Origin of the sequence: Aquabacterium sp. (assembly GCF_014378415.1) — a bacterium.
GTDB lineage: Bacteria > Pseudomonadota > Gammaproteobacteria > Burkholderiales > Burkholderiaceae_C > Aquabacterium.
On sequence record NZ_JACMNS010000112.1, the window covers coordinates 1 to 91,166 of the forward strand.

General features: G+C 61.3%; 79 protein-coding genes, 4 tRNA genes and 1 pseudogene. 20 read left to right on the forward strand and 64 right to left on the reverse strand.

The features are described 5' to 3' along the window. Positions 1 to 452: 452 nt before the first annotated feature. The 9 genes from H7225_RS10110 to H7225_RS10150 form a co-directional block, all read right to left on the reverse strand. Positions 453 to 2,294, reverse strand: coding sequence for a tetratricopeptide repeat protein (locus tag H7225_RS10110; RefSeq protein ID WP_290661424.1), 1,842 nt, complete (start codon positions 2,292 to 2,294; stop codon positions 453 to 455). A gap of 427 nt (positions 2,295 to 2,721) precedes the next feature. Next, positions 2,722 to 2,797, reverse strand: a tRNA-His gene (locus tag H7225_RS10115). A gap of 39 nt (positions 2,798 to 2,836) precedes the next feature. Continuing rightward, a complete protein-coding gene (locus H7225_RS10120) occupies positions 2,837 to 4,783 on the reverse strand; it encodes a SurA N-terminal domain-containing protein (RefSeq protein WP_290661426.1) in 1,947 nt (648 codons plus the stop codon). Between the two features lie 97 nt (positions 4,784 to 4,880). Further along, a tRNA-Val gene (locus tag H7225_RS10125) sits at positions 4,881 to 4,956 on the reverse strand. A 22-nt stretch (positions 4,957 to 4,978) separates the two neighbouring features. Continuing rightward, a complete protein-coding gene (locus H7225_RS10130) occupies positions 4,979 to 5,251 on the reverse strand; it encodes an HU family DNA-binding protein (RefSeq protein WP_290661428.1) in 273 nt (90 codons plus the stop codon). 197 nt (positions 5,252 to 5,448) lie between these two features. Then, complete coding sequence (pgsA, locus tag H7225_RS10135) at positions 5,449 to 6,015, reverse strand: CDP-diacylglycerol--glycerol-3-phosphate 3-phosphatidyltransferase (protein ID WP_290661430.1); 567 nt, start codon at positions 6,013 to 6,015, stop codon at positions 5,449 to 5,451. A 27-nt stretch (positions 6,016 to 6,042) separates the two neighbouring features. After that, positions 6,043 to 6,591 (reverse strand): hypothetical protein, encoded by a 549-nt coding sequence (locus H7225_RS10140; protein ID WP_290661432.1) that lies wholly within the window; start codon positions 6,589 to 6,591, stop codon positions 6,043 to 6,045. After that, positions 6,578 to 8,554, reverse strand: a complete 1,977-nt coding sequence (gene uvrC / locus H7225_RS10145; protein WP_290661434.1) for an excinuclease ABC subunit UvrC — start codon at positions 8,552 to 8,554, stop codon at positions 6,578 to 6,580. The genes H7225_RS10140 and uvrC overlap by 14 nt, the downstream gene beginning before the upstream one ends. A 46-nt stretch (positions 8,555 to 8,600) precedes the next feature. Beyond that, the gene (locus H7225_RS10150) at positions 8,601 to 9,212 is read right to left on the reverse strand and encodes a TetR/AcrR family transcriptional regulator (RefSeq protein ID WP_290661436.1); all 612 of its coding nucleotides are present in this window, start codon (positions 9,210 to 9,212) and stop codon (positions 8,601 to 8,603) included. 98 nt (positions 9,213 to 9,310) lie between these two features. Between H7225_RS10150 and H7225_RS10155 the strand changes: the two genes are divergently transcribed. From H7225_RS10155 to dnaB, 8 genes are all read left to right on the forward strand, one after another. Next, positions 9,311 to 10,726 (forward strand): carotenoid oxygenase family protein, encoded by a 1,416-nt coding sequence (locus H7225_RS10155; protein ID WP_290661438.1) that lies wholly within the window; start codon positions 9,311 to 9,313, stop codon positions 10,724 to 10,726. Positions 10,727 to 10,774: 48 nt separating this feature from the next. Next, positions 10,775 to 11,443, forward strand: a complete 669-nt coding sequence (locus tag H7225_RS10160; RefSeq protein ID WP_290661440.1) for a dienelactone hydrolase family protein — start codon at positions 10,775 to 10,777, stop codon at positions 11,441 to 11,443. Between the two features lie 7 nt (positions 11,444 to 11,450). Continuing rightward, positions 11,451 to 12,557: an elongation factor P maturation arginine rhamnosyltransferase EarP gene (gene earP / locus H7225_RS10165; RefSeq protein ID WP_290661442.1), complete on the forward strand. Its 1,107-nt coding sequence runs from the start codon at positions 11,451 to 11,453 to the stop codon at positions 12,555 to 12,557. 43 nt (positions 12,558 to 12,600) lie between these two features. Further along, a complete protein-coding gene (gene efp, locus H7225_RS10170; protein WP_290661444.1) occupies positions 12,601 to 13,155 on the forward strand; it encodes an elongation factor P in 555 nt (184 codons plus the stop codon). Between the two features lie 268 nt (positions 13,156 to 13,423). Next, a complete protein-coding gene (locus H7225_RS10175; protein WP_290661446.1) occupies positions 13,424 to 15,448 on the forward strand; it encodes an ATP-binding protein in 2,025 nt (674 codons plus the stop codon). Positions 15,449 to 15,456: 8 nt separating this feature from the next. Next, entirely contained in the window at positions 15,457 to 16,170 is a 714-nt protein-coding gene (locus H7225_RS10180) for a glutathione S-transferase (RefSeq protein WP_290661448.1), read from the forward strand. After that, positions 16,167 to 17,159, forward strand: coding sequence for an LLM class flavin-dependent oxidoreductase (locus H7225_RS10185; RefSeq protein WP_290661450.1), 993 nt, complete (start codon positions 16,167 to 16,169; stop codon positions 17,157 to 17,159). Before H7225_RS10180 ends, H7225_RS10185 begins: the two co-directional genes overlap by 4 nt. A gap of 90 nt (positions 17,160 to 17,249) precedes the next feature. Continuing rightward, positions 17,250 to 18,683: a replicative DNA helicase gene (gene dnaB / locus H7225_RS10190; RefSeq protein WP_290661452.1), complete on the forward strand. Its 1,434-nt coding sequence runs from the start codon at positions 17,250 to 17,252 to the stop codon at positions 18,681 to 18,683. Here dnaB and H7225_RS10195 read toward each other — a convergent pair whose 3' ends face one another. The 19 genes from H7225_RS10195 to rnr all read right to left on the reverse strand — a co-directional run bounded on the left by H7225_RS10195 (position 18,684) and on the right by rnr (position 39,811). After that, on the reverse strand, positions 18,684 to 21,125 hold the full coding sequence (locus H7225_RS10195) for an AsmA family protein (protein ID WP_290661454.1): 2,442 nt from the start codon (positions 21,123 to 21,125) through the stop codon (positions 18,684 to 18,686). A gap of 22 nt (positions 21,126 to 21,147) precedes the next feature. Next, positions 21,148 to 21,843, reverse strand: coding sequence for a Bax inhibitor-1/YccA family protein (locus H7225_RS10200; RefSeq protein ID WP_290661456.1), 696 nt, complete (start codon positions 21,841 to 21,843; stop codon positions 21,148 to 21,150). 102 nt (positions 21,844 to 21,945) lie between these two features. Further along, complete coding sequence (locus H7225_RS10205; RefSeq protein WP_290661570.1) at positions 21,946 to 22,785, reverse strand: RNA methyltransferase; 840 nt, start codon at positions 22,783 to 22,785, stop codon at positions 21,946 to 21,948. Next, positions 22,785 to 23,360, reverse strand: a complete 576-nt coding sequence (gene rnhB, locus H7225_RS10210) for a ribonuclease HII (protein WP_290661572.1) — start codon at positions 23,358 to 23,360, stop codon at positions 22,785 to 22,787. Before rnhB ends, H7225_RS10205 begins: the two co-directional genes overlap by 1 nt. A gap of 58 nt (positions 23,361 to 23,418) precedes the next feature. Beyond that, the gene (gene lpxB / locus H7225_RS10215) at positions 23,419 to 24,579 is read right to left on the reverse strand and encodes a lipid-A-disaccharide synthase (RefSeq protein ID WP_290661457.1); all 1,161 of its coding nucleotides are present in this window, start codon (positions 24,577 to 24,579) and stop codon (positions 23,419 to 23,421) included. A gap of 21 nt (positions 24,580 to 24,600) precedes the next feature. Beyond that, positions 24,601 to 25,389 carry an acyl-ACP--UDP-N-acetylglucosamine O-acyltransferase gene (gene lpxA, locus H7225_RS10220; RefSeq protein ID WP_290661459.1) on the reverse strand — a complete coding sequence of 263 codons (789 nt, stop codon included), beginning with the start codon at positions 25,387 to 25,389 and terminating at the stop codon, positions 24,601 to 24,603. 17 nt (positions 25,390 to 25,406) lie between these two features. Continuing rightward, entirely contained in the window at positions 25,407 to 25,847 is a 441-nt protein-coding gene (gene fabZ, locus H7225_RS10225; RefSeq protein WP_290661574.1) for a 3-hydroxyacyl-ACP dehydratase FabZ, read from the reverse strand. Further along, the gene (lpxD, locus tag H7225_RS10230; protein ID WP_290661576.1) at positions 25,822 to 26,874 is read right to left on the reverse strand and encodes a UDP-3-O-(3-hydroxymyristoyl)glucosamine N-acyltransferase; all 1,053 of its coding nucleotides are present in this window, start codon (positions 26,872 to 26,874) and stop codon (positions 25,822 to 25,824) included. The genes fabZ and lpxD overlap by 26 nt, the downstream gene beginning before the upstream one ends. Before the next feature lie 32 nt (positions 26,875 to 26,906). Continuing rightward, positions 26,907 to 27,416: an OmpH family outer membrane protein gene (locus H7225_RS10235; RefSeq protein ID WP_290661461.1), complete on the reverse strand. Its 510-nt coding sequence runs from the start codon at positions 27,414 to 27,416 to the stop codon at positions 26,907 to 26,909. A 2-nt stretch (positions 27,417 to 27,418) separates the two neighbouring features. Beyond that, positions 27,419 to 29,656, reverse strand: a complete 2,238-nt coding sequence (bamA, locus tag H7225_RS10240) for an outer membrane protein assembly factor BamA (RefSeq protein ID WP_290661578.1) — start codon at positions 29,654 to 29,656, stop codon at positions 27,419 to 27,421. Positions 29,657 to 29,732: 76 nt separating this feature from the next. Next, entirely contained in the window at positions 29,733 to 31,142 is a 1,410-nt protein-coding gene (gene rseP, locus H7225_RS10245; protein ID WP_290661463.1) for an RIP metalloprotease RseP, read from the reverse strand. 18 nt (positions 31,143 to 31,160) lie between these two features. Further along, complete coding sequence (gene ispC, locus H7225_RS10250; protein ID WP_290661465.1) at positions 31,161 to 32,357, reverse strand: 1-deoxy-D-xylulose-5-phosphate reductoisomerase; 1,197 nt, start codon at positions 32,355 to 32,357, stop codon at positions 31,161 to 31,163. Positions 32,358 to 32,364: 7 nt separating this feature from the next. Beyond that, on the reverse strand, positions 32,365 to 33,291 hold the full coding sequence (locus H7225_RS10255; RefSeq protein ID WP_290661467.1) for a phosphatidate cytidylyltransferase: 927 nt from the start codon (positions 33,289 to 33,291) through the stop codon (positions 32,365 to 32,367). Positions 33,292 to 33,293: 2 nt separating this feature from the next. Next, the gene (gene uppS / locus H7225_RS10260) at positions 33,294 to 34,082 is read right to left on the reverse strand and encodes a polyprenyl diphosphate synthase (protein WP_290661469.1); all 789 of its coding nucleotides are present in this window, start codon (positions 34,080 to 34,082) and stop codon (positions 33,294 to 33,296) included. A gap of 67 nt (positions 34,083 to 34,149) precedes the next feature. Then, positions 34,150 to 34,710 (reverse strand): ribosome recycling factor, encoded by a 561-nt coding sequence (gene frr / locus H7225_RS10265; RefSeq protein ID WP_290661471.1) that lies wholly within the window; start codon positions 34,708 to 34,710, stop codon positions 34,150 to 34,152. A gap of 13 nt (positions 34,711 to 34,723) precedes the next feature. Then, positions 34,724 to 35,434 carry a UMP kinase gene (gene pyrH / locus H7225_RS10270; RefSeq protein ID WP_290661473.1) on the reverse strand — a complete coding sequence of 237 codons (711 nt, stop codon included), beginning with the start codon at positions 35,432 to 35,434 and terminating at the stop codon, positions 34,724 to 34,726. A gap of 84 nt (positions 35,435 to 35,518) precedes the next feature. Further along, positions 35,519 to 36,433, reverse strand: a complete 915-nt coding sequence (gene tsf, locus H7225_RS10275; RefSeq protein WP_290661475.1) for a translation elongation factor Ts — start codon at positions 36,431 to 36,433, stop codon at positions 35,519 to 35,521. A 77-nt stretch (positions 36,434 to 36,510) separates the two neighbouring features. After that, positions 36,511 to 37,260, reverse strand: coding sequence for a 30S ribosomal protein S2 (gene rpsB, locus H7225_RS10280; protein ID WP_290661477.1), 750 nt, complete (start codon positions 37,258 to 37,260; stop codon positions 36,511 to 36,513). A gap of 211 nt (positions 37,261 to 37,471) precedes the next feature. After that, complete coding sequence (gene rnr / locus H7225_RS10285; protein ID WP_290661479.1) at positions 37,472 to 39,811, reverse strand: ribonuclease R; 2,340 nt, start codon at positions 39,809 to 39,811, stop codon at positions 37,472 to 37,474. Positions 39,812 to 39,904: 93 nt separating this feature from the next. Between rnr and H7225_RS10290 the strand changes: the two genes are divergently transcribed. Then, positions 39,905 to 39,989: transfer RNA gene (locus H7225_RS10290), tRNA-Leu, on the forward strand. An 80-nt stretch (positions 39,990 to 40,069) separates the two neighbouring features. Then, positions 40,070 to 40,154: transfer RNA gene (locus tag H7225_RS10295), tRNA-Leu, on the forward strand. A gap of 137 nt (positions 40,155 to 40,291) precedes the next feature. Here the strand turns inward: H7225_RS10295 and H7225_RS10300 are convergent. From H7225_RS10300 to H7225_RS10390, 19 genes are all read right to left on the reverse strand, one after another. After that, positions 40,292 to 40,813, reverse strand: coding sequence for a phosphoribosyltransferase (locus H7225_RS10300; protein ID WP_290661481.1), 522 nt, complete (start codon positions 40,811 to 40,813; stop codon positions 40,292 to 40,294). A gap of 59 nt (positions 40,814 to 40,872) precedes the next feature. Further along, positions 40,873 to 42,240 (reverse strand): adenylosuccinate synthase, encoded by a 1,368-nt coding sequence (locus H7225_RS10305; protein WP_290661483.1) that lies wholly within the window; start codon positions 42,238 to 42,240, stop codon positions 40,873 to 40,875. Positions 42,241 to 42,298: 58 nt separating this feature from the next. Then, positions 42,299 to 43,483 carry an ATP phosphoribosyltransferase regulatory subunit gene (locus H7225_RS10310; RefSeq protein ID WP_290661485.1) on the reverse strand — a complete coding sequence of 395 codons (1,185 nt, stop codon included), beginning with the start codon at positions 43,481 to 43,483 and terminating at the stop codon, positions 42,299 to 42,301. A gap of 269 nt (positions 43,484 to 43,752) precedes the next feature. Further along, positions 43,753 to 44,646: a protease modulator HflC gene (gene hflC, locus H7225_RS10315; RefSeq protein WP_290661488.1), complete on the reverse strand. Its 894-nt coding sequence runs from the start codon at positions 44,644 to 44,646 to the stop codon at positions 43,753 to 43,755. Positions 44,647 to 44,669: 23 nt separating this feature from the next. Further along, positions 44,670 to 46,058 (reverse strand): FtsH protease activity modulator HflK, encoded by a 1,389-nt coding sequence (gene hflK / locus H7225_RS10320; protein WP_290661490.1) that lies wholly within the window; start codon positions 46,056 to 46,058, stop codon positions 44,670 to 44,672. Continuing rightward, positions 46,055 to 47,296, reverse strand: coding sequence for a GTPase HflX (gene hflX, locus H7225_RS10325; RefSeq protein ID WP_290661492.1), 1,242 nt, complete (start codon positions 47,294 to 47,296; stop codon positions 46,055 to 46,057). Before hflX ends, hflK begins: the two co-directional genes overlap by 4 nt. A gap of 85 nt (positions 47,297 to 47,381) precedes the next feature. Continuing rightward, the gene (hfq, locus tag H7225_RS10330; RefSeq protein ID WP_230181491.1) at positions 47,382 to 47,627 is read right to left on the reverse strand and encodes an RNA chaperone Hfq; all 246 of its coding nucleotides are present in this window, start codon (positions 47,625 to 47,627) and stop codon (positions 47,382 to 47,384) included. A 96-nt stretch (positions 47,628 to 47,723) separates the two neighbouring features. Next, positions 47,724 to 49,064: a ribosome biogenesis GTPase Der gene (der, locus tag H7225_RS10335; protein ID WP_290661496.1), complete on the reverse strand. Its 1,341-nt coding sequence runs from the start codon at positions 49,062 to 49,064 to the stop codon at positions 47,724 to 47,726. A gap of 18 nt (positions 49,065 to 49,082) precedes the next feature. Further along, on the reverse strand, positions 49,083 to 50,207 hold the full coding sequence (gene bamB / locus H7225_RS10340) for an outer membrane protein assembly factor BamB (RefSeq protein WP_290661498.1): 1,125 nt from the start codon (positions 50,205 to 50,207) through the stop codon (positions 49,083 to 49,085). Positions 50,208 to 50,247: 40 nt separating this feature from the next. After that, positions 50,248 to 50,958 (reverse strand): tetratricopeptide repeat protein, encoded by a 711-nt coding sequence (locus tag H7225_RS10345; RefSeq protein WP_290661500.1) that lies wholly within the window; start codon positions 50,956 to 50,958, stop codon positions 50,248 to 50,250. 32 nt (positions 50,959 to 50,990) lie between these two features. After that, complete coding sequence (gene hisS / locus H7225_RS10350) at positions 50,991 to 52,292, reverse strand: histidine--tRNA ligase (RefSeq protein ID WP_290661502.1); 1,302 nt, start codon at positions 52,290 to 52,292, stop codon at positions 50,991 to 50,993. Between the two features lie 62 nt (positions 52,293 to 52,354). Beyond that, positions 52,355 to 53,638 carry a flavodoxin-dependent (E)-4-hydroxy-3-methylbut-2-enyl-diphosphate synthase gene (gene ispG / locus H7225_RS10355; protein WP_290661504.1) on the reverse strand — a complete coding sequence of 428 codons (1,284 nt, stop codon included), beginning with the start codon at positions 53,636 to 53,638 and terminating at the stop codon, positions 52,355 to 52,357. Next, positions 53,635 to 54,552, reverse strand: coding sequence for a RodZ domain-containing protein (locus H7225_RS10360; protein ID WP_290661506.1), 918 nt, complete (start codon positions 54,550 to 54,552; stop codon positions 53,635 to 53,637). Before H7225_RS10360 ends, ispG begins: the two co-directional genes overlap by 4 nt. Continuing rightward, positions 54,545 to 55,405, reverse strand: coding sequence for a type IV pilus biogenesis/stability protein PilW (gene pilW / locus H7225_RS10365; RefSeq protein ID WP_290661508.1), 861 nt, complete (start codon positions 55,403 to 55,405; stop codon positions 54,545 to 54,547). The genes H7225_RS10360 and pilW overlap by 8 nt, the downstream gene beginning before the upstream one ends. 38 nt (positions 55,406 to 55,443) lie before the next feature. Then, positions 55,444 to 56,586 (reverse strand): 23S rRNA (adenine(2503)-C(2))-methyltransferase RlmN, encoded by a 1,143-nt coding sequence (gene rlmN, locus H7225_RS10370; RefSeq protein WP_290661510.1) that lies wholly within the window; start codon positions 56,584 to 56,586, stop codon positions 55,444 to 55,446. 11 nt (positions 56,587 to 56,597) lie between these two features. Beyond that, on the reverse strand, positions 56,598 to 57,023 hold the full coding sequence (ndk, locus tag H7225_RS10375) for a nucleoside-diphosphate kinase (protein WP_290661512.1): 426 nt from the start codon (positions 57,021 to 57,023) through the stop codon (positions 56,598 to 56,600). Positions 57,024 to 57,126: 103 nt separating this feature from the next. After that, complete coding sequence (gene rluB / locus H7225_RS10380; protein WP_290661514.1) at positions 57,127 to 59,292, reverse strand: 23S rRNA pseudouridine(2605) synthase RluB; 2,166 nt, start codon at positions 59,290 to 59,292, stop codon at positions 57,127 to 57,129. A gap of 17 nt (positions 59,293 to 59,309) precedes the next feature. After that, positions 59,310 to 60,041, reverse strand: coding sequence for an SMC-Scp complex subunit ScpB (gene scpB / locus H7225_RS10385; RefSeq protein WP_290661580.1), 732 nt, complete (start codon positions 60,039 to 60,041; stop codon positions 59,310 to 59,312). A gap of 279 nt (positions 60,042 to 60,320) precedes the next feature. Continuing rightward, positions 60,321 to 61,352, reverse strand: coding sequence for an RluA family pseudouridine synthase (locus H7225_RS10390; RefSeq protein ID WP_290661516.1), 1,032 nt, complete (start codon positions 61,350 to 61,352; stop codon positions 60,321 to 60,323). Between the two features lie 187 nt (positions 61,353 to 61,539). On the opposite strand from H7225_RS10390, the gene H7225_RS10395 reads away from it, so the two are divergent. Further along, positions 61,540 to 62,337, forward strand: coding sequence for an outer membrane protein assembly factor BamD (locus tag H7225_RS10395; RefSeq protein WP_290661518.1), 798 nt, complete (start codon positions 61,540 to 61,542; stop codon positions 62,335 to 62,337). 40 nt (positions 62,338 to 62,377) lie between these two features. On the opposite strand, the gene aceK is transcribed toward H7225_RS10395, so the two are convergent. Next, positions 62,378 to 64,267, reverse strand: coding sequence for a bifunctional isocitrate dehydrogenase kinase/phosphatase (gene aceK / locus H7225_RS10400; RefSeq protein ID WP_290661520.1), 1,890 nt, complete (start codon positions 64,265 to 64,267; stop codon positions 62,378 to 62,380). A 14-nt stretch (positions 64,268 to 64,281) separates the two neighbouring features. Then, the gene (gene can, locus H7225_RS10405) at positions 64,282 to 64,962 is read right to left on the reverse strand and encodes a carbonate dehydratase (protein ID WP_290661522.1); all 681 of its coding nucleotides are present in this window, start codon (positions 64,960 to 64,962) and stop codon (positions 64,282 to 64,284) included. A gap of 41 nt (positions 64,963 to 65,003) precedes the next feature. Here can and H7225_RS10410 point away from each other — a divergent pair, with 41 nt between their 5' ends. Further along, positions 65,004 to 66,071, forward strand: a complete 1,068-nt coding sequence (locus H7225_RS10410; protein ID WP_290661524.1) for an MBL fold metallo-hydrolase — start codon at positions 65,004 to 65,006, stop codon at positions 66,069 to 66,071. 24 nt (positions 66,072 to 66,095) lie between these two features. Here H7225_RS10410 and H7225_RS10415 read toward each other — a convergent pair whose 3' ends face one another. The 6 genes from H7225_RS10415 to H7225_RS10440 are packed head-to-tail and all read right to left on the reverse strand — an operon-like array spanning position 66,096 to position 73,274. After that, positions 66,096 to 66,980, reverse strand: coding sequence for a SprT family zinc-dependent metalloprotease (locus H7225_RS10415; protein WP_290661526.1), 885 nt, complete (start codon positions 66,978 to 66,980; stop codon positions 66,096 to 66,098). Positions 66,981 to 66,996: 16 nt separating this feature from the next. Then, entirely contained in the window at positions 66,997 to 67,626 is a 630-nt protein-coding gene (gene gmhB, locus H7225_RS10420) for a D-glycero-beta-D-manno-heptose 1,7-bisphosphate 7-phosphatase (protein WP_290661528.1), read from the reverse strand. Beyond that, on the reverse strand, positions 67,623 to 69,755 hold the full coding sequence (gene glyS, locus H7225_RS10425; RefSeq protein WP_290661530.1) for a glycine--tRNA ligase subunit beta: 2,133 nt from the start codon (positions 69,753 to 69,755) through the stop codon (positions 67,623 to 67,625). The genes gmhB and glyS overlap by 4 nt, the downstream gene beginning before the upstream one ends. A 2-nt stretch (positions 69,756 to 69,757) precedes the next feature. After that, positions 69,758 to 70,714 (reverse strand): glycine--tRNA ligase subunit alpha, encoded by a 957-nt coding sequence (gene glyQ / locus H7225_RS10430; RefSeq protein ID WP_290661532.1) that lies wholly within the window; start codon positions 70,712 to 70,714, stop codon positions 69,758 to 69,760. 53 nt (positions 70,715 to 70,767) lie between these two features. Then, positions 70,768 to 72,366 (reverse strand): apolipoprotein N-acyltransferase, encoded by a 1,599-nt coding sequence (gene lnt / locus H7225_RS10435; RefSeq protein ID WP_290661534.1) that lies wholly within the window; start codon positions 72,364 to 72,366, stop codon positions 70,768 to 70,770. A gap of 2 nt (positions 72,367 to 72,368) precedes the next feature. Next, entirely contained in the window at positions 72,369 to 73,274 is a 906-nt protein-coding gene (locus H7225_RS10440) for a transporter associated domain-containing protein (protein ID WP_290661536.1), read from the reverse strand. Positions 73,275 to 73,378: 104 nt separating this feature from the next. Here H7225_RS10440 and H7225_RS10445 point away from each other — a divergent pair, with 104 nt between their 5' ends. The 5 genes from H7225_RS10445 (at position 73,379) to hslU (ending at position 79,131) form a co-directional block, all read left to right on the forward strand. Next, entirely contained in the window at positions 73,379 to 74,413 is a 1,035-nt protein-coding gene (locus tag H7225_RS10445) for a GTP-binding protein (RefSeq protein ID WP_290661538.1), read from the forward strand. 465 nt (positions 74,414 to 74,878) lie between these two features. Further along, entirely contained in the window at positions 74,879 to 75,352 is a 474-nt protein-coding gene (gene dksA / locus H7225_RS18330; protein ID WP_366481389.1) for an RNA polymerase-binding protein DksA, read from the forward strand. Between the two features lie 48 nt (positions 75,353 to 75,400). Further along, the gene (locus H7225_RS10455; RefSeq protein WP_290661542.1) at positions 75,401 to 77,200 is read left to right on the forward strand and encodes an STAS domain-containing protein; all 1,800 of its coding nucleotides are present in this window, start codon (positions 75,401 to 75,403) and stop codon (positions 77,198 to 77,200) included. A 46-nt stretch (positions 77,201 to 77,246) separates the two neighbouring features. Further along, entirely contained in the window at positions 77,247 to 77,795 is a 549-nt protein-coding gene (hslV, locus tag H7225_RS10460; protein ID WP_290661544.1) for an ATP-dependent protease subunit HslV, read from the forward strand. A 4-nt stretch (positions 77,796 to 77,799) separates the two neighbouring features. Beyond that, positions 77,800 to 79,131 carry an ATP-dependent protease ATPase subunit HslU gene (gene hslU, locus H7225_RS10465; RefSeq protein ID WP_290661546.1) on the forward strand — a complete coding sequence of 444 codons (1,332 nt, stop codon included), beginning with the start codon at positions 77,800 to 77,802 and terminating at the stop codon, positions 79,129 to 79,131. A 1-nt stretch (position 79,132) separates the two neighbouring features. Here the strand turns inward: hslU and H7225_RS10470 are convergent, their stop codons facing one another. Further along, positions 79,133 to 79,897: a type III pantothenate kinase gene (locus H7225_RS10470; RefSeq protein WP_290661548.1), complete on the reverse strand. Its 765-nt coding sequence runs from the start codon at positions 79,895 to 79,897 to the stop codon at positions 79,133 to 79,135. A gap of 209 nt (positions 79,898 to 80,106) precedes the next feature. Between H7225_RS10470 and H7225_RS10475 the strand changes: the two genes are divergently transcribed. Then, on the forward strand, positions 80,107 to 80,685 hold the full coding sequence (locus tag H7225_RS10475; protein WP_290661550.1) for a chalcone isomerase family protein: 579 nt from the start codon (positions 80,107 to 80,109) through the stop codon (positions 80,683 to 80,685). 106 nt (positions 80,686 to 80,791) lie between these two features. Further along, entirely contained in the window at positions 80,792 to 81,634 is an 843-nt protein-coding gene (locus H7225_RS10480) for an HDOD domain-containing protein (protein ID WP_290661552.1), read from the forward strand. Between the two features lie 6 nt (positions 81,635 to 81,640). Here H7225_RS10480 and H7225_RS10485 read toward each other — a convergent pair whose 3' ends face one another. Genes H7225_RS10485 through H7225_RS10500 form a run of 4 tightly spaced genes read right to left on the reverse strand, consistent with a single transcriptional unit; the run spans position 81,641 to position 84,627 of the window. Continuing rightward, positions 81,641 to 82,597 (reverse strand): S49 family peptidase, encoded by a 957-nt coding sequence (locus H7225_RS10485; protein WP_290661554.1) that lies wholly within the window; start codon positions 82,595 to 82,597, stop codon positions 81,641 to 81,643. A gap of 15 nt (positions 82,598 to 82,612) precedes the next feature. Beyond that, positions 82,613 to 82,990 carry a Rieske 2Fe-2S domain-containing protein gene (locus tag H7225_RS10490; RefSeq protein WP_290661556.1) on the reverse strand — a complete coding sequence of 126 codons (378 nt, stop codon included), beginning with the start codon at positions 82,988 to 82,990 and terminating at the stop codon, positions 82,613 to 82,615. Next, positions 82,983 to 83,660, reverse strand: coding sequence for an HAD-IA family hydrolase (locus H7225_RS10495; RefSeq protein ID WP_290661558.1), 678 nt, complete (start codon positions 83,658 to 83,660; stop codon positions 82,983 to 82,985). The genes H7225_RS10490 and H7225_RS10495 overlap by 8 nt, the downstream gene beginning before the upstream one ends. A 10-nt stretch (positions 83,661 to 83,670) precedes the next feature. After that, on the reverse strand, positions 83,671 to 84,627 hold the full coding sequence (locus tag H7225_RS10500; protein WP_366481391.1) for an RluA family pseudouridine synthase: 957 nt from the start codon (positions 84,625 to 84,627) through the stop codon (positions 83,671 to 83,673). Positions 84,628 to 85,374: 747 nt separating this feature from the next. Between H7225_RS10500 and H7225_RS10505 the strand changes: the two genes are divergently transcribed. Next, a complete protein-coding gene (locus tag H7225_RS10505) occupies positions 85,375 to 88,446 on the forward strand; it encodes an Rne/Rng family ribonuclease (RefSeq protein ID WP_290661562.1) in 3,072 nt (1,023 codons plus the stop codon). 94 nt (positions 88,447 to 88,540) lie between these two features. On the opposite strand, the gene nagZ is transcribed toward H7225_RS10505, so the two are convergent. The 4 genes and pseudogenes from nagZ to H7225_RS10525 all read right to left on the reverse strand — a co-directional run. Beyond that, positions 88,541 to 89,656, reverse strand: coding sequence for a beta-N-acetylhexosaminidase (nagZ, locus tag H7225_RS10510; RefSeq protein ID WP_290661564.1), 1,116 nt, complete (start codon positions 89,654 to 89,656; stop codon positions 88,541 to 88,543). Continuing rightward, entirely contained in the window at positions 89,653 to 90,057 is a 405-nt protein-coding gene (acpS, locus tag H7225_RS10515; RefSeq protein WP_290661566.1) for a holo-ACP synthase, read from the reverse strand. Before acpS ends, nagZ begins: the two co-directional genes overlap by 4 nt. Beyond that, positions 90,054 to 90,881: a pyridoxine 5'-phosphate synthase gene (locus H7225_RS10520; RefSeq protein ID WP_290661568.1), complete on the reverse strand. Its 828-nt coding sequence runs from the start codon at positions 90,879 to 90,881 to the stop codon at positions 90,054 to 90,056. Before H7225_RS10520 ends, acpS begins: the two co-directional genes overlap by 4 nt. Further along, positions 90,878 to 91,166 (reverse strand): annotated as a pseudogene (locus tag H7225_RS10525) (hypothetical protein); the annotation flags it as partial. The gene H7225_RS10520 and the pseudogene H7225_RS10525, both read right to left, overlap by 4 nt.

A 91,166-nucleotide genomic window follows, 5' to 3' on the forward strand; every position in this document is an offset into this window, starting at 1 on the left:
AACGCTGCGCTCTCTGGCGGCAACAACCTGGCCACCGCTCTGTCTTTGAATGCTTGTCCGTATCGAGCCACTGAAATCCTTCATCGCCGCCCGCTCATTGTTGAGTTCTATCGGCACGACAACTATTCTGACGCGGCGGGGCCCTCAGGCCACGGATGATTTCATGGCCGAGCGAAGCAGCCAGCACCAGGAGGCGCGCGAGTCTTGGTGATGCGCCAGTGCTTGCTTGACACCAACATGTGTTCCCCCCGCGGGCACAAGAACCCAGCGACAACAGCCCGGATTGACGACCGCAACAAGTTGGTGCGCCGCAAGTCACTCTGACCGGATATTACCGTCCGCGGTGCTTGGTGCCTGGAAATGCAAACCCCGCCTGTTTCCCTACTTGTTCCCCTAGCAGGAGGCTGAAATACCCACTGCCATCACTGGCTGCGTCGAAGCAAAGCGCCAACTTACTTCAAGGTCGCTACGTCGATCGGGCTAGGCTTTTCACCGCATTGCGTGCGGCGGGACATTTCGGTGTAAGCCCTTTCGAGATCAACACAAAACTTTGCGCAGTCAAATAGCGGAGCTTGCATACGACCATCGATCAATTGCTTGCGAATTGCCGCGAGCTTGGCTGGCGTACTCGCAAGCTCAACCGCCAAATCTTGATAGGCGACTTCACTCGATGCGATGGTTTGTGTGAGTCCTGCAGCACGGAGCAGGCTGGCGGCAACGCGACTAGCGAAGCTCTCCCCCATGCATGTCAAAACTGGCAAGCCCATCCACAAGGCATCGCTCGTTGTTGTGTGAGCGTTGTAAGGCAAGGTGTCCAAGAACAAATCTGCCCGCTGTTGGCGCGCCAAATGCTCGGCCAAACCAATGCGTGGCGCAAAAATGAGGCGCTCAGGATCAACGTCATGCCCGGCAGCGGCATGCTTGAGGTTATGCACAACATCCAAATTGTCTGCCAGTAGCCACAGCACACTGCTCTCAACCCGTTTAAGTATCACCATCCAACTATTAAAAGTGTTCGGATTGATTTTGAAAGACTGGTTGAAGCCGCAAAAAACAAAACCAACCTGAGGCAAACCCAGTTCGGCTCTACTTGGCGCCTCAGTGGGCAAGGGGCGCTTGGAATCATTAACCTGATACGTGTGAGGCATTCTCACGAGCTGTTCCGTGTAGTCGCCTGCATGACCAGGTGGCGTCACGATGTCATCCCCGATCAGGTAGTCCATTGATTGGCTACCGAGCGTGCCGGGGTAGCCGAGATAGCTCACCTGCACTGGTGCAGGCCGATACAAGAACACTTGCGGCCTAGCGTCTTGTGTATAGCCTTTCAGGTCGACCACGATGTCTATCTCGCGCTCACGCAGCATCTGCGCAATACGTTCGTCTGAAAGATGCATCACGTCGTCGAAGCGATGGCAGCAGACCTCAATGCGCGCACGCATGGCGTCCTGGTTCTTCGGTCCTGTGTTAAAGCCATGCAGTTCAAAGCGACCCTTGTCATGGCGCTCGAAGAACTCGGCCATCAGGTAGGCGGTTGGATGCAATCGAAAATCTGCTGAAACATAGGCGATTCGCAACTTGCTGTGACCGTATTGTTCGCCCTTCCACATTGGACTTACATGCGTGTTGTAACGGGTGCGCTCATACGATTGCGCGATCAACAACTGCTCGGCGCGATTGTCGACATGATCGACAAAGGCCAGCGGCTGCCCCGATTTACTCCCCGCCAGAACTTCAGCACGAAATCCTGCGACCAACGCATCGTAATCTTGCCAGTCGCACTGAGCAGCTTGGGCATGCAAACGATAACCATGTATCCCGTCCATGGTCGGCTGAATTGCGTGCAACTGTTTGTAAAGCGCGGCCGCCTCAGGCGTGCGCTTTAACGTGTTCAAGCACTGTGCTTTATTGTGCAATGCATCGAGAAAATCAGGCTTGAGCGCCAATGCCCTGTCAAATGAAGCCAAGGCGGCATCGAATTTTTTGGTCTCCATCAAAGCCATGCCAAGGTTGCTGTGAAAATCAGGCACCCTTGGCTGCAAAGTGGTGAGCTTCTGAAAGCATTTGATGCTTTCGGCCAGTCGATTGCTGCGCCCAAGCAGCACACCCATCAGGTTAATGGTGTTGATATGCCCGGGCTGCCGACGCAAGATGTTTTGACAACGCTTTTCAACTTCGCCCAAGTTGTTTTCCTTGTAGTCGTTCAAGGCTTTTTGATGTTCTGCATCAACATCAAACGGTTGAATGAATTTGCTGGACAACACAGCCTTGGGCTTGGGACGATGAAAGATCGGCATGAGCAATCGTAAATAATGGAGATGCGATGAAGGGTAGGGTTGAAATTTTTTCAGACGCAGTCAAAGCATGATGCATGTGGGCTTGAACGAATCATTGCCCCCGAAGGCTCCGCCTGGTACAGATTTTTCCTGCAAGGCCCTCAGGCCACGGATGATTTCATGGCCAAGCGAAGCAGCCAGCACCAGGATTCGCGCGAGTCTTGGTGATGCGCCAGTGCTTGCTTGACACCAACATGTGTTCCCCACGCGGGCCCAAGAACCCAGCGACAACAGCCCGGATTTACGACCGCAACAAGGTGGTGCGCCGCAAGTCACTCTGACCGGATATTACCGTTCGCGGTGATAAACGCGGTAATTCACTGAGTCGGTGTGAATCCATCGGACACAAAAAAAGCGCCTAAGCGCTTGATTTGATTGATATTTCGAGTGGGGTGGCTGATGGGGCTCGAACCCACGACAACAGGAATCACAATCCTGGACTCTACCAACTGAGCTACAGCCACCACTGGAAAGAACAAGATTATAGCGTCAAAAAACGCAGATCAAGGAGCCAATGCAGTTTTTTGCGCTTCATCCGCTTTAGCGCTTTCTTCCATCAACTTCTTGCCGCCGTTCGTGTACTCAACCTTGTACTTCTGCTTGAGCGAGTTGAAATAGGCGTCGGCCTCGGCCTTGCCCCAGTAACCGGCAAACTGGCCTTCGGTCTCTTGCACTTCCTGAGGCGTGATCTGCAATGGCAGCACTTTGTTGATCTTCAACAAAGCAGAACCTTCGTTGCCAATGTCCACCACCATCCAGGCAGGCAGTTGCTTGTCGGGCACGCGCAATGCGGCGTCAAGCACGGCAGGCGGTTGAGAGAACACCAAGCGACGAGACATCTGCACCGGCGCCGGCAGTTGGGCCTTGTCAGGCGATTGCTTCCACAAGGCCAGCTTCTGGTCAGCATCCTGGCGGGCTGCCTTGAAGGACTCGGCCGCAATCCAACGCTCACGCACCTGGGCTTGCACTTGCTCAAACGCCGGCTTGGCGGCTGGCGTGTACTTCACGATGCGGGCCGAGACCAGCTTGTTGGGGCCCACTTCAATGGCTTCGGTGTTGCGGTTCTTGGCTCGGTTGCTTGAGTCAAAAAGGGCTTCCAGCAAGCGTGGATTGCCCAACAGGCCCTGGTCCTTGGTGCCCGGACTGCGCAAGACATCCGACGCCGTTTGAACGGCCAGCTTCAGGTCGTTGGCCACGGGCTTGAGACTGTCAGGTTGTTCGTAGACCTTGTTGGTGAAGCTTTCAGCGGCTTCCGCGTACTGACGCAGAGCCAGTTGCTTGCGAGCATCGTCTTCGATCTGGGCACGCACGGCCTCAAAAGGTTGGGGTTGACCACCACGCAGACCAGTCACCGTGATGATGTGGTACCCATAGTCGGTCTCGACCACGCCGCTGATTTCACCTTGCTTGAGGCGGAAAGCGGCGTCTTCAAAGGGCTTGGCCATGGCGCCACGGCCAAAGAAATCCAGGTCGCCACCGTTGACGGCAGAGCCGGGATCATCGGAGTTCTTCTTGGCCAGCTCGGCAAACTGCGCGGGGTCTTTCTTGAGCTGGGCCAGCAGTTGCTCAGCCTTGGCCTGGGCGACCTGCTTTTGCGCTGCCGGAGCGCTCTTTTCAGCCTTGATCAGGATGTGGCTGGCGCGGCGCTCTTCAGGCTGGGTGAATCGGGTGATGTTTTCCTGGTACGAGCGGCGCAACTCTTCTTCAGGCACCGAGACGCCTTTCTTGAGGGTGTCCAGATCAAGCACCACGTATTGCACGTCGGCCTTCTCGGGAACCATGAAGTCCTTGGTGTTGGCCGGGCTGTTGTAAAACGCCTTGAGCTGGTCGGCGGTGGGGCTGAGCTGGGCCGCGTAACTCTTGGGCTCGAACTTCATCCATTGCACTTCGCGCACCTGGAACAAGGCATCCACCGCCTCGCGGTTGGAGACGGTCGAGGTCAGGCCTGTGCCGGCCACACCGCCCAGAACCTGGTTCACCGACATGTCCAGGCGCAGGCGCTCGGCAAACTGGGCCGCGGTCATGCCTTGGGCCTGAAGCAGATCCTTGTTCAGCGAGCCATCGGGGTTGCGCAAGAAGGCGTATTGCTGGTCGGTGGCGAACATGCGCACCAGGCGCGAATCAGCGGCCGTCAGGTGCAGGTCGCGGGCTGCCACGCTCAGCACGTATTCGCGCACCAGGGATTCGAGCACTTGCTTCTTGAACTCAGGCTTGTCAAAGGTGCTGGGATCGGCATCGGGTTGCTGGGAACGGACCCGTTCAACCATGCGGCGATGGGCTTGGTCCCAATCGGACTGCGTGATGTCCTTGCCGGCCACCTTGGCCACGATGCCATCCTCGTCCATGAACTTTGAATAGCTCTGCACGCCGACGAGGACAAAGGAAGGCACGATCAGCAACACCAGAAGGCCTTGCATGATGCGGGTGTGCTTGCGAACGAAATCAAACATGAGGGGGCTACGGCCGAAGCCGGGTCACAGGGTTCAGGGAAACCGGATTTCAAACGAGACAAAGGCGAACCGTGGTCCGCCTTTGCATCGCTATCGGTGGTGGGTGCTGACGGGGTCGAACCGCCGACCTACGCCGTGTAAAGGCGCCGCTCTGCCAACTGAGCTAAGCACCCAATAGATTCAGAAAACGTTATTTTAGTTCACCGCGTCTTTGAGGGCTTTGCCCGGACGGAACTTGGGCACTTTGGCCTTCTTGATTTTGATGGCATCGCCGGTGCGTGGATTGCGGCCGGTGCGCGCCGCACGTGTGGAGACCGCAAATGTACCAAAGCCGACCAGCGAGACCGTTCCGCCCTTTTTCAGCGTGGTGCGCACACCGCCAATCAAGGCCTCCAGCGCACGACCAGCAGCAGCTTTGGAAATGTCAGCTTGCTGGGCAATGTGTTCAATCAACTCGGACTTGTTCACAAAAAATCCCTTCTTGAAGGCGTCACAAAACGAGTTCCACAAAACGAACGTACAAACAGCGCTGGGGCGATCTGTGCAGCACCGAAATACCTGCTGCGGATAAATTTAGAAAAATCATTCTATGCCCAATCCCGGCCCGCACTGTCGCCCAGGAGGGCGTGTATGCACGCTTGACATGCAGACCAGATTACGGCTTGTCAGCCGGCCTTGGCCCGGATGGCGGGCAGGGATTTTCGCAGGTAATACACCATCGACCAGATGGTGAGACCGCAGGCGACATAGATCAGCCAAGTGCCCCACACGCGGGTGTGCAGCACGCCGAAAATTTCGCCATCAAAAAGCAGCAAAACAATGGCCGCCATTTGCGCTGCGGTCTTGAATTTGCCCAACATGTGGACAGCCACGCTGCGGGAGGCGCCAATCTGGGCCATCCATTCGCGCAAGGCCGAAATGGCGATCTCTCGGCCAATGATGATGAGCGCCACCAAGGCGTTGACCCGCCCCATTTCAAGCAGGATCAACAACGAGGCGCACACCAGGAACTTATCGGCCACCGGATCAAGGAAAGCACCAAAGGCCGAGGTCTGGTTGAGGCGCCTGGCCAGCCAGCCGTCTGCCCAGTCCGTTAAAGCAACGACGATGAACAGCACGCACGACAGCAGATTGATCTGCGTCATGGGCAATGGCAGGTAAAAGCATCCCACGATCAGCGGAATCGCAAGGATCCGCGCCCAGGTGAGCAAGGTGGGCAGAGTTAAAAACATGTCGCGATTGTGCCGTGAAGACGGCGATCAAAGTTGATCCAAGGTCATGGGTTTGAACTTGTGTTGGTTGTTGAACAGGAACGTCTCATTGAAACGCCAGGGTTTGGGCAGGTGCGACACGTTGCCGAAAGGCGCCGCCCGGCGCATGGATTCCACGGCGATGTTGACGGTTTCGCGGTCCTGACTGGGGTAACGCATGACTTCGACGCGGCGAATGGTGCCGTCGGCGTTGAGCTCAAAGGTCAGCACCGGGATGGCCCTGAGCAGGTCCGGTGGTTTGCCCATGTAGGTGATGTCCGGATTGGCGGCCACCAGGCGGCGGGCGGCCTGCAGCCGGACTTCTTTCCAGTTGCGGGATTGGCTGGGCGCCGACAACACGACCCGGCCGCCCGGCTTGACGGTGCCCGTGACCGCGCCCGGATCGGCGGCCGGCTTGGAGGGTGTTGACGTGGCGCCAGTCGATGAGGCGGCTTCCTGTTTTTTGGACGCGCAACCGGCCAGCCAGGCGGTGCTCCCCATGACGGCCATCAGGCAGCCCATGAACATCAATCTTTTCACGCTGTCAGTGCAAGGCACGGTAGATCTCCTCGGCCAGTTCTCGGGATATGCCGTCGACGGTGGCCAGCTCTTCCATGCTGGCCGAGCCGACGCCACGAACGCCACCAAAGCGTTGCAATAGTTTGGCACGGCGCTTGGGGCCCACACCGGGGATGTCCTCCAGGCGGCTGCCTCCGGTGCGCACACTGGCACGTTTGGCGCGCATTCCGGTGATGGCAAAGCGGTGCGCCTCGTCGCGGATCTGCGCCACCAGCATCAGGGCCGCCGAGGTGGGCGCCAGTTGCAGCTTGGGGCGGCCGTCGGCAAAGACCAGTTCCTCCAGGCCCACCTTGCGGCCCTCGCCTTTTTCAACGCCCACGATGATGGACAGGTCCAGGCCCAAGGTTTCGAACACCTGGCGGGCGATGGACACCTGCCCCTTGCCGCCATCGATCAGCACGACATGGGGGATGTGCTCTGGTTTGGCCGAACCGTAGCGGCGCTCCAGCACCTGCTTCATCGCGGCGTAGTCATCGCCGCCGGTGATGTCCTTGATGTTGTAGCGCCGGTATTGCGAGGACTGCATGCGGTGCTGCTCGTAGACCACGCACGAGGCCTGCGTGGCTTCGCCGGCCGTGTGGCTGATGTCGAAGCATTCAATGCGCAGTTTGGCCAGGGGGTCGCTGCCCTCGCCGCTGCTGTCGCCAGGGTCCAGGGCCAGGTCAAGCGCCTCAACGAGCGCGCGGGTGCGGGCTTGCTGCGAGCCTTCTTCGCTGAGCAGGCGGGCCAGTGCCAGGTCGGCGCCGGTGATGGCCATGTCGAGCCAGGCGCGGCGATCTTCACGGGGCTGGATCAGCGTCTGGATCTTGTGTTCGCAGTGCTCGCTGAGGGCGGCGATCAAGGCCGGGTCCACCGGGTGGCTGAGCACCAACAATGAAGGCACCACGCCCCCCAGGTAGTGCTGGGCCAGGAAGGCTTCGAGCACCCGCACCTCGGTGGCCTGGGCCAGGTCAACGCAGGTGGACTCCTGCTCTTCTTCGGCCAGCACATGGTCTTGCACATGCACCGGGAAATGCGCGCGATCGCCCAGGTGGCGCCCGCCCCGCACCATGGCCAGGTTCACGCAGGCGCGGCCGCCCTGCACTTTCACGGCCAGCACGTCCACGTCCTTGTCGACCGCCGTGTCGACCGACTGCTGGTGCAGCACTTTGGACAAAGCGCTGATCTGGTTGCGGATCTCGGCGGCGTGCTCGTACTCCATGCGCTCGGCGTAATCCATCATCTGCGCTTGCAGACTTTGCATGACCGTTTCCTGCTCGCCGAGCAGGAATTGCTCAGCCTGCAGGACGCTGCGCTGGTAGTCATCACCACTGATGAGATCAACGCAAGGGCCGCTGCAGCGCTTGATCTGGTAGAGCAAGCAAGGGCGCGTGCGGTGCTTGAAAAAGGAATCTTCACAGGTGCGCAACAAGAAGACTTTTTGCAGCAACTGGATGGATTCTTTAACGGCCCAGGCGTTGGGATAAGGGCCAAAGTAACGGTGCTTGCGATCGACCGCGCCACGGTAATAGGCCAGGCGCGGAAAGGCGTGGGACGCGATCTTCAGATAGGGGTAGCTCTTGTCATCGCGGAACAGGATGTTGAAGCGCGGATTGAGCGTTTTGATCAGGTTGTTTTCCAGCAGCAGGGCTTCGGCCTCGCTGCGGACCACCGTGGTTTCCATGCGCACGATGCGCGAGATCATCTGCCCGATGCGCGTGCCGCCATGGGTTTTCTGGAAATAGTTGGAGACCCGCTTTTTCAGGTCGCGGGCCTTGCCCACGTAGAGCACGTCGCCTTTGGCATCAAAGTAGCGGTACACGCCCGGCAGGCCTGGCAGGCCCGCCACTTCCAGCAGCAGGCGGCTCCACACCTGGGCGCGGTCGAGCGACGCCTGTTCAGGCGTGGGCTCGGCTTGAGGTTCGGGCAAAGAGGCTGGATCGGTGTCGACGGGCACAGTCATGGGCGGCATTGTCGCGGACAACTTGGCGCCTTGCCGAGGACACGCCTCACCTTGACGGGCCGGGGGTCTGCACCATGGCGATGACCTGGTCGATCAAGTCATCGGCCTTGTCACCATGGTGGTCCAGTTGGCCATCCAGCACCAGGTGGCTGAGGCCATGCACCAGGCTCCAGGCCAACATGGCGATCACGGTGGTCTGCTGGTCATCAATGGGCACGCCGGTCACGGCAGACACCGCGGTCTGCAAGGTCTGGAACGACGCCTGGCTGGCTTCTGACAACTCCTCGGTGGTGTTACCAGACGTCAGCCGGCTGAACATCAGGCGGAACAAGGCGGGGTTGTCCTGGGCGAACTGAACATAGGCACGCCCGGACTGGCGGAAGCCTTTTTTCAGATCGGGCGATGCCATCGCGGCCTGAATCTGCGCCGCATTGAGGCGGCGAAAACCTTCGGCGGCCAGCGCGGCCAACAGCGCCTCTTTGTTGGCGAAGTGCCGGTAAGCCGCGTTGGCCGACACGCCGACATGGCGGGCGAGTTCGCGCAGGCTTAACTCGCCCTGCTGGCTGCCCTCAAGCAACACCAAACCCTGCTCGACCAAGGTTGAGCGCAAATTGCCGTGGTGGTACGAACTGGGGGTATGGGGCAAAGACTCAGCCATCACATGGGTTTTACCGAATTTATGTTGACATTGTACACATTAGATTCAACAGTGTTGACACTGTACACATCAAGTCATTCGGCAAAGGACGCAAAGCCATGTCTTCACCCTCATTGAAAGAACGCGCGCTCACCTGGTTGAGCCAGCGCATGAAAAATCGCGTGCAGTACTCGGATTCAAACCGATACCTGGAAGGCATCTACGCGCCCGTGTCGGAAGAGCGCACGGAAACCAAACTGACGGTCACGGGCGACCTGCCCCGAGAGCTGAATGGCTTGTACGCACGCATTGGCCCCAACCCCATGCACGTGTCCAACCCCGGGGCCTACCACTGGTTCACCGGTGACGGCATGGTGCATGGCTTGCGCCTGGAGAACGGCCAGGCGGCCTGGTACCGCAACCGCTGGATCGGGAGCGACTCGGTGCGGCGCAACCAGAACCGGCCCAAAGTGCCCGGCCCTCGGCGTGGTGTGGTGGACGCGGTCAACACCAATGTCTTCGGGCACGGCGGCCGCATCTGGGCGGCGGTCGAGGCGGGCGCCCTGCCCGTTGAACTCAATGGCGAGTTGGACGCAGTCAAGCATGGCCTGTTCGACAGCACGGCCTTGCGTGCGTTCACGGCGCACCCTCGGATGGATCCACTCACCGGCGAAGCCCATGCCATCTGCTACGACGCCTTGAAGCCCAATCGCATCAGCTACATCGTGGTCGATGCCCAATGCCAGGTCACCAAGGTGGTCGAAGTGCCGGTCAAGCACGGCCCCATGATCCACGACTGCGCCATCACGCGCAGCCAGGTCATCATCCTGGACCTGCCGGTGACCTTCTCGGTCAAGCAAGTGCTGCAGGGCGCAGGCTTGCCCTATAGCTGGAATGAGCGGCATCAGGCGCGTGTGGGCCTGATGCCCAGAGATGGCAACGCCAAGGATGTTCGCTGGATCCCGGTCGATCCCTGCTATGTCTTTCACACCTGCAATGCCTGCGATCTGGACGATGGCGGCGTGATGCTGGACGTGGTGGCGCATGCCCGCATGTTCGACCGTTCGCGCATCGGTCCCGAAGCCGACGGCACACGCATCACCTTTGAGCGTTGGCACATTGACCCGGCCCGGGGCACCGTGAAGCGCACCGTGGTGTCGGATCAGAACCAGGAGTTTCCACGCTGCAACGAGACCTTGAGCACGCGCCCATACCGCTACGCCTACACCGTGGGCTTCAGCAATGCCGAGCACGCGCGCGGACTGTTTCGCCACGACCTGCACACGGGCAGCACGCTGACCCACGACCATGGCGCCGGACGGTCCACCGGCGAGGCGGTGTTCGTGCCGCGCCAAGGTGGCACGGCCGAAGACGACGGCTGGCTGATGTCCTATGTTCACGACGCCAACACCCAGCGCAGTGACCTGGTCATCGTCAACGCGCAGGACCTGAGTGGGCCGCCGCAGGCCATCGTGCACCTGCCTGTGCGCGTGCCGGCCGGCTTTCATGGCAACTGGATCCCTGACAGGCACTGAGCACATCATTAAAATGGGCGGGTTCATCACCCTCGGGAACCGCCCATCATGTCGCTTGAATTGATTGAAATTGAAACGGGCGACCAGCCCACGGCCAGCATCATCGTGCTGCACGGCCTGGGCGCGGATGGCAATGACTTCGTGCCCGTGGCCGAAGAGCTGAAGCTGGACGCGGTGGGGCCTGTGCGCTTTGTCTTCCCGCACGCCCCCACTCGCCCGGTCACCATCAATGGTGGCCACGTGATGCGGGCCTGGTACGACATCATGGGCGCCGACCTGACGCGCCGTGAAGACGAGCAAGGCCTGCGCGAATCACAGGCCACGGTCGAGGCCTTGATTGCCCGTGAGAAGTCTCGGGGCGTGCCCGCTTCGCGCATCGTGGTGATGGGTTTTTCACAGGGCTGCGCAATGGCGCTGCAAACGGGCTTGCGCCATGAAGAGCGCCTGGCGGGCATCGTCGGACTGTCGGGCTACCTGCCCCTGGCCGCCCAGACCGCCACCGAGCGCCACACCGGCAACCATGATGTGCCCATCTTCATGGCCCATGGCACGCATGACCCGGTCGTGCCCTTCGTCCGCGCCACGGCGTCCCGCGACGCGCTGAAGTCGCTGGGCTACCAGATCGAGTGGCATGAGTACCCCATGCCGCATTCGGTCTGCGCCCCTGAGATCGCCGACCTCAACCGCTGGCTGCTGCGCGTGCTGAAACCCGCCTGAGCGCGCCATGTTGTGGGATGTGTTTTGCCGCGTCATCGACAACTTCGGTGACATCGGCGTGTGCTGGCGCCTGAGTGCTGACCTGGCCGAACGCGGCCACGCGGTGCGCTTGTGGGTGGACGATGCCAGCGCCTTGGGCTGGATGGCGCCTGAGCCGCTCCGGTCACCCAACATCCAGGTGCTTCACTGGGATGCTGAGGTCTTGGCGCCCGGCGACATCGTCATCGAGGCCTTTGGCTGCAACCCGCCAGACGCTTTCGTGGCCCGCATGCAGCGCCCTGCCCCACCGGTGTGGATCAACCTGGAATACCTGAGCGCCGAGAATTGGGTGGAGCGTTGCCATGGCCTGCGATCGCCGGTGATGAGTGGCCCGGGCGCTGGCTTGTCCAAATGGTTTTTCTACCCAGGCTTCACCCAGGCCACGGGCGGGCTGCTGCGCGAAACCGAATTGATGCCCGCGCGCCAGGCCTGGGGGGCCGACCATCGCTGGCATCGGGATCGGTGGTTGTCGTCGGCGCTTGGCATCAACGCACCATCGCCAGACGCGCGGTGGCTGTCCCTGTTTTGCTATGAGCCCGCCCCTGTCGGCGCCTTGCTGGATGCCTTGGTGGCCAATGGCCATCCCACCCAAGTGCTGTTGACCCCAGGCTTTGCCACGGCCTTGGCCCGGCAATGGCAGGCTGCAAAACTGCCGTCCAGCACCGTGACCCTGCACGAACTGCCGCCACTCAGCCAGCGCGAGTTTGACCACCTGCTGTGGGCCTGCGACCTCAATTTTGTGCGCGGCGAAGACTCTGCCGTGCGCGCCCTGTGGGCCGGCCAGCCCCACCTCTGGCACATCTACCCGCAGGACGACGGCGTTCACGCTGGCAAGCTGCAGGCCTTCATGGACCGCTGGATGATCGGCTGGCCAGATGATCTGGCCAGCGACGTGCGCTCTTTGTGGCTAAGCTGGAACGACTTGAAACCTCATGCAGAACGGGATTTTGAGCCTTTGGGCCGCCTCCTGAACGACCCCAGATGGGCATCCAACAGCCGCACTTCCCGGCAAAGATTGGCTGAAATTCCTGATCTCGTGACGCAACTGTGCAGTTTTGCCTTGGATAGGCGTTAAAATCCGAGGCTTTGCTCAAACACGACCCCCTCGGGAATCCACCATGAAAACCGCACAAGAAATCCGCGCTGGCAACGTGATCATGCAGGGCAAGGACCCGATGGTCGTCCTCAGGACCGAATACAGCCGCGGTGGCCGCGGCGCCGCCACGGTTCGCATCAAGATGAAGAGCCTGCTGAACGGCTTCGGTCAAGAAACCGTGTTCAAGGCCGACGACAAAATGGACCAGGTCATCCTCGACAAGAAGGAATGCACCTACTCCTACTTTGCCGACCCCATGTACGCCTTCATGGACGCCGAGTACAACCAGTTCGAGATTGAAACCGAGAACATGGGCGACGCGATCAACTACCTGCAAGACGGCATGGAGGCTGAAGTCGTGTTCTATGACGGCAAAGCCATCTCGGTCGAGCTGCCCACCACCATCGTGCGCGAAATCGAAACCGAACCCGCCGTCAAGGGCGACACCTCAGGCAAGGTCATGAAGCCTGCTCGCGTGGTCGGCACCGGCTTCGAAATCCCCGTGCCCCTGTTCGTGGATTCGGGCGACAAGATCGAAATCGACACCCGCACGCACGAGTACAAGAAGCGCGTTTAAACCGCAGCACTTCACTTGGCTCCTTGAAAGGACACCTCATCGGTGTCCTTTTTTCATGGTGCGTACAGCATCGGCGCGCACGTGCAGGGGGCCAGTCCGTTGTGACTTTCCTTAACGAACCAGGGTGAATCTCGCCATTGGCTGGCCGAGTAGGGACTTTCCGCGTAAATTGGCGCTGGCCGAAGGCCTCAACGTCCACCCCAAAAGCATCAGCAATGCACCCGAAAAAGGACCAGATGGCGGCACAAAAGACGGCAAACCAACCACCATGATCAAAGTCTTCCAAGGCTCCTTGCAGCGCAAGCTTCTGGCGATGATGCTGCTCACCACGCTGGCAGCGTTGATCGTGGCCCTGGGCGCCATGATCACCTACGACCTTCGCGCCTACCACCGCAGCTGGATCGATGACATGACCGCGCAAGCAGAACTGCTGGGCCGAACCACCGCGCCGGCCTTGACGTTTGATGACAACCGCGTGGCCACAGAAAACCTGGGCTTCCTGCGCTTTCAACCCAAGGTTCGAGCCGCCGCCCTCTATGGCCCCGAGGGCCAGCTTTTCGCCACCTACGTTGCCGCTGACGAGAAAAACCCGCTGCCCACGCTGGCACAAAGCGACCGGGTCGAGATCAGCAGATCCGATCTGGTGATTTTCAAGCGCATTGTCGAGAATGAGCAAGTGCTGGGCACGGTCTACTTGAAGGCCGACTACGAACTCTTCGACCGAGTCGTGAACTACGCCGGCATCGCGCTGGGGGTCTCGGCCTTGTCCATGATGGTGGCATTTTTGGTGTCCATCTGGCTGCAGAAAATCGTGATGCGCCCCATCCTGGAGATGGGCAAGACCGCGCGTGAGGTGGTGGCCCAGCGCGACTACTCACGCCGCGTAAAGAAGACCAACGATGACGAGTTGGGTGAATTGGTCGACTCTTTCAACGACATGCTGATCGAGATTGAACGTCGCACGCTGGCGCTGGAAACCTCCAACCGCGAGAAAGTGCGCGAGGTCGATGAACGGCGAACCGCCCAGCACGAAATCATGCGCTTGAACCAGGAGCTGGAGCAACGTGTACAAGAGCGCACCAGGCAACTTGAGACCTCGAACCACGAGTTGGCCCTGGCCACGCAAGCGGCCGAAAGTGCCAACCAGGCCAAGTCCGAGTTCCTGTCCAGCATGAGCCACGAGTTGCGCACGCCGCTGAACGCCATCATCGGCTTTGGGCAGTTGCTGACTTCAGACGTGATGTCGCCCACGGCTGAGCAAAAGAAGGCTTTCACCGAGCACATCCTGCGGGCTGGGCGGCACCTGCTTGAGCTCATCAACGAGATCCTCAACCTGGCGCAGATCGAGTCCGGCCATTTTTCGATGTCCCTGGAGCCCGTGTCATTGCAGGAAATCCTGCAAGACTGCAGAACCATGGTCGAGCCCTTGGGTGATCAGCGCGGCATTCGCACGCTCTTTCCCACAAACTGTGAACTGAGCGTGACGGCCGACCGCACGCGCCTGAAGCAGGTGCTGCTGAACCTGCTGTCCAACGCCATCAAGTACAACCGTGACATGGGGGCCGTGGTGCTGGACTGCAACGCCAACGGCCAGGACCGCATCCGCATCTCCGTGCAAGACACCGGCATGGGCTTGAGCGAAGAGCAGTTGAAGATGCTCTTTCAGCCCTTCAACCGCCTTGGGCAAGAAGCTGGCGCGCAGGAAGGCACCGGCATCGGCCTGGTGGTAACCAAGCACCTGGTCGAGTCGATGGGCGGCACCATCGGGGTCACCAGCACGGTGGGCATGGGCAGCATTTTCTGGATTGTGCTCAATGCCACCGAGTCCATGGCCGCCATCAGCCATGCCGATGTGCTCACGGCCATGGCGCCCAAGTGCATTGAGCCCGACCAGCGCAGAACTTACACCGTGCTGTACGTGGAAGACAACCCGGAAAGCCTGAAGCTGGTGGAGCAGATTCTGAGCACCCGCCCCGACATCCGGCTGCTGTCGGCCCACGATGGCCGAATGGGTGTGGAACTGGCCCGCGCCCACCTGCCCGACCTGATCCTGATGGACAACAACCTGCCCGGGCTGGATGGGGCCTCGGCACAAGCCATCTTGCGCAAAGACCCCAAGACCGAGCACATCCCGGTCATCGCCCTGACCGCCAACGCCATGCCCCGCGCCATCCACCAAGGCCTGGCTTCGGGGTTCTTCAGGTACATCACCAAGCCCATCGACATCAAGGAATTGTTGGAGGCGACCAATGCCGGGCTGGAGTCCACCAAGGCCATGCAAGCCGATCAATAGACCGACAGATGCCACAGCAGCCCATCCTGTATTCGTTTCGCCGCTGCCCTTACGCCATCCGCGCCCGCCTTGCCCTGAAATGCGCCCAGGTCCCGCTGGAGCTGCGCGAAGTGGCGCTGCGCCACAAGCCCGAGGCCATGCTTGCGATCTCGCCCAAAGGCACGGTGCCGGTGCTACAACTGCCAGGTGGTCAGATCATTGATGAAAGCCTGGACATCATGAACTGGGCCTTGCAGCAAGCCGACCCACAAGGTTGCTTGCCCCGGAGTGATGACCACCAAGCGACACACGATTTGATCGCGCGCAACGACGGCCCCTTCAAGGTGCTGCTGGACTGCTACAAATACCCCGAGCGGCATCCTGGGCACACGCGCGCCAACTACCGAAATCAGGCCATTGAGCTGTGCATCCATGACCTGAACCAACGGTTGATTCAAGCGCCCTGCTTGCTGGGCGACAAGCTGTCCCTGGCCGACATGGCCATCGTGCCCTTCATCCGCCAGTTCGCCCAAGTGGACGCCGACTGGTTTGCCGGTGCGCCATTTCCCGCATTGCGGATTTGGCTGAATCAGTGGGTCGAATCGCCCTTGTTCCATGCGGTGATGGCCAAGCATCCCGTCTGGCAGGCGGGTGATGGGCCGATTCATCTCATTGCCAAGCTTGGGGTCTCTGCGGCACAGCCCAAGCGCCCCGCGACTCAAGCAGCAGACTCTTCACCATGATTCCTTTTTCCATCCTTGATCTGTCCCCCATCGTCGAAGGCAGCGACGCCGCCCAGTCTTTTCGAAACACGGTGGACCTGGCCCAACATGGTGAGCGCTGGGGCTATCAACGCTTCTGGCTGGCCGAGCACCATGGCATGCCCGGCATTGCCAGCGCCGCCACCGCTGTCCTGATTGGGCACGTGGCCGGGGCCACCTCAACCATCCGTGTCGGCGCCGGCGGCATCATGTTGCCCAACCATTCGCCGCTGGTCATCGCCGAGCAATTTGGCACCCTGGCCTCGTTGTACCCCGGCCGCATCGACTTGGGCCTGGGCCGGGCGCCAGGATCAGACCAAGCCACCGCCCGCGCCTTGCGCCGCAACCTGGGCTCCGACGCCGACGAGTTCCCGCAAGACGTGGTCGAACTGATGGACTATTTGTCGTCCGCGCCCAAGCAAACGGTGCTCGCCGTGCCTGGCATGGGCCTGACCGTGCCAGTGTGGATATTGGGCTCCAGCCTGTTCGGCGCGCAACTGGCCGCAATGTTGGGCCTGCCTTACGCATTCGCCTCTCACTTTGCGCCTGCCCAGATGTTGCAGGCCGTGGCCATGTACCGGGCCAACTTCAAGCCCTCGGCGCAGTTGAGCAAGCCGCACGTCATGCTGGGCTTCAACGTGTTCGCGGCCGACACTGATGAAGAAGGCGCCCTCCTGACCACCTCCATGCAGCAGGCCTTCGTCAACCTGCGCAGCGGCCACCCGTCGCGCCTGCAGCCCCCGATGGCCGGTTACGCCGACCGCCTCGACCCCACGGCCCGCGCGATGCTGGACCAGGTGCTGTCATGCACAGCGATCGGCTCGCCCGACACAGTGCGTGCAGCGATGCGCAACTTCATCGAGCGCACCGGCGCTGACGAGCTGATGATCACGTCTCAGATGTTTGACCACGCTGCCCGGCTGCGGTCCTATGAAATCGTGGCGGAAATCCGGGGCGTGAAGGCGGTTTGAACTTATCCACGCCAATCCCCAGCATTTCCCCCGGCTGTCCCCAGAGTTGTCCACAGGCAGACGACGGCACCGCCCGTATCATCTCCCCCCATGTCTGCTGTATTCCCCATTCCCTTTTCCGCCTCGGGCACTTCGGCTTCGCTGAGCTCCGACGAAGTCTCTCGCCTGCGGGTGCCGCCCCACTCCATCGAGGCCGAACAAAGCGTGTTGGGGGGCCTGCTGCTGGACAACAGCGCCTGGGACCGGGCCGCCGACCTGCTGTCCGAAGACGATTTTTACCGCCATGAGCATCAACTGATCTTCAAGGCCATCCACCAGATGATCAACGCGTCCAAGCCGGCCGACGTGATCACGGTGTACGAGAACCTGCAGAACCTGGGCAAGTCCACAGACATTGGCGGCATCGCCTACCTCAACGCCCTGGCGCAGAGCGTGCCCAGCGCGGCCAACATGCGCCGCTACGCTGAGATCGTTCGCGAGCGCGCCGTGCTGCGCAAACTGGTCACCGCCAGCGACGAGATCGCCAGCGCGGCCTTCAGTCCACAAGGCAAGGCTGTGTCGGCCATCCTGGATGAAGCCGAATCCAAGATCCTGAAGATTGGTGAAGAGGGCAACCGCAACAAGCAGGGCTTCCATTCGATGGACAAGCTGGTGGTCAGCTTGCTCGACCGCGTGCAGGAATTGGCCGACAACGGCGCCGAAGACGTGACCGGCGTGCGCACCGGCTATGTCGAGATGGACAGCATGACGGCCGGGTTGCAAAAGGGCGACCTGATCGTGCTGGCGGCGCGCCCCTCGATGGGTAAAACGGCGTTTGCCTTGAACATTGGTGAGAACGTCGCGGTGAACGAAGGCTTGCCTGTGGCCGTGTTCTCGATGGAAATGGGCGCCTCGCAATTGGCATTGCGGATGGTCGGCTCCATTGGCCGCATCAACCAGCAAAACCTGCGCACCGGTCGCCTGAGCGATGACGAATGGGGCCGCCTGAGCGAAACGGTCGACAAACTCAAGACCGCCAATGTGTTCATCGACGAGACCGCCGCCCTGACATCCAGCGAACTGCGCTCACGCGCGCGACGCCTGGCACGCCAGTTCGGCGGCACCCTCGGCCTGATCATCGTTGACTACCTGCAACTGATGAGCGGCTCCAGCGGCAACGAAGAAAACCGCGCCACGGTGATCGGCGAAATCTCGCGGGGCTTGAAGGCCTTGGCCAAGGAACTGCAATGCCCGGTGATCGCGCTGTCGCAGTTGAACCGAAGCGTTGAAACCCGCCCCGACAAGCGCCCCATGATGTCCGACTTGCGCGAATCCGGCGCCATTGAGCAAGATGCCGACGTCATCATGTTCATCTACCGCGACGAGTACTACAACAAAGAATCGAAAGAGCCCGGCGTGGCCGAGATCATCATCGGCAAGCAGCGTAACGGGCCCGTGGGCACCGTCAAGCTGGCCTTCGTGAAATCCAACACCCGGTTCGAAAACCTGGCGCCGGGCAGCTACAGCAACAGCAGCGAATACTGATCAGCGAAACAGCCCCTTGAGCTGATCCTTCAGTTGCTTTTCAAGAGACCCGGCGGGCTTGGCGGGCGCACTCGCGCCTGACGCGACCGGGGCCAGACCCAACCTGGCCTTGAGCTCGTCTTCCAGCCTGGACTTCACCGTGTTCTGCAAGGTCCCCACGGCGACCTGCGACCACGCGATCTGCCAGTCGGGTGCGTCAAACGGCCCCTTCAGCTTGACCGGCACCGTGACGCCACTCAAGGCATCGGCACCCACACCACCCTGCCCCTTGATCGTGCCCGTGACGGTCGCGCTGACGGTGTAATCCAACTGGCGCGCGACCAGGTTGATGTCACCCCGCCCGCCCAAGCGCAGGAACGGGCTCTTGGCCACCAGGTCGTCGTTGCGGGCCACGCCGTTCGTGATCTTGAAGGTGCCCGTCAGCTCGGTGAAATCGGTCTTCTCCGATTGCGATGCACGCTGGACGGCATCGCCTTGCCCAGACAACTGCGCTTTGAATTCACGCAATGACTTGGCCAGGTTGATGCCACGCACCGCGCCATCGCGCAATTGCAGGGCCGCCGAGCCATTGAGCCCGGCCACCAGTTGAGACAACTTGCTGCCGGCGGTTTGCACATTGAGCTTGACCTGGCCAGTGCCTTCCAACACGTCTTTCTGGGCCACGTCTTTGAGCATGGCCAGGATGTTGATGCCCTCAGCCTGCGCTTGAAGGGCCAGGCGCTGCGGCGCGGCATCGGCCGAACCACTGGCGACCACGCGCCCGCCCCAGGCTTTCGCTGACAAGCTGGACAGGTTCAGGTGCCCCTTGTCCAGGGTCGCGTTCAATTCGGCGTCGGCCAACTTGTATTGGCGGTAGACCAGCGTGCCCGCACTGAACTTGAACTGGCCATCGATGGCTTTCAAGGCACTCAAATCGACGGGCGCATCAGGTGCGCCACCGGCGGGCGCGGCAGGGGCCGAAGCCGACGCCGATCCGCCAGCCGGCACTGGCATCAAACGGTTCAAATCCAAGGCGGTGAAGCGGGCACTGGCCTGCACCTGCGGCACGCCCGTGCCCAGCTTCGCTGTGCCATCCGACAAGAAGGGATTGGCATTGACCTGCCCCTTCAAGGCCCATTGCGCGGCACCGCCCGGCGACATGGCCGCCCGGCCATCCATTTGAATCACCAAGGGCTGCAGCGAGGGCTCCTGGATGCGGGCCTGCAGGTGCAAAGCCTCCAGGGCCCCGGCGGCCTGTGCCGGTTGCGCCGACACATTGGCGGACAACTGCCCCACCACATCCCGCTGACCACCTTGCCCGGCCATGCTCACCTTGAAATCAACCTTCAGGCCCGGCACCTTGATCGCCGAGAAACCGCCCGTGGGTGATTGGCTGGCGAACTGCGCCTCCACCGCCATTGGCCCGGCCAGCTTGAACTGCCCCTGCAGCGGGCTGCCCTTGAGCTGATCGCCCTTGACATCCAGCTCGGACCAATCCAGTTTGAAGCTCAAGGCGTGCCCGTCCTGCTGGCCTGTCAAGGCCACGGCCAGCTGGCTCACGGCCATCAACTGCTGAGCAGGATCGTAGGCAAAGGCATCGACGCTGACCCGGCTCTTGTCCAGCACCAGGGCTGGCTTGCCCAGCTGGCCACCGACCTGCCCCGACACCTCGGCCACCAGCGCACGGGCCTGGAGCGAGGCATGCTCGCCATCCCACGCCACCGCGCCTTCCAACCCGGCCTGCAAGGCCCGCACGCCCGGCACATCGCCTTGCAAGGACAGCTTGATCTGATCAACATCGGCCGAACCGGTGGCCAGCCTGGGCGTGAGGCGGAACGTGCCCTTCAGAGCACCTTTGGCGGCCTGCGGCTGGCTCAGATCGAACGCGACGTCCAACTTGAAGTCCGAGGGCACGCCATCGGACAAGCGACCACTGCTCAGGCTGTTCACCGTCAAAGCGCCGGTCAGGCCGGTCTTGACATCCTGCACCTTGGCTTGCACCTGCTCCAGCTGGATGCCCGCCACATCAAACTGCAAGGGATCGGACGGCGCTCCGGGCGGCTGCGCTTGTTCGTCCTTTTTCAGCAGATCATCAATGTTGGCACGGCCTTGGGCATCGCGCCACAGGCTCAGCCGCACGCCTTTTGCGCTGACCTGATCAATCACGAGTTGCCGCTTGAGCAAGGGCATCACATTGACCGACAACTCCAGCTCGTCCACGGCCAGGAACTCTTCGGCACGCTGGTGTTCGCTCAGGCTGACCTTGGCCAGCTTGAGCCGCAATTTGGGGAAGACCTTCAACACCATGGGCGCCCCAATCACCAGGGTGCGCTGCTGCTTGGTCTGCACCCAATCGACCAGCAAGCCTTTGTAGCGGTTGGGATCAAAGGTGGCCAGCAGGTAGGCGGTCAGGCCCGCCAGGCTCAATACCACCACGCCAAATGCGAGGGCCAGACGACGCATCCAAAGTTGCATCAACGACGGCTCAGTCGCGGTCGCCGCCCACAAAGCCGAGGATGCTCAGCAGCGACTGGAACACGTTGTACACGTCCAGGTAGATCGCCAGGGTGGCCGAGACGTAGTTGGTCTCGCCGCCATCAATGATGCGCTTGAGGTCGTACAGCATGAAGGCGGAGAAGATCACCACCGACATGGCCGCCACCGTCAGCATCAACGCGGGCAATTGCAGCCAAATGTTGGCCACACCGGCCAGCAACAGCACGATCACACCCATGAACAGCCATTTGCCCATGCTGGAGATGTCGCGCTTCATGGTGCTGGCCAAGGTGGCCATGCCCACGAACACCAGAGCGGTGCCGCCAAAAGCGAACGAGATCAGTTGCACGCCATTGGAAAAGCCCAGCACCGCGCCAATCAGGCGCGACAGCATCAGGCCCATGAAGAAGGTGAAGCCCAGCAGCAGCAAAACGCCCACGCCAGAATCCTTGAACTTCTCAATGCCATAGAAGAAGCCGAAAGCAATCGCCATGAAGGCGACAAAGCCGATCATGGGATTGGCCGCGAACAGGCTGAAGTTCATGGCCACGCCCAACCAGGCGCCCAGCACCGTCGGGATCATCGACAAGGCCAGCAAGGCGTAGGTGTTGCGCAGCACGCGCTGGCGCTCGGCGCCGAAGGCACCGCTGTAGGCCACGTCCAGGGGTTTCAATGATTGGTCCATGCTTCCTCCAAAAAATCCGGTCTCGTTCAGAGACCACGCTTTGATTCTAAATCTCCGCCGCCGGACGGGTCCAAAACCCAAATAACCCGACCTTGCTCAAGGTCAAATGCCGACTGAACGACGGCGCAATGACTCGTAAAAGCAAACGGCAGCGGCAGCGGCCACATTGAGGGACTCCTCACCGCCCGGCTGAGGAATCGACACCGTGTGGGCGCACAGCGCCATGACTTCCGCCCCCACGCCCTGCCCTTCATGCCCCAGAACCCAGGCGCAAGGCTCGGGCAAAGGTGCGCGGGGCAGCTCATGGTCCGCGTGGGAGCTGGTGGCCACCATGGGCACCAACAAACCCGCCAGGTGCTCAGGCAAGGCCTGTTCCACCAGGTGCAAGGCAAAGTGGGCGCCCATGCCGGCCCGCAGCACCTTGGGCGACCACAAGGCGGCCGTCCCCTTCATGGCAACCACCTGAGACACGCCCAAGGCCGAAGCGCTGCGCAAGATGCTGCCCACATTGCCGGCGTCTTGCACGCGGTCCAGCACCACCGTGGGCACCCCCGCACGCACTTCCGACGTGGCCTGGCCGTCGCCCAACAAGGGCGTTTGCACCAGGAAACCCAAGCGCGCCGGTGACTCCAGCCCAGTGAAAACTTTCCAGATCGACTCAGGCAGCACCATCACCTTGTCGGCCTGGCGCGCCAGCGTTGTCAGCTTGTAGGCCAGCGGATCACCACCATTGCCCAGGCCATGCTCGCCCAGCCAGGCGGTGTCGGCAACCACCGCCACAGCGGCCTTCTTGCCACGGGCCAGGTAGGCGGAGCACAGGTGATCCCCCTCCAGCCACACTTCACCCAGCTTGCGGTAAGCGGCCGGATCCTGCGCCAGCTTGCGCAGACGCTGCACCAAAGGGTTGTCACGCGAAGTGATCAGCTGCACGTTGGCGGGCATCATGGCTCAGACCTGGCCGTCAAATCGAGCACCGCCCTGACCGGGGCAAAGCTGCGGCGATGTGCATCAATGGCGCCATGCTCACGCAAGGCGGCCAGGTGGTCCGCCGTGGGATAGCCCTTGTGCTGGTCAAAACCATACTGCGGATGCGCTTCATGGAGTTGCAGGCACAGGCGATCGCGGTAAACCTTGGCCAGGATGGAAGCCGCTGAAATGGCCTGCACCTTGTCATCGCCTTTGACGATGGCCTCGGCGGGCACCTTGAGCACGGGAATGCGGTTGCCATCGACCAGCACCAAGCCAGGCTTGAGGCGCAGGCCTTCCACGGCGCGCTTCATGGCCAGCATCGTGGCATGCAGGATGTTGAGCTGGTCGATCTCTTCAACGCTGGCTTCGGCAATGCAGCAGCACAGCGCCTTGGCCCGGATCTCGTCAAACAAACGCTCGCGCTGGCGGGCCGTGAGCTTCTTGGAGTCAGCCAGGCCTTTGATCGGTTGCTGGTCGTCCAGGATGACGGCGGCGGCCACGACAGGCCCGGCCAGGGGGCCGCGGCCGGCTTCATCCACACCGGCCATCAGGGTGGGCACTTGCCACTGCAGGCCCAATTGTTGCGGTTCGGTGGGTTGCTTCGACTTAGGCACGGCGGCCGTCCTCCAGGATTTGGGCGATGGCCTCGCTGGCACAACGGGCGGTATCACGTCGCAAGGTGTGGTGGAGCTCAATGAAGCGCTGGCGCACCGCCAATGCCTTGGCCGGATGGTCCAGCCAATCCAGCACATCAGAAGCCAGTTGCTGGGGGGTGGCCGCGTCTTGAAGGCGCTCGGGCACCACGAAATCTTTCAACAAAATATTGGGTAAACCCACCCAGGGCAGGTAGCCCAGGCGCTTCATCAGTTGCCAACTCAAGCCACTGACGCGGTAGGCGATCACCATGGGGCGCTTGAACAGCGCGGCCTCCAGCGTGGCCGTGCCACTGGCAATCAAGGTCACGTCGCAGGCCGCCAAGGCCTCGTGCGAGCGGCCTTCCAGCAACTGGATGTTGGCATGGGGCGCGTACTGGGCCACCAAAGGCAGCACCATGTCCCGCAAGCTGGGCACCACCGGCATCACAAAACGCATGTCGGGCCGCTGGTGACTCAATTCGGTCACGGTCTGCAGAAACACGGGCGCGATGTGCTGGATCTCGGAGCGGCGACTGCCGGGCAACACCGCCAGCACCGGCGCATCCAGGGGCAAGCCCAGGCTCTGGCGGCTGGCCTCGCAAGGCGGCTCCATCGGGATAGCATCGGCCAGCGGATGCCCCACGTAAGTGGCTGGGATGTTTTTGGCCGCGTACAGCTCGGGCTCGAACGGGAACATGCACAGCATGTGGTCGGTGGACTGGGCAATCTTGTTGATGCGCTTGCCCCGCCATGCCCAGATCGACGGGCTCACGAAATGAACCGTCTTGATGCCCTGGGCCTTCAAGCGAGCCTCCAGCCCGAAATTGAAATCCGGCGCATCCACGCCAATGAACACATCCGGGCGCTGCGCCAAAAGGCGGTCACCCAGTTGCCGACGGATGCCGGACAGTTCGCGGTAATGACGCAGCGCATCGACAAATCCGAAAACGGCCAGCTTCTCACAGGGCCACCAGGCCTCGAAGCCCTGCGCCACCATGCGGGGGCCGCCGATGCCCATGGCACTCAGCTCGGGCCACCGCGCCTTCAGACCCCCCATCAGCAAGCCGGCCAGCAAGTCACCCGAGACCTCGCCTGCCACCATGGCCACCTTCGGCCCAGATCCAGCAGTCATCAATCGGCTCCAGGGGTGCGCTCAGCGCACGATGCCGCGGGTGGACGCCATCAGGAAGTTGATCATCAAATCAACGTCCTGCTTGACTTCGGGATGGGTGTCTGCCAACTCGGCGATGCGGCCCTTGGCTTCCTCAAGCGTCAGGTCCTGGCGGTACAAAGCCCGGTGCATTTCCTTGACCGCCTTGAGCCGCTCGGGGCTGAAACCACGGCGGCGCAATCCTTCAAGATTGACGCCACGGACCTCGGCCATGTTGCCCTGGGCCATCACGAAAGGTGGCAAATCCTGGCCCAAAGCCGTCGCCATGCTGGTCATGGCATGGGCGCCAATCTTGACGAACTGGTGCACACAGGTGAAGCCCCCCAGGATGACCCAATCACCCACATGCACGTGGCCCGCAATGTGCGCGTTGTTGGCAAAGATGGTGTGGTTGCCGACCTGGCAATCGTGCGCCAGGTGGGTGTAGGCCATCATCCAGTTGTCATGGCCCAAGCGCGTGATGCCTTCATCCTGGGCCGTGCCCACGTTAAAGGTGCTGAACTCGCGGATGGTGTTGCGGTCGCCAATCACCAGTTGGGTGGGCTCGTCGGCGTACTTCTTGTCTTGTGGACTGCCGCCCAGCGAGGCGAACTGAAAGATCCGGTTGTCGCGGCCTAACGTGGTGTGGCCCTCAATCACGCAATGCGGGCCCACGGTCGTGCCTTCGTCAATGCGAACGTGGGGGCCGATCACTGTGTAAGGGCCAACGCTGACCATGTCGCCCAGTTGCGCCTGGGGATCGACCAGCGCGGTGGGATGAATGCTCGCCATGTTGCTGCGCCCTCGCCTCAACCCACCGTGCGCTGCGTGCACATCAGTTGCGCCTCGACGGCCAGCTCATCACCCACCCAGCCTTTGGCATTGAACTTGTAGATGCCCGCCCGGTGGCGGTCAATCGTCACGTCGAGGATCAACTGGTCGCCAGGCTCCACAGGCCGCTTGAAGCGGGCGTTGTCGATGCCTACGAAGTAATACACCATTTTCTCGTCTGTACTGGCGCCAATGCCCTCGAAGGCCAGGATGCCCGCGGCTTGTGCCAAGGCTTCCAGCATCATCACGCCGGGCATCACCGGTCGGCCCGGAAAATGGCCTTGGAAGAAAGGCTCATTGAAGGTCACGTTCTTGACCGCGCGAATGCGCACGTTCTTTTCAATTTCCAGCACGCGGTCCACCAAGAGCATGGGATAGCGGTGCGGGAGCTTTTCAAGAATCTTGTGGATGTCCATCATCATGGTTGTTCTGTTGTTTCTCTAAGGCGCGAACGCGTTCGCGCAGGGCATGCAGATTGCGCAATGTCGCGGCGTTCTTTTCCCAGGACGCATTGTCGTCGAAGGGGAAGACGCCGCTGTACAGCCCAGGTTTGTGAATGGACCGCGTGACCAGGGTGGCCGCCGAGACATTCACCCCTTCCGCCAGGGACAGGTGGCCCAGCACCATGCCGCCGCCGCCCACGGTGCAATGCGCGCCAATGACAGCGCTGCCAGCCACGCCAGCGCAGCCGGCCATGGCCACGTGAGCACCGATCTGGGCGTTGTGCCCGATCTGGACCAAGTTGTCCAGCTTGACCCCATTGCCAAGCACGGTGTCGCCCAAGGCACCGCGGTCCACACAGGAGTTGGCGCCAATCTCGACGTCATCCCCAATGCGCACGGCCCCAAGCTGTTCGATTTTTTCCCAACGGCCTTGCGTGGGGGCAAAGCCAAAGCCATCGGCCCCAATCACCACACCGCTGTGGAACAGGCAGCGCTCGCCAATGCTGCAGTCAAAGCCGATGTTGACGCTGGCGGCCAGGCGAGTGCCCGCGCCAATGCGGGCACCGCGCCCGATCACGCAATGGGGCCCGATCACCGCGCCCGCGCCAATGACCGCACCGGCTTCCACCACCACGAAGGGGCCAACGCTGACACCCTCGCCCAAGCTGGCGCTGGGATCAATCACGGCACTGGCATGGATGCTGGCCGGCGCTTGCGGGCGCCTGCGACCGGCCCACCATTGCGTCAGCTTGGCAAAATACAGGTAAGGATCTTCCGTGACGATGGCCGCACCACGGGCCGCAGCTTCAACCTTCAGCGCACCGGACACGATCACACAGCCGGCCGATGTGCTGGCCAACTGGGCTCGGTACTTGGGGTGGGCCAGAAAGGTGATTGCATCAGTCTGCGCCTGCTCGATCGGCGAGATGCGGGCAATCGGCAACTCTTCGGGGCCCAGCAACTCCCCACCCAGCGCTGCGACGATCTGACCAAGCTGCACCATGGACGTCGAGCCGGTCGGGTTGACCGCCCCGCTCACTTGCCGGGGGCGGTGTTGAGGGACTTGAGCACCTTGTCGGTGATGTCCACACGCGGGCTGGCAAAAACGGCCTCTTGAACGATCAAGTCGTATTTTTCCTGATCAAAAATTTGCTTGACCACGCGGTTGGCGCGGTCCAGCACCGAGGCCAGTTCTTCGTTCTTGCGCTGGTTCAGGTCTTCCTGGAACTCGCGGCGTTTGCGTTGGAACTCGCGGTCTTGCTCGACCAAGTCGCGTTGGCGCCGGCTGCGCTCGCCTTCGACCAGCGTGGGCGCGTCTTTCTCGAACTTGTCCGAGGCCGACTTGATGCGCTGGGCCGTGTCGGTCAGCTCTTTCTCGCGTCGGCTGAATTCAATCTCCAGCTTGGCTTGCGCTGCCTTGGCAGGCGTCGCGTCACGCAGGACACGGTCAAGATTGACGTAACCAATCTTGAAGTCCTGGGCAGAGGCCGTGGCCGCGGCCACCAGTAAACCGGCGACCATCAGGGTCTTGAGGACGGATTTCATGGTCAGAATGCGGTGCCGATCTGGAACTGGAGTTTCTGGATTTTATCCACATCGAACTTGCGGAAAGGTTGGCCGTAGCTGAGTTTGAGCGGCCCCACCGGTGAGACCCAGCTGACACCCACGCCCATGGAAAGGCGGAAATCGTCCAGCTTGATCTGTTCTTCGCTGCCCCAGACATTACCAGCGTCAAGGTATCCAAACAAGCGCAAGGTGCGGTCATTGCCAGCACCCGGGAACGGCACATACAACTCGTTGTTGATGTTGACGCGTTTATTGCCCCCAATGTAGGCGCCATTGTTGTCGATCGGGCCCAGCGAATTCTGCTCAAAACCGCGTACCGTGCCCAAGCCGCCGCCGTAGAAGTTCTTGAAGAAGGGGTACTCTTTGCTTGACAAGCCCACGCCGTAGCCGATCTGGGCATTGAAGCCAAAGGTGAAGCGGTTGGTCAGCGGGAAATACTGCTGGAACTGGTAGTCCCCGCGCAAGTAGCGCGTGTCACCCGCCACACCCCATTCCATGTTGACGCGCTGATAACGCCCCTGGTTGGGCGCAATCGTGCTGTCGCGCGAATCACGCGCCCAGCCCACCGTCAGCGGAATCGACAAACTGGTTTCGCCGAAATTGCGGCGGTACAGCTTGTAGTTGTCGGGCAAGCCGAGGTCACCCTTGATGGTGGTCTGTTCAGCCCCCAGGCCAAAAAACACGGTGTCGAACTCGGTGAACGGCACGCCAAACCGGATCGTGGCGCCCGGGGTCACGATTTCATAGTCGCCACCCTGGGTGCTCAGCGGACGCGAGGTTCGGTAGAACACGTCCAACGCGCGCGAAATGCCGCCGTCGGTGAAGTAAGGATCGACCGTGCTGACCACCAGTGTGCGGTTGTACTTGCTGGTGTTGACTTCAATGCCCAGGTAGTTGCCGGTGCCAAAGATGTTGTCTTGCTTGATCGAGGCCGTCAGGGAGAGCTTTTCAGCGCTTGAGAAGCCCGCGCCCAGCATCAGATTACCGGTGGGCTTTTCTTCCACCGTGATGGTCAAGTCAACCTGGTCTTGCGTGCCCGGCACTTCCACCGTGTCGATGCCAACTTGCTTGAAATACCCAAGGCGGTCCACGCGGTCACGCGACAGCTTGATCTTCTGGCCGTCGTACCAGGCCGATTCGAACTGGCGGAACTCGCGGCGGATCACTTCATCGCGCGTGCGCGAATTGCCGGCCACGTTCACCCGGCGCACGTACACACGGCGCTGCGGCTGCGAGCTGAACACCGCCACGACCGTGCCCTTGTCGCGGTTCAGTTCAGGACGGAACTCGACTCGCGCAAAAGCGTAGCCAAAAGCGGCAAATCTATCGGTGAAAGCTTTAGTGGTCGAGGCAATATCCTCTGCACGGTAGGAGTCACCAGGCTTGACGGCCACCAGCGAACGAAACACTTCGTCCTTGCCCAGGTAATCGCCTTCCAGCTTCACGCCGGTGACGGTGTAGCGAGGGCCCTCAGTCACATTGATGGCAATGGAGATGTCTTGCTTGTCGGGCGAGATCGCCACCTGCGTGGATTCGAGTCGGAACTCGAGGTAACCACGGTTCAGGTAGTACGCCTTGATCGTTTCCAGGTCAGCGTTCAGCTTGGCCCGCGCGTACTGGTCGGACTTGGTGTACCAGGTCAACCAGCCGCCGGTGGTCAAGTCCATCTGCGACAGCAAGGTGCTTTCGGAAAAGGCCTTGGCGCCGGTGATCCGGATGTTCTTGATCTTGGCCGTGTCGCCTTCTGTCACGCTGAAGGTCACGTTGACGCGGTTGCGGTCCACCGGCGTGATGGTGGTCACGACCTCGATGCCGTACAGGCTGCGCGACAGGTACTGGCGCTTGAGCTCGGTCTCGGCGCGATCGGCCAGGGCGCGGTCAAAAGGCTGGCCCTCGCCGATGCCGATGTCCTTGAGCGCCTTGACCAGGTTGTCCTTGTCGAACTCCTTGGTGCCCACGAATTCGACCTTGGCGATGACGGGGCGCTCTTCAACGACCACCACGACCACGCTGCCGTCAATCTGGATGCGAACGTCCTTGAACAGCCCCGTGGCGAACAGGGAGCGCAAACCGGCCGAGCCCTTGTCATCGGTGTAGGTGTCGCCCACCCGGAAAGGCAGCGAGGCGAACACCGTGCCCGCGTCAGCCCGCTGTAGACCCTCGACACGAATGTCCTTGAGCACGAAGGGCTCCACCGCGAAAGCGGCGGTGTGGAACATGGTCACAGCGATGAGCGCGGCGGCCAGGGTCGGTTTGAACCGATGGACAGTCTTGGAAGGAAATTGCATGCAAAGATCAGTGCGAGCCCAGCATTCGGGCCAAATCGTTGTAGAGGGCAAGTGACATCATGGTGAGCATGATGGCCACGCCACCGCGTTGCAACCGCTCCATCCAAACTTCTGAGATGGGCCGGCCGGTGAGTCCTTCGAAAAGATAATACATGAGGTGCCCGCCATCCAGAACCGGCAGAGGCAGCAGATTGAGCACGCCCAGACTGACGCTGACCAGCGCCAGAAAACCCAGGTAATGTACCCAACCCATTTCGGCCGAGCGCCCCGCGTAATCCGCAATGGTCAAAGGCCCACTGAGGTTTTTCAGTGAAGCCTGCCCCACCACCATCTTGCCCAGCATTTCCAGGCTCATGCGAGAGACGTCCCACGTGCGGTTGAGTGCCAGCGTCAAACCTTCGAGCGGCCCATAGCTCACGTCGACCAACGCAGGCGGTGATCCGATGCCAGCCTCGATGCGCGCCAGCTGCTTGCCGTCGACATCTTTCATCGCCGGGGTCACGGTGATGTCCAGATTTTGCCCGGCGCGCTGCACCTTCAGCAAGATGAGCTTGACCTGCCCTTGATCGTGGCTGGCACCAATCAGTTGCCGCAATTGCGCGGCATCGGCGGGCACTTGGCCATTGATCTGCACAATTCGATCACCTGCCTTCAAGCCGGCACGCTCAGCGGGACCACCGTTGATCGCTTGGGCAATGATGGGCTCGACATACGGCCCCATCAGGCCAATGCGGTCCAGCAATTTGGCGTCCACATCGGCCGCCGGAATGCGGCTGAGCGCCAAGGTCATGGTGCGGCTGCCGTGCTGCTGCGGCTCGCCAGTGCCAGAGGCGTTGTGGCTGACTTGCAGGCGCAAATCGCGCCCAGCCAAGGTTGCCTGGGTGAGCTGCCACTGCAAGTCGCTCATTGAGCGGATGGCTTGCCAGCCCGCCTCGGAGTCATCGGCGGCATCGGCGCTAACCTGGGCGACCGACAAGATTTCATCACGCGCTTGCAGGCCAGCCTGATCGGCCAAGCTATCTTCTTTGGGCTGCGCCATCCAGGGACGCAGTTCCTGCACGCCGGCCCAATTGACAATGGCGTACAGCAAAACTGCGAGCAGCAAATTGGCCGCAGGTCCGGCTGCGACGATGAAGGCGCGTTGCTTGAGCGGCTTGCGATTGAACGCGCGGCTTAACTCCAAGGCAGGCACATCGCCTTCGCGCTCGTCCAACATCTTCACGTAGCCACCCAGCGGCAGTGCCGACACCACAAATTCGGTCTCGCCATGCATGCGGCGCCAGAGCACGCGCCCAAAGCCCACGGAAAACCGCAGCACCTTGACATCGCACGCCACGGCCGCTCGGTAGTGTCCGTACTCGTGGATGACGACCAGCACACCGATGGTCACTAAAAATGCCAACACCGTCAACAACATGGCAAGGCTCCGGTTAAATCAACGGCTCAAGCCAGATGAAATCACCTGGGCGATGCGCCTGGCCTTGGCGTCCAGCGCCAGCAGACCGTCGACGCTGTCGCAGCAGCCGGACTCTACCGCGCAATCGACCAGACTTTGAGTGTTGACTGCATGAATCTGGTCAAAGCGGATGCGACCGGTCAGAAAAGCATCCACAGCCACTTCGTTGGCTGCATTGAGTACGCAGGTGCTGCCCGCCGGGCCATTCAGCGTGTCCCAGGCCAATTGAAGACCGGGATAACGACGTGCATCGGCCTCTTCAAAAGTCAAGGCGGACAGGCGGGTAAAGTCAAGTAACTCCGCGCCTGATTCAATCCGGTTCGGCCAGGACAGGCCGTAGGCAATGGGCACCCGCATGTCCGGCGTACCCAGTTGCGCCAGCACGGAGTGGTCCCGGCACACCACCATCGAGTGGATGATGCTTTGCGGGTGCAAGACCACCTTGATGCGCTCAGGCCTGAGGCCAAACAACCAGCGCGCTTCGATCACTTCCAGCGCCTTGTTCATCATCGTGGCCGAATCGACCGAGATCTTGCGGCCCATGACCCAGTTGGGGTGGGTACAGGCCTGATCAGGCGTGACATCGCGCAAGGTGGCGGGATCGCGCTGGCGAAATGGTCCGCCAGACGCCGTCAAAACAATGTGGTCAATGCGCTCGGCCCAGGTCCCCACATCTTCCGGCAAGCACTGAAAAATGGCCGAGTGTTCGCTGTCGATGGGCAGCAAGGTCGCGCCGCCTTCGGCCACCGCGCTCATGAACAAGGCACCGCCCACGACCAGGGCTTCTTTGTTGGCCAAAAGCAAACGCTTGCCCGACCGCGCCGCCGCCAGACAAGGGGCCAAACCGGCCGCGCCCACAATGGCGGCCATCACGACCTCCACCTCAGGATGCGAAGCGATGTCGCACAAGGCCTTCTCGCCGCTGAGCACTTCGGTCGACAAACCTGCTTGGGCCATCCCTTGGCGCAGACGCTGTGCCGCGTCTTCGTGGGACATCACGGCAAACCGGGGACGCCATTGCACGCATTGCGCCAGGAGTTCATCCACGCGGCGCCCGCCACTGAGGGCAAACACCTCGAAACGATCAGGATGCCGGGCCACCACGTCCAGCGTGTTGGTCCCGACCGAACCGGTGGAACCCAGCACGCAGAGGCGCTGGCGGTGTGCCGTGGGCATGAAAGCATCAACCATGGCACAAAGACATCAAAGCGAGGACCAAAGGCAGGACCGGCAACAAAGCATCAACCCGGTCCAGCACCCCGCCATGCCCGGGCAGCAACTGGCTGCTGTCCTTGGCCCCGGCCTGGCGCTTGATGAGTGACTCGAACAAATCACCCACGACGCTCATGCCCACCAGAAAAACAATGCTCAGTACCAGGCCCAACGGCCCCAGGCCCGACAGCAGGTGGCTGTACATGCTGGGCGAATCAACCGACCAACTGCGGTCAACTGCGATCCAGACCACGGCCAACAGCAACACCGCCAACATGCCAGACCAGACACCCTCCCAGCTTTTGCCCGGGCTGATGCTGATGGCCAGCTTGCGGCGCCCGAAGGCACGGCCGCCAAAATAGGCACCAATGTCGGCCGCCCAAACCAAGCAGAAGACCGACAACAGGAAGTTCAGCCCCTGGGCCTTGCTTTCGGTCAACGCGAGCCAGGCCATCACCAGGATGCCCAGCCCGAGCAGCGCGCGCAAGGCACGGGGTGACCGCTTCCAGTAACGAGTCCCCCAACACAGGGCTGAAGCCCCACCCAACACCCACAAACCACCAGTGACCCACCACACAGCAGCAGGCACCTTGAAACCGGCCAATGCCTGGCCTGCGACGTGAACATGGGTTGCTGCCGCGCTTTCATGGGGCGACGCCGACAGCCCCCAGGGGTCTAGATGCACCGCTTCGGCGACGACATATCCCAGCACGGCCACCGCCGCCCCCATCGCCCAGGCCCGCGCGCCAGGCCACTCATTCAAGCGAGCCCACTCCCAACCTGCTGCGCTGACAAACAACAAACCCAAAGCGGCAAACGGCCACAGGGCTTGTGCGGCCAGGGCTGGCAAGAGGATGGCCATCAGGATCAGCGCCGTGATCACGCGTTGCTTTAGCATGTTCAGGATCTCTCTGACGTGAATTCGTCGTTGTCAACCGCGCCACCCACGGCGCCCTCGCCTTGGCCCGAAGCCCCGACATCGCCAAAACGCCGCTCGCGAACAGCGAACGCCGTCAAAGCCTTGTCGATTTCGGTGGCATCAAAATCAGGCCACAGGCAATCAGTGAAGTACAACTCGGCGTACGCGCTTTGCCACAACAAGAAGTTGGACAGGCGAACCTCGCCACCGGTGCGGATGAACAAATCGGGATCGGGCGCATAGCTCATGGCCATGAAACGTGAGAGTTCTGCTTCGCTCAGGGTCTCTGCCGACAAACCAGCGGCCATCGCCTTCTGGCAAGCTTGGACGATGTCCCAGCGGCCACCGTAGTTGAAAGCCACCGTCAAGGTCAAGCGGCTGTTGTCGCGGGTGCGGGCCTCAGCATCCAGCAAGGCATTGCGGATTTTTTCAGCCACCGTGCTCAGATCGCCCGCAATGCGGATGCGAACGCCATCGGCCTTGAGCTTGGCAATGTGCTTGGACAAAGCCACCAGCAGAAGGCTCATCAAGCCAGACACCTCCTCCTCGGGTCGCTTCCAGTTTTCTGAGGAAAACGCGAACACGGTGAGATAGTCAATGCCACGATCGGCGCAGGCGTGCACCACCGAGATCAAAGCGTCAACGCCCGCCTTGTGCCCCACGCCACGAGGCATGAGGCGCTTGCGTGCCCAGCGCCCATTGCCATCCATGACGATGGCCACGTGGCGGGGCGCCGATGACGGGCTGGAAGAAGGATTTCGCTTGGCCATGTTGGCTCCAAAACAGATTGAGGCGGTCAACCCGCCTCAGACTGCATCGAGATCAATGAAAAGCCGATCAAACCGCCAGGATCTCGGCTTCTTTGGCCTGAACCAACTTGTCGATGTCAACAATCGTGCGGTCGGTCAGCTTTTGAACATCATCCGTAGAACGACGGTCTTCGTCTTCAGTGATTTCTTTGTCCTTGAGCAGACGCTTGGCTTGCTCATTGGCATCGCGGCGCAGATTGCGCACGGCCACCTTGGCGTCCTCGGCCAGGCTCTTCACGATCTTGATGAGGTCCTTGCGCCGCTCTTCGGTCAGGGCGGGCATCGGCACACGGATCAGGTCGCCCTGCGACGCTGGATTCAAACCCAGATCGGACTCGCGGATCGCCTTTTCGATCTTGGCGCCCATGCCCTTTTCCCAAGGCTGCACGCTGATGTTTCGCGCGTCGATCAGGGTCACGTTGGCGACCTGGCTGATCGGCACCAAGGAGCCGTAGTAGTCCACCTGCACCTGGTCGAGGATGCCTGGGTGGGCACGGCCTGTGCGGATCTTGCTCAAATCGCCCTTGAAAGAGTCGATGGATTTGAGCGTCTTTTGCTCAAGGGATTTTTTAATGTCGGCAATGCTCATGAAATGCTCCGGATCACACGTGGACCAGGGTGCCTTCATCCTCGCCCATCACCACACGCTTGAGGGCGCCGGGCTTGAAGATGGAAAACACCTTGATGGGCAGATTCTGGTCGCGGCACAACGCAAACGCTGTGGCGTCCAGCACTTGGAGATTCTTGATCAAGGCTTCATCGAAGGTGATGGTGCTGTAGCGCGTCGCCAGCGGATCCTTCTTGGGATCAGCGGAGTACACGCCATCGACCTTGGTGGCCTTGAGCATGATCTCGGCACCGATTTCAGCGCCACGCAGGGCAGCGGCCGTGTCGGTGGTGAAGAAGGGGTTGCCCGTGCCGGCGGCGAAAATCACCACCTTGCCTTCTTCGAGGTACTGCAGGGCCTTGGGGCGCACATAAGGCTCCACGACCTGCTCTATGTTGATGGCCGACATGACGCGAGCGGTCATGCCTTCCTGGCGCATGGTGTCGGCCAAGGCCAAGGCATTCATGACGGGGGCCAGCTTGCCCATGTAATCAGCCGTAGCGCGGTCCATGCCGACCGAACCACCCGCGACACCACGGAAAATATTGCCACCACCAATGACGACTGCGACCTCGCATCCCAGCTTCGTGATCTCCTGGATTTCTTGCACCATGCGAACGATGGTGGAACGGTTGATGCCGAATGCATCGTCGCCCATGAGGGCTTCACCAGAGAGTTTCAGAAGGATGCGCTTGTAGGCGGCCATGCAGACGTCCTTTGCTAATTGTTGTCGTGAGAGTCACCGCAGGCTGCTTAAGTGTCCTCAAACAGCCCGCGGTCGGGTCAGAAATTACTGACCCTTGGCAGCTGCCATGGTAGCGGCCACTTCAGCAGCAAAGTCGTCCTGCTTCTTCTCGATGCCTTCGCCCACGATGTACATCGTGAAGCTCGTGACAACCGTGTTGGCCGACTTCAGGTACTGCTCAACGGTTTGCTTGCCATCGGCGGCCTTCACGAAGACCTGGTTGAACAGGGACACTTCTTTCAGGTACTTCTGGATCGAGCCATCAATTCGCTTTGCAACGATTTCGGCCGATTGGGCAGGCTTACCAGCAGCTTCAGCCACCTTGGCATCTTCGGCAGCCTTGCCTGCTGCCACCGAACGCTCGGCTTCAATCAATGCCGCGGGCACGTCGGCCGATGACAACGACACGGGCTTCATGGCGGCCACGTGCATGGCAACGTCCTTGGCAGCCGTGTCGTCACCGGTGTACTCGACGACGACACCGATGCGGGCGCCATGCAGGTAACTGGCCAGCTTTTGGTCACCGCTGAAACGCTTGAAGCGGCGGATGGTGATATTTTCACCGATCTTGCCGATCAGGGCAGCGCGACTGGCTTCGACCGTTTGACCGGCGATTTCCAGGTTTGACAGCGCGGCCACGTCGGCCGGGTTGTGCTGGGTGATCAACTCGGCGACAGCTTTGCTCAAGGCCAGGAAGTCGTCGTTCTTCGACACGAAGTCGGTTTCGCAGTTGATTTCAACCAGGGCACCGTTGGCGCCGTCGATGAAGGAGGTGACCACGCCATCGGCGGTCACGCGCGATGCGGCTTTTGAGGCCTTGCTGCCAAGCTTGACGCGCAGAATTTCTTCAGCCTTGACCGAGTCGCCTTCGGCTTCAGTCAGGGCTCTCTTGCACTCCATCATGGGAGCGTCGGTCTTGGCGCGCAGTTCGGCAACCATGCTGGCGGTGATGGCGGGCATATGCTTTCTCCGTAAATCTGAAATTTGTTGTGAAAAAGGGGCTGAAACAGCCCCTGTGGTGCTCTAGTCAGAAGCAATCAAGCCGCTTCACTGACTTCCACGAATTCGTCGCCATCTGCAGCCACGGCATGCACGACTTCATTGACCGCGTTGGCACGGCCTTCCAGCACGGCATCGGCCACGGCCTTGGCGTACATCGCCACAGCCTTGGATGAGTCGTCGTTGCCAGGAATGACGTAGTCAATGCCTTCGGGCGAGTGGTTGGTGTCAACCACGCCGATCACAGGAATGCCCAGCTTCTTGGCTTCGGCAATGGCAATCTTGTGGTAGCCAACGTCGATCACGAACAGAGCGTCAGGCAGAGCGCTCATATCCTGGATGCCGCCGATGTCTTTTTCAAGCTTGGCCAAGTCGCGTTGGAACAGCAGACCTTCCTTCTTGCTCAATTGCTCCAGACCGCCGGCCTCGATTTGAGCCTGCATGTCCTTCAGCTTCTTCAGCGAACCCTTGACGGTCTTGAAGTTGGTGAGCATGCCGCCCAACCAGCGTTGGTCCACAAAAGGAACGCCAGCGCGCTGAGCTTCGGAAGACACGGCTTCACGGGCTTGGCGCTTGGTGCCGATCATCATGACCGTGCCGCGACGCGCCGACAGCTGACGGATGAACTTCAGGGCATCCTCGAACGCGGGCAGCGTTTTTTCGAGGTTGATGATGTGAATTTTGTTGCGATGGCCGAAGATGTACGGAGCCATCTTGGGGTTCCAGAAGCGGGTTTGGTGACCAAAGTGGACACCGGCTTCCAGCATTTCGCGCATGGACACTGCCATATTTAACTCCAGAGGTTGGGTCTAGAAGCCATCAAAAATCACAACGATGCGGGTTTTAGACACCGGCACCGGTTGCAACACCTGAGGTTTGTTGGCTTCGGGATTTTGTGGTTTGAATTGTGTTTTATCCGAACCATTTCGGAAAAACCCGCACAGTGTAGCACGAAGTGGGTGTTTTTGATACCCCACCCCCTGCCGCACTCTCAGCAACTCAGTGCTTGCGCGAGGTCTTGCGCCCCACTGGGCCCTTGGGCGCTACCTTGCCGCCTTTTCCTGATGCGGCACCCGCTGGCTTACCCGCCGCCGAAGCCCGCTTGGCAGCCCGCTTGGTTTCACGGTCCGTGCGCTTAACGTCGGCCAGTTCGTCCTGCGCGGAAGCCGCCGGGGCACGCCCGGGAGACTCCACGCCACGTTGCCGGCGACGCCCACCGCCACCACCGGCCGCCTGGTCTTCACCCTCACGCACCAGACGGAAATCGATCTTGCGGCTGTCCAGATCAACCCGACTGACCTGCACCCGAACCCGGGCACCAGAGGCATAGCGCAAACCGCTGCGCTCACCACGCAATTCCTGGCGGGCCTCGTCAAAGCGGAAATACTCGCCACCCAGTTCGGTGATGTGCACCAAGCCTTCGACGTACAACCCATCAAGGTGGATGAATAAGCCGAAACTGGTCACCGTGCTGACGGTGCCGCCGTATTCCTCGCCCAAGCGCTCGCGCATGAACATGCACTTGAGCCAGGCTTCGACGTCGCGAGAGGCTTCATCCGCACGACGCTCGTTTGAGCTGCAGTGAATGCCCGCGGTTTCCCAGGCAGCAGCCTCTTCTGGCGGCAGCTTGATGCGTGCCGCGACCTTGACCGGCGCTTTGGGCAGGCCCTTGGCAGACTGGGCGGCTCCGCCCTTGGCACCCGGGCGCCCCTTGAAGTAACTCGGCGACGACTGCACCGGTGGCAATTTCAGGACGTAGCGATCGCTGCCCAGCAGGGCTTTGATCACGCGGTGAACCAACAAATCCGGATAGCGACGGATCGGGCTGGTGAAGTGGGTGTAGGCCTCGTAAGCCAGACCAAAGTGGCCACTGTTGGTGGGCGTGTAGATGGCCTGCTGCATGGAGCGCAGCAGCATCGTGTGAATTTGCTGCGCATCCGGACGCTCCTTGCTGGCTTGCGCCAGCGCCTGGAACTCAGCCGGCGTGGGCTCGTCACTGATGCTCAAACCCAGACCCAAGGCCTTGAGGTAGTTTTTCAGCAAAGTGCGCTTTTCAGGCGTCGGCCCCTCGTGAACGCGATAAAGCGAGGGCTGCTTGGCACGCGAAATGAAATCGGCCGAGCACACATTGGCCGCCAACATGGCCTCTTCGATCAGCTTGTGAGCCTCGGTGCGCACACGCGGCACGATCTTGGCGATGCGGCCATTGTCATCGCACACGATCTGCGTTTCAGTGGTCTCGAAATCGACCGCACCACGGACGGCCCGCGACTTCAGCAGCGCGCGGTAAACCTCGTGCAGATCCAGAAGGTGCGGCACCAAATCGGCACGGCGCTGGGCCTCAGGCCCACGCGTGTTACCCAGGATGGCAGCCACCTCGGTGTAGGTAAAACGAGCATGCGAGCAGATCACCGCCGGGTAGAACTGGTAAGCATGAACTTCGCCCTCGGCGGTGACCAGCATGTCGCACACCATGGACAGGCGCTCGACATCTGGATTGAGCGAGCACAAGCCGTTGGACAGCTTCTCGGGCAGCATGGGGATCACGCGGCGAGGGAAATACACCGAAGTGGCGCGCTCATAAGCGTCGCGGTCCAGCGGATCGCCGGGCTTGACGTAGTGGCTCACGTCGGCAATGGCCACCAGCAAGCGCCAGCCATTCGGGCCTTTGCTGCGCCCGATCTTGGCGGGCTCGCAGTACACCGCGTCGTCGAAGTCGCGTGCGTCTTCGCCATCGATGGTGACCAGCGGGACATCGGTCAGGTCGATGCGGTTCTTTCGGTCGGCCGGGCGCAGCTTTTCAGGCAGCTTGGCCGCCTGCGCCAACACGTCGTCGTTGAAGCGGTGCGGCACTTCGTACTTGCGCACTGCGATTTCTATTTCCATGCCAGGGTCGTCAATGCCACCCAGCACCTCAACCACGCGGCCGACCGGCTGGGCATGCAGTGAAGGCAGCTCAGTCAGCTCTACCGAGACCACCTGCCCCGGCTCCGCGTTGGCGATGCCCTTGGCGGGAATCAGAATATCTTGGCCGAAACGGCGATCTTCAGGCGCCACGACCCAGGCACCGCCCTCATGCAACAGTCGGCCAATGATGGGTGTTTTGCGGCGCTCCAGGATTTCCAGCACCTGACCTTCGGGGCGGCCCTTTCGGTCGAAGCGCAACACGCGAACTTTGACGCGATCCCGGTGCATGACGCTGCGCATCTCTTGCGGCGGGATGTAGATGGTGGACTCACCATCGTCGGTGCTCACGAAACCGTGGCCATCGCGATGGCCATGCACGGTCCCGACGATTTCACTCATCAGGTTCACTAAATGTGGTGTTTGAGTTGTCATATGTCTTATTTTGATGCTATAATTGCGCTCTTCACGACTGGCGCCAGAAACATATTTCTGGATGGCAAAAACGAAGAGAGCTGCAGATTTCTGGCCCAGGTGGCGGAATTGGTAGACGCACTAGTTTCAGGTACTAGCGGGTAACTCCGTGGAGGTTCGAGTCCTCTCCTGGGCACCAGATGCTGCGGTTGCTGTTGAAAAAACAGTTGAAAACACGGTTGAAAAACCGGTCGAGAAATTCGAAGAGATAGAACACCTGCCCAGGTGGCGGAATTGGTAGACGCACTAGTTTCAGGTACTAGCGGGTAACTCCGTGGAGGTTCGAGTCCTCTCCTGGGCACCAGATTCAAAAAAAGCCGCATGAATAACATCATGCGGCTTTTTTATCGTCCGTGAAGATCCCACAAACCTGCGCACAAGAAAAAAGGCAACAGACCCTCGGCCTGTTGCCTTTCGTGAACACCGCCATCAAGCCGAACTTCAAAGCTGGAAACGCTTGAGCAACGCATCAGGCCGCAAGGTGTCGTAGTCCTCGAATGGCTGATGAATCCAAGGGCTGGTGGGCAAAGTCTCGACGTAGAAGTCTGGCGTGTAGTTGGACACACCCTTCACCCACAACACGGCCGATTTCAACTCGGTGATGGCCGGCATGCTGCGCAAACGATCAACCACCGCGCGCAGGGTCACACCAGAGTCAGCCAAGTCATCGACCAACAACACACGCCCAACCAACTCGCCCTTGGGCATGGTGATGTACTGGGCCATGTCAAGGCGCCCCTGCAAGGTGCCGCCGTCATCGCGATAAGAGCTGGTTGCCATGATGCCCAGTGGGCGGTCAAAAATGCGCGACAGCACATCGCCAGGGCGCAAGCCACCACGCGCCAGACACAGGATCTGATCGAACTCCCAGCCCGATTGATGCACCTGCAGCGCCAAGCGTTCGGTCAGGTGGTGGTATTCCTCCCAAGACACATACAAGTGCTTGCCGTCATCGGTGAGCATGGGGTCTCCTATCTCGTGATCTCGAATGCTGGGGCTGGGCGCCATGGCAGGATTGCGCTTCAAAGCACGTCATCTTTGTAAGGATGGCGAAGCAGGATGGTGTGGTCACGGTCGGGACCGGTGGACACCATGTCGATGGGCGCGCCAATGAACCCTTGCACACGCTCCAGGTAGGCACGGGCATTGGCGGGCAGCTTGTCCCACTCGGTGATGCCGAAGGTCGTGCCTTCCCAGCCTGGGAAGCTTTCGTAGATGGGCTCGCAGGCGATGATCTCGTCGGCGTCCAGCGGCAGGATGTCCACGCGCTGGCCATTCAGCTGGTAGCCGGTGCAGACCTTGATTTCATCCAGACCGTCCAGCACGTCCAGCTTGGTGATGCACAAGCCTGAGATGCCGTTGATCAGCACCGAGCGCTTGAGGGCGGCGGCATCGAGCCAGCCGCAACGGCGGGCGCGACCGGTGACGGTGCCGCGCTCCTGGCCCACGGTGGACAGGTGATAGCCGACGGTGCCTGGCGCCTCCCAATCAAGTTCAGTGGGGAATGGACCGCTGCCCACGCGGGTGGTGTAGGCCTTGGTGATGCCCAGGATGTAGTGCAGCTTGTCAGGGCCGACGCCCGAGCCTGCAGCCGCATTGCCCGCAACGCAGTTACTGGACGTGACGTAGGGATAGGTGCCGTGGTCAATGTCGAGCAAGGTGCCTTGGGCGCCTTCGAACAGGATGCTGCCACCATTGATGTTGGTCTCGTGCAGGCGAACACCCACATCAGCCAACATGGGCACGATCTGCTGTGCCGCCCTCATGGCATTGTCGTAGATGGGCTGGAATTCGAGCGCGGTGCCATTGAGGTAGCCGGTCAAGGCAAAGTTGTGCAGCTCCAGCAGTTCGTGCAGCTTCTTGGCGAAGCGTTCGGGGTGCTTGAGGTCTTGCACACGCAGTGCACGGCGCGCCACCTTGTCTTCGTAGGCGGGGCCGATGCCCTTGCCCGTGGTGCCGATCTTGCCGTTGCCGCTGGACTCGCGCAGCAACTCTCTGGCCTTGTCAACTTCAACGTGGAAGGGCAGGATCAGCGGGCAGGACTCGCTGATGAACAGGCGCGAGCGCACGTTCAGGCCAGCGGCTTCCAGGCGCTCGATCTCGAGCAGCAGGTGGGCGGGATCGACCACCACGCCATTGCCGATGTAGCAGGCCACGCCGTCGCGCATGATGCCCGAGGGGATCAACTGCAGCGCGGTTTTCTTGCCGTTGATGACCAGGGTATGGCCTGCGTTGTGACCACCTTGAAAACGCACCACGCCTGCAGCATGGTCGGTGAGCCAGTCGACGACCTTGCCCTTGCCTTCGTCACCCCATTGGGTGCCGACGACGACGACATTGCGGCCGGTTGATGCAGCGCGGGGACGAGCCGGCGCGGTTGAGCTTTGCATGACTGAATCCTGTAATTCCAAAAAAAAGCCGGCGGTATCGAGGCTGGCTGAATGATGACTAGCGCGAACGCACCGACCACTGTCCATTGAGCAGCGTCAGTTCGCGGTCGCAGTCAAACTCTTGGACTTCGTGCTCATGACCAGGCAGCACATACAACACGGTGTGCCCCTCTTGACGCAGTTGCCGCACGGCTAGACGCAATGCAGGATCTTCCCCCCAGGGCGCGCAAATCGCCGCGCGAGGCGCAGAGCCGTCACGGCCAGATAGCAGATCGGCCACGATCTTGAGATCGAGGCTGAAGCCCACGGCCGGACGGCGGCGGCCAAAGATCGCGCCAACTTCATCGTAGCGGCCACCGCGCAGCAAGGCGTCGGCATGACCTTCGCCATAAACGGCAAAGCGTGATCCGCTGTAGTAGGCATAACCGCTGAGGTCGGCCAAGTCAAAACCAATGCGCACCTCGGGATGCGAACGGCGCAAATGGGCGGCCAACCATTGCAGGTCGTCCAGCGCGGCGTGAACCAGATGATGGTCGGGCAGCACGCGCCGGGCTTCAACCAGGATCTCTTCGTCGCCGTACAGGCCAGTCAAGGCCACCAGAGACTGAACCGCTTGCGGTGACCATGGCGTGGCCAGCTCACGCAATGTGGCCGCGTCTTTGGCTGCCAATGCGGCAAGCAATGCATCTTGGGTTGCAGCATCCAGGCGGTCGGACAAGCCAAGGCCTTGAAGCACGCCCTGAACCAGACGCACGTCGGCCAGGTCCAGCACCAGGCCTTTCAGACCGATGGCTTGCAGGCCTTCCAGGGCCAGCTCTTGCACTTCGAGGTCGGCTTCCAGGCCTGCATGGCCAAAGATTTCAGCGCCAAATTGCAGCGGCTCGCGGCTGGCATGTGGGCTGGCAGGACGCGTGTGAAGTACAGGGCCGCAATAGCAAAGCCGGGTCAGGCTGTCACGGTTGAGCAGGTGAGCATCAATGCGAGCAACCTGCGGCGTGCTGTCAGCGCGAACGCCCAGCGTGCGACCGCTGAGCTGGTCCACCAACTTGAAGGTCTTGAGATCGAGCGCATGGCCGGTGCCTGACAGCAAGGATTCGATGTGCTCCAACAAAGGAGGCATCACCAACTCGTAGCCGCAACCACGCGCTGCGTCCAACCAGGTTCGGCGCAACTCTTCCAAGCGTCTAGCCTGAGCAGGCAAGACATCGGCAATGTGCTCTGGCAGCAGCCAAGCAGACGACATAAGAAATGGGGAGGGGGTTAAAAGCGGGATTTTACCGGGGTCTGGCGTCAATTTGACGGCCAATTTTTAACCCGGCGTGAATCTGCACCTGAACCAATGGGATCCATGCCCCAAAAGGCCAGGTTCAGGTCACTGTAGCATCCAAAAAAACACCCAGCTGGATGCTGCGCATCACTGACGGCTGACCGCTTGCTCGAACACCAGCGACAGGGCCAATGCCAATCACAAAGAGTCGGACAAGAGTCAACCGGGTCGCTCAGAGCCCGATCTTATTTTTTAGAGGGTACAGACGCGGAACCGCCGTTGCCGCGCATGGCCTTGAAGAACTCACTGTTGGGGTCAAGCACCATCACGTCCGCCTTGCTGCGGAAGGTGGCTCGGTAGGCGTCCAGACTGCGGTAGAACTGGGCAAACTGGGGATCCCTGCCAAAGGCTTCGGCATAGATGGTCGATGCCTTGGCATCGCCCTCGCCCTTGACCATCTGGGCATCGCGGTAGGCCTCGGCCACGATGATTTCACGCTGGCGATCAGCATCGGCGCGGATCTTCTCGCTTTCGGCAAAGCCGGTGGAGCGCAGTTCGTTGGCCACGCGCTTGCGCTCAGATTCCATGCGGCGATAGACAGCTTCGGTGATGTTGGCCGAGAAATCCACTCGCTTGATGCGCACATCGATGATGACAATGCCGAATGCCTTGGCGTCATCGGCGAGGCGCTGAACCACGCCCTGCATGACCTTCTCGCGCTCGGTGGACAGCACCGCACCAACCGTGCGCTTGGTCACCTCTTCATTGAGCGCGGCCTGCACGATGGGGCTCAGGCGGTTCTCGATGTTGCGTATATCAGTGCCGTTGTTGCGGATGAACTGGCGCGGATCGGTGATGCGCCATTTGACCAACCAGTCGATCACCAGGCTTTTCTTTTCGGCCGTGAAGATGGGCCGAGCTTCGGCACTGTCCAGCGTCTGAATGCGGCGGTCCAGGAAGACCACGTTCTGCAGGGGAGCCGGCAGCTTGAACTTGAGGCCGGGCTCGCTCTTGACGTCCTTGATCTCGCCCAAGGCGTAGACCACAGCGAACTGGCGTTGATCGACCACGAACAAGGTCGAGGCCAGGATGATGACGACCAGCAATGCGCCGGCCACGAAGATTCCAATGCGGTTCATGTCAGGTTCCTTGCCTTGGCCATTCAGCGACTGTCACGGTCACGGCTGCGCAAGCCGTCACGTGATCGGGGGTCTGTGGCGGTGGTCGAGCCACCAGCTGCAGTGGCGCTGCCAGTGTCGGCAACCGCCGCATTGCCAGGGGCAACTGGCGTGCTGGCGGAAGCCGCGCCTGGGGTGTTTCCAGAAGAAGCACTCATCTGAACAATCTTGTCCAGCGGCAAGTAAAGCAAGTTGGAGCCCGAGCGGGAGTCCACCATGACCTTGGTCACGTTACCGTACACCTGTTGCATGGCATCGATGTAGAGGCGATCACGCGTCACGCCGGGTGCCTTCTGGTACTCGGTCAACACCGACTTGAAGCGTTGCGCGTCACCTTCAGCGTGGGCCACAACGTTGGCCGAATAAGCGGCGGCTTCTTCACGAAGACGGGCCGCCGTACCTTGCGCCTTGGGGATCACGTCATTGGCATAGGCCTGGCCTTCGTTCTTGGCGCGCTCACGGTCGGCGCCGGCCTTGAAGGCATCGTCAAAAGCGGCCTGCACCGGCTCAGGCGCTTGTACGCTTTGCACGTTGACGTTGGCGATGATGACACCGGCATTGACCTTGTTGACTTGCGCCTGGATGGACTTGACCAGTTCGGCAGCAATGGCGTCGCGCTGCTCGTAGAGCACCGAATCCATGGTGCTGCTGCCTACGATTTCGCGCACCGCCGATTCGGCAGCCTGGGCCACGGCTTCATCTGAGCTGCGATTCTCGAACAGGTACTGACGGGCATCGCTCAAGCGGTATTGAACCGTGAAGCGGATGTCGACGATGTTCTCGTCGCGGGTCAGCATGGAGGACTCGCGCGAACCGGTCGCCTGCATCACGGAATTGGTGCCCACATCAATCGACCGCAATTGGGTCAGGTTGACAATTTCGTGGCTTTGAAAGGGGTACGGGGCGCGCCACTGGAAGCCGGCTTCGGCCATGTGGCTGAAACGTCCGAAGGACATCACCACGGCCTGCTGGCCTTCCTGAACGATGAAGAAGCCGCTGCCCAGCCAGATCAAGGCCACCAGGCCCGCGATCAAACCAACACCGATACCGGCGTTGTTGCCATCGGGGGTCAGGCCACCACCTGGCGTGCTGTTGTTGTCACCGCCGCCTTTGCCAGCGAACAAACCGCTGAGCTTGCGGTTGAAATCGCGCCACAACTCGTCAAGGTCGGGCGGACCATCATTGCGGCCGCTGTTGTGGACCACCTGTGGCCCTGCCGATTGGGGCAAGGTCAGCTTGAGCGCTCGAAGGCCAAGCCAGCCCAATCGCCGACCAACACCTGCGGTCAATTGAGCAGCGGCAGCCAGCACACTCAAGGCTGGCTGGCGATGGTGTTCAGGCACTTGGCCTGGCTCCAGGGATTGCATGTTCATGATTGGACAGTCGTGGAAGGAGTTTCCAGGGGCCCTGCATCGGGCTCCTGTTGAGAATTGTCGGAATTGTGCATTGTGAATGGGCTTTGCAAACCGGGAAACGCGCCCGGATCATCGCCCAAGCCATTCAAAGCGGCTTCAGCAATGACTTGCCGCAACACGTCAAGCCCCTGACCTCGCAAGGCGCTGACGAATACGCGCAGACAACGGCGACCGGAAGGCAGCTCGAACACATCCAGCGTATGCCGGGGCTGCTGGTGTTCTGGCAGGCAATCGCACTTATTGAAGACCAGCACCTGAGGGATATCGGCCGCGCCGATGTCACCCAGAACGCGGATCACCTCGGTGAGTTGCTCCATCAGCACGGGGCTGGCGCCATCGACCACGTGCAGCAGCACGTCGGCCTCGGTCGCTTCCTGCAAGGTTGCCTCGAAAGACTCCACCAGGGTGTGCGGCAGATCGCGGATGAAACCCACCGTGTCGGACAGGGTGACGCTGCGTTGCGCTTGCGCCAGGTAGAACTGGCGCGTGGTGGTGTCCAGCGTGGCGAACAACTGGTCGGCCGCGTAGGTGCCCGCCTTGGTGAATGCATTGAACAAGGTCGACTTGCCCGCGTTGGTGTAGCCCACCAGAGACACGCGAAACGTGCCTGTGCGCTCACGTGAGCGGCGTTGGGTGTTGCGCTGGCGCTTGACCTTGACCAGCTGCTCTTTCAGCGACTTGATGCGCTGGTCGATCATGCGGCGGTCAAGCTCGATCTGGGTTTCACCAGGGCCACCGCGCATGCCCGCCCCACCCCGCTGGCGCTCAAGGTGAGACCAGCGTCGGACCAGGCGGGTTGACAGGTATTTCAGCCGGGCCAGCTCGACTTGCAGCTTGCCTTCATGGCTTCGGGCGCGCGCGCCAAAGATCTCGAGGATCAAGCCGATGCGGTCCAGGACTTCAACGCCCAAATGGCGTTCAAGATTGCGTTGTTGAGCAGGAGAAATAGCCTGATCAAAGATCACGGCCTGAGCCTGGTGCAGGATGACCAGCTCTTTGATCTCGTCGGCTTTGCCCGAACCAACAAAAAAAGCGGGATCGGGGGCCTTGCGTTTGGCGGTGACTTTTTCGACGGGCAGATCGCCCGCAGATTCAGCCAGCAAGGCGAGCTCGTCAAGGGTGGGATCGAAAGACGATCCCGACCCAAAATCGACGCCCACCAGCACAACCCGAGGTGCATCAGACGGTTTTTTCACTGACTGCGATGAGGATGTCAAGGCGTCGGTGCGTCAGTGCAACACAGGTCGGTACTGGATAGGCTAGAAGACATGGCTGACAAAATCAAGCCGCGTCTTCGGTCGAGTCGTTGGCGTGAAAATTCACCGCACGGCCAGGCACGACGGTCGAAATCGCGTGCTTGTAGACCATTTGAGTGACCGTGTTGCGAAGCAGCACCACGTATTGGTCAAACGACTCGATGTGTCCCTGAAGTTTGATACCGTTGACCAAATAAATGGACACCGGCACATGCTCTCTGCGCAAGAGGTTCAAGAAGGGGTCTTGTAGGAGTTGCCCTTTGTTGCTCACGATATGCTCCGTGTTGAAAAGTTTCGGACTTGACACCTTAACACAGGCCCATGCGCCTGATCGGCGAAGGGATTGTGAAGCGGGGTAAAGAAGATGCTATTTATCGACGAACGGGTTGCTCGACGATTTGGTCTGGATGCGCAACGGCGTGCCGGTGAGTTTGAAATGCGCCCTGAAACGGGCTTCCAAATAGCGCTTGTAGGAGTCCGTGAGGTGCTCCAGAGAGTTGCCGTGGATGACGATGATGGGAGGGTTTTGCCCGCCTTGGTGCGCGTAACGCAGTTTTGGGCGGGAAATGCCACCACGCTTGGGCTGCTGAAACTCCACCGCCTCGAGCAGCAGGCGCGTCAGGATGGGCGTGGGCATTTTGCGCGTGGCCGACGACCAGGCATCGGCGATCGATTTCCAGACCGGGCCCAAGCCTTGGCGCTTGATGGCCGAGATGTGCAGAATCGGTGCGAATTTCAGGAAGGCCAGACGGGTCTCAATGGAGCGGGCCAGCAGTTCGCGCTGATAGCTGTCCACCGCGTCCCACTTGTTGATGGCCAACACCACGGCACGGCCTGATTCAAGGATGAACCCTGCAATGTGGGCATCCTGATCAGTGACGCCTTGGGTGGCATCCAGCAGCAGCAGGACCACGTTGGCGTCGGAGATGGCTTGCAGCGTCTTGACGACCGAGAATTTTTCGATCGCCTCGAACACTTTGCCTTTGCGGCGAAGCCCGGCCGTGTCGATCAGCTCGAAGCGTTGACCGTCACGTTCGAAAGGCACGCTGATGGCGTCGCGGGTGGTGCCGGGCATGTCGAAGGCCACCAGGCGCTCTTCGCCCAGCCAGGTGTTGATCAGGGTGGATTTACCGACATTGGGTCGCCCTGCCACGGCCAGTTTGATGGGCGCATTGACATCGATTTCAACGACCTCGTCCTCGTCTTCATCGTCCCCGAAGAAGTCATCCAGCGCCATGTCGAGCAAGCTGCGGATGCCCTGCCCGTGCGCGGACGAAATGGGGATGGGGTCGCCAATGCCCAGCTCGAAGAACTCGGCCAATTGCACGCCTTCTTGCATGCCCTCGGCCTTGTTGGCGGCCAACAGCACCTTTTTGTTGGCGGTGCGCAGGTAACGGGCGATGTCATGGTCCTGGGCAGACAGACCGCCCCGGGCATCGACCACGAAGACGACTGCGTCGGCCTCGGCCACCGCCTGGCGGGTCTGCTTGGCCATCTCCTTGAAGATGCCCTCGGTGCAATCAGGTTCAAAACCGCCGGTGTCGATGACAAGGAACTCGCGGGAACCCAGGCGACCTTCACCGTAATGGCGGTCGCGGGTCAGTCCGGCGAAATCGGCCACGATCGCATCGCGGCTTTTGGTCAGGCGGTTGAACAACGTCGATTTGCCGACGTTGGGTCGTCCGACCAACGCAATGACAGGTTTCATGAAACTCCAGGGAAACTTTTAATTGGCACGCAAAGCGTAAAGCGTGCCGGAACGGGTGGCCACCAACAACAAACCGTCGGACACCACGGGGGCGGCACTCAGCGCGTTGTCCAGGGAAATGCGAGCCACGGTACGGCCATCGTCCGAGGCCAGGATGTGCAGTTGGCCTTCGCCATCGGCGACGGCGATCAGCTTGCCCCAAACGGCGGGGGCGCTCAACTTGCGGTGGGTGAAACGGTCAACGCGCCAGCGGATTTCGCCGTTTTCAGTGCGCCAGGCGCTAAGGCGGTCAGCGCCATCCGAACCCACCACCGTGGTGTCGTCGGCGGCCACGGCTTGCGTGCCCGACTGAGGGCGTGACCAGCGCAAGCTGCCACGATTCATCTCGATGCACGCCACCGACAACTGGAAAGCGCGAACACAGATTTCGTCGTCGGCGCGGGCACCGGGACCAACCAGGTCGGCCAGACGCTCGACTTCGTTGGTGCCGCGCGGCGTGCCAACGCTGAAATCGAAACGGGGGACGCCTTTCAAAGGGTCCAGGCCCACAAAACGAGCACCCTGCCCCACCACCAAGGTGTCGCGGAAGGTGGACAGCAGGCCGGGCGTGGACAGCGACAGGGGATCGCCACCAGGACGCTGGTAGTTCCAGAGCCAGCGGCCGTCGAGGACGTCGTAGGCGCGCACGCTGCGGTCCACGCTTTGCACGAAAACCCGCTCACCGGCCACCAGGGGCGCGGTGATGACGCGGCCCGTCAGGCGCTCGCGCCACAAGACCTTGCCTTGGTCAAAGGTGATCAGTTCATTGTCGGTGGTGACCACGGCGGCATAGCGGCCGTCGCTGCCCACCGCGGCGCTGAGCTTGGCATTGGCCTGGGCACGCCAGCGCTCCTGGCCGGTTTTCACGTCGGCGGACAAAATTTGCCCATCGCTGGCAGCCCAAGTCACCGAGCCTGCTGCCACCGCGAGGGAGGCGGGGCCATCCACGGATCCCAGGCGCTTGCTCCAGACCGTGGTGATGCCCTGGCTGGGTGTGAAGGACTCAAGCGGTGCGGGCTTAGGCTTGGTCGAGCCACAAGCCGACAACAAGGCGGCGGCTGCGGCCAGAGCCGAGGCGCCAAGAGCGCGTCTGAAAAAAGTCATGGTCAGAGGATGGTCCATGGACAGAGGTTCGGGTGGGAAATCAGTTCGTGGGGGCCAGGCCGGGCGGCATGCCCGAAGGCGCGGCAGCACCGGCGTTTGGCACTTGCAGAGCCTGGGGTGCCTGGCCTGCAGCCGTCAGTTTGCCTTCCACGAAACGGCGGTAATCGACCGTGGCAGGCAAGCCTTTCCAGGCCTCCTGGTAGGCCTTGACGGCCTCTTCTTTCTTGCCTTGTTTGAACAGAATGTCGCCACGGCGATCGGCGATCAAAGCCGCATAGGCCTTGGGCATCTCGGCGCTCAACACTTTCAAGGCCTCATCGTGCTGCTTGGCATCAAGCATCAAGCCGGCCAGGCGCAAGCGGCCGATGGCCACCAGGTCTTTGTTTTTGCCGCTATCGACCAACCACTGCAGGCTGGCGCGCGCCAGTTCAGGCTTTTGGCGGCCCACTTCAACCTTGGCCACCAACAAGGCGCCTTGTTCGGCAAAGGTGGTGCCGGCGTAGCTGTCTTTCAGGTCGGCAAACACTTTGGCGGCCTTGTCGACTTCACCGGCACTGGCGGCACGGTCCAGCTCTTCGTAAAGGCTGCCGGCGCCCACGGACAGCTTTTGCTGCCAGTAGAGGTAGCCGGTCCACGCGGCGTAGCCGCCCAGGGCCAGCACGAGTACCCAGGTGACCAGGTTGCCGTACTGTTTCCAGAGGTGCTTGACCTGATCGAGCTGCTCTTGTTGTTCAAGGTCGTAAGTGGCCATGACGTTTTATCGGTGTAGGTGGAAGCGTTGGATTATGACTGGCGATGGGCTTGCAATGACGCCGCCCATTCCCCAGGCTGTGCGAGAGGTCGGGCAACTTGCTCACCACCATCGCGAAGGGGCTTGACAGAAACTTGCCCTTGGGCAACCTCATCGGGGCCGAAGATCAGGGCGAAGCGGGCGCCGCTGGCATCGGCTTTCTTGAACTGAGCTTTGGGGCTGGCCGGACCATCTTTGCCCGCCGGATTGAGCAAGACACGCACGCCCGCCTGACGCAAGGCCTCGACGGTGCTCATCACGGTGGACAGCGGTGTGCCCGCAAACACCAGCGCCACCGCATCAGGCGCGGGGGATGGCGAGTCAATGCCCAGCTCCTGGAGCAATAGCAGCAAGCGCTCCATGCCCAGGCCCCAACCCACGGCCGGCGCGGGTTTGCCGCCCAGTTGCTCGATCAGACCGTCGTAGCGGCCGCCGCCGCAGATGGTGCCCTGCGCGCCCAGGCGATCGGTGACCCACTCGAACACGGTGAGGTTGTAGTAGTCCATGCCACGCACCAGGCGCGGGTTGACCTTGTAGACCACACCGGCGGCGTCCAGCACTTGCTTAACGGCATTGAAGTGGGCCAAAGAGGCCTCGCCCAAGAAATCCATGAGCTTGGGAGCGTCTTCGACCACGGGCTGCATGGCCGGGTTCTTGGTATCGAGAATGCGCAGCGGATTGCTGTGCAGGCGGCGGCGCGCGTCGTCGTCCAGCAAGGCAGCGTGTTGCTCCAGATGCTTGATCAAGGCCTCGCGGTGGGCGCGGCGTTCTTCAGGCTGGCCCAGGCTGTTGAGTTCCAGGCGCACGTCGGTGCCGACGCTCAAGCCCAGGTCGCGCCACAGGGCCACCGTCATCAGGATCAGTTCGACATCGACATCGGGGCCGGCGAAGCCCAGCGCTTCGGCGCCGACCTGGTGAAACTGGCGATAACGACCTTTTTGCGGTCGCTCATGCCGGAACATGGGGCCAATGTAAAACAGGCGCTTGCCGCCTTCGTACAAAAAGCTGTGCTCATTCATGGCGCGTACCACGCCCGCAGTGCCTTCGGGGCGCAGGGTCAGCTTGTCGCCATTGAGGCTGTCGGCAAAGGAGTACATCTCCTTTTCGACAATGTCGGTGACCTCGCCCAGACCGCGCACAAACAGTGCGGTGGGCTCGACGATGGGGGTGCGGATATTGCTGTAACCGTAGCGGCGCATGAGGGCGCGGACGGTTTCTTCGAGCCATTCCCAGCGCGCCGATTCGGGCGGCAGGATGTCGTTCATGCCTTTGATGGCTTGGAGGATGTCGGCCATGAAAATAAAAATCGAGACGGTGTCTGTGAGAGAGCGGCGCAGAGCCCGCGCCGGGAAGGAAATCAGGCCTGGATGGCCGCTGTGCCAAAACGCCGATCGATGTAGTCCTCGACCAGCTTCTGGAAGTCGTCGGCGATGCGGTCGCCGCGCAGGGTCAGGGCTTTCTCACCGTCGATGAACACCGGAGCAGCCGGTGCTTCGCCGGTTCCAGGCAGGCTGATGCCAATGTCGGCATGCTTGCTTTCGCCAGGGCCATTGACAATGCAGCCCATCACGGCCACCTTCATATTCTCGACCCCGGGGTACTTGACCCGCCAGACTGGCATCTGGGCCCTCAGGAAATCATCGATCTGTTTGGCCAGCTCCTGGAAGGTGCCGCTGGTCGTGCGGCCACACCCCGGGCAGGCGGTGACGCTGGGCACGAAGGTGCGCAATCCCAAGGCCTGCAAGATCTCAAGCGCCACCACGACTTCTTGTGTGCGCGACTCGCCCGGCTGAGGCGTGAGCGAGACGCGAATGGTGTCGCCAATGCCTTCTTGCATCAGCACCGAGAGCGCGGCTGCCGATGCCACGGTGCCCTTGGTGCTCATGCCGGCTTCAGTCAAGCCCAGGTGCAGTGGGTAGTCACAGCGTTGGGCCAGGCCTCGGTACACGCTGATCAGGTCTTGCACTCCGCTGACCTTGCACGACAGGATGATCTGCTCAGGCGCCATGCCCAACTCGCGGGCAGCCTGGGCGGATTCGAGGGCCGAGTTGATCAAGGCCTGGTACATCACCTGCTGGGTGGTCCAGGGCTGGGCGCGCCGGGCGTTTTGGTCCATCAGCGAGGCCATCAGCTCCTGGTCCAGGCTGCCCCAGTTGACACCAATGCGCACGACCTTGTCGTACTTCAACGCGGCCTCGATCATTTGCGCAAACTGCTTGTCGCGCTTGTCGCCCTTGCCAACATTGCCGGGATTGATCCGGTACTTGGACAAGGTTTTAGCACACTCAGGGTAGTCGGTCAGCAGGCGGTGACCGTTGTAGTGGAAGTCGCCCACCAAAGGCACGTCGATGCCCATGCGGTCGAGTTGCTCACGGATGTGAGGCACGGCTTCGGCGGCCTCAGGTGTGTTGACCGTGATGCGCACGAGCTCGGAGCCGGCAATGGCCAATTCTTTGACCTGGATGGCGGTGCCGATGACATCGACCGTGTCGGTGTTGGTCATGGATTGCACGCGCACGGGGGCATCGCCGCCAATGGTGACGACGCGCTGGCCCCACACGACACGAGCCTGGCGTGAGCGCCTTGGCGCCGGCCTGGCCACTTCGATCGGACTGGACAAGGAAGAGGAAAAGTCGTTCATTTCAATTCAAGCCGAGCCACATTGTTGCGCGTGTGAGGGGCCAATTCAACCGGCTGGCCTTGGTAGATCACGTCCAAGGCCGAAGAGTTTCCCAGGTGCAGCTTGAACGGCGGCGTTCCGGTCAGCTCAACGGACTCATCCGCTTTGAGATGCCGCGACAGTAAGACACCCTTGCCATCGCGAATCTCGACCCAGGCAGATCGGCTGCTCTTGATCACCAAAGGCCACTCATCCAAACTGGCGACTGGCGAGGCTACGGCGAGCGGCGGCGCCTCACCGGTGGCCTGAGACGCAATAAGCTCTGGCACGGCCGAGGAGGCAGCGGTATCGGGTTGCGAAGGGGCCACCTCAGGGGCGCTGACGGCTTGGATCGACGGCGCAGGCACCTCTGGCACCGATGCGGGGGCAGCCACCGTATCAATGGCGACCGGTTGCTGGCTTGGCATCGCCCAGCGAGGCCACTGGACAGAGTCGGGCATGAAGTAAACCACCAGCGAAGCCAGCAGCAGCACGATCGGCGCCAGCCATTGCGGCTTGAGCAAGGCTTTCAAATCAAACGACTCGCCCGAATCAAACGACAAATTGGCCCCACGCGACTCTTTGAACGGTTGGTTCAAGGCGGGCTTTTGGGGTGACAGCGGAATGGCCCGGGCCGCGGGTAAAGCGGCCAGAACAGGCGCCGGATCGATTTTCAAGCTGCGGCACACGGTCATCGCCAGCGCACGCGTGAAATTGGCATCGGGCAATTGATCATGCCGACCTTGTTCAAGGGCCACCAGTTTGGCCGGAGAAACCTTGATCATCGAGGCCAAAGCATCGATTTCCAGGTTCTGAGCCTGCCGGGCCTCACGCAGCAAATCGCCCGCTTTGGCGCCCAAGGGGGAATTCGCGCTGGACGCGGTGGGATCATTCATCGAAACGCCCCAACTCCAACGCCGTGGCCTCACGCGAATTGGGGAAGCGGCTGCGCAGGATCCCGGCCAGTTCGTCACGGCCACCCACATTGCCCAAACGATTTTCAACTCGCGCACCCAGCCAGATTGACTCAGGTGTGATTTGCTCAGGGATGTTGTTGACCCGGCGAATGTAAAAGCGTGCGCGCTCGTAATCACCTCGGCGGTAGAGCACGGCGGACAGGTTATAGGCGGTGGCAGGATTGGTCACGTCCAACTCGTAGGAATGCGCCAGGGACTTCTCGGCCTCGGGCAGCAAACCAGCGCGAACCTGACAAACACCACGGGCCATCAAGGTTTTGCTGGTGGCAATGGTTTGCGGCAAATTGGCAGCGCGCTCGAAAAAAGCATCGGCCTCAGGGTAGCGTTGCTTGCTGCACAACCACCAGGCGTAGTTGTGAATGGCACTGCCGTTGCGATCATCTAGCTGAATCGCACGCTTGAAGCTTTCGTCGGCCAGCGCAGGTTCGTTCATGGCGCTGTAGATCAGGCCTCGCAACTCATGTGCCTCGGACATCCGGGCGTCAAGTGCCAGCACGTGCTTGAGTTCATCAAGGGCGGTGGTGAGTTGACCTTGCGCAAAATACGCGGTCGCCAGTTCCAGTCGGATGCGAGCCCGCTTGCGCACATCGCTTTCATCCGAGGTGGTGACCACGTCATCAGACACGGAAGCCGCCGCCGACCTGGCCATGGCTTTGCTGGTGGAGGATGCGCCCTCAGCCTGGGGTGCATTGATGCAGCCCGTCAGAGAACCAAGACTCAAGGCCATGACAACGCCCAGGCAAGCCAGCAGCGTACAACGGGAAATGGTCATGCGGTCGGTCTCCTGCGCCGGGAACGGGCCGCCGGCGCTCAATTCGATGGTGGGGTACCACGGCCAGCGGCCCCCGGGATCAGTGTGACAACGATGGGTTGTCGGGTCATGCGGCCCTTGGCATTGGTGCGATCTTGCACCTCCCCGGCGAGTTGACCACAAGCCGCGTCAATGTCATCGCCACGGGTTTTGCGCACGGTGGTGATCAGGCCCGCGTCGGCCAGGATGCGGGCAAAGGCCTGCACTCGGGCATTGTCAGAACGGTGCAGCCCTGACGCGGGGAAGGGGTTGAATGGGATCAAGTTGAATTTGCACGAAATGCGACCCCGCACCAAATCGATCAGCTGATGCGCGTGCTCGTCAGTGTCGTTGACGCCGTCGAGCATGCAGTATTCGAAGGTGATGAAATCGCGCGGTGCGGCGGTCAAGTAGTCTGAGCAGGCCGACAGCAGCTCGTCAATCGGGTATTTGCGGTTGATGGGCACCAGCTCATCGCGCAGCAAATCATTGGGGGCGTGCAAGGACACCGCCAGGGCCACCGGGCAATCGTTCTTGAGCCGCTCGATCATGGGCACCACGCCCGACGTGGACACCGTGACACGGCGACGCGACAGACCATAGCCATGGTCGTCCAGCATCATGCGCAAGGCCGGCATCACGGCTGAATAATTTTGCAAGGGCTCGCCCATGCCCATCATGACCACATTGCTGATCACGCGCTCGGTCTGGCCCAGTCGCTTGCGCAATGAATGCTCTGCATACCAGAGTTGGGCGATGATTTCACCGGTGGTCAGGTTGCGGCTGAAACCTTGATGGCCCGTTGAGCAAAATCGACATCCCACGGCGCAACCGGCCTGAGACGAGATGCACAAGGTGGCTCGATCGGCTTCGGGGATGTAGACGCTTTCGACGGCATTGCCGCCACCGACATCGAACAACCACTTGATGGTGCCATCGGCGGAAACGTGCTCGCTGATGATGGGCAGCGGCTTGAGGGTGGCGATACCCTGCAGCTTGCCTCGCAGCGATTTGGCCAGGTCCGACATCTGGTCGAAGTCGGAGGCGCCTTTTTGATGAATCCAGCGAAACAGCTGGGTGGCGCGAAAGCGCTTCTCACCCAGCTGTTCACAGAACGCGGCCAAGCCATCCAGGTCGAAATCAAGCAGGTTGGCTGCGCTCATTTGCAATCGACTTAGCGGCTGTAAACGTTCAGGCCGGGGAAGAAGAAAGCGATTTCTTGAGCAGCGGTTTCAGCGGCGTCAGAGCCGTGAACGGCGTTGGCATCGATGCTGTCAGCGAAATCGGCGCGGATGGTGCCCTTCTCGGCCTTCTTGGGGTCGGTGGCGCCCATCAGGTCGCGGTTCTTGCCGATGGCGCCTTCGCCTTCGAGCACTTGAATGAACACGGGGCCAGAGACCATGAAGTCAACCAGGTCCTTGAAGAAGCCGCGCTCTTTGTGCACACCGTAGAAGGTTTCGGCTTCCAGACGCGACAGTTGCACCAGCTTGGCAGCGGCGATTTTCAGGCCAGCGCCTTCGAAACGGGCCACGATTTGACCGATCACGTTTTTGGCAACGGCGTCAGGCTTGATGATGGACAGAGTGCGTTCGATGGTCATTATTAAGTTCTCCTAAGTCTAGATTTGACAAAACCCAGCATTGTATCGCCGGGATATGACGGGCAGCGTCAAGATGAGGCTTACCCGATGAAGGACAGGCTGCTCAGCGACGGCCGCGACCGCCGCCACCGCCGCCATGATTGCCACCGCCACCGCCGCCACCTTGGCCGCCGCCGCCACGCCCCGAGCGACCGCCTATCTTGTTGAAGTAGGCATCTGCGCCGATGTAGCCGACCGATGTTTGCAGAGGATCAGGCTGACGCGGGCCGCCCTTGGGATCGCCGCCGCGGTCAGCGTTGTGGTCGGGACGACCAAATCCCTGGGTGATGCGCTTGGAGCCCGTGGCGAAACGCTTGTCGAAGGTTTGCTCCAACGGATTGGGGATGGGGCCAATGTGGTCGAAATCGTCGTTGTGCTCGCCCTGAGGCCCTTGCTGGGCCTGCATACCACCACCTTGTGGACGATCCATGGGCGGGCGTCCAGGACGATTCTGGTTCTGATTGTTGCGGCCCTGGTTGCCACCTTGATTGCCGCCGCCTTGCGGACCATACCCGCCCTGCCCCTGCTGAGGACCACGGCCATTGCCTTGCTGGCCATTGCCTTGCTGCTGGCCACGGCCTGGGCCGAGCCCGCCTTGCTTGCCCCTGAAGTTGTCTTGGCCCTGAGGGGCTGGCTGCTGGCCAACACCTTGGGGCTTGCCATTTCGGCCGCCCTCCTGACGCGCACCCTTGTGGAAATCGTCCGGGCGGTCAAACCCGGCCAGCGACTTCACGGCGCGAACGTCGGACTCGCCCAATTCAACCCAAACACCGCGCTTGAGGCCACGTGGCAGCACGATGGCGCCATAACGCACGCGGATCAGGCGGCTGACCGCCAGGCCCACGGTTTCAAACAATTTGCGCACTTCGCGGTTGCGGCCTTCGGTGATGACCACGCGGTACCAATGGTTCACGCCTTCGCCGCCACCGTTTTCGATCGACTTGAACGAAGCCATCTGGCCTTCGATGCTGACACCTTCCAGCAGCTTGTTCTTGGACGATTCTGGCAGCGTGCCCAGCACGCGCACCGCGTATTCGCGCTCCACGCCAAAACGGGGGTGCATCAACTGATTGGCCAACTCGCCTGAGGTGGTGAACAGCAGCAGGCCCTCGGTGTTCAGGTCCAGGCGGCCCACCGACATCCACTTGCCATTTTGCAAGCGCGGCAGGCGGCGGAACACGGTCGGACGGCCTTGCGGATCGTCATGCGTGACCACCTCACCCACAGGTTTGTGATAGGCCAGGATGCGCGCAGGCTGAGGCGCGATGCGGATGCGGATGGGCTTGCCGCCGATCTTGACCTGATCGCCATAGGACACGCGTTGACCGATGTGGGCGGCGTGCCCATTGACCGTGATGCGGCCATCTTCGATCATCTGCTCGATGTCGCGGCGCGAACCCACGCCCGATTGGGCCAAGACCTTTTGCAGCTTGGGCGCATCGGGCTCAGGGCGCAAAACGCGCTTTTGCGGATCAGCTTCGGCAGCCACGACCTCTTCTTCGGTGGCTTCGTCGCGCACCGTGTCGAAATCGCCCGACAACAATTCGGCAAACACTTCATTGGCCTGCTCGGCCGCGATCGCTGCTCGACGCGAGGGCAATTGCTCCGGATCGCGGGCTTCATCACCCTCGCTTTCGAGGAGTTCACCACTGGCTTCGGCGCCCTGCTCACCAGACTGCTCGGGTGCCTGGCGCGCAGGACGATCACCTCGCGGCCCACGGGGTCCACGATCTCGCCGGCCACGCTCACCACGCTCCTCAAAGCGAGGCTCGGCACCAGCCGCCGCGACTTGCTCGCCCTCTTGCGAAGCTTGAGCCGATTCAGGCACAGGCTCGCTCAAGTCAGGGCCCAACTGCAGGAAACCGTCTCCGGCAGGCTCCCTGACCGCAGGCGAATCGTCGTTGACAAAATCGACTTGCGCCGAAGGTGCTGACTCGGCATCGGGCGCAGGCTTCTTGCGCGGGGCGCGTTTGGGTTTGGTCTCGACAATCTCTGCAACCACGGCCTCAACCACGGGTGGCGGCAGGTCCTCGGGCACAGCAGCCACCGCGACCGCCTTGCGACGGCGCGGCGCAGGCTTGGCAACCTCCTCGACCACAGCTTCAGCCTCCGGCTCGACCTGGTTTTCGGCGGCCTTGGTGCGGCGAGCCCGCTTGGGCTTGGGCGCATCTTCTGGCGCATTGAGCGCGGACGGGTCCAGCTCAGGTGAGGATTCGTTGGGGTCTTGCATAGGCGCGTTGTCTGAAGTCATGGAGCGAAAGAGGGTTCGGCGGGATCGGCTTGTTCAGCCGCATCGGCATCGGGGGTAGAAGGATGTTCGGACTCGAGCAATTCGGCTTGCGCCTCCAACAGCGTGCCCTGCCCTTGTTCGTCGTGATCTTGTTGTGCGGCGCTGGCGGCGGCCTGGGCTGCGGCTTGCGGGTCATTGTCCAGGCCGGGCAACATGCCCTGGGCGCCAAGCATGCCGTCCAAAGCGGGCAGCTGGTCCAGCGCCTTCAGGCCCATGTCATCGAGGAAATGGCGGGTGGTGGCATACAGGCCTGGTCGCCCAGGGGCATCACGGTGGCCGATCACCTCGATCCAGCCACGGTCTTCAAGCTGCTTGACCATCTGGGTGCTGACGGTCACGCCACGGATGTCTTCAATGTCGCCCCGGGTGACGGGTTGCTTGTAGGCAATGATGGCCAAGGTTTCCATCGTGGCGCGGGAGTACTTGGGCGGCTTTTCAGGGTTGAGCCTGTCGAGGTACTCCTGCACATCGGCGGTGGTTTGAAAGCGCCAGCCCGAAGCTGACTCTCGCAACTCAACACCCCGACCATCCCACTGCTGAGAAATGTCGGCCAGCAAAGCACGGACCCCGTCGGCCGAGAAGGTGTCTTCGAAGAGGGCGCGCATTTCGCGCACCGTCATGGGCTGATGTGCGCATAAAAGCGCCGCTTCTAGTACGCGTTGAGCGTCCTGAGGATTGAGGACTTCCATCTCTTCAATCGGTAAACACACGCCACCCGTTCAAGGTGGAGGTTCAAACGCCGCGCGCCCTGGCTGTCGGGCTGCGTGGCACGGACCCAAGTGGCATCGACCGGCAAATTAATGCACACGCCTTATGACCGAGTTTGACCGCCTGGTTGGGCTGTTTGACGACTTGGATTTGATCTTCGCCCCAGTGAGGGGCATCCGCTTGTGGGCAAAGTCGTCAGATCAAACGCTCTTTGCCGGATGGTTGGCACGCCTTGGCGAAACCACCAAATTTAAAAAGCATTATGCACCAGTTAAAGGTTTTTGGTTGGCCATTTGCAGACGCCCCCAAGCCTGGGCCAGATCGTCGGGCAAAGGTGATTCGAATTGAAGGGCTTTTCCGGTGATGGGGTGGTCAAAAGCCAGTCGGTAGGCGTGCAGGGCTTGCCGGGTGAGGCCCAATGCGGGGGAGCCTCCGTAGACCGCATCGGCCACCAAGGGGTGCTTGCGGCTGGCCATGTGGACACGGATCTGGTGGGTGCGCCCGGTGTGCAAGGTGCACTCCACGGCACTGAAAGCCCGGCGAATCGGCCCGTTCGGATGGTCCTCGTCCAGCACGACGCGCCCCAGGCAGCGCACATCGGTGCGCGCAGACTTGCCAGAAGCCAGCACCGCCATTTTGACGCGCGACGCCGGGTCTCGCCCAATGGACGCCTCTACCGCGAAAGCGTCGGCCACGGTGCCATGAACCAGCGCCACGTATTGGCGCTTGACCACGCGATCGGCAATGGCCCTGGACAAGGCCGTGACCGCCTCCAAGGTCTTGCCCACCACCATCAGGCCGCTGGTGTCCTTGTCCAGTCGGTGAACAATGCCTGCCCTTGGCAGGTTGACCGCGCCAGCATGGTGGGCCAGCAACCCGTTCATCAGGGTGCCATTCCAGTGGGCGGCCGCAGGGTGAACGACCATGCCAGCCGCCTTGTTGATCACCAGCAAGTGCTCGTCCTCGAACACGATGGGCAGCACCATGGGTTCGGCCACAAAAGCCTGGCTCTGCGCGGTGGGCCGCAACTCGACCCACACCTGCTGGCCACTGCTGACCTTGCGCGAGGGTGAATCGGCCAATTTGCCATCAACGCGCACGCAGCCCGCGTCGATCAGGCCCTTGAGGTGGCTGCGCGAGAACTCGCCGGCCAGGCTGACCAACCAAGCGTCCAGACGCTGCCCATGCTGCGCAACCGAGACCACCCCCTCCCGGGTCAGCAAAGGCAAAGGCTGACTGACGGGCGCCGTGGATTGCGCCCCCCAATCTTCGTCAAAAGCGTCAATGTCCAAAAGCAGCGGAGGTGAAACGGGAGATCGGGGCATAAAGCTTTGCAGACGGGTGAATGAAAGGGGTGGTGCCATGCTTCTATACTGATGGGTAATGCGCACCCTCGTGCGAAACTCTACGCGGCTCCAACCTCCGCCTTATACACACGTGAAACTGCTGAAAAACACCTTGCGGGGCCGGTCATCTGGCATGAAAACCGGCCTGGTCGGTAGCTTGGCCGCCGCCCTGATGGTGCTCAGCCTCAGTGGCTGCGGATCAACGCCCGAAGACGAGTTTGGTGGCATGGCACCCGACAAATTGTACGCAGACGCGAAAGAAGAGGCGGCTGACGGCAATTACGAGAACGCGATCAAGCGCCTGGAAAAGGTGGAAGCACGCGCCTCGGGGACGATGCTGGCCCAGCAAGCGCAACTGGACTTGGCCTACGCCTACTACAAAACGGGCGAAAAGGCTCAGGCCCTGGCCAAGCTGGAACGCTTCATCAGGCTGCACCCCACCAGTCCCGCCGTGGACTACGCCATGTACCTTCAAGGTCTGGTGAACTTCAATGACGACCTGGGCTTGTTTGGCCGCGTGGCGCGTCAGGATCTGGCCGAGCGTGACCAGCAAGCGGCACGTGATGCCTACGAGTCTTTCAAGCAACTGTCCACGCGCTTCCCGACGTCCAGGTACGCCGCCGACGCCAAACTGCGCATGAACTACATCGTCAATTCGCTGGCCTCCGGCGAAGTGCATGTGGCGCGCTACTACTTGCGCCGTGGCGCCTACCTGGCCGCCGCCAATCGGGCGCAACAGGCGCTGACCGACTACCGCAGCTCACCCGCCATCGAAGAGGCGCTGTTCATCATGGTGCGCGCCTACGATCAGCTGGGCCTGATCCCGCTGCGGGACGATGCCGAGCGCGTGCTCAAACAAAGCTTCCCAGACAGCCCTTATTTGGTCGGCGGAGTCAAGGCCGCCGACAAGCCTTGGTGGCAACTCTGGTGATGGCGGGGGCTGCTGAGCGGCTTTGACCACAAGGGGCCGCTCAATTGGCGGCGCTGCCGCCTGGGGCGAACCCGGTCAGGCGGCCTTGATCATGCACGGCAGGGCCTTCACCGGGCACATCCACCGGCTCTTCCACTGGCGTGGTCTCTGACGAAGACTCGCCCTCGACCGCGGCCAAGTGGAGGTGGTGAACAAAGCGGCGCCCGCGATCGTAGGGGAACACATCGTGCACATAGCCGGCCTTGATGCGCTCCTTGTGCTGCTGCCAGAAGTCGGCCTCCAGCAAATCAGCGTGGTGCTTCATGAAGATGGCACGCACCCGCGGATCGCCCAGCAAGAAGGGGCCAAAGGTTTCCGGGAAGACGTCGTGCGGGCCCACTGAGTACCAGACCTCGCCGGACATCTCTTCTTCTTCGTTGCGCGGCTCGGGCACCTTGCGGAAGATGCAGTCGGTGATGTACTCGATCTCGTCGTAGTCGTAGAACACGACCTTGCCGTTGCGCGTGACACCGAAGTTCTTCCAGAGCATGTCGCCGGGAAAGATGTTAGCCGCCACCAAGTCCTTGAGCGCGTTGCCATACTCTATGACCGCGTGCTCCAGTTGCTCGCCATCGGCCTCCTGGAGGTAGATGTTGAGCGGCACCATGCGCCGCTCGATGTAGAGGTGCTTGAGGATGAGCACATCGCCCTCCTCTTCCATCACACTGGGCGAGAAATGCTTGAGTTCGGCGATCAACTCGTCGTCGAATCGATCGCGTGGGAAAGCCACGTTGGTGAATTCGAGCGAGTCAGCCATGCGCCCCACGCGGTCGTGCTGCTTGACCAGCACGTACTTGGACATGATCAGGTCACGCGTGGTCTCTTTCTGCGGCGGGAAGAAGTCCTTGATGACCTTGAAGACGAAGGGGTACGAAGGCAGGTCGAACACCAGCATGACCATGCCCTTGATGCCCGGCGCGATGCGGAACTTGTCGCTTGAATGGCGCAGGTGGAAAAGGAAGTCGCGGTAGAACAGGTTCTTGCCGTGCTTCTGCAAGCCCAGCGCGCTGTAGATCTCGGCGCGAGGCTTGCGCGGCATCAAGGTGCGCAGGAACTGCACGTAGGCCGAAGGCACTTCCATGTCGACCATGAAGTAAGCGCGCGCAAAGCTGAATAAGGCCAGCAGATCGTCTTCGCCAAACAGGGCCGCATCGATGTACAGGCGCTTCTTGGAGTTGTGCAGGATGGGGATGGCGAACGGCAGGCTGCGAAAGCCATTGATCACCTTGCCCACGATGTAGGCGCCCTTGTTGCGGAAGAACAGCGACGACAAGACCTGAATCTGGAAATTGGTGCGCAGGCGCACATTGCCCACCTGCTCTTTCAGGGCTTCGAACACGAAGCCGACGTCGCGGTTCAGATCTTCAAAGGGTTCGCCCAGCTCGTAGCTCTGGATCACCGTCTTGAGCATGGAGCGCAGGTTTTCACGCGTGGGGTAGTAGGCGCGGAAGGTGGGCTTGGCCTTGGGGTCTTCATCCTCGATGTATTCGGTGGACACGGCTGGCCGCACGAAGATGAAATCGTTGCGGAAATAGCGCCGGTGCAGCATCCGGATCGTGACCGAATTGAAAAAAGTCTCGGCCAGTTCGGGCTGGCGGTGGTTGGTCAGCAGGCCGATGTAGAACAGCTTGATCTGGTGCCAGACCTCCATGGGCAGTTCGCTGGCCAGGTAGTCGTTTTCCAGCCGGGCCACCGCCTCGTTCACGCGCAGATCGTAGAACTCGATGCGAACGCGTTGTGCCAACTGCTGGCCATGCCAATCAGCCTGCTCGAAACGCACCTTGGCGTCAGCACTGGTTTCGCGAAAGATCTTGTAGTGGCGGTCAAACCCATCGAGCATGGCCTTGGCAATTTCAAAGGCGCGTGAATCGGTCAGTTGCGTTGGGAGCATGGATCGGCCTGAAATTAAACCGCTGAGCCAGCGGCAGGTTGTGGGGTGTGACGTTTTTTCAGCTCGGACAGGGCTTCGGCATAGGCCGCACCGAGGGCTTCGGGGTGTTCCACGGTCATGCGCATGTCCTTGATGTGACCATCATGCAAGCCGTAGACCCACCCGTGCACAACGACCGCTTGGCCACGCGCCCAGGCGTCTTGCACCACGGTGGTCTGGCACACGTTCAAGCTTTGTTCCAGCACGTTGAGCTCGCACAGAGCATCAAGCCTGGCCGGGCCGTCCGGGAGTTGGTAGAGCCAGTCGCGGTGCAGGTTGCGCACGTCCTGCACATGGCGCAGCCAGTTGTCGGCAATGCCGATGCGCAGGTTGTTCATGGCCGCCTTGACGCCGCTGCAACCGTAATGCCCCACCACGATGATGTGCTTGACCTTGAGCGAATCGATCGCGAATTGCATCACCGACAGGCAGTTCAGGTCGGAGTGCACCACGACGTTCGCCACATTTCGGTGCACGAACAATTCACCGGGCAGCAAGCCCACGATTTCATTGGCCGGAACGCGGCTGTCGCTGCAGCCGATCCACAGGTACTGGGGCGACTGCTGCTGCTGCAAGCGAGTGAAGAAGCCGGGCGTGCGGTTTTCAATGTCCCGAGCCCAGGCTCGGTTTTTGTCGAACAGGGATTCAAGTGTCATGGATGAGAGTGTAGTCAGGCTTGATGGGTCACAATTGCCGGATGCAAGAGACTTCATTGGCGACGATCGACTACCCCCTGGGCGACACCCTGCCTGCCACCGGTCAGGCCTTGACCGTGGCGCCTGGGGTGCGCTGGGTTCGCATGGCCTTGCCGTTCGCACTGGACCACATCAATCTGTGGATCCTGCGCGATGAGCTGGATGGCCAACAGGGCTGGACGATCATTGACTGCGGCATCGCCAACCAGGACACCCAGGACGCCTGGGAACAGGTGTTTGCCACGCAGCTGGAAGGCTTGCCCGTGCTCAGGGTCATCGTGACCCACATGCACCCCGACCATGTCGGCAACGCCCATTGGTTGACCGAGCGCTGGAGCACACCCGAGGTGCCCTGCCGCCTTTGGATGAGCGCCACTGATTTTCACGCCGCCCAACTGGCCTGCCAACACACCGCCCATGGCGGCGAGCGCGCCGCTTCGTTTTTTGCCAGCCATGGGCTGACCGACCCGGAGTCGGTGGCCAAGATCAGGGCGCGCACGAACTATTTCGGCTCGATGGTGCCGCAGATGCCCGAGGCCTTTCGCCGCCTGCTCGATGGCCTGGCAGTGCGGATCGGCCCTGACACGTGGACCTGTCACGTGGGGCACGGGCATGCCCCGGAGCACATCGCCCTGCATTGCCCGGCACTGGGCGTGCTGATCTCTGGCGACATGGTGCTGCCCCGGATTTCAACCAATGTCAGCGTCTATGACACCGAACCTGAGGCTGATTCACTGACCTTGTTTTTACAGTCACTGGACCGCATGCGGACACTGCCGGCCAACACCTTGGTGCTGCCATCGCATGGCAAACCATTCACCGGCCTGCATGCGCGCATCGATCAATTGCACGAACATCACCGGGACCGCCTGGACGAAGTCATGGCCGCCTGCCAGCAACAGGCCACCACCGCCGCCGACCTGCTGCCAGTGTTGTTCAAGCGCAAGCTCGATCTGCACCAGACCACCTTTGCCATGGGCGAGGCCGTGGCTCACCTTCATGCCTTGTGGCACCAGGGCAAGCTCACGCGGACCCTGGGCGCCGATGGCATCCACCGGTTCAGCTGTTGACCAGACCGTTCAAGACACCATTTTTCAGGCCCAGTCGGGGATGACGGCGTGCCGCAGTTGCTCGCGGGCTTTTTCGTAGTCGGGCATGACAGCCATGACCACCTCCCAAAAGCGAGGGCTGTGGTTCATCTCGCGCAAGTGGGCCAACTCATGCACCACAACGTAGTCGATGACATGGTCGGCAAAATGCATCAGGCGCCAATGCAGGCGGATGGACCCATCCACACTGGCGCTGCCCCAACGCGTGCGCGCCGACGACAAGCTGATTCGGCTGACACTCACACCCATCAGCGGGGCAAAGTGTTTCACCCGCGCATCGAAGCGCAATTTGGCCTGCTTTTTCAGCCAGGCCTGGAAGGCCTCGCCGATCAGGTCAGATGCCGCGTCATGGCTCAGGCCCAGCCTCAAGGCTCGGCTCACCTCACTTAGGCTGGCACCCTTGAGGCCTGGGTCCAGCACCAGGGTCAGCGGTTCGCCAAGGTAAGGCAAAACCGCGCCATGCTGCCACTCGATGCGCGACGCTTTTTGCTTCAAGGCACGCTCGCGCTGCTCGACCAGCTTGTTGCAGATCCAGCGCGATTTGGCGTGCAGGGCAGTTTCGATGTCGCCCGAGGATACCCACCGGGGAGCGCGCACACTCAGGCCTTCGGAGCTGACCACCATGCCAATGCTGCGGCGGCGCACTCGCTGAAATTCATAGGCCACGATGACATCGCCCAGTCGCACTTCATGCTCGGCTTGGGGATGGCGGAATACGGGGATGTCGGGCTGCGTTTGCGCGGGCAAGGCAGGCGACTGGGCCAGGGCCGCGGAATGCGGCTCCTTGCCAGTGGCGCCATCCACCCAGGGCAGACCCATCTGTTCACCCGATGACACTGGTGTCACTGTCTCAGGCGTTCGGTCACTCATCACTCAAACTTGTCTTTCATGTCAGCTCACCCATGTGCGTTGCCACGGGGCTGTCTTCGCCATGTGCACGCCGATCTCGCAAGATCAGGAAGTCGGCAAAGGACGACAGATCGGGATGGATCGTCAGATCGGAAACTCGCTGGCGCAAGTCGATCAATTCGGTTTCGGTCATGGTCGCGGCCTGCCCGGTTCGAACCAGGTGCGGCTCGCAACCCACGGACTGCGCCGCCAAGACGTCGCGCGGCAGGTCGCCCACCATTGGCACACCCGCCAGGGACACGCCAAAACGCTGCCCGATCAAGTTGAACAGGCCAGGCAAAGGCTTGCGGCAAGTGCATTGATCCTCGGGGGTGTGCGGGCAGAAGAAAACGGCTTCGACCCGACCACCATGCCGGGCCAGCTGCTGGTTCATCCGTGCATGCATGGCATTGAGGGCGGCCATGTCAAACAAGCCACGCCCGATGCCGGATTGATTGGTGGCCACCACCACGTGCCAGCCAGCGTGGTTGAGCCGGGCAATCGCTTCCAGGGCGCCGGGCAGAGGCACCCATTCGTCCGCCGACTTGATGTAGTCGTCCCGCTCATGATTGATGGTTCCGTCGCGATCGAGGATGACGAGTTTCATGCCCACTCCGAAAGGGGTCATGCGGCCAACCTGGACAGGTCGGCCACGCGGTTCATGGCCTGGTGCAAGGATGCCAGTAGACCAAGGCGATTGGTGCGCAATGCAGCATCTTCTGCGTTGACCATGACGCCGTCAAAGAAAGCATCGACCGGCGCCTTCAGGACCGCCAAGGCTTGCAGGGAGGCCGTGTAGTCGCCTTGCTCGAAGGCCGTGACCGCTTTGGCAGCCGCCGTGCAGAGGGATTCGTACAAAGCCACTTCGGCAGGCTCTTTCAGCAAGGCGGCATCGACCTTGGCCTCAACCGTGCCTTCGACCTTTTTCAGGATGTTGCCCACGCGCTTGTTGGCGGCAGCCAATGAGGCGGCCTCAGGCAAGGCGGCAAAGGCGCGCACGGCAGCCAGACGCTGGCCAATGTCGGCCAGGCGCTGCGGACGCAAGGCCAGCACCGCATCCACTTCCTGGGCGCTGTAGCCCTGCTCGCGCAGGCTGCCCGCGAGACGGTCGTAGATGAAATCGGTCAAAGCCGAAGTGGCATCGGTGATCTTGTCGCCGAAGGACGCGGCAGCCTGGCGCAAGGTGGGCTCCAACGCCAGCGGCAGATCGCGCTCGATCAACATGCGGATCACGCCCAGGGCATGGCGACGCAATGCAAACGGGTCCTTGTCGCCGGTGGGCAACTGGCCGATGCCGAACAGACCCACCAGAGTCTCCAGCTTGTCGGCCAGGGCCACCACCACGCCGACCAGATCGCGGGGCAACTCATCGCCCGCGAAACGCGGTTTGTAGTGGTCTTCAATGGCTTGCGCCACCTGGTCGCCCAGGCCATCGTGGCGAGCGTAGTAGCCACCCATGATGCCTTGCAGCTCTGGGAACTCACCCACCATGTCGGTCAACAGATCGACTTTGGCCAGGCGCGCCGCTGTATCGACCTTGGCTGCCAGCGATGCCTGGCCCAATGTTTCCACCAGGCCTTTGGCGATGGCGCGCACACGCTCGACGCGCTCGCCTTGCGTGCCCAACTTGCCGTGGTAAACCACCTTGGACAGGCCCACAACGCGGGACTCCAGGGTCTTCTTGCGGTCCTGGTCAAAGAAGAACTTGGCATCGGCCAGACGTGGGCGCACCACGCGCTCATTGCCGCCCACCACCGCACTGGCGTCGTCAGGGCTGATGTTGCTGACGATCAGGAACTGATTGGTCAACTTGCCTGAGGCATCGAGCAATGGAAAGTACTTCTGGTTGGCCTTCATCGTGAGGATCAGGCACTCTTGCGGCACTTCCAGGAAGGCTTCTTCGAAGCGTCCGGTCAACACATTGGGGCGCTCGACCAGGGCCGTCACCTCGTCCAGCAGCGCGTCGTCGTCGATGGGATGCAAGTTGGTACCGGCCTTGCTGGCAGCCGCCTTGAGCTGACGCGAGATCTCATCGCGGCGCGCTTCGAAGCTGGCAATGACGGTGCCTTCTTGCGCCAATTGGGCCGCATAGGTGTCGGCGTTTTGCAGCACCACCGGATTGACCTTGGCCTCGAAACGATGGCCTTGCGTGTTCCGGCCAGACACCAGACCCAGCGCACTCACGGGCACGATTTGATCGCCATGCAAGGCCACCAGGCCATGCGCCGGACGCACGAAGTTGACGCTGGTCCAGCCAGGCTGGAAATCAGCGCCCGGGCCTTGCTCCAACTGGTAGTTCATCACCTTGGGAATGGGTAGCTTGGACAAGGTTTCGTCCAGCGCTTTTTGCAAACCTTCGCTCAGGTTGGCGCCGGCCTTGATGCTGTCGAAGAACAGCGCCTCAGCCTTGCCATCAGGCAAACGCTTCAAGCTGCTCACCACCTCGGGGCCAGCGCCCAGGGCGGCCAGCTTCTTCAGCAATGCCGGCGTGGCCTGACCTTCGGCATTCAAACCCACACTCGCGGGCATCAGCTTTTGCTGCACGGCTAGGTCGGCTGCCTTGGCCAAGACCGCCGTCACATGCACGGCCAGACGACGCGGAGACGCAAACGCCGTCGCCACCGAATCAGCACCCGCCAGCCCTTGGGCCTTCAAGCTGTCGGCCAACACGTGGGCAAAGGACTCGCCCAGCTTCTTGAGCACCTTCGGCGGCAACTCTTCAACGAACAACTCAACGAGCAAATTGGAAGCGCTCATGCTCAGGCGACTTTCTTTTCTAGTTGTGCAAGAACTTCTTGCGCCCAGGCCCTGGGGGCCATGGGAAAGCCCAGTCGGGCACGGCTGTCCAGGTAAGCCTGGGCCACGATGCGGGCCAGGTTGCGGATGCGTCCGATGTAGGCGGCACGCTCGGTCACCGAGATGGCGCCACGCGCGTCCAGCAGGTTGAAGCTGTGCGCGGCCTTGAGCACCTGCTCATAAGCAGGCAAGGCCAGGTGCTGCTCAATCAGGTACTTAGCTTGCGTTTCGTAGTTGGTGAAGGCGCCCAGCAAGAACTCGACATTGCTGTGCTCGAAGTTGTAGGTCGATTGTTCGACCTCGTTCTGGTGGAACACGTCGCCGTACTTCAGTGTGCGCTGAATCTTCTGGCCATCGGCGTCCACTTCCTCCCAACTGGTCCACACCAGGTCATAGACGTTCTCAACGCCCTGCAGGTACATGGCCAAGCGTTCAAGACCATAAGTGATCTCGCCGGTCAACGGCTTGCAATCGATGCCGCCCACTTGCTGGAAATAAGTGAACTGAGTCACCTCCATGCCATTGAGCCAGACCTCCCAACCCAAGCCCCAGGCGCCCAGCGTCGGGTTCTCCCAATCGTCTTCAACAAAGCGGACGTCGTTTTTCTTCAGATCGAAGCCCACGGCCTCCAGCGAGGCGAGGTACAGCTCCAGGATGTTGGAGGGCGCTGGCTTGAGGACGACCTGAAACTGGTAGTAATGCTGAAGGCGGTTGGGGTTCTCGCCAAAGCGGCCATCCTTGGGACGGCGGCTGGGCTGCACATAAGCCGCGCGCCAAGGCTCCGGGCCCAATGCGCGCAGAAAGGTGGCGGTGTGGCTGGTGCCTGCACCCACTTCCATGTCATAGGGTTGCAGCAAGGCGCAGCCCTGAGCATCCCAGTAGCTTTGAAGGCGCAAGATCAATTGCTGGAAGGTCAGCATGGCATTTTCGGGTCGGTGGGGTGGGCATCAACAAGTGACGCGAATGCCCGATTCTAAAGACTCGCGGCAAGACTCCGCGAACGGCGCTTCAAGGCCAGCACAGCCAAGGCCGCCAAAGCGACCATTGGCCACAGGCCGAACCGCCCGGCCCACTCGGCATAAGGCGTGTTGCCCACGCGTCCTTGGACCGATGCCACCAGGGCGCCACGGGTGTTGGTGGGCAAGGCAGCGGTCACCTTGGCCGTGTGATCAATCACCACCGTGGCACCGGTGTTGGTGGCCCGGATGGTGGGCAATTGAAATTCCAACGAGCGCATCCGGGCAATTTGCAAGTGCTGGTAGATCGCCACCGTGTCCCCGAACCAAGCCAGGTTGCTGACGTTGGCAAACAAGGTGGGCGCCGGCTGCCCAGCGGTCACGAAACGCTGAGCGAGTTCTTCGCCAAACAAATCTTCGTAGCAGATGGTGGGCGCCACCCATTGGCCTTTGACGCCAAACGATGGCGCAGCCCTGGGCCCTCGGGTGAAATCGCCCAAGGGCATGTTCATCATCTGCACGAACCAGTGAAAGCCCAGCGGAATGAACTCGCCAAAAGGCACCAGGTGGTGCTTGTTGTAGCGGTAGAAGCCATCGGGCAACCCTTTTGTGGCCGATGACAAGCCCACCACAGAGTTGGTGTAGCCCTGCTCGAAATCGCCCAAGGGCACGCCGATCAAGGCCGCCCGATCACCCGAGTGGAAAGCGCTCGCCAACTCGGCCCAATAGCCTTGCGGCATTTGAGCCGGCAGCAGGGGAATGGCGGTCTCGGGCGCCACCACCAGATCACCTTTCGCAGCCACCAGTTGCTGGGCATGCCAGACCAGTTGGTCAATCAGATGAGATTGCGCGAACTTCTCGTCTTGCGGGATGTTGCCCTGCAGCAAGGTCACGGACAAAGGCGCACCATGGACCCGCGTGAACTCATGCCATGGCTGCCGGCCAATGAAGGACAAGCCGCCCACCAGCAGCAGCAAGGCGGACACGCTGACCATCATCGAGCGCGATAGGGGCGCAGACAACACCACCCAAGACAACATCAAGACCCAGACCGCGCCCATGGCGTAGACGCCGATCCAGGGCGCCAGAACTGCCAGGGGAGAGTCGACCAGGGCATAGCCACTGGCTGCCCACGGGAAGCCGGTGAAAATGCAGCCGCGAATCCATTCGGCCAACCACCACAAAGCCGCCAGCAACAGGCCATCGGAGAGCCAGGTGCCTCGACGCCATCCCACCCAGGCTGCGGCCACCAAGGCCATGAAACATGACAGGGCCGCACAAAGCGCCAGCACGGCCAAGCCCGCGATCCACGCCGGCAAGCCGCCAAATTTGTGCAGGCTCACGAACATCCAACCGGTGCCGCTGACCAGCCAGACGGTGCCGAACAGGGCGCCGCATTTGGCTGCCAGAGGAACCGATCCCAAGCTGCGAAGAACGGCGACAAAAACCACCACTGCCAGCGACAGCAGTGTGGCGGGCCAAGCGGGGCCCAAGGCGGCCATCCAGGGTGAAAAAGCCCCCGCCAGCAAAGCACCTGCCAGCATGGCCAAAAGCAGGGCCTTGCCCGCGCGCAATCCGCCTGGAGCAGCCCAGGCACCTGAAGCAATCTTCGACACCTTCAGGACCCGCTCATGTCTAGCGCATCAGGCGCACGCGTGACCTTGAACCAGCGCACCGCCCCGCCCCTCGCCAGCATGACCGAAAATCTAAGGCCACCGACTTCAACAGCCTCACCGCGACGCGGGACTCGCCCCAGTTCGTGAGCCACAAAGCCGCCAATGGTGTCGAAATCATCCAGCGGCAAGTGAACGCCGAACGCCGTGTTCACGGCTTCGATGTCGGCATCACCGGCCACCCGTTGGCTGCCGTCGGCCAAGGTGAAGATGCCGTGGTCGCTCTCACCCACGTCGAACTCGTCTTCAATCTCACCCACGATCTCTTCCAGCACGTCCTCGATGGTGATCAGACCGGCGGTTTTGCCGAATTCGTCGATCACGATTGCCAAGTGACTGCGGTTGGCGCGAAAGTCGCGCAGCAACTCATTCAGGCCCTTGGACTCGGGGACGAACACGGGCGGGCGCAGCAAAGTGCGCAAATTCAACTCTGGCGCACGCTGAAGTTTGAGCAAATCCTTGGTCATCAAGACGCCGATGATGTTTTCGCGGCTGCCGTCGAAGACCGGGAAACGCGAGTGCCCTGCATCGATCACCTGGTGCAGCAACTCGTCGTAAGGCGCGTTGATGTCCAGCAAATCCATTCGCTTGACCGCCACCATCACATCGCCAGCGGTCATGCCCGCCATGCGGATCACGCCCTCCAGCATCACGCGGGATTCGGGCTCGATCAGTTCACGCTGCTCGGCGGTGGCCAGCGACTCAATCAGCTCATCGGTGGAATCCGGGCCGGGCGCGATGAATTGAACCAAGCGCTCAAAAAGACTGCGGCGGTCTTTTTCACGTTCATGGAGCAGTAAAAATGCGGATCTGTCGGCTTTGGTGGGCCGACTCTGGGAAGGTTCGGACACGGCGGGGGTGTCTTTGTGGCGATGATGCAAGAATACCCGATGAAGATGGCGATTGTGCGACCCCATGTCTTCAAAGCCCGGACAGCCGGGGCTACACTCGCGGGATGAGCTTGATACCTGTCACCATCATTACCGGCTTCTTGGGCAGTGGGAAAACCACTTTGCTCAAGCGCATCCTGACCGAAGCACACGGCCAGAAGATCGCCGTCATCGAAAACGAATTCGGTGAAGAAAACATCGACAACGACATCCTGGTGGCCGACACCAAGGAGCAGATCATCCAGATGAACAATGGCTGCATCTGCTGCACCATTCGCGAAGATCTCCGGGTCACCCTGATCGACCTGGCCGCCAAGAAACGTGACGGCAGCCTGAAGTTCGACCGGGTCGTGATCGAAACCACCGGCCTGGCCGACCCCGGCCCCGTGGCGCAAACCTTCTTCATGGACGACGAGATCGCCGAGATCTACCTGCTGGACGCCATCGTTACGCTGGTCGATGCCAAACACGGCCAGACTCAGCTTGACCAACGTCAGGAAGCACAGCGCCAGGCAGGTTTCGCCGACCAGATCTTCATCAGCAAGACCGATCTGGTCACCACGGCCGAGGCTGACGATTTGGCCCACCGCCTCAAGCACATCAACCCGCGCGCGCCCCAGCAACGGGTGCATTTCGGTGAGGTACCGCTGGGCAATGTGTTCGACCTGCGCGGCTTCAACCTCAATGCCAAGCTGGAAATCGACCCCAGCTTCCTGACCGACGACGCGCACGATCATGGTCACCATGACCATGATCACGTGCACGACGAGCATTGCAACCATCCGCACCACCACAAGCACGACGACGATGTGAAATCCTTCGTCTACAAATCCACCCGTCCCTTCAACCCCAGCAAGCTGGAAGACTTCCTCGGGTCGATGGTGCAGATTTATGGTCCGCGCATGCTGCGCTATAAAGGCGTTTTGAATGTCGTGGGCATGGATCGCAAGGTCATTTTCCAGGGTGTTCACCAGTTGATGGGCAGCGATGTTGGCCCGAAATGGTCGCCCGGGGAAGACAAAACCAGCAAAATGGTCTTCATCGGCATTGACCTGCCCCAAGACCTGTTCCGCACAGGCCTTGAACAATGTCTGGCTTGATGGGCAGATGAGGCCGAGGGATAGTCTGGTGAAGTTGAGCTAGGAGCCTCGCTACAATTCGCGCGCCTTCATTCATGCCTTAATTGCCAAAAGCAGCACAACCAAGGCGATGGAGCCATTAGCTGGCCATGCGTCTCTTAGGAGGATCCTGTGACGAAAGCATCTGACAAGCCCTCGACCAAATCGAGCGCCACTGCCCCCGCCAAAACGGCCAAGGCGGTCAAGGACACGCCGGTCAAAACCGCTGCCAGCAAGCCCATCGCCAAGGCTCCTCTTCAACCTGCTTCGCCGCCTTCCGCCAAAAAAGAGACTTCCGCCACCAAGAAAATCAGCACAGTGGCCCCTGCCAAATTGGCGCCTCCACCTGTTCCCGCTCAAGCTTCCCCTAAAACGGCCGAAGCTGCCGTATTGCCCAAACCCGTGGCCCCGGCACGCTCACCGTCCAAAATCAGTACCCCAGATCACATGCCTACTACCGCAATCAAGGTTGACAGCAAGCTCGCCAACGCGTGGAAAACCAAAACCGGCCGGGAACTCACCGAGCCCGAGTTGATGGCCATGCCTGAAACCGAGTACATGAGTGAAAAGCAGTTGGACTTTTTCCGCAGTCGCCTGACCGTGCTGAAGGACGACCTGCTGTCCAATGCCGGAGAAACCACCGAGCACCTGCGGGAAGACACCTCCATCGTTCCTGACCCGGCCGACCGCGCCACGATCGAGGAAGAGCACGCCCTGGAGTTGCGCACCCGCGACCGCGAGCGCAAGCTGCTCAAGAAGATCTCCCAGGCGCTGACCCGCCTGGACTCTGGCGAATACGGTTACTGCGACGAAACGGGCGAACCCATCGGCTTGGGCCGCTTGATTGCCCGCCCCACCGCCACCTTGTCGCTGGAAGCGCAACAGCGCCGGGAACTCAAGCAAAAGATGTTCGGTGACTGATCTGCTATTGCGCACCCTCACTTTTATGCCTTATTTCGGCCTGCGATCATGAGCAAGGACTCCGGCGGATTTTTGCGCAAGGTGGCTCGCTTCGTTGCCAATCCGACCACGGATTGGACGCAACTGGACGCTCCATCTGCCGGATCACCTGAGAGCGAGTACGCCAAGACCGAAATCAAGGCCATGATCGAGCGCAAGCGCCGCAACGATTTCGTGCGCAAGCGCGAGCTCGACATGCTTCGCAAGATCCGCCGTGAAGGCCTGAGCCAGGACAATGCGCTGGCGCTGTCGGGCGCCTCCAACCTTGATTCCGAATCACGCACGCACAGCGGCCCTCGTTCGGACATCGCGGTCAAAGCCAAAATCGACGCCATCGAGCAGCAAATGGTGGGCGACCAGAACGCCGCAAGGCAATCAGTCCAGCCCGCGCCCGTGGTGCAACGGCCGCCGCCCTTGCCATTGAATGCCGCTGCGGCCTACGCGCCCACCGCGCCCAATGGGCTGGGTGCGCCTGAAAGGCTCAAGGCTCGGTCCGAATTGAGCCCCCTGGAGTTCGATCCGCCTGAAATCTCGCAGGCCGTGTTTGATTCGGCGCGCGCGAACCAGCCCCGGATGAGTGGCTCTCCGCCACCGCCCATGCTCAACGAGCATCTGTCACCGGCCGACATCACCAGCGGTTCAGGTGTTGATGTGACCGAGATGGAGCACGATCCCGAGCTGGATGAGGCCGTGATCGCCTTCGCCAATGCCGATTTCGACGAGTGCGAGCGAGCGCTGCTGGTCCTGATCGCCCCGGGCGGCACGCGTCATGACCAATCCGAAACCTGGATGGCGGTGTTCGACCTGTACCGGGTCCTGGACCTGCCTCAAAAATTCGACCACTTGGCGGTGTCGTTTGCACACCAGTTCGGACTGTCCGCACCGCATTGGTATTCCTTGCCCCAGCGGGTGCAGGCTTTCGTGGTCATCAGCGAGCAGAAAGCCGCCGCTGCCGCCAAAGAAAACCAACATGCGGAAGAGGGCCCCGCCACCGAACCTGGCGAAGGCCTGCCCGCACAAGTACGGGCCCTTGAAGGCTGGTTGTCCCCTGCGGTGATCGACTCCGAGGCCGTGGCGCAACTGCGCTATGAAATCCTGCAGCTGCCCCGCCCATGGACCATGGATTGGAGCAACGTCAAAAAAGTGGCGCCCGAAGGTGCTGCCCAGTTGAGCCAGCTGATGAAAGCCTGGGCAAAAGAGCCCATCGGCATGGACTGGATTGGTGCCGACCAATTGCTCTCGGTGCTGGCCGACAGTTCGCCATCGGGCGCCAGAGACACCGACCCTGCTTTCTGGATACTGCGCCTGGATGCCTTGCGCCTTTGCAACCGGCCCGACCAATTTGACGAAGTCGCCTTCGAATATTGCGTGACCTACGAGTTGTCACCGCCATCCTGGGAGGCCACGCCCTGCCAGGTGCGCCACATGCGCGACGGCGTCACACCCCAAACCATGATGCTGTCGCACGTCAGTGACGTGACCACCAGCTTTGTCGAATCCCAAATGCACGACGACATCGAGTTCGTGCAAGTCGCCGCGCTGAACCTGTCAGGCCAGTTGATTGGCGACATCAGCGAAACGCTGCGTAAATTGGACAATCAGTTGGGTGCCAGCATCACGCTAGACATTGATTGCGAGCACCTCCTGCGGGTCGATTTCATCGCCGCCGGAGACTTGCTGAACTGGGTCCTCGCCCGCCGCGCAGAAGACCGCGAAGTCACCTTCGTCAAGCCGCATCGGCTCGTGGCGCTGTTCTTCGGCGCCATGGGAATCAACGAGCACGCCAAGGTCAAGCTGCAGCTGATCTAATGCCTGAGCCCGATCACCGGGCCCAGGCACTCACTTGAAAAACTTCATGGATTCTTACCACGGCACCACCATCGTCAGCGTGCGCCGTCAAACTCCCACCGGTTGGCAAGTGGCCATCGGCGGCGACGGCCAGGTCACGCTGGGACACATCATCGTCAAATCCACCGCCCGCAAGGTGCGCAAGCTTCACCGGGACCAGGTGCTCGCAGGTTTTGCGGGGGCCACAGCCGATGCTTTCACTCTGTTCGAACGCTTCGAATCCAAGCTGGAAAAGCACCAGGGTCACCTGGCGCGCGCCGCAGTCGAGCTGACCCGTGACTGGCGCACCGACCGCGTCCTGCGCCGCCTGGAGGCCATGCTGGCCGTGGCCGACCGAGAGACCTCGCTGATCATCACGGGCAACGGCGACGTGCTGGAACCCGAGCACGGCATCATCGCGATCGGATCAGGCGGCGCCTATGCGCAAGCCGCCGCCCGAGCTCTGATCGGCCACACCACCCTGGATGCCGCCGACGTCGTCAAGAAGTCGCTGGAGATCGCAGGCGATCTGTGCATTTACACCAACCAGAGCCACACCATTGAAACCCTTGGATGACGCCATGAGTGGCATGACCCCGCAAGACATCGTCAACGAACTCGACCGCCACATCATTGGCCAGCGGGAAGCCAAACGCGCCGTGGCCATCGCCTTGCGCAACCGCTGGCGCCGCCAGCAGGTTGAAGGCCCCATGCGTGGCGAAATCACGCCCAAGAACATCCTGATGATCGGCCCCACCGGCGTGGGCAAGACCGAGATTGCCCGCCGCCTGGCCAAGTTGGCCGACGCGCCCTTCATCAAGGTCGAGGCCACCAAGTTCACCGAGGTGGGCTATGTGGGCAAGGACGTCGACACCATCATCCGCGACCTGGTGGAATACGCGGTCAAGCAAGAGCGTGCTGCGCAGATCCAGGCCCAGCGTGCGCGCGCCGAAGACGCCGCAGAAGATCGCTTGCTGGACGTGCTGGTGCCCCCGCCCCGCTCCGAGTTCGGGATCTCGTCGCCACAGCCGGACAACACCACCCGCCAGGTCATGCGCAAGCGCTTGCGCGAAGGCAGCTTGGACGACCGCGAGATCGACATCGAACTGGCAGACAGCAAGACGCCCGCACTCGAAATCATGGGGCCTGCAGGCATGGAAGAGATGGCTGAGCAGTTGCGCGGCATGTTCGCCCAAGCTGGCGGACAGCGCCGCAAATCACGCAAGGTGACGGTGGCCGAGGCCAGGTTGCAGTTGATCGAAGAAGAAGCCGCCAAACTGGTCAACGACGACGACATCAAGACGCGGGCGCTGGAGCGGGCCGAGCAAAACGGCATCGTGTTCATCGACGAAATCGACAAGGTGGCCAGCCGCATGGAAGGCCAAGGGGCCGAGGTCTCGCGCCAGGGTGTGCAACGCGATTTGCTGCCTTTGGTTGAAGGCACCACGGTGAACACCAAGTACGGCATGGTCAAGACCGACCACATCCTGTTCATCGCCTCGGGCGCCTTCCATTTGAGCAAGCCCAGCGACCTGATCCCTGAACTGCAAGGCCGCTTTCCGATCCGCGTAGAGCTGTCATCCCTGTCGGTTGATGACTTCGAGGCCATCCTCACGCAACCCAGTGCCAGCCTGATCAAGCAGTACCAGGCTTTGTTGGCCGCCGAGGGCGTCACCCTGGAGTTCACGCCCGACAGCATTCGCCGAATGGCACAGATTGCTTACGACGTGAACGAGCGCACGGAGAACATCGGCGCACGCCGCCTGGCGACGGTGATGGAGCGATTGCTGGACGAGATTTCTTTCGATGCGCCCAACATGTCAGGGCAGACCCGGACCATCGACGCCGAACAGGTGGATGCCCGCCTGGGTGAGTTGTCGCGCAACGAAGACCTGTCTCGCTTCATTCTTTGATTCAGGCCTGCGAGGCCAAAGTCAACAGGCCTTCAAAGATCAGGTTCTCGACCACGCGCACCGGCAACTCGGTCACGTGAGCCAGCCGAGAAACCGCACCACCTGACATGACCAGCAAGGGCTCGCGGCCCGTGTGCAGTTGCAGGCGGCGCAGGCTGCGTTCGATGGCCCCGGCGATGGCATCGGTACCCCCGCTCATCAGGGCATCGCTGGTGTTGGTGGGAAAGTCCTGCACTTCGCCCGTGGGCACTTTCAGGCCGGCGGTGCCACTTTCGAGCGCGCGGTACATCAGGCCAAAACCCGGCATGATCAAGCCCCCCAGAAACCGCCCCTGCACGTCCACCGCATCCACGGTGACCGCGGTGCCGACCATCACGGCCAGCACGGGCGGTGGCGCATCGGCACACACCTGCAAGGCACGCTGGCGGGCCCCGATGATGGCGGCCCACCGGTCGGCCCCCAAGCGCGCAGGATGCTCATAACCATTGACCACGCCAGAGGCCTGTGCAGACGACACCACCCAGCGGGGCTTCACGCCCCAGTTGGCCAGTTGCTCCTCGACCCGCCGCTTGATGGCGTCGCCCGCCACCACGCATCCCAGCATCGCATCCGGGGCCGCCAACGCTTGCCATTCCTGAATCCACAGGTGGTCAATGTCTTCCAAGACCACGGCCCCATGCGCCAATAATTCGGCACCTGGAACGCCCTGCGAATACAAACCCCACTTGAGCCGTGTGTTGCCAATATCGATGACTAAAAACGACATGCATCTATCTCGCGAACAAACCACCCGAACGATAAGGTGAAACCCGATTTTGCCTGCAAGACCACGTCAGCATCGTTGTGGCGATGCTGCACCCGCTGGCATTCACAGTGATTGCCATTTTTTGGCAAGGCATAGTATCGACCCCACCACATCACCGCGAATGAATGACCGGGCACGCAAACTGCCGCGTCCAAAGAATGGAAAAATCAATGAAATCAATTGCCCGAGCCCTGCTTCTCTCGATCGCCATGCTGGCGTTGCCTGCCCTGGCCGCCACCGAAGTCAGAGGCGTCAAGTTCACCGACAGCATTCAACTGGCCAACCAGCCCCTGCAGCTCAATGGCGCAGGTGTGCGGGTGAAAGTGATCATCGACCTCTACGCCGCTGGCTTGTACGTGCTCAAAGCCGACACCAACGCTGCCAATGTGATGAATCAGACCGGCGCCAAGGTCATGAAAATCGTGTTGCTGCGCGATTTGACGGGGGAAGATTTCGCCGATGCCACCGCCAAGGGCTTCAAGGCCAACAACAGCGAGGCAGACCGAACCAAGTTCCAAACCAAGCTGGACGAGATCAAGGCCTTGATGCTGGATTTTGGCCCGGTCAAAAAAGGCACGGTCATTCAGATCGACTTTGTTCCAGGCGAAGGCACTCATGTGCTGCTGGACGGTAAACGAAGGGGCCCCGAAGTGACCGGCGACGAGTTCCAGCAAGCCGTGCTGCGCATCTGGCTGGGCCCCAAACCGGTGGATGCCGAATTGAAGCAATCACTGCTTGGCGGCAAATAACGCACAAAACACCCGACTGTGATCAATGTCATGGTGGAAACAGCTTGAAACAATTTCATTTATTGTCGATAAAGTGACCATCTGCAGCTGAATTTGCAGGCCCCTCATGATCGATCAAGCATTGCCCACCCTTCACGACTGGATCACGGTGTTCACCCACGCCGCGATTCCTGTGCTGCCAGACTCTGTCGCCGAGCTGGCGGAATTGCGGGCCATGGAAGATGCCCGAGGCAATGTTGACGCTCACATGCTGTCGCAAAATCTGGGAGGCGACCCCTTGATGACGCTGAAGGTGCTGAGGCAGGTGTCGCAAGAATGCCATCGTCGGCACATCACTTCGCCCGAGACCCTGACTTCCGCCATCCTGATGCAAGGCATTGGCCCTTTTTTCAGGTTCAACGAGAACGTGCCATCGGTGATCGATTGGCTGGCGGACTACCCTGAAGCCTTGAGCGGTTTGCTCAAGGTCATCAAGCGGGCTCGCCGGGCGGCGCATCTCGCGGTGACTTTCGCCAGCCACCGCCAGGACGAAGACGCCGACATGCTCCAGGAAGCCGCCCTGCTGCACGACTTCGCGGAGATGCTGTTGTGGTGCCATGCCCCGCTCCTGGCCCTGACCATCGCGCAACGCCAGAAAGCGGATCACACACTTCGTTCAGCCGATGTGCAGAAAGACGTGCTGGGCATTGAATTGACCGACCTGGCGCACGCGTTGATGGCGGCCTGGCAACTGCCTGAGCTGCTGATCGATAACACCAACAACCGGCAGGCCGAGCACCCCAGGGTCAAGACGGTGCTGCTGGCTGTTCGCATTGCCCGCCACACCCAGTACGGCTGGGACGACCCTCACGCCCAAGCCGCCCTGCCCGACGACATCGCCGACGTGGCGCAATTGCTGACGCTGTCCGACGAATCGGCCAAGCGTAAGATCATGGAAATCGACAGCTGATCAAATTCAGCGAATCGACACCGAACTGCGCATGGCGTGCACCACTCCGCCACCCAAAGCGGCGCCAAAGCGCTTGGCCAGGCGCTCGGCCAGGTTTTCCTTGAGCGTGTAATCGATGATGTCTTCGGCCTTGATGACATCGCGCGCCAGGATGTCCAGGCTGCCAAGGTGATCGGCCAGGCCCAGCTTCACCGATTCTTGGCCATTCCAGAACAGGCCTGAAAAAGTCTCGGGGGTTTCTTGCAGACGTTTGCCACGCCCCTGACGCACCACCGCGATGAACTGCTGGTGGATCTGGTCGAGCATGGCCTGAGCAAAGACTTCGCTCTGCGGATTGCGAGGCGAGTAAGGATCGAGCATGCCCTTGTTGGCCCCAGCCGTCAGCAGGCGGCGCTCCACGCCGGCCTTGTCCATGATGCCGACAAAGCCAAAGCCGTCCATCAACACACCGATCGAACCGACCATCGAGGCCTTGTCCACGTAGATTTCATCGGCGCCCACGGCGATGTAGTAAGCCGCCGAGGCGCACATTTCCTCGCACACCGCGTAGACTTTTTTCTTGTGCAACGCTTTCAGGCGGCGGATCTCGTCATAAACCAGTCCGGCCTGGACCGGGCTGCCGCCAGGTGAATTGAGGCGAATCACGACGGCCTGAGCACCGGCATCCTCAAAAGCACTGCGCAAAGCGGTGGTCAGGTTGTCGGCGTTGGCATCGGTGTCGCCACCGATCTCGCCACGAACCTCGACCAAAGCGGTGTGCGGTGAGGAAGGTGCCGTGGAGGCCGACATGTTGTGCATGGCCGCCCAGATCATGCTGCCGCCGACCGCGATCCAGACGATGCGCCAAAGCCAGCGCCAGCGGCGCTCACGGCGTTGCTGCAGCAAATAGGCCCTGGCGAACTCTTCCAACATGCCGTGCTGGGCTGCAGCGATGGGGGAAGAAGACGGATCAACTGCGCTCATGAGCAAAACACTCTCTTAGAAAATAGGCTGGATTCGGTCACTAGGATACCAATACACCTGCTTGTCACGCTCGTGCACGGTCATCTTGACCAGGCGCTTGCCCACGCAGGGGCCGCCCACGCATTGACCATTGGGCGGGTCGTACAGGGCGCCATGGACCGAGCAGATGATGAAGCGCTTGTCCTGGTCCCAGAACTGGCCCGCCTGCCAGTCCATCTGGATGGGCACGTGGGCGCACTGGTTCAAGTAGGCCACCACCTCGTTGTCGTAGCGCACGGCAAAGGCCGACACGCTCTGCCCCCATTCCAGCACGTCGAAAACGACGGCCTCGCCGCACTCTTCCAGGGCAGACGATTCACACAGAAACTGGGGCTCTTTGCTCAATTCAGGCATGTTGCATCAACCATTGCTTCAGCTCGGCCACGGAATGGGCCACGTGACGGGTCGGGTAGTCCGCAAAAGCGGCGGGCTCATGAGCGCCATAGCTCACCGCCACCGAATGGGTGCCAGCATTGACCGCCAGTTGCAGATCGTGCGTGGTGTCGCCGATCATCAAGGTGCGGTCAGGGCCGATGCTGAGTTCGGCCATCAGCTCCTGCAGCATCAGGGGATGCGGCTTGGATTGGGTTTCGTCAGCGGTGCGGGTGGCGTCGAACACGCCCCGCAAGGCGACATGCTCCAAGGCCTCGTTCAAGCCCGAGCGGGTTTTGCCGGTGGCCACGGCCAGCCAGTGGTGGCGTGATTTGAGTTCGGCCAGCAATTCCAGCGAGCCGTCGAACAGGCTGAGTTCGTGCTGGCGCTGGAAATAATGGTGCCGGTAGCGCAGACCCAGCTCGGGCACACGCTCCTTGGGCAAGGTGGGCGCCACATGCGCCAGGGCATCGTGCAAACCCAGGCCGATGACATAAGACGCCGCCGTGCGTGATGGAATCGGCAACTCCAGATCGGCGCAAGCCGCCTGGATGCACCGAACGATCAGCGCAGTTGAGTCGTACAAGGTGCCGTCCCAATCAAAAACGATCAGGTCGAACTGGCGGGGACGTGATGAAGAGGGTGAATTCATGATCGGCACTTTACTTCTTGGGCGCTGACGCCAGCGAGGTCAACAGTGACTCGCAGTCGGTCGGCAAGGGCGCTTGAAACGTCATGTCTTCGCCCGTGACGGGATGGGGCAGGCGCAAATACCGGGCGTGCAGGAACATGCGCTCAAAGCGCACACCCGCGACCGCCCCACCCCGGGCCATGGACTTGTTCAAGGTGAAATCACCATATTTATCGTCACCGACGATGGGGTGACCTTCGCTCAGCAGATGGACGCGGATCTGGTGCGTTCGGCCGGTCTTGATGGTCACGTCCAGCAAGCTGAAGTCAGCGTAGTGTTTCATCACCTTGACCAGCGAAATGGAGCGGCGGCCGTCGTCGTTGTCATCGGCCACGGCCTTGACGCGACGTTCGCCATCTGCCGTCAGGAATTTGTGCAGGGCCACGTCGATGACCTTTTTGTGGTCGGGCCACGCGCCGATCACCAAGGCGGCGTAGGTTTTTTGCACCTTGCGTTCGCGGAAATGCTCTTGCAGTGTGGTCAAAGCGCTGCGTTTTTTGGCCACCAGCAATATGCCCGAGGTCTCTTTGTCAAGGCGGTGGACCAACTCCAGAAACTTGGCTTGAGGACGCGCGCGGCGCAATTGCTCGATGACGCCGAAACTCACGCCGCTGCCACCATGCACCGCCACACCGGCGGGTTTGTTGATGGCCAGCACGTGCTCGTCTTCGAACAATATGGGGAATTCCTTGGCGGGTATCGCCGCCATGGTTTCCTCTGATTTCTCGGACAAGCGCAGGGGCGGCACACGCACCTCGTCGCCTAAAGCCAGGCGCGTGTCGGCCGAGGCCCGCCCTTTATTGACGCGCACCTCGCCGCTGCGAATGATTCTGTACACCAGGGTTTTGGGCGCGCCTTTGAGGACCTTGATCAGGTAATTGTCAAGACGCTGGCCGGCACCGCCCTCATCGATGGTCAAGCGCTGCACCGCAGCAGGGGTCGAAGTGCTTGAATTCACTGGCTTTTTTGGACTGTGAGATGCGAATTTCGCACCTATAATGGGCTGAGCCACGTGATGAAGTGTTGTGATTGTTAAATTGCAGTTGCAATCTTTGGCGAAGCCAAGCGAGAGTTTACCTTTTGAGACCGCTTTGCATCGACCAGACGTGGCCCGGCGGGGAGTCCCGCCAAATTGATGGTGATGCATCACGTGCTGCGTTCCGGAGAAAACCACCCAAGGTGTGGTCTTGCCAGGTCGCCGCGTGTGTCAGAGCCAATGTCGAACGAACCACGACTCAAGGTTTTTTGGCGCCAGAGATTCATTTCGCTGGTGTCCGCGTCGATTGACCGCACTAATGTCCCGGCCTATCCTGCACGTTTCCATTGCCGCCCCACACCTCGCCCTGCTTCGCACAACGAAGCCGGGCGCTGAGGTTTGCGCGCGCCACTGGACAATACGGCCCGATTCGCCCTCCCCCTGCCCGATGCCCTGGTTTGACGAGGACTTGCTGTACAGCGGTCCCGACAACCCAGGGTGGTCGCCAGGGGTTTGTGCCATGTCACCCGCGCATGCGCCCCTGCTGCACTGACCCCTCTCGGGTCACCAGCCACGGCAATTCCTTCTCGGTTCTTTCTGCGTTGACTCGTGCATGAAAGTTGCCGCCGACCCTGTCGGTGGTGAATCGAGGTCTGCCTGGTGCCATCCAGGGCCGGCCTCGCATGGACTGGAGTTCACATGAAACGCATGCTGATCAATGCCACGCAGCCTGAAGAGCGCCGCCTGGCCATCGTCGACGGACAAAAGCTCCTCGACTTCGAGACCGAAATCGAGGGCCGCGAACAGCGCAAGGGCAACATTTACAAAGCCGTTGTGACCCGCGTCGAGCCTTCGCTCGAGGCCTGTTTCGTCGACTACGGCGAAGAGCGCCACGGCTTCCTGCCCTTCAAGGAAATCTCGCGCCAATATTTCCGCGAAGGCGTCGACGTTCGCTCGGCCCGCATTCAAGACGCGATCAAGGAAGGGCAAGAATTGCTCGTCCAGGTTGAAAAAGAAGAGCGCGGCAACAAGGGCGCTGCCCTGACCACTTTCGTCTCGCTGGCAGGCCGCTACCTGGTCCTGATGCCCAATAACCCTCGTGGTGGTGGCGTCAGCCGCCGCATCGAGGGCGATGACCGCGAAGAGCTCAAAGAAGCGATGGATCAGCTCGAATACCCCAAGGGTATGAGCCTGATCGCCCGCACCGCTGGCATCGGCCGCACCGCCGCCGAGCTGCAGTGGGACTTGAACTACATGCTCAAGCTCTGGACGGCCATTGACGAGGCCTCCGGCACCGGCAAGGGCGCCTTCCTGATCTATCAGGAATCGTCGCTGGTGATTCGCGCCATCCGCGATTACTTCACCTCCGACATCGGCGAAATCCTGATCGACACGGACGACATCTACGAGCAGGCCAAGCAGTTCATGCTGCACGTCATGCCCGACACGGCCAACCGCGTGAAGCGCTACCGTGACGACGCCCCGCTGTTCTCGCGTTTTCAGATCGAACACCAGATCGAAACGGCCTTCAGCCGCACGGTAAACCTGCCATCCGGCGGCGCCATCGTGATCGACCACACCGAAGCGCTGGTGTCCGTGGACGTGAACTCGGCGCGCGCCACCCGTGGCAGCGACATCGAGGAAACCGCCACCCGCACCAACCTGGAAGCGGCCGACGAAATCGCCCGCCAGATGCGCTTGCGCGACCTGGGCGGCCTGATCGTCGTCGACTTCATCGACATGGAAGAGTCGAAGAACCGCCGCGAGGTCGAGACCCGACTGCGCGACGGCCTGCGCTTCGACCGTGCCCGGGTGCAACTGGCCGCCATCAGCAAGTTCGGCTTGCTGGAAATGTCGCGCCAACGCCTGCGCCCCGCGCTGAGCGAAGGTTCGCACATCACCTGCCCGCGTTGCAACGGCACCGGCCACATCCGCGACACCGAATCGTCGGCGCTGCAGATCCTGCGCATCATTCAAGAAGAATCGATGAAGGACGGTACGTCCGCCGTGCACGTGCAAGTGCCGGTCGAAGTGACTTCGTTCTTGCTGAACGAAAAGCGCACCGAGATCACCAAAATCGAGTTGAAGCAACGCGTGACCGTGCTGTTGATCCCCAACAAGCACATCGAAACGCCTAACTACAAACTCGAGCGTCTGCGCCACGACGATCCTCGCCTGGAAAACATCCAAACCAGCTACTCGATGATCGAGGAGCCCGAGGAAGACGTCGGCATCACACGCCGCGAAAAGAGCAAGCCCAAGCAAGAGCCGATCATCAAGGGCGTGTTGCCCGATCAGCCCGCGCCGATGGCCGTGCCCAGGCACGAACCCGCGCTGGAATCTGCAGCGGCACCTGTCGCCGCCGTGCCCAAGCACGTGGCTGCCGCCACGCCATCGACCGGTGGGTTCTTTGGCTGGATCAAGAGCCTGTTCTCCAGCACGCCAGCGTTCACGCCCGTGCCGGCAGTCAAGCCCCTGGAAGACGCCCCGAAGGACTCTGCCAAAGACGACGGCAAGGGTGCTCGAGGTGGCAAGGGACGCGGCCGTCGTGACGGTCAAGCCCGCGGTGGCGAACGCAACGGTAACGGCGAACGCGCAGAGCGTGGTGGTGACCGTGGTGGTCGTGGCGATCGTGGCGAACAACGCACCGACCGTGGTGGCGAACGCACAGAGCGCCCCGCCGCTGAAGGCGTCCGCGAGCCCCGTGAAGGTGGCCGTGGTGGACGTGGTCGTGGCCCGCGCGAAGACCGCGTCGCCGCGACCGAGATCACCAACGAGCTGAACGCGCGTGGCGAAGCCGCACCACGTCAAATCGACGAGGCCCGCCCTGAAGGTGGCCGTGGACGCGGTGGACGTGGCCGTGGTGATCGCCAGGACCGCGCGCCCCGTGACAACGTCGCGGTCGATGCCCCTGAAAACGCCTTTGTCGACACCATCCCCGTGGGCACCGACGCGCAAGCTGAAGGCACGGCAGAACGCGATGGCGCACGCCGCCGTCGCCGCGGTGGCCGTGGTCGTGGCGAGCGTGACGATGCTGGCTTGGGCACCGACGGCCAGACGACTGAACAACAGTCCGCTGAATCTGGTGACACCGCGCCGCGCCAGCAAGAAGAAGCCGTTCGCACCGAAGGTGCCGACGACTTCAATGAAGGCGAGCGCCCTGAAGGTGAAGGCGAGAACGCCGATGGCCGCCGCCGTGGACGTGGCCGTGATCGCAATCGCCGTGGTGAACGCCGTGACCGCCCTGTGGGCACGGAGGAGGCCCAAACAGGCATCGAACCCGCACCACAACCTGGTTTGACCTTGACCTTGCCGTCACCGTCGGCCGATGTGGGCCCGTTCAGCCTGGCTTCCAGCGAGGTCTACGCCGCGCCTGCTGCGACATTCTCCGAGCCAGTGGAAGATGCGCCTCCGGTGGCGCTGGCGGTGGCCCCTGTGGCTGCCATCAACGTGCCCGCCCCTTTTGTAGCAGCTCCCATGCTCGCTGAACCGGTGGTGGTCGCAGCGCCGGCCGCACCTCGGGCCGAAGACTTTGTCTTGCCGATGAATGACCTCAATGCCATTGCGCAAAACGCAGGGCTGCAGTGGGTGAACTCGGACTCGGACAAGGTCAATGCCATCCGCGAAGCGATTGCCATTGAAAGCAAGCCGGCTCATGTGCCGCGCGAGCGTCCGCCCACGGTCATCGCTGATGAAGGCCCACTGGTGTTGGTCGAGACCCGCAAGGATCTCAATCAAATCAAGCTGCCATTCGAGTCGGCCAACAACTGATCGACGCCTAATGAAAAGCGCCATCCCCGGCATGGGGATGGCGCTTTTTTCATGGGCCGTCCACTTTGTCAGGGACGGCGGTTTTGTGCCTCGTTCAGCCCGGCAAGCGGGCCAGGGCCTGGTGATAAGGCGCGTGGTGCATCAGCTCATCCCAGGTGAACGGTGCGGTTTGGGGCAGCAGGTCCAGGCGGCGCGCCTCGCTGTCGGCGCTAGGCTCCCACAGGCCGCGCGCATGCGCGATTTGCAAGCCGTCCAGCAAATCGTCCACCGCCTTGCCGCCTTTCAAGGACTGATTGCACAGCAGCACCAGGTCGCAGCCAGCGTTCAGCGCGGCCACGGCTCCTTGCGTGTGATCACCCGCCACGCTAGCGCCCTCCATGCTCAGGTCATCGCTGAAGATGGCTCCGGTGAAGCCCATTTGTTCGCGCAAGATGTCTTGCAACCAGCGCTGCGAAAAACCAGCCGGCATGTCGTCCACCTTGGGGTAGATGACGTGGGCAGGCATCACACTGGTCAGCGAGGTGCTCATCCACTGATAGGGTTGGGCATCGTCACCCAAAATGGCCTTGAGGCGGCGACGGTCAATGGGCACGTCCACGTGCGAATCGGCCTTGACGAAACCGTGCCCCGGAAAATGCTTGCCGCAATTGGCCATGCCGGCCAGCAGCAGGCCATGCATCACGCTCTTGGCCAGCATGGCCACCACGCGTGGGTCGCGGTGAAAGGCGCGATCACCGATCACGCTGCTTTCACCAAAGTCAAGGTCCAGTACCGGCGTGAAGGTCAAGTCAACGCCGCAGGCACGCAACTCACTGGCCAGCACGTAACCGCAAGCCGTGGCGGCATCGGTGGCGGCCATGGCGCCACTGCCCTCGCCTGCCTTGCCATCCTTCATCCACATCTCGCCCAAACGCCGCATGGGCGGCACGTGCGTGAAGCCGTCGGTCTTGAAGCGCTGCACTCGTCCGCCCTCATGGTCCACGCAGATCAGCACATCGGGACGCAGCTCTTTGATCTCGGCGCACAGGGCCGTGAGCTGGACGCGGCTCGCCCAGTTGCGGGCAAACAGGATCAGCCCGCCGGTCAGGGGATGCTGCAAGCGCCGCCGGTCATCGGCATTGAGGCTCAGGCCTTCGATGTCCAGCACCACGGGGGCATGGATGATTTCGGTGTCGGTATTGGCCTGGACGGAATAGGACGGTAGGCTCATGGGTGGTCGGTTTGGGTTTCGATGACGACGAAGGCCAAGGCATGGTCCACCTCATCGGTGACCGTGACATGGGCCTGCCATTTTTTTTGGGCGAACCAGTCGGCCAGTTCGCCATTCAACATGATGCGCGGGCGGCCGCTGGATTCATTCAGGATTTCGCAGGAGCGCCAGGTCATGGGCCAGTGGATGCCCAGCCCGATGGCCTTGGAAAATGCCTCTTTGGCCGCAAAGCGCGTGGCCAGGTAACGCAGGCCGCGAATGGCCACGCGGGCCTGGCGTTGGCGGTAAACCAGCAGCTCTTGGGGCCCGAGCACCTTCTCTGCAAAGCGCTCTCCGCGCCGTTGCAAAGCCTCTTGGATGCGACGGATGTCGCACAGGTCAGTGCCAATGCCAACGATCATGCAGCCACTGCCCGGCGCGCGCGCACGATCTCGGCCTTGAAGTCGGCGATGGCCTGCCTCAGCCCCACGAAAACAGCACGGCCGATCAAGGCATGGCCAATGTGCAACTCGGTGATCTCGGGCAGGACGGCGACCAGGGCCGTGCTGCTGGAAGTGGGCTGCGCGACACCGGGCGTCGCCGGCCAGCTTTCGTTCAAGGCCAGTCCATGCCCAGCATGGGTGCGCAGCCCCAGGCTTTGGGCCAGCCTCAATCCGGCTTGCAGGCGTTGCAGTTCGGCTTGCACACCAGTGGCGTCTCCCGCCCACCAGGCGTTGGCCAAAGCGCCCGTGTGCAGTTCCACGCAGGGTGCGCCAGCGTGTGCAACCGCTTCGATCTGAGCCGGATCGACGCCAATGAACAACGACACGCGAGCACCCACGGCGGCCAGACGCGTGCAAGCATCACGCACGCGTGACAGTTGCCCGACAACATCCAACCCGCCTTCGGTGGTGATCTCCTGGCGCCGCTCGGGCACCAGGCACACATGCTCTGGGCGAGTGCGCTCGATGATGTCCAGCATCTCGTCGGTCACGGCCGCTTCGAAGTTCAAAGGCGCCGCGATGCTGGCCTTCAAACGGACCACGTCGTCGTCGTGGATGTGGCGGCGGTCTTCGCGCAGGTGAAACGTGATGATGTCAGCACCGGCCTCGGCTGCGAGTATCGCGGCAGACACGGGGTCCGGGAACCGGCCGCCTCGGGCATTGCGCACGGTGGCGACGTGGTCGATGTTCACGCCCAGCAAGGGCGCGTCGTGCGTGGTCAGGTACTTGGCAGAAAAGGTCATGCCTGTTGAAGCTCCATCATGAGCTGGCGGGTGCGCAGCGTGTGAGATCCTAGATGATAGTGAAGCAAAGCGCGCAGCACGGTTTTGAGCTCGCTCAAGGCAGGAATGCAGGCCGCCATCAGAGGCGGCATGGCCGAGACAAGTATCGTACGCCCGCCCTCGCCTTCGGTCGACAAGGCGGCTTCCAGTTGGCGCAAAACCGCACCATCCAAGGCCGCCACATCATCATGCTGGCGAGCTCGCGAGACGCCCAACTCCGGGTGCAATTCATAGCGTTGACCCGGC

Bases quoted from the DNA above. Each gene is read 5' to 3' on its own strand.
- H7225_RS10255 (WP_290661467.1), bottom strand. From the start codon at position 33,291: ATGCTAAAGCAACGCGTGATCACGGCGCTGATCCTGATGGCCATCCTC.
- dnaB (WP_290661452.1), top strand. From the start codon at position 17,250: ATGTCTGCTGTATTCCCCATTCCCTTTTCCGCCTCGGGCACTTCGGCT.
- hslU (WP_290661546.1), top strand. From the start codon at position 77,800: ATGAGTGGCATGACCCCGCAAGACATCGTCAACGAACTCGACCGCCAC.
- efp (WP_290661444.1), top strand. From the start codon at position 12,601: ATGAAAACCGCACAAGAAATCCGCGCTGGCAACGTGATCATGCAGGGC.
- der (WP_290661496.1), bottom strand. From the start codon at position 49,064: ATGAAACCTGTCATTGCGTTGGTCGGACGACCCAACGTCGGCAAATCG.
- uvrC (WP_290661434.1), bottom strand. From the start codon at position 8,554: ATGACTGTGCCCGTCGACACCGATCCAGCCTCTTTGCCCGAACCTCAA.
- H7225_RS10205 (WP_290661570.1), bottom strand. From the start codon at position 22,785: ATGCCCGCCAACGTGCAGCTGATCACTTCGCGTGACAACCCTTTGGTG.
- H7225_RS10345 (WP_290661500.1), bottom strand. From the start codon at position 50,958: ATGGCCACTTACGACCTTGAACAACAAGAGCAGCTCGATCAGGTCAAG.
- fabZ (WP_290661574.1), bottom strand. From the start codon at position 25,847: ATGATGGACATCCACAAGATTCTTGAAAAGCTCCCGCACCGCTATCCC.
- H7225_RS10310 (WP_290661485.1), bottom strand. From the start codon at position 43,483: ATGTCGTCTGCTTGGCTGCTGCCAGAGCACATTGCCGATGTCTTGCCT.
- H7225_RS10490 (WP_290661556.1), bottom strand. From the start codon at position 82,990: ATGCCTGAATTGAGCAAAGAGCCCCAGTTTCTGTGTGAATCGTCTGCC.
- hslV (WP_290661544.1), top strand. From the start codon at position 77,247: ATGGATTCTTACCACGGCACCACCATCGTCAGCGTGCGCCGTCAAACT.
- H7225_RS10415 (WP_290661526.1), bottom strand. From the start codon at position 66,980: ATGAGTGACCGAACGCCTGAGACAGTGACACCAGTGTCATCGGGTGAA.
- bamA (WP_290661578.1), bottom strand. From the start codon at position 29,656: ATGTTCCACACCGCCGCTTTCGCGGTGGAGCCCTTCGTGCTCAAGGAC.
- H7225_RS10480 (WP_290661552.1), top strand. From the start codon at position 80,792: ATGATCGATCAAGCATTGCCCACCCTTCACGACTGGATCACGGTGTTC.
- hflC (WP_290661488.1), bottom strand. From the start codon at position 44,646: ATGAACCGCATTGGAATCTTCGTGGCCGGCGCATTGCTGGTCGTCATC.
- frr (WP_290661471.1), bottom strand. From the start codon at position 34,710: ATGAGCATTGCCGACATTAAAAAATCCCTTGAGCAAAAGACGCTCAAA.
- H7225_RS10200 (WP_290661456.1), bottom strand. From the start codon at position 21,843: ATGGACCAATCATTGAAACCCCTGGACGTGGCCTACAGCGGTGCCTTC.
- nagZ (WP_290661564.1), bottom strand. From the start codon at position 89,656: ATGAGCCTACCGTCCTATTCCGTCCAGGCCAATACCGACACCGAAATC.
- gmhB (WP_290661528.1), bottom strand. From the start codon at position 67,626: ATGACCCCTTTCGGAGTGGGCATGAAACTCGTCATCCTCGATCGCGAC.
- scpB (WP_290661580.1), bottom strand. From the start codon at position 60,041: ATGGAAGTCCTCAATCCTCAGGACGCTCAACGCGTACTAGAAGCGGCG.
- H7225_RS10110 (WP_290661424.1), bottom strand. From the start codon at position 2,294: ATGCCGATCTTTCATCGTCCCAAGCCCAAGGCTGTGTTGTCCAGCAAA.
- tsf (WP_290661475.1), bottom strand. From the start codon at position 36,433: ATGCCCGCCATCACCGCCAGCATGGTTGCCGAACTGCGCGCCAAGACC.
- lpxB (WP_290661457.1), bottom strand. From the start codon at position 24,579: ATGACTGCTGGATCTGGGCCGAAGGTGGCCATGGTGGCAGGCGAGGTC.
- H7225_RS10520 (WP_290661568.1), bottom strand. From the start codon at position 90,881: ATGACCTTTTCTGCCAAGTACCTGACCACGCACGACGCGCCCTTGCTG.
- H7225_RS10155 (WP_290661438.1), top strand. From the start codon at position 9,311: ATGTCTTCACCCTCATTGAAAGAACGCGCGCTCACCTGGTTGAGCCAG.
- rnr (WP_290661479.1), bottom strand. From the start codon at position 39,811: ATGACAACTCAAACACCACATTTAGTGAACCTGATGAGTGAAATCGTC.
- glyQ (WP_290661532.1), bottom strand. From the start codon at position 70,714: ATGCTGACCTTCCAGCAATTGATCTTGCGCCTTCAAAGCTACTGGGAT.
- H7225_RS10485 (WP_290661554.1), bottom strand. From the start codon at position 82,597: ATGAGCGCAGTTGATCCGTCTTCTTCCCCCATCGCTGCAGCCCAGCAC.
- H7225_RS10150 (WP_290661436.1), bottom strand. From the start codon at position 9,212: ATGGCTGAGTCTTTGCCCCATACCCCCAGTTCGTACCACCACGGCAAT.
- H7225_RS10495 (WP_290661558.1), bottom strand. From the start codon at position 83,660: ATGAATTCACCCTCTTCATCACGTCCCCGCCAGTTCGACCTGATCGTT.
- rlmN (WP_290661510.1), bottom strand. From the start codon at position 56,586: ATGAGCGCAGCCAACCTGCTTGATTTCGACCTGGATGGCTTGGCCGCG.
- earP (WP_290661442.1), top strand. From the start codon at position 11,451: ATGTTGTGGGATGTGTTTTGCCGCGTCATCGACAACTTCGGTGACATC.
- lpxD (WP_290661576.1), bottom strand. From the start codon at position 26,874: ATGGTGCAGCTTGGTCAGATCGTCGCAGCGCTGGGTGGGGAGTTGCTG.
- hflK (WP_290661490.1), bottom strand. From the start codon at position 46,058: ATGAACATGCAATCCCTGGAGCCAGGCCAAGTGCCTGAACACCATCGC.
- H7225_RS10505 (WP_290661562.1), top strand. From the start codon at position 85,375: ATGAAACGCATGCTGATCAATGCCACGCAGCCTGAAGAGCGCCGCCTG.
- lpxA (WP_290661459.1), bottom strand. From the start codon at position 25,389: ATGGCGAGCATTCATCCCACCGCGCTGGTCGATCCCCAGGCGCAACTG.
- rpsB (WP_290661477.1), bottom strand. From the start codon at position 37,260: ATGGCAGTGTCCATGCGCGAAATGCTGGAAGCCGGTGTCCACTTTGGT.
- H7225_RS10235 (WP_290661461.1), bottom strand. From the start codon at position 27,416: ATGAAATCCGTCCTCAAGACCCTGATGGTCGCCGGTTTACTGGTGGCC.
- H7225_RS10445 (WP_290661538.1), top strand. From the start codon at position 73,379: ATGAGCTTGATACCTGTCACCATCATTACCGGCTTCTTGGGCAGTGGG.
- H7225_RS10475 (WP_290661550.1), top strand. From the start codon at position 80,107: ATGAAATCAATTGCCCGAGCCCTGCTTCTCTCGATCGCCATGCTGGCG.
- dksA (WP_366481389.1), top strand. From the start codon at position 74,879: ATGCCTACTACCGCAATCAAGGTTGACAGCAAGCTCGCCAACGCGTGG.
- aceK (WP_290661520.1), bottom strand. From the start codon at position 64,267: ATGCTCCCAACGCAACTGACCGATTCACGCGCCTTTGAAATTGCCAAG.
- H7225_RS10185 (WP_290661450.1), top strand. From the start codon at position 16,167: ATGATTCCTTTTTCCATCCTTGATCTGTCCCCCATCGTCGAAGGCAGC.
- ispG (WP_290661504.1), bottom strand. From the start codon at position 53,638: ATGAACGACTTTTCCTCTTCCTTGTCCAGTCCGATCGAAGTGGCCAGG.
- pyrH (WP_290661473.1), bottom strand. From the start codon at position 35,434: ATGGCCGCCTACAAGCGCATCCTTCTGAAACTCTCTGGTGAAGCCCTC.
- H7225_RS10180 (WP_290661448.1), top strand. From the start codon at position 15,457: ATGCCACAGCAGCCCATCCTGTATTCGTTTCGCCGCTGCCCTTACGCC.
- uppS (WP_290661469.1), bottom strand. From the start codon at position 34,082: ATGGCCAAGCGAAATCCTTCTTCCAGCCCGTCATCGGCGCCCCGCCAC.
- H7225_RS10410 (WP_290661524.1), top strand. From the start codon at position 65,004: ATGCAAGAGACTTCATTGGCGACGATCGACTACCCCCTGGGCGACACC.
- hisS (WP_290661502.1), bottom strand. From the start codon at position 52,292: ATGGCCGACATCCTCCAAGCCATCAAAGGCATGAACGACATCCTGCCG.
- pgsA (WP_290661430.1), bottom strand. From the start codon at position 6,015: ATGTTTTTAACTCTGCCCACCTTGCTCACCTGGGCGCGGATCCTTGCG.
- can (WP_290661522.1), bottom strand. From the start codon at position 64,962: ATGACACTTGAATCCCTGTTCGACAAAAACCGAGCCTGGGCTCGGGAC.
- rseP (WP_290661463.1), bottom strand. From the start codon at position 31,142: ATGTTGTTGACGGTGTTGGCATTTTTAGTGACCATCGGTGTGCTGGTC.
- H7225_RS10305 (WP_290661483.1), bottom strand. From the start codon at position 42,240: ATGCAAAGCTCAACCGCGCCGGCTCGTCCCCGCGCTGCATCAACCGGC.
- H7225_RS10300 (WP_290661481.1), bottom strand. From the start codon at position 40,813: ATGCTCACCGATGACGGCAAGCACTTGTATGTGTCTTGGGAGGAATAC.
- H7225_RS10395 (WP_290661518.1), top strand. From the start codon at position 61,540: ATGAAAACCGGCCTGGTCGGTAGCTTGGCCGCCGCCCTGATGGTGCTC.
- H7225_RS10120 (WP_290661426.1), bottom strand. From the start codon at position 4,783: ATGTTTGATTTCGTTCGCAAGCACACCCGCATCATGCAAGGCCTTCTG.
- ispC (WP_290661465.1), bottom strand. From the start codon at position 32,357: ATGCCCACGGCACACCGCCAGCGCCTCTGCGTGCTGGGTTCCACCGGT.
- rnhB (WP_290661572.1), bottom strand. From the start codon at position 23,360: ATGGCCGGTGTGGATGAAGCCGGCCGCGGCCCCCTGGCCGGGCCTGTC.
- H7225_RS10455 (WP_290661542.1), top strand. From the start codon at position 75,401: ATGAGCAAGGACTCCGGCGGATTTTTGCGCAAGGTGGCTCGCTTCGTT.
- H7225_RS10360 (WP_290661506.1), bottom strand. From the start codon at position 54,552: ATGAATGATCCCACCGCGTCCAGCGCGAATTCCCCCTTGGGCGCCAAA.
- H7225_RS10160 (WP_290661440.1), top strand. From the start codon at position 10,775: ATGTCGCTTGAATTGATTGAAATTGAAACGGGCGACCAGCCCACGGCC.
- ndk (WP_290661512.1), bottom strand. From the start codon at position 57,023: ATGACCATCGAACGCACTCTGTCCATCATCAAGCCTGACGCCGTTGCC.
- glyS (WP_290661530.1), bottom strand. From the start codon at position 69,755: ATGAGCGCTTCCAATTTGCTCGTTGAGTTGTTCGTTGAAGAGTTGCCG.
- pilW (WP_290661508.1), bottom strand. From the start codon at position 55,405: ATGACCATTTCCCGTTGTACGCTGCTGGCTTGCCTGGGCGTTGTCATG.
- H7225_RS10470 (WP_290661548.1), bottom strand. From the start codon at position 79,897: ATGTCGTTTTTAGTCATCGATATTGGCAACACACGGCTCAAGTGGGGT.
- bamB (WP_290661498.1), bottom strand. From the start codon at position 50,207: ATGACTTTTTTCAGACGCGCTCTTGGCGCCTCGGCTCTGGCCGCAGCC.
- H7225_RS10195 (WP_290661454.1), bottom strand. From the start codon at position 21,125: ATGCGTCGTCTGGCCCTCGCATTTGGCGTGGTGGTATTGAGCCTGGCG.
- H7225_RS10175 (WP_290661446.1), top strand. From the start codon at position 13,424: ATGATCAAAGTCTTCCAAGGCTCCTTGCAGCGCAAGCTTCTGGCGATG.
- rluB (WP_290661514.1), bottom strand. From the start codon at position 59,292: ATGCAAGACCCCAACGAATCCTCACCTGAGCTGGACCCGTCCGCGCTC.
- acpS (WP_290661566.1), bottom strand. From the start codon at position 90,057: ATGATCGTTGGCATTGGCACTGACCTGTGCGACATCCGTCGCATCCAA.